The sequence below is a fragment of the Streptococcus sp. W151 genome (assembly GCF_053010205.1).
This window is the reverse complement of sequence record NZ_JBRKNT010000004.1, coordinates 1-115343: the sequence shown is the minus strand read 5'-3', so window position 1 is coordinate 115343 and position 115343 is coordinate 1. Positions and strand designations below refer to the sequence as shown.

At 40.1% G+C, this 115343-nt stretch carries 100 protein-coding genes and 3 tRNA genes; 81 read left to right on the top strand and 22 right to left on the bottom strand.

The genetic code is table 11. The features are described 5' to 3' along the window. Positions 1-8: 8 nt before the first annotated feature. Positions 9-1190: a S1C family serine protease gene (locus ACVC7Q_RS07570; protein ID WP_447265431.1), complete on the bottom strand. Its 1182-nt coding sequence runs from the start codon at positions 1188-1190 to the stop codon at positions 9-11. 204 nt (positions 1191-1394) lie between these two features. Between ACVC7Q_RS07570 and rlmH the strand changes: the two genes are divergently transcribed. The 6 genes from rlmH to ACVC7Q_RS07540 all read left to right on the top strand — a co-directional run bounded on the left by rlmH (position 1395) and on the right by ACVC7Q_RS07540 (position 4637). After that, complete coding sequence (gene rlmH, locus ACVC7Q_RS07565) at positions 1395-1874, top strand: 23S rRNA (pseudouridine(1915)-N(3))-methyltransferase RlmH (RefSeq protein WP_447265430.1); 480 nt, start codon at positions 1395-1397, stop codon at positions 1872-1874. A gap of 42 nt (positions 1875-1916) precedes the next feature. Next, a tRNA-Arg gene (locus tag ACVC7Q_RS07560) sits at positions 1917-1990 on the top strand. Positions 1991-2337: 347 nt separating this feature from the next. Next, on the top strand, positions 2338-3678 hold the full coding sequence (locus ACVC7Q_RS07555; RefSeq protein ID WP_447265429.1) for a sensor histidine kinase: 1341 nt from the start codon (positions 2338-2340) through the stop codon (positions 3676-3678). Then, a complete protein-coding gene (locus ACVC7Q_RS07550) occupies positions 3675-4433 on the top strand; it encodes a LytR/AlgR family response regulator transcription factor (protein ID WP_049514967.1) in 759 nt (252 codons plus the stop codon). The genes ACVC7Q_RS07555 and ACVC7Q_RS07550 overlap by 4 nt, the downstream gene beginning before the upstream one ends. Positions 4434-4483: 50 nt before the next feature. Further along, positions 4484-4555 (top strand) — tRNA-Glu (locus ACVC7Q_RS07545). Positions 4556-4563: 8 nt separating this feature from the next. Beyond that, positions 4564-4637 (top strand) — tRNA-Asn (locus ACVC7Q_RS07540). Between the two features lie 97 nt (positions 4638-4734). On the opposite strand, the gene ACVC7Q_RS07535 is transcribed toward ACVC7Q_RS07540, so the two are convergent. Both ACVC7Q_RS07535 and ACVC7Q_RS07530 read right to left on the bottom strand, forming a co-directional pair. After that, complete coding sequence (locus ACVC7Q_RS07535) at positions 4735-7302, bottom strand: YfhO family protein (RefSeq protein WP_447265428.1); 2568 nt, start codon at positions 7300-7302, stop codon at positions 4735-4737. A 52-nt stretch (positions 7303-7354) separates the two neighbouring features. Further along, positions 7355-8977 carry an ATP-binding cassette domain-containing protein gene (locus tag ACVC7Q_RS07530; protein ID WP_447265427.1) on the bottom strand — a complete coding sequence of 541 codons (1623 nt, stop codon included), beginning with the start codon at positions 8975-8977 and terminating at the stop codon, positions 7355-7357. A gap of 205 nt (positions 8978-9182) precedes the next feature. On the opposite strand from ACVC7Q_RS07530, the gene trpS reads away from it, so the two are divergent. Together trpS and guaB are read left to right on the top strand one after the other, a co-directional pair. After that, positions 9183-10211: a tryptophan--tRNA ligase gene (gene trpS, locus ACVC7Q_RS07525; protein ID WP_003002236.1), complete on the top strand. Its 1029-nt coding sequence runs from the start codon at positions 9183-9185 to the stop codon at positions 10209-10211. Between the two features lie 142 nt (positions 10212-10353). Continuing rightward, positions 10354-11835, top strand: a complete 1482-nt coding sequence (gene guaB / locus ACVC7Q_RS07520; RefSeq protein WP_315375755.1) for an IMP dehydrogenase — start codon at positions 10354-10356, stop codon at positions 11833-11835. 45 nt (positions 11836-11880) lie between these two features. Here guaB and recF read toward each other — a convergent pair whose 3' ends face one another. Together recF and yaaA are read right to left on the bottom strand one after the other, a co-directional pair. Next, positions 11881-12975 carry a DNA replication/repair protein RecF gene (recF, locus tag ACVC7Q_RS07515; protein ID WP_447265426.1) on the bottom strand — a complete coding sequence of 365 codons (1095 nt, stop codon included), beginning with the start codon at positions 12973-12975 and terminating at the stop codon, positions 11881-11883. Further along, on the bottom strand, positions 12975-13337 hold the full coding sequence (yaaA, locus tag ACVC7Q_RS07510) for a S4 domain-containing protein YaaA (protein WP_447265425.1): 363 nt from the start codon (positions 13335-13337) through the stop codon (positions 12975-12977). Before yaaA ends, recF begins: the two co-directional genes overlap by 1 nt. A gap of 155 nt (positions 13338-13492) precedes the next feature. On the opposite strand from yaaA, the gene yfmF reads away from it, so the two are divergent. The 8 genes from yfmF (at position 13493) to ACVC7Q_RS07470 (ending at position 20268) form a co-directional block, all read left to right on the top strand. Beyond that, positions 13493-14740 (top strand): EF-P 5-aminopentanol modification-associated protein YfmF, encoded by a 1248-nt coding sequence (gene yfmF, locus ACVC7Q_RS07505; RefSeq protein WP_447265441.1) that lies wholly within the window; start codon positions 13493-13495, stop codon positions 14738-14740. A gap of 8 nt (positions 14741-14748) precedes the next feature. Further along, positions 14749-16023, top strand: a complete 1275-nt coding sequence (gene yfmH / locus ACVC7Q_RS07500; RefSeq protein ID WP_447265424.1) for an EF-P 5-aminopentanol modification-associated protein YfmH — start codon at positions 14749-14751, stop codon at positions 16021-16023. Positions 16024-16049: 26 nt separating this feature from the next. Further along, the gene (locus tag ACVC7Q_RS07495; RefSeq protein ID WP_447265423.1) at positions 16050-16448 is read left to right on the top strand and encodes a helix-turn-helix domain-containing protein; all 399 of its coding nucleotides are present in this window, start codon (positions 16050-16052) and stop codon (positions 16446-16448) included. 39 nt (positions 16449-16487) lie between these two features. Further along, positions 16488-17027, top strand: coding sequence for a CDP-diacylglycerol--glycerol-3-phosphate 3-phosphatidyltransferase (gene pgsA, locus ACVC7Q_RS07490; RefSeq protein ID WP_049516063.1), 540 nt, complete (start codon positions 16488-16490; stop codon positions 17025-17027). After that, positions 17028-17852 (top strand): energy-coupling factor ABC transporter ATP-binding protein, encoded by an 825-nt coding sequence (locus tag ACVC7Q_RS07485; protein WP_447265422.1) that lies wholly within the window; start codon positions 17028-17030, stop codon positions 17850-17852. Continuing rightward, positions 17837-18679 carry an energy-coupling factor transporter ATPase gene (locus ACVC7Q_RS07480; protein ID WP_447265421.1) on the top strand — a complete coding sequence of 281 codons (843 nt, stop codon included), beginning with the start codon at positions 17837-17839 and terminating at the stop codon, positions 18677-18679. Before ACVC7Q_RS07485 ends, ACVC7Q_RS07480 begins: the two co-directional genes overlap by 16 nt. Continuing rightward, the gene (locus tag ACVC7Q_RS07475; RefSeq protein WP_447265420.1) at positions 18672-19469 is read left to right on the top strand and encodes an energy-coupling factor transporter transmembrane component T family protein; all 798 of its coding nucleotides are present in this window, start codon (positions 18672-18674) and stop codon (positions 19467-19469) included. The genes ACVC7Q_RS07480 and ACVC7Q_RS07475 overlap by 8 nt, the downstream gene beginning before the upstream one ends. A gap of 157 nt (positions 19470-19626) precedes the next feature. Further along, positions 19627-20268 carry a LysM peptidoglycan-binding domain-containing protein gene (locus ACVC7Q_RS07470; RefSeq protein WP_447265419.1) on the top strand — a complete coding sequence of 214 codons (642 nt, stop codon included), beginning with the start codon at positions 19627-19629 and terminating at the stop codon, positions 20266-20268. 24 nt (positions 20269-20292) lie between these two features. Here ACVC7Q_RS07470 and ACVC7Q_RS07465 read toward each other — a convergent pair whose 3' ends face one another. From ACVC7Q_RS07465 to sdaAB, 3 genes are read right to left on the bottom strand one after another with little or no spacing between them, the layout of a single operon-like run. Continuing rightward, positions 20293-20922, bottom strand: a complete 630-nt coding sequence (locus ACVC7Q_RS07465) for an HAD hydrolase-like protein (protein ID WP_447265418.1) — start codon at positions 20920-20922, stop codon at positions 20293-20295. Between the two features lies 1 nt (position 20923). Further along, positions 20924-21796, bottom strand: a complete 873-nt coding sequence (gene sdaAA / locus ACVC7Q_RS07460) for an L-serine ammonia-lyase, iron-sulfur-dependent, subunit alpha (protein ID WP_155200084.1) — start codon at positions 21794-21796, stop codon at positions 20924-20926. Positions 21797-21805: 9 nt separating this feature from the next. Further along, the gene (gene sdaAB, locus ACVC7Q_RS07455; RefSeq protein ID WP_003002135.1) at positions 21806-22477 is read right to left on the bottom strand and encodes an L-serine ammonia-lyase, iron-sulfur-dependent subunit beta; all 672 of its coding nucleotides are present in this window, start codon (positions 22475-22477) and stop codon (positions 21806-21808) included. 228 nt (positions 22478-22705) lie between these two features. On the opposite strand from sdaAB, the gene apf reads away from it, so the two are divergent. The 12 genes from apf to rpsD all read left to right on the top strand — a co-directional run bounded on the left by apf (position 22706) and on the right by rpsD (position 34936). Next, the gene (gene apf / locus ACVC7Q_RS07450) at positions 22706-23248 is read left to right on the top strand and encodes an aggregation-promoting factor (protein ID WP_447265417.1); all 543 of its coding nucleotides are present in this window, start codon (positions 22706-22708) and stop codon (positions 23246-23248) included. A gap of 204 nt (positions 23249-23452) precedes the next feature. Further along, entirely contained in the window at positions 23453-24574 is a 1122-nt protein-coding gene (gene mnmA, locus ACVC7Q_RS07445; RefSeq protein ID WP_447265416.1) for a tRNA 2-thiouridine(34) synthase MnmA, read from the top strand. 141 nt (positions 24575-24715) lie between these two features. Further along, on the top strand, positions 24716-25171 hold the full coding sequence (locus ACVC7Q_RS07440) for an NUDIX hydrolase (protein ID WP_447265415.1): 456 nt from the start codon (positions 24716-24718) through the stop codon (positions 25169-25171). 8 nt (positions 25172-25179) lie between these two features. Next, positions 25180-27090: a tRNA uridine-5-carboxymethylaminomethyl(34) synthesis enzyme MnmG gene (gene mnmG, locus ACVC7Q_RS07435; RefSeq protein WP_447265414.1), complete on the top strand. Its 1911-nt coding sequence runs from the start codon at positions 25180-25182 to the stop codon at positions 27088-27090. A gap of 198 nt (positions 27091-27288) precedes the next feature. Further along, positions 27289-29268: a DHH family phosphoesterase gene (locus tag ACVC7Q_RS07430; RefSeq protein ID WP_447265413.1), complete on the top strand. Its 1980-nt coding sequence runs from the start codon at positions 27289-27291 to the stop codon at positions 29266-29268. Further along, on the top strand, positions 29265-29717 hold the full coding sequence (gene rplI, locus ACVC7Q_RS07425) for a 50S ribosomal protein L9 (protein ID WP_003002156.1): 453 nt from the start codon (positions 29265-29267) through the stop codon (positions 29715-29717). Before ACVC7Q_RS07430 ends, rplI begins: the two co-directional genes overlap by 4 nt. A gap of 24 nt (positions 29718-29741) precedes the next feature. After that, on the top strand, positions 29742-31100 hold the full coding sequence (gene dnaB, locus ACVC7Q_RS07420) for a replicative DNA helicase (protein ID WP_014714093.1): 1359 nt from the start codon (positions 29742-29744) through the stop codon (positions 31098-31100). 1 nt (position 31101) lies between these two features. Beyond that, on the top strand, positions 31102-31374 hold the full coding sequence (locus ACVC7Q_RS07415) for a Veg family protein (protein WP_003009183.1): 273 nt from the start codon (positions 31102-31104) through the stop codon (positions 31372-31374). Between the two features lie 210 nt (positions 31375-31584). Further along, positions 31585-32343: an ABC transporter permease gene (locus tag ACVC7Q_RS07410; RefSeq protein WP_447265412.1), complete on the top strand. Its 759-nt coding sequence runs from the start codon at positions 31585-31587 to the stop codon at positions 32341-32343. Positions 32344-32399: 56 nt separating this feature from the next. Then, positions 32400-33395 (top strand): ABC transporter substrate-binding protein, encoded by a 996-nt coding sequence (locus ACVC7Q_RS07405; RefSeq protein ID WP_447265411.1) that lies wholly within the window; start codon positions 32400-32402, stop codon positions 33393-33395. Further along, positions 33388-34119 (top strand): ABC transporter ATP-binding protein, encoded by a 732-nt coding sequence (locus tag ACVC7Q_RS07400; RefSeq protein WP_447265410.1) that lies wholly within the window; start codon positions 33388-33390, stop codon positions 34117-34119. The genes ACVC7Q_RS07405 and ACVC7Q_RS07400 overlap by 8 nt, the downstream gene beginning before the upstream one ends. A gap of 205 nt (positions 34120-34324) precedes the next feature. Continuing rightward, positions 34325-34936 (top strand): 30S ribosomal protein S4, encoded by a 612-nt coding sequence (rpsD, locus tag ACVC7Q_RS07395; RefSeq protein WP_003002210.1) that lies wholly within the window; start codon positions 34325-34327, stop codon positions 34934-34936. A 201-nt stretch (positions 34937-35137) separates the two neighbouring features. Here rpsD and ACVC7Q_RS07390 read toward each other — a convergent pair whose 3' ends face one another. After that, complete coding sequence (locus tag ACVC7Q_RS07390) at positions 35138-35671, bottom strand: TetR/AcrR family transcriptional regulator (protein ID WP_315375805.1); 534 nt, start codon at positions 35669-35671, stop codon at positions 35138-35140. 134 nt (positions 35672-35805) lie between these two features. On the opposite strand from ACVC7Q_RS07390, the gene ACVC7Q_RS07385 reads away from it, so the two are divergent. Continuing rightward, positions 35806-38601 (top strand): YhgE/Pip family protein, encoded by a 2796-nt coding sequence (locus tag ACVC7Q_RS07385; RefSeq protein ID WP_447265409.1) that lies wholly within the window; start codon positions 35806-35808, stop codon positions 38599-38601. An 88-nt stretch (positions 38602-38689) separates the two neighbouring features. Here ACVC7Q_RS07385 and ACVC7Q_RS07380 read toward each other — a convergent pair whose 3' ends face one another. Both ACVC7Q_RS07380 and ACVC7Q_RS07375 read right to left on the bottom strand, forming a co-directional pair. Next, positions 38690-39361 carry a DUF4947 domain-containing protein gene (locus tag ACVC7Q_RS07380; protein WP_447265408.1) on the bottom strand — a complete coding sequence of 224 codons (672 nt, stop codon included), beginning with the start codon at positions 39359-39361 and terminating at the stop codon, positions 38690-38692. 92 nt (positions 39362-39453) lie between these two features. After that, a complete protein-coding gene (locus ACVC7Q_RS07375; protein ID WP_447265407.1) occupies positions 39454-40701 on the bottom strand; it encodes a carbohydrate-binding domain-containing protein in 1248 nt (415 codons plus the stop codon). A gap of 213 nt (positions 40702-40914) precedes the next feature. Here ACVC7Q_RS07375 and ACVC7Q_RS07370 point away from each other — a divergent pair, with 213 nt between their 5' ends. From ACVC7Q_RS07370 to ACVC7Q_RS07320, 11 genes are all read left to right on the top strand, one after another. Continuing rightward, positions 40915-41694, top strand: a complete 780-nt coding sequence (locus ACVC7Q_RS07370) for a polyphosphate polymerase domain-containing protein (protein ID WP_315375813.1) — start codon at positions 40915-40917, stop codon at positions 41692-41694. Continuing rightward, positions 41687-42370, top strand: a complete 684-nt coding sequence (locus ACVC7Q_RS07365) for a DUF4956 domain-containing protein (protein WP_447265406.1) — start codon at positions 41687-41689, stop codon at positions 42368-42370. Before ACVC7Q_RS07370 ends, ACVC7Q_RS07365 begins: the two co-directional genes overlap by 8 nt. A gap of 92 nt (positions 42371-42462) precedes the next feature. Continuing rightward, positions 42463-43722 (top strand): S41 family peptidase, encoded by a 1260-nt coding sequence (locus tag ACVC7Q_RS07360; protein ID WP_447265405.1) that lies wholly within the window; start codon positions 42463-42465, stop codon positions 43720-43722. 169 nt (positions 43723-43891) lie between these two features. Next, positions 43892-44020 carry a teichoic acid D-Ala incorporation-associated protein DltX gene (locus ACVC7Q_RS07355; protein WP_251457995.1) on the top strand — a complete coding sequence of 43 codons (129 nt, stop codon included), beginning with the start codon at positions 43892-43894 and terminating at the stop codon, positions 44018-44020. 18 nt (positions 44021-44038) lie between these two features. Then, positions 44039-45589 carry a D-alanine--poly(phosphoribitol) ligase subunit DltA gene (gene dltA / locus ACVC7Q_RS07350; RefSeq protein ID WP_447265404.1) on the top strand — a complete coding sequence of 517 codons (1551 nt, stop codon included), beginning with the start codon at positions 44039-44041 and terminating at the stop codon, positions 45587-45589. Beyond that, on the top strand, positions 45586-46839 hold the full coding sequence (gene dltB, locus ACVC7Q_RS07345) for a D-alanyl-lipoteichoic acid biosynthesis protein DltB (protein WP_447265403.1): 1254 nt from the start codon (positions 45586-45588) through the stop codon (positions 46837-46839). Before dltA ends, dltB begins: the two co-directional genes overlap by 4 nt. A 15-nt stretch (positions 46840-46854) precedes the next feature. After that, positions 46855-47094 carry a D-alanine--poly(phosphoribitol) ligase subunit DltC gene (gene dltC / locus ACVC7Q_RS07340; RefSeq protein ID WP_003002265.1) on the top strand — a complete coding sequence of 80 codons (240 nt, stop codon included), beginning with the start codon at positions 46855-46857 and terminating at the stop codon, positions 47092-47094. Then, positions 47087-48355, top strand: coding sequence for a D-alanyl-lipoteichoic acid biosynthesis protein DltD (gene dltD / locus ACVC7Q_RS07335; RefSeq protein WP_447265402.1), 1269 nt, complete (start codon positions 47087-47089; stop codon positions 48353-48355). Before dltC ends, dltD begins: the two co-directional genes overlap by 8 nt. Before the next feature lie 251 nt (positions 48356-48606). Further along, entirely contained in the window at positions 48607-48834 is a 228-nt protein-coding gene (locus ACVC7Q_RS07330; protein WP_045760041.1) for a hypothetical protein, read from the top strand. Between the two features lie 97 nt (positions 48835-48931). Next, positions 48932-50686, top strand: coding sequence for an aspartate--tRNA ligase (aspS, locus tag ACVC7Q_RS07325; protein WP_447265401.1), 1755 nt, complete (start codon positions 48932-48934; stop codon positions 50684-50686). Between the two features lie 75 nt (positions 50687-50761). Beyond that, entirely contained in the window at positions 50762-51703 is a 942-nt protein-coding gene (locus ACVC7Q_RS07320; protein WP_447265400.1) for a YitT family protein, read from the top strand. Between the two features lie 35 nt (positions 51704-51738). Here ACVC7Q_RS07320 and pulA read toward each other — a convergent pair whose 3' ends face one another. The 6 genes from pulA to ACVC7Q_RS07290 form a co-directional block, all read right to left on the bottom strand. Further along, the gene (pulA, locus tag ACVC7Q_RS07315; RefSeq protein WP_447265399.1) at positions 51739-53805 is read right to left on the bottom strand and encodes a type I pullulanase; all 2067 of its coding nucleotides are present in this window, start codon (positions 53803-53805) and stop codon (positions 51739-51741) included. A gap of 8 nt (positions 53806-53813) precedes the next feature. Continuing rightward, positions 53814-54797, bottom strand: coding sequence for a LacI family DNA-binding transcriptional regulator (locus ACVC7Q_RS07310; RefSeq protein ID WP_447265398.1), 984 nt, complete (start codon positions 54795-54797; stop codon positions 53814-53816). A gap of 11 nt (positions 54798-54808) precedes the next feature. After that, positions 54809-55621 carry a DUF1189 domain-containing protein gene (locus ACVC7Q_RS07305; RefSeq protein ID WP_447265397.1) on the bottom strand — a complete coding sequence of 271 codons (813 nt, stop codon included), beginning with the start codon at positions 55619-55621 and terminating at the stop codon, positions 54809-54811. A 143-nt stretch (positions 55622-55764) separates the two neighbouring features. Continuing rightward, entirely contained in the window at positions 55765-56607 is an 843-nt protein-coding gene (locus ACVC7Q_RS07300) for a sugar ABC transporter permease (RefSeq protein ID WP_447265396.1), read from the bottom strand. A 1-nt stretch (position 56608) separates the two neighbouring features. Continuing rightward, on the bottom strand, positions 56609-57904 hold the full coding sequence (locus ACVC7Q_RS07295) for an ABC transporter permease subunit (protein ID WP_447265395.1): 1296 nt from the start codon (positions 57902-57904) through the stop codon (positions 56609-56611). A 127-nt stretch (positions 57905-58031) separates the two neighbouring features. Next, positions 58032-59288 (bottom strand): extracellular solute-binding protein, encoded by a 1257-nt coding sequence (locus tag ACVC7Q_RS07290; protein ID WP_447265394.1) that lies wholly within the window; start codon positions 59286-59288, stop codon positions 58032-58034. 449 nt (positions 59289-59737) lie between these two features. Between ACVC7Q_RS07290 and malQ the strand changes: the two genes are divergently transcribed. The 5 genes from malQ (at position 59738) to nrdI (ending at position 68347) form a co-directional block, all read left to right on the top strand. Next, a complete protein-coding gene (gene malQ, locus ACVC7Q_RS07285; RefSeq protein WP_447265393.1) occupies positions 59738-61264 on the top strand; it encodes a 4-alpha-glucanotransferase in 1527 nt (508 codons plus the stop codon). A gap of 72 nt (positions 61265-61336) precedes the next feature. Then, positions 61337-63595 (top strand): glycogen/starch/alpha-glucan family phosphorylase, encoded by a 2259-nt coding sequence (gene glgP, locus ACVC7Q_RS07280; protein WP_447265392.1) that lies wholly within the window; start codon positions 61337-61339, stop codon positions 63593-63595. A gap of 484 nt (positions 63596-64079) precedes the next feature. After that, on the top strand, positions 64080-66890 hold the full coding sequence (locus ACVC7Q_RS07275) for a GbpC/Spa domain-containing protein (RefSeq protein ID WP_447265391.1): 2811 nt from the start codon (positions 64080-64082) through the stop codon (positions 66888-66890). A 425-nt stretch (positions 66891-67315) separates the two neighbouring features. Then, a complete protein-coding gene (locus ACVC7Q_RS07270) occupies positions 67316-67834 on the top strand; it encodes an ABC transporter permease (protein ID WP_447265390.1) in 519 nt (172 codons plus the stop codon). Between the two features lie 57 nt (positions 67835-67891). Next, entirely contained in the window at positions 67892-68347 is a 456-nt protein-coding gene (gene nrdI, locus ACVC7Q_RS07265) for a class Ib ribonucleoside-diphosphate reductase assembly flavoprotein NrdI (protein WP_447265389.1), read from the top strand. A 194-nt stretch (positions 68348-68541) separates the two neighbouring features. On the opposite strand, the gene ACVC7Q_RS07260 is transcribed toward nrdI, so the two are convergent. Next, positions 68542-68787, bottom strand: a complete 246-nt coding sequence (locus tag ACVC7Q_RS07260) for a MarR family transcriptional regulator (RefSeq protein WP_447265388.1) — start codon at positions 68785-68787, stop codon at positions 68542-68544. A gap of 159 nt (positions 68788-68946) precedes the next feature. Then, complete coding sequence (argS, locus tag ACVC7Q_RS07255) at positions 68947-70635, bottom strand: arginine--tRNA ligase (RefSeq protein ID WP_447265387.1); 1689 nt, start codon at positions 70633-70635, stop codon at positions 68947-68949. A 104-nt stretch (positions 70636-70739) separates the two neighbouring features. On the opposite strand from argS, the gene argR reads away from it, so the two are divergent. Both argR and mutS read left to right on the top strand, forming a co-directional pair. Beyond that, positions 70740-71180 carry an arginine repressor gene (gene argR / locus ACVC7Q_RS07250; RefSeq protein ID WP_003009125.1) on the top strand — a complete coding sequence of 147 codons (441 nt, stop codon included), beginning with the start codon at positions 70740-70742 and terminating at the stop codon, positions 71178-71180. 130 nt (positions 71181-71310) lie between these two features. Next, the gene (mutS, locus tag ACVC7Q_RS07245) at positions 71311-73860 is read left to right on the top strand and encodes a DNA mismatch repair protein MutS (RefSeq protein WP_447265386.1); all 2550 of its coding nucleotides are present in this window, start codon (positions 71311-71313) and stop codon (positions 73858-73860) included. Positions 73861-74165: 305 nt separating this feature from the next. Here mutS and ACVC7Q_RS07240 read toward each other — a convergent pair whose 3' ends face one another. Both ACVC7Q_RS07240 and ACVC7Q_RS07235 read right to left on the bottom strand, forming a co-directional pair. Beyond that, positions 74166-74621, bottom strand: coding sequence for a DUF3021 domain-containing protein (locus ACVC7Q_RS07240; RefSeq protein WP_447265385.1), 456 nt, complete (start codon positions 74619-74621; stop codon positions 74166-74168). Then, positions 74615-75055, bottom strand: coding sequence for a LytTR family DNA-binding domain-containing protein (locus tag ACVC7Q_RS07235; RefSeq protein ID WP_447265384.1), 441 nt, complete (start codon positions 75053-75055; stop codon positions 74615-74617). The genes ACVC7Q_RS07240 and ACVC7Q_RS07235 overlap by 7 nt, the downstream gene beginning before the upstream one ends. 245 nt (positions 75056-75300) lie before the next feature. On the opposite strand from ACVC7Q_RS07235, the gene mutL reads away from it, so the two are divergent. From mutL to ACVC7Q_RS07220, 3 genes are read left to right on the top strand one after another with little or no spacing between them, the layout of a single operon-like run. After that, a complete protein-coding gene (gene mutL / locus ACVC7Q_RS07230; protein WP_447265383.1) occupies positions 75301-77244 on the top strand; it encodes a DNA mismatch repair endonuclease MutL in 1944 nt (647 codons plus the stop codon). Between the two features lie 20 nt (positions 77245-77264). After that, entirely contained in the window at positions 77265-77858 is a 594-nt protein-coding gene (gene ruvA / locus ACVC7Q_RS07225; protein WP_447265382.1) for a Holliday junction branch migration protein RuvA, read from the top strand. Positions 77859-77867: 9 nt separating this feature from the next. After that, positions 77868-78440: a DNA-3-methyladenine glycosylase I gene (locus tag ACVC7Q_RS07220; protein WP_447265381.1), complete on the top strand. Its 573-nt coding sequence runs from the start codon at positions 77868-77870 to the stop codon at positions 78438-78440. 45 nt (positions 78441-78485) lie between these two features. Here ACVC7Q_RS07220 and ACVC7Q_RS07215 read toward each other — a convergent pair whose 3' ends face one another. Next, positions 78486-79523 (bottom strand): S66 family peptidase, encoded by a 1038-nt coding sequence (locus tag ACVC7Q_RS07215; protein WP_447265380.1) that lies wholly within the window; start codon positions 79521-79523, stop codon positions 78486-78488. Between the two features lie 375 nt (positions 79524-79898). Here ACVC7Q_RS07215 and ACVC7Q_RS07210 point away from each other — a divergent pair, with 375 nt between their 5' ends. From ACVC7Q_RS07210 to ACVC7Q_RS07060, 31 genes are all read left to right on the top strand, one after another. Further along, positions 79899-81167 carry a competence/damage-inducible protein A gene (locus ACVC7Q_RS07210; RefSeq protein ID WP_447265379.1) on the top strand — a complete coding sequence of 423 codons (1269 nt, stop codon included), beginning with the start codon at positions 79899-79901 and terminating at the stop codon, positions 81165-81167. A 119-nt stretch (positions 81168-81286) separates the two neighbouring features. Beyond that, complete coding sequence (recA, locus tag ACVC7Q_RS07205; protein WP_447265378.1) at positions 81287-82432, top strand: recombinase RecA; 1146 nt, start codon at positions 81287-81289, stop codon at positions 82430-82432. An 87-nt stretch (positions 82433-82519) separates the two neighbouring features. Beyond that, entirely contained in the window at positions 82520-82918 is a 399-nt protein-coding gene (spx, locus tag ACVC7Q_RS07200) for a transcriptional regulator Spx (protein ID WP_003009108.1), read from the top strand. A gap of 134 nt (positions 82919-83052) precedes the next feature. Then, positions 83053-83649: an SP0191 family lipoprotein gene (locus ACVC7Q_RS07195; RefSeq protein WP_447265377.1), complete on the top strand. Its 597-nt coding sequence runs from the start codon at positions 83053-83055 to the stop codon at positions 83647-83649. 124 nt (positions 83650-83773) lie between these two features. Then, on the top strand, positions 83774-84040 hold the full coding sequence (locus ACVC7Q_RS07190) for an IreB family regulatory phosphoprotein (protein WP_003002070.1): 267 nt from the start codon (positions 83774-83776) through the stop codon (positions 84038-84040). Then, positions 84040-84459: a Holliday junction resolvase RuvX gene (ruvX, locus tag ACVC7Q_RS07185; protein WP_200772399.1), complete on the top strand. Its 420-nt coding sequence runs from the start codon at positions 84040-84042 to the stop codon at positions 84457-84459. The genes ACVC7Q_RS07190 and ruvX overlap by 1 nt, the downstream gene beginning before the upstream one ends. 22 nt (positions 84460-84481) lie before the next feature. Beyond that, entirely contained in the window at positions 84482-84787 is a 306-nt protein-coding gene (locus ACVC7Q_RS07180; RefSeq protein WP_003001941.1) for a DUF1292 domain-containing protein, read from the top strand. A gap of 259 nt (positions 84788-85046) precedes the next feature. Then, the gene (locus ACVC7Q_RS07175) at positions 85047-86279 is read left to right on the top strand and encodes a bifunctional folylpolyglutamate synthase/dihydrofolate synthase (protein ID WP_447265376.1); all 1233 of its coding nucleotides are present in this window, start codon (positions 85047-85049) and stop codon (positions 86277-86279) included. A 75-nt stretch (positions 86280-86354) separates the two neighbouring features. Next, positions 86355-86765 carry an SP_0198 family lipoprotein gene (locus ACVC7Q_RS07170; RefSeq protein WP_447265375.1) on the top strand — a complete coding sequence of 137 codons (411 nt, stop codon included), beginning with the start codon at positions 86355-86357 and terminating at the stop codon, positions 86763-86765. Positions 86766-86889: 124 nt separating this feature from the next. Beyond that, positions 86890-88425: a cardiolipin synthase gene (cls, locus tag ACVC7Q_RS07165; protein ID WP_447265374.1), complete on the top strand. Its 1536-nt coding sequence runs from the start codon at positions 86890-86892 to the stop codon at positions 88423-88425. A 170-nt stretch (positions 88426-88595) separates the two neighbouring features. Next, positions 88596-90452 (top strand): MFS transporter, encoded by a 1857-nt coding sequence (locus ACVC7Q_RS07160; protein ID WP_447265373.1) that lies wholly within the window; start codon positions 88596-88598, stop codon positions 90450-90452. A 122-nt stretch (positions 90453-90574) separates the two neighbouring features. After that, positions 90575-92785: an anaerobic ribonucleoside-triphosphate reductase gene (gene nrdD / locus ACVC7Q_RS07155; RefSeq protein WP_447265440.1), complete on the top strand. Its 2211-nt coding sequence runs from the start codon at positions 90575-90577 to the stop codon at positions 92783-92785. 11 nt (positions 92786-92796) lie between these two features. Further along, positions 92797-92937, top strand: a complete 141-nt coding sequence (locus tag ACVC7Q_RS07150) for a hypothetical protein (protein ID WP_141754472.1) — start codon at positions 92797-92799, stop codon at positions 92935-92937. A 37-nt stretch (positions 92938-92974) separates the two neighbouring features. Then, positions 92975-93475, top strand: a complete 501-nt coding sequence (locus ACVC7Q_RS07145; protein ID WP_447265372.1) for a GNAT family N-acetyltransferase — start codon at positions 92975-92977, stop codon at positions 93473-93475. 4 nt (positions 93476-93479) lie between these two features. After that, positions 93480-94085 (top strand): anaerobic ribonucleoside-triphosphate reductase activating protein, encoded by a 606-nt coding sequence (gene nrdG / locus ACVC7Q_RS07140; RefSeq protein WP_134974283.1) that lies wholly within the window; start codon positions 93480-93482, stop codon positions 94083-94085. A gap of 186 nt (positions 94086-94271) precedes the next feature. After that, positions 94272-95741, top strand: a complete 1470-nt coding sequence (gene cpsA, locus ACVC7Q_RS07135) for an LCP family glycopolymer transferase CpsA (protein WP_447265371.1) — start codon at positions 94272-94274, stop codon at positions 95739-95741. Further along, on the top strand, positions 95738-96469 hold the full coding sequence (gene cps4B / locus ACVC7Q_RS07130) for a capsular polysaccharide biosynthesis protein Cps4B (RefSeq protein ID WP_447265370.1): 732 nt from the start codon (positions 95738-95740) through the stop codon (positions 96467-96469). The genes cpsA and cps4B overlap by 4 nt, the downstream gene beginning before the upstream one ends. 44 nt (positions 96470-96513) lie before the next feature. Then, positions 96514-97209 (top strand): Wzz/FepE/Etk N-terminal domain-containing protein, encoded by a 696-nt coding sequence (locus tag ACVC7Q_RS07125; protein WP_045760015.1) that lies wholly within the window; start codon positions 96514-96516, stop codon positions 97207-97209. Between the two features lie 12 nt (positions 97210-97221). After that, complete coding sequence (locus ACVC7Q_RS07120) at positions 97222-97914, top strand: tyrosine-protein kinase (RefSeq protein WP_049484065.1); 693 nt, start codon at positions 97222-97224, stop codon at positions 97912-97914. A gap of 19 nt (positions 97915-97933) precedes the next feature. Continuing rightward, positions 97934-99310, top strand: coding sequence for a sugar transferase (locus tag ACVC7Q_RS07115; protein WP_447265369.1), 1377 nt, complete (start codon positions 97934-97936; stop codon positions 99308-99310). Positions 99311-99348: 38 nt separating this feature from the next. Further along, the gene (gene cps2T, locus ACVC7Q_RS07110; protein WP_447265368.1) at positions 99349-100521 is read left to right on the top strand and encodes a beta 1-4 rhamnosyltransferase Cps2T; all 1173 of its coding nucleotides are present in this window, start codon (positions 99349-99351) and stop codon (positions 100519-100521) included. Positions 100522-100523: 2 nt separating this feature from the next. Next, the gene (locus ACVC7Q_RS07105; protein ID WP_447265367.1) at positions 100524-101672 is read left to right on the top strand and encodes a glycosyltransferase family 4 protein; all 1149 of its coding nucleotides are present in this window, start codon (positions 100524-100526) and stop codon (positions 101670-101672) included. 133 nt (positions 101673-101805) lie between these two features. Next, positions 101806-102804, top strand: a complete 999-nt coding sequence (locus ACVC7Q_RS07100) for a glycosyltransferase (protein WP_447265366.1) — start codon at positions 101806-101808, stop codon at positions 102802-102804. A gap of 171 nt (positions 102805-102975) precedes the next feature. Next, positions 102976-103965: a stealth family protein gene (locus tag ACVC7Q_RS07095; RefSeq protein ID WP_447265365.1), complete on the top strand. Its 990-nt coding sequence runs from the start codon at positions 102976-102978 to the stop codon at positions 103963-103965. A 29-nt stretch (positions 103966-103994) separates the two neighbouring features. Continuing rightward, positions 103995-105107 (top strand): glycosyltransferase, encoded by a 1113-nt coding sequence (locus ACVC7Q_RS07090; protein ID WP_447265364.1) that lies wholly within the window; start codon positions 103995-103997, stop codon positions 105105-105107. Between the two features lie 15 nt (positions 105108-105122). Continuing rightward, positions 105123-106052, top strand: coding sequence for a glycosyltransferase family 2 protein (locus ACVC7Q_RS07085; protein WP_447265363.1), 930 nt, complete (start codon positions 105123-105125; stop codon positions 106050-106052). Continuing rightward, a complete protein-coding gene (locus ACVC7Q_RS07080) occupies positions 106049-107290 on the top strand; it encodes a hypothetical protein (RefSeq protein ID WP_447265362.1) in 1242 nt (413 codons plus the stop codon). The genes ACVC7Q_RS07085 and ACVC7Q_RS07080 overlap by 4 nt, the downstream gene beginning before the upstream one ends. Then, positions 107283-108737: a flippase gene (locus tag ACVC7Q_RS07075; RefSeq protein ID WP_447265361.1), complete on the top strand. Its 1455-nt coding sequence runs from the start codon at positions 107283-107285 to the stop codon at positions 108735-108737. The genes ACVC7Q_RS07080 and ACVC7Q_RS07075 overlap by 8 nt, the downstream gene beginning before the upstream one ends. Position 108738: 1 nt before the next feature. Beyond that, on the top strand, positions 108739-109845 hold the full coding sequence (locus tag ACVC7Q_RS07070; RefSeq protein WP_447265360.1) for a glycosyltransferase family 4 protein: 1107 nt from the start codon (positions 108739-108741) through the stop codon (positions 109843-109845). A 219-nt stretch (positions 109846-110064) separates the two neighbouring features. Further along, positions 110065-113886, top strand: a complete 3822-nt coding sequence (locus ACVC7Q_RS07065) for a GBS Bsp-like repeat-containing protein (RefSeq protein WP_447265359.1) — start codon at positions 110065-110067, stop codon at positions 113884-113886. A 144-nt stretch (positions 113887-114030) separates the two neighbouring features. Continuing rightward, the coding region (locus ACVC7Q_RS07060) for a GBS Bsp-like repeat-containing protein (protein WP_447265358.1) at positions 114031-115343 on the top strand (1313 nt) is incomplete at its 3' end.

Sequence of the window (115343 nt, the reverse complement as noted above, 5' to 3'; positions counted from 1 at the left end):
AGTGAAAGTTAATTGCTTAGATCTTCAGTTGATTTTGTCAATTTGATGGAAGTTGTTTGTTGTTTTCCATCACGATAGAATGTGATCTTGATCGTATCATTGATTTGGTGAGAATAGAGGGCAGATTGTAAATCTGCAGTTGACTCGATAGTTGTATCGTCTATCTTTGTGATCACATCGTAGCGTTGCAATTTATCTGAAGCCGGCATATTTTCAAGTGTTGAACGAACCAGTACTCCTCCAGAGATTTTTTCAGGAAGTTTTAATTGGCTTAAATCAGAAGTTGAAAGATTAGATAAATCCATCATTTGGATTCCAAGAGCTGGTCGAACCACTTTTCCTTTTTCTTCTAGTTGTTTGATAATATTGACAACATCATTTGCAGGAATTGCAAAGCCCATTCCTTCTACTGAAGTTTGTCCGTTATTTGAAATTTTACTGGAGGTAATTCCGATGACTTGTCCCTGAATATTGATTAATGGACCTCCAGAATTCCCTGGGTTGATGGCAGCATCTGTTTGTAAGGCGCGTGTAGAGATATTTTGTCCATTATCGGCTTTCAATTTCACATTGCGACCTTGGCTAGAAATAATTCCTTGGGTAACAGAATTAGCATAATCAGTTCCAAGAGGGCTACCGATTGCAATCGCAGTCTCACCGACCGTTAATTGGTTTGAATCTCCGAATTCAGCTACTGCCTTTGCTTTATCCGCACTGATGCGAACTACTGCAATATCGGAATAGACATCTGATCCAACTACTTCTCCAGGGACTTTATTACCATCTGCTAAGAGAATATCTACTTTTTTTGCACCATTGATCACATGGGTATTGGTAACAAGGTAAGCATATTTTCCTTCTTTTTTATAAATGACCCCAGAACCTTCACTAGAAATTTGTGAGTCTGAATTGTCTTCTTTTTCAAACAATCCTTGATTCGAAGAATCAGAATAAGTGATCACAGAAACCACAGCATTTTTTACTTTATCGACGGCTTCACTGGTTGAAGTCGTATTTTTGTAAGCTGTTTTAACAGTGGTTGAGTGGACTTGTTTACTTTCAGTATTGGAAGTAGAAGAATGGGTTGTTTGCAATATTAAAAAGGTTCCAAGAATTCCACCTAGTAAACCCACAACAAAAATGAGGGCTATGTTCACAACTTTTTTCAGTAAATTAGATGAAGATTTCATATTTTCCTCCTAAGGCTATCAAATTGTCTAGAGTATAGAAAAACTTTCTTAATTATAACTTAAATAATTAAAGTTATCCACAATTTGTGGATAACTTGTAACATTTAGTTTAGAAATAGCTTTAAAAAGGACTTTATAGAACAGCTTTCCTTTCTGTACCTGTGGATTATTTGTGGAATTAAAGAATTATGCTACAATAGGAGAATGAAAATAAAATTGATAACCGTTGGAAAATTAAAAGAAAAATACTTAAAAGATGGGATTGCGGAGTATATTAAAAGGCTTGGTCGATTTGCGAAAGTAGAACAGGTTGAGTTAGTTGATGAAAAAACTCCAGATCGTGCTAGTCAACTCGAAAATCAACAAATCCTTGAAAAAGAGGGAGAACGAATTCTCTCTAAAATTTCAGATAAAGAATATGTGATTGTACTGGCTATTGAAGGAAAACAATTTCCTTCAGAGAAATTTAGTCAAACGATCGACCAGATTATGACATCTGGTTATTCAAACCTTACTTTTGTTATTGGAGGCAGTCTTGGTCTGTCTCATGAAGTGAAAAAAAGAGGAAATCTATTAATGAGCTTTGGTCAATTAACTCTTCCTCATCAGTTGATGAAATTAGTGTTGGTGGAACAAATCTATCGTGCTTTCATGATTCAACAGGGGAGTCCTTACCATAAATAACCTTGACGCTCCTTCCTTTTTCTGCTAAAATGAAGTAAGTTCGGTCTCATAGCTCAGCTGGATAGAGCATTCGCCTTCTAAGCGAACGGTCGCAGGTTCGAATCCTGCTGGGATCAAATGAAAGATGCAGTTTTTGCTGCATCTTTTCTTTTTGTAAAAATGTATAAATTTTCATTATCTGTTAATTTTTGTATACTTCACTATAAACAAATAGCAATGGGATGATTTATTAGGAATTTTTTGAAAAATAACTAATAATCCCTATATAGTGCAAAGTATAGATTATATAAATTGTGTAAAATAGTTTTCAATCCTGTAACAAAAACATTAAAAAGATTACAATTTTATCGTTTCCCTTTAATTTTAGGCTATTTTATATTATAATTTTTTGTATATAAAATTTTATTTTTTATAATAATACTAGAGTATAATAAAATAGAAAAAACAAAATGGGAGAGTTTGTGTGATTCAGTCATTAGTCTTGTCTTTTCTTTTAGGAGGGATCATTGTTCTGACGTTTGCATTAGTGGACGAAAAAATCTATCAGGAACATCAATTTTCATTTATCTTTCTGCTGAGCACCTTTGTTCTTCTTTTTGAAAGTCTCTTAGTATTTTTAGATGTGACTCTATTTTCAAATATTCGACTCTCTGATTTAAATATGCTCTTATGGCCGGTTTATTTATATCCTTATTATCATTTTGCCAATCGGACGAATCGCTTGTGCGCCATTTTTTATTCTTTTTTTACTTATTTAGCGGTTGAAGGAACAGCAACTTTTCTGACGATAATTGTCTCTTCAGTGTTGGGGGATGCTTTTGTAGCAGCTTACTCGACTGTTTACAATATGTGCATTCGTTTGGTTTCTTTAGTGATCATCTTGAAGTTAATTGACTTATTTGAATTTGATTTCACTCCTTTTTATGAGAAAGAATTTGAAAAATATTTAAGGAGACTTATCTGTGTCTATTTCGCCATATTTGTAGTGATTAATTTTGCTTTATGGATTAGTGAGCAAGCGCAATATAAAAATTTTGGGAGTATGTTGGCAACGATTTGTTTTTTCTCTTTTGTAGTCAGCTTATTTCATATGAAAATCGAGCGAGATCAGTATCGTAAAAATTTAGAACTGGAGTATAAAGAATTTTCTGAGCAACAAATGAGTCGGTATATGGCTGAAATTCAAAGCCTCTATTCTATTGTTAGGGGATTTCGTCACGATTTGGGAAATTTGGTGATTTCTATGTCATTAGCTATTAGGGAAGAAAATATTCCAGAAATACAGAGAATCCATAGAGAAGTATTGGAAAAAGGTTATAAAGAGATAAACACAGAAGAATTATCAGGCTTCAACTTGGTCAATATCAAAGATTCTGCTTTACGAAGTATTTTGATTCGAGGCTGGTTGGATGCAAGAGATGCTGGGGTAGAAATGACCTTTGAAACAAGTGAACCAATTGAGCAACTACCAGTTGATTTATTAGATATCGTAAGAATTGTTGGAATTCTGGTGACAAATGCTTTGGAAGCTTCAAAAGAAGCGGAAGAAAAGAAAGTTCATGTTGCTATTTTTTCTATTTCAAAAATTGTTTACTTAGTGATTCATAATACAACAAATGAAATCACTTTTGATATCAAGAAAATATATGAAGAAGGTTATTCGACAAAAGGAGAAAATAGAGGACTAGGATTAAATAATGTGAGAAAAATCTTAGCAAATTATGGAACGATGTTTTTAGAAACAGAATTGCAAGAAAATCGTTTTTTACAAGTTTTGAAGATTGGAGGATATGAACAAGAATGAAGATTTTTTTATTAGAAGACGAGCTCTCTCAACAGATACGGGTAGAAAAACACATTGCAGAAATTGCTAAGGAATTAGAAATTAAACTTGACGTGATTTCTACTGGTAAAATTACGGAATTTGAAAATTATATCCAGCATTCGGATATCCACCAATTATATTTTCTAGATATTCATATCCAAGATAATGAGTACTGTGGGCTAGAAATTGCTCAAAAAATACGAGAAGCAAATCCTTATGCCATTATTGTTTTTATTACTACAAAATCAGAATTCGCTTCGATTACCTATCGTTATAAAGTATCTGCCTTGGATTTTATTGATAAAAATTTGAATGAAGATTTATTTAGATTAAAAATCAAGGAGTGTATTGAGTACCTAACAACTATTCAAATTGGAAATGATGATTTGACAGATTATTTTGAGTATGACTTTAAGGATAAAAAGATAAAAATTCCATTTAAAGATATTCTTTATATTGAAACTGTTGGTTCTGCTTATAAATTAAACTTAGTTGGGAAAAATTTTCAAAAAGAAATTGCAGGAAGTTTATCAGATGTCTTGGAGAAAGATGTGGAGGAGAGATATTTCAGTCCCCATCAATCTTACATCGTGAATAGAAGTATGATCGTTGGAATGGATAAGAAAAGGAAACAGTTGTTGTTGAAAGAAGGGTATTCTTGTCCAATCTCAAGAAGCAATATCAAACGTGTCAAAAAATTAATCGAAGAGCAAAATTTAGAATTTAGTGCTTGACAATTAGTTAAATTCTGATATAATGGGATATGTTCTGTTAATGAATATATGGTCCGTTGGTCAAGGGGTTAAGACACCGCCTTTTCACGGCGGTAACACGGGTTCGAATCCCGTACGGACTATATCTCATTCCGCCATAGCTCAGTTGGTAGTAGCGCATGACTGTTAATCATGATGTCGTAGGTTCGAGTCCTACTGGCGGAGCTAGTATAGCACCCATTTGGGTGTTTTTTTGTTTTGAAAAAAGGCTAGGATAATTGCTATCCTAGCCTTCTATTTATAAAAACGATAGTCATATTTCTTAGCTTTTTCGTCTTTTTATCTGTCTCCATTCGTAGAGGAAAAAGAGAACGATTCCAAGGAAAAAGGCAATGAGTCCTTCAACGAAGCCTTGAGGAACAAATGTTAAAGTGACTGTTCCAGATCCTTTTGGAACACGAACTCCCATTAATCCTTTCTGGATACGATGAATGTGGATAGGTTTCCCATTTTGTTTAGCTGACCAGCCTTTATCATAAGGCAGTGTAAAAATCAGAGTAGTATCTCTATTTGCGTTATAGGCTGCCACCAATTTATTTTTCTTTTTGTGAATAGCAACTTCTTGCTGACGAATGGTGGTGATAGCTTGTATATATTGGTCGAGATTTAGAGCAAAAAATTCTGGTGTATCAAAGGAAACCGTCGAATTTTCTGGGAAACTCATACGAATAGTAACCGTTTCCTCTGTGTCAAAATAGCCAATCGAAAAGAATGGAAAGGCATTATCAATGGTATAGCGTTGGGTCTGTCCATTGTAGTCGATTTCAATATCTTTTCGATCATCATTTGAAAAATGTAAATTTGGAACATTGACATACAGTTGACTATGGGCAGGAACCGTTACTTCATATTGAATACTTGCGTAGGATAGATGACTATCTTCTTCAATTTTTGCAGTTTGCAACGAAGATGTACTATTTTGTGAAGTAGGCGAGAGAATATTTAATTTCTTATAAAATTTATATTTTTTATCTGTGATTTGATGGATGAATCGTGTTTGATTATCCAGTGTTAAATTTGTAAAGGAAGCATTTTTATAAGTTTTTGCTGACAAAAAGGCGATTGGTAAGGCATATTCATTTTCTGAAAGTGAGACTCCGTTTTTAGTTGCAATCTCTTTAAATCCAAATTTTTGAACAGGTTGTTTGCTCAAATTATAGCGAACACCAAATAGACTATCCATTAAAATAGAATTATTTTGGTACCGAAGATTGAGGTTGGTTCCTTCAGATTTAAATCCAAGTTTGTCCAATGTCGAGCTAGCATCCGTATTTCGTACAGATGAAAATTGAGAAATTCCATTATAACCATACTTCATGCTATCATTGCCTGTTTGTGGCTGTAGAATCTCAGTCCGATAATTTGAGTCAGTCTTTCCTCTTACTAAGGATTGGATAGCTTTTAAGTCGCGTTCGTAGGATGACCGAGAAGCAAAGACCCATTCATTCGCAATTCCTTCTATTTGATAATAACTATTCACCGATAATTCAAAGATGGAGAAAAAAAGGATTGAAAGATAGAAAAGTCTAGGCGGTATTTTTTTTAAGATAAAACCTAAACACACTAAATAGAAGGCGATTAAAAATTCAAAAGTAACAATGAAATTGACAGCATCTAAAAATTTATAGTGACTGCTGAAAAGGACAGTTGCTCCAAATCCTAGAATAAGGAGGAAACTAGCAAGACTAAAACGAATCCAAGTGATCTCCTCCATTCGATTTAGAACTTCTCCTGCCATTAGAATAATCGTCAAAGAAAAAATCCAAGAGTATCGATGAAGAAACATATTTGGCGCGTGCATACCTTGCCAAAGGAGATCTAATATTTGAAAACGAAAACTCAAAACAAGAAAGGTCAATAGTATAAAGTAAGAAAGTTTCACGTGAAACTTGATCGACTTTACAAAGAAAAAGGTGATTGCTAGTAGCAGTGGAAATAGCCCTACGTAGATCATTGGAATGGATCCATATTTAGTAGTGTCAAAACTTCCAATAAAATTTTTTGCAAATACGTCAAGATACCAACTTTTTTCTGTAAAGATACTGTCAACCTTTGAAAAATTTTCTCCATGAGTGCGTAAATCTAAGAAGGTTGGATATAACATCACAAGACTTGTTATAACTGATAAAAGAGATACAATCACAAAATGGAAGAAACGTTTTCCAATTTCCTTTATGTTCCATGACAGTTGTGTCAAGTACCATAAAATGAGAAAAATAGACATCATAAACCCAAAATAATAATTTTGGATAAACAAGCTGGTTAAGCTGATAAAATAGAGAATCTCTCCCTCATTGTGAATTAATTTTTTGAATCCATAAAGAATCAATGGTGCTAAGATAAAAACATCTAGCCAAGTTTTAATTTCAATTTGACTAATGGCAAAGCTCATCAGAGCAAAGGATGTTGAAAGGGTGAGAACCAGGCTTCTAGGGATTTTAGAAAACATCCCATGTAGACTAATATAAGTACTCAGACCAATTGCACCAAATTTTAGAAGAGTGATGAGATAAACAGCATTCGGCATGGATTGTGCATTAAAGAAGTAGACAAGAGGAGAAAAGAAACTTCCTAGATAATAGCTACTAAGTGCATAGAAATTAATACCTAATCCACTTTGAAAATTATAAAATAGGCTATCTGTCCCATGTAAAATATTTCGAAGTGTGGTATCAAAAATGACATACTGATGATAACCATCTCCTAATAATGGGGATGTATCACTGTTCCAGTAGATTCCTTGTGAGAGGTAAATACAGAACATCATGATAGCTGGAATCAGGAAAGAAGATACTATAAAAAGGGATGTTTTTAGCTTTGTTTTATTCATATATTTCTACTGAAAGAGCCTGAAATCATTATTTCAGGGCTCTTTATTTTTATTATTGACTCCAAAGTTCTTTCACTTTTGCTTGAACTTCTTCATTTTCAAGAAACTCATCATAGGTTTCATCAATGCGATCGATCACGCCGTTTTTTGAAAGAACGATAATATGGTTGGCGAGTGTTTGAATGAATTCGTGGTCATGGCTGGCAAAGATAATTGATTCTTTAAAATTCTTCAATCCATCATTCAAACTTGAAATAGACTCCAAATCCAAGTGATTGGTTGGATCATCTAGCACAAGAACGTTTGATTTAAGGAGCATCAATTTAGACAACATGACACGAACTTTTTCTCCTCCTGACAAGACGTTGACAGACTTGTTAACTTCGTCACCTGAAAAGAGCATCCGTCCTAAGAAACCACGAAGGAAAGTGTTGTCATCTTCTTCTTTACTTGCAAATTGACGAAGCCAATCAAGAATACTTTCACCACCAGCAAAATCTCGACTGTTGTCCTTGGGTAGATAAGAACGACTAGTTGTGACCCCCCACTTAACAGTTCCTTCATATTCAATATCATCCATCAATGCACGGATCAAAGCGGTTGTTTGAATATCGTTCTGTCCGATAAGAGCGGTTTTATCACCAGGACGCAAGATAAAGCTGATATTGTCAAGGATGGTTTCTCCGTCGATCTTGACAGAAAGATTTTCAACTGTCAAGAGATCGTTACCGATTTCTCGTTCCGCCTTAAAGTTGATAAATGGGTACTTCCGACTAGATGGAACAATTTCTTCTAACTCAATCTTGTCAAGCATTTTTTTACGAGATGTTGCTTGTTTTGATTTTGAAGCGTTGGCTGAGAATCGTGCGACAAACTCTTGCAATTGTTTAATTTTTTCTTCAGCTTTTGCGTTTCTATCTACTTGTAATTTTGCTGCAAGTTCAGAAGATTCTTTCCAGAAATCATAGTTTCCGACGTAAAGTTTAATTTTTCCAAAGTCAAGATCTGCCATATGGGTGCAGACTTTATTCAAAAAGTGGCGGTCATGGGATACAACGATAACCGTATTTTCAAAATCAATCAGAAAATCTTCTAACCAGGTAATGGATTGAATATCGAGACCATTGGTTGGTTCGTCTAAAAGAAGGACATCTGGTTTACCAAAAAGTGCTTTAGCTAGGAGAACTTTCACTTTATCTCCGTTAGCTAACTCGCTCATCGTTTGATAATGAAGGTCTTCTGAAATATTTAGATTTTGAAGCAATTGAGATGCTTCACTTTCTGCTTCCCATCCACCGAGTTCGGCAAATTCACCTTCAAGTTCAGCTGCACGAACGCCGTCTTCATCAGAAAAATCTTCTTTCATGTAGATAGCATCTTTCTCTTTCATAATGTTGTAGAGCTTTTCATTTCCCATAATGACAACATCGATGACCCGTTCGTCTTCATAGTCAAAGTGATTTTGACGCAAAACGGACAAACGTTCATCAGGACCGAGAGAAATATGACCAGTTGTTGGTTCAATATCTCCAGCTAAAATTTTTAAAAAGGTTGATTTTCCAGCACCGTTGGCACCGATAAGACCGTATGTATTTCCTTCTGTAAAGTTGATATTGACATCGTCAAACAATTTTCGATCACTAAAACGTAGTGAGACGTCTGATACTGTAAGCAATGATATTCTCCTCTTTCTATAATGTCTTCATTTTACTAGAAAATAGGGGAAAATTCAACTTTTTTAGTGTCAATTTATTTTTACAATTTTGTAAATTTAGTTGACAAGATAGTAAAGTGTTATTTCGTCACAAACATAGAGGGAAGACTAACATTTTCAACTAGAAAGTGCTATAATGATAGGGATAACGATTAAGGAGAAGAGTATGACAAAACCCATCATTTTGACAGGAGATAGACCAACAGGAAAACTTCATATTGGCCACTATGTAGGTTCTTTAAAAAATCGCGTCTTGCTACAAAATAAAGACGAATATAATATGTTTGTTTTTTTGGCAGATCAGCAAGCTTTGACGGATCATGCAAAAGATCCAAAAACGATTGTGGAGTCTATTGGAAATGTCGCTTTGGACTATCTTGCAGCTGGACTAGATCCTGAAAAAGTAACGATTTTCATTCAAAGTCAGATTCCTGAACTGGCAGAATTGACCATGTACTACATGAATCTGGTATCTTTGGCACGACTTGAAAGAAACCCAACTGTAAAAACCGAGATTTCTCAAAAAGGTTTTGGTGAGAGTATACCTACAGGATTTTTGGTATACCCTATTTCGCAAGCAGCCGATATTACGGCATTTAAAGCGAATTTTGTTCCGGTAGGAAATGACCAAAAACCAATGATTGAACAAACTCGTGAGATTGTTCGTTCCTTTAACCATGCTTACAATACAGATACTTTGGTGGAGCCAGAAGGGATTTATCCTGAAAATGAAGCAGCAGGGCGCTTACCTGGTTTAGATGGAAATGCTAAAATGTCTAAATCGTTGAATAATGGAATTTACCTAGCTGATGATGCAGATACTTTAAAGAAAAAAGTGATGAGTATGTATACTGATCCGGATCATATTAAAGTAGAGGATCCAGGAAAAATCGAAGGAAATATGGTATTTCATTACCTGGATGTATTTGGCCGTCCAGAAGATGCAGCTGAAATTGCAGAAATGAAAGAACATTATCAACGTGGTGGACTTGGTGATGTAAAGACCAAACGATATCTTTTAGAAATTTTAGATCGTGAATTAAGACCAATTCGTGAAAGACGCCTTGAGTTTGCAAAGGATATGGGGGAAGTATACTCTATTCTTGAAAAAGGAAGTGAGCGCGCTCGAAATGTAGCAGCTCAAACACTGGATGAAGTAAAATCTGCGATGGGAATTACCTATTTTAAAAAATAAAACGACTTCATTAATAGCGAACATTTCTTTACTGTTCATTGATAATTTACCAATAAATGATTGACAAATTGCGATAGAATGGTATGATATTAACAATAAAAATTCGAGCCTTGCTCAATAAAAAGAAAAGAGGATCCAGCTAATGTCTAATTGGGACACAAAGTTTTTAAAAAAAGGGTTTACATTCGATGACGTGCTTTTGATTCCAGCAGAAAGTCACGTATTGCCTAATGATGCAGATTTAAGTACACAATTAGCAAGTAATTTACGCTTGAATATCCCAATCATTACTGCCGCAATGGATACAGTGACAGAAAGTCAAATGGCAATTGCAATGGCACGTGCTGGTGGACTTGGTGTGATCCATAAAAATATGTCAATTGAGCAACAAGCAGATGAAGTACGCAAAGTAAAACGTTCTGAAAATGGTGTTATTATTGATCCTTTCTATTTGACCCCATCTCATACAATTTTAGAAGCAAATGAGCTCATGGGACGATACCGCATCAGTGGTGTTCCGGTTGTTGAAACACTTGAAAATCGTAAATTAGTTGGTATTCTTACCAATCGTGACTTGCGCTTTATTTCTGATTACAATCAACCCATTTCAAATCATATGACAAGTGAAAACTTGGTAACTGCACCGGTTGGAACTGATTTAGAAACAGCTGAACGTATTCTACAAGAGCATCGTATTGAAAAATTACCATTGGTAGATGAAAATGGTCGTCTTTCTGGCTTGATTACAATCAAAGATATTGAAAAAGTTATTGAGTTTCCAAATGCGGCTAAGGATGAATTTGGTCGTTTGCTTGTGGCTGGTGCCGTAGGAGTTACTTCAGATACTTTTGAACGTGCAGAAGCTCTTTTTGAAGCTGGTGCAGATGCTATTGTCATCGATACTGCTCATGGACATTCTGCAGGTGTTCTTCGCAAGATCGCAGAAATTCGTGCTCACTTCCCAGATCGTACCTTGATTGCAGGAAATATTGCAACAGCTGAAGGTGCGCGTGCATTATTTGATGCAGGGGTAGACGTAGTTAAGGTCGGAATTGGTCCAGGATCAATCTGTACAACTCGTGTTGTTGCAGGGGTTGGTGTCCCTCAAGTTACTGCTATTTATGATGCAGCCGCTGTAGCTCGTGAATATGGAAAAACGATCATTGCTGATGGTGGTATCAAGTATTCAGGAGATATTGTCAAAGCACTCGCAGCTGGTGGAAATGCGGTTATGCTTGGCTCAATGCTTGCAGGTACAGATGAAGCACCAGGTGAAACAGAAATCTTCCAAGGTCGTAAATTTAAAACATACCGTGGTATGGGATCTATTGCAGCAATGAAGAAAGGTTCTAGCGACCGTTACTTCCAAGGATCTGTCAATGAAGCCAATAAATTGGTTCCTGAAGGAATTGAAGGACGCGTTGCTTATAAAGGTTCTGTAGCAGATATGGTCTTCCAAATGATCGGTGGTATTCGTTCAGGTATGGGTTATGTTGGTGCAGCAACCATTCAAGATTTACATGATCATGCACAATTTGTTGAAATGAGTGGCGCAGGATTGAAAGAAAGTCATCCTCATGATGTGCAAATTACAAACGAAGCTCCTAACTACTCGGCACAATAAATTTACACGTTTGTAAATAAAAATAACAGCATCTTGACAATTTTGTCAAGATGCTGTTTTGATATGGCCCGCTTGAACAGTGAAAATTTTCAACTCTTCAGGCAGTTCTTTTAAATGATCGAGAGTTGTCGTTGTAATAAATGTCTGAATATTATTAGAGATGGTTTCAAGTAATTGAAGTTGACGATAATTGTCAAGTTCACTCATGACATCGTCAAGTAATAAAATAGGCTTTTCTCTTGTGATTTCTTCCATCAATTCGATTTCTGCTAATTTTAGAGAAAGAACAACACTTCGATGCTGACCTTGACTGCCAAAGGTAGCATTCATATTATTGATAAAAAATGCCAAGTCATCCCTGTGAGGTCCAATACTTGTTGTTTTCCTAAAAATATCCTTCTGACGATTTTTTTCCAACATATAGAGAAACTGCTCCTCTATATTATTTACTTCTTCAGAAAAAACAGTTGACTGATATTGAATTAATAGATCTTCTTTGTTGTTAGAAAGTCGAGTGTGTTTTTCTTTTGCTTTAGCTTCTAATTTTTTTATAAAATCAAGTCGATGATGGATGACGCGACTTCCAAAACTAGCTAGTTGTGAATCTAACACCTCCAAAAATGTAGCATCAATTTTTTCTGAATTTTTTAGGTAACTATTTCTTTGTTTGAGAACATGGTTGTATTGAGATAAGTCCGATAAGTAGATAGGTTTCATCTGACCTAATTCAATGTCAATAAACTTTCGACGTCCTGCAGGTGATCCTTTGATCAGTTGCAAATCTTCAGGTGCGAAAAGTACAACATTCATATGGCCAATATAGTTCGATAATTTGGCTTGTTTTAAATGATTTACCTTAGTTATCCGACCTTTTGGTGTCAAGGAAATTTCTAATGGAAGTGGGCCAGTTTCCCTTTGTAATTGACCAGAAACTTTAAAATCAGTGGATTCAAAATAGATAAGATCTCTATCATTTCTTGTTCGATGACTTCTAGTTAAAGCCAGAAAATAAATTGATTCGAGAATATTGGTCTTCCCTTGAGCATTTTGACCTAAGAAAATATTTAATCCAGGATGAAACTCGACTTCAAGCTCTTGATAATTACGAAAATGTTGAATGGATAACTGTTTTAACCACATTACGAGATACCAGGAAAGCGAATCGCTTTTTCCTTTTTGTTAATCTTTGTCGGTTCTTTCTTTTGTTGTTGATTGAGCTGCTTGACAAGCTTAGCAACACGTTCTTTTTCTTCCCTTTCTTTGAGATGCTCTTCTATTTCCTCTTGAGAAGGTCCGAGAATGGTGATAGTCATGTTCAGTTCAGGGATGTCAATTTGATCATTGACACGAAGTTTACGGCCTCTCCGTTGTTCTAATTCACCATTAACAAAGACTTCTTTTTCTTGAAGAAAGGCTTTGATTGCACCACCGCTCTGTATAATACCAAGTTCTTTTAAGATAGCTTGCAATGTAATAAAGTCATCAAATAATTTGTAATTCATAGTTCACCTCTTTGCGTGTTATTATACCATATTTTTAGTTTATCTAGGGTAGAGAATGTTGAGTGATTTGAGAAGCTTTTTCACAGTTTGAATTAGGATTTTAGTGTGATTTCGTGTTATAATGAAAGTTACTATTGAGTAGAACGAGGATGAAAATGGAATTAGTAAAGGGCGTGAATCTTCACTTTCTTCAATCAAAAAAATTTAAAACCAATAAAATTAAGGTCCGTTTTTCATCGCCATTAGATGAAAATACCGTGGCGGCGCGTGTTTTAGTAGCCTGTATGATGGAAACTGCAAATCAAAAATATCCAACTTCTCAATTATTCCGTGAAAAATTAGCGAGTCTATACGGGGTAGAATTGTCAACCTCAGTCTCTAAGAGGGGGCGTGTTCATTATGTTGATTTGAATATTTCCTTTGTGCGCGATGACTTTTTGAGCAAGAAAAATGTTCTTACTGATGAGGTTTTGGACATTATAGAAGCTATCTTCTTTTCACCTTTGGTAGTAGCAGATCACTTTGACAGTGATACATTTGAGGTTGAAAAGAAAAATACGATTTCCGATTTGGAGTCAGAAATTGAAGAGCCTTATTATTATGCCCATGGGCAATTGAATCAACTATTTTTTGAAGACGAAACAATCGGGATGTCAAGATTGGGAAAAGTAGATTTAGTGAGACAAGAGACAGCTCAAACTTCTCTTTCACAGTTTCATCAGATGCTTCATTTCGATAACATTGACTTCTTTTTCATAGGCGATTTTAATGAAGTCGCTATTGTAGATCGAGTGAATAGTTTTGAATTCAAGCCACGTGATAACCATTTATCTGTCAATTATCAACAACCTTTTACAAATGTCGTTAGAGAAAAGTTAGAGCAAAAACAAAATCAACAATCTATTTTAGAATTAGGTTACCATTTTTCTACCCAGTATGGAGACCCTCTCCATATTCCACTTGTTGTATTGAATGGGATGCTTGGAGCATTCTCACATTCAAGACTTTTTCAAACAATTCGTGAGAAAGAAGGTCTCGCTTACACCATCTCTAGCCATTTTGATATTTTCACAGGCTTTATGAGAGTTTTTGCAGGTATCGATAAGGAATCTCGTACGAAAGTAATGACCTTGATTATGCGACAGTTGAATGATTTAAAACGAGGTAAGTTTACAGATTCAGAGCTTCGATTGACAAAAGAAATGTTGGTGAATACGACCTTATTAGCACAGGATCGACAAAATACCTTGATTGAAAGGGAATATCTGAAAACGATCCTAGGAACGAAGGTACTTTCCTTAGAAGAATGGTTAGAATCCATAAATAAGGTTAGTAGAGAGGAAATTATTGAAACGGCAAAAACAATTAATTTACAGTCTGTTTATTTTATGGAAGGAAAGTAGTGTAAAGATTGAAAATTAAAGAAAAATATTATGAATCAGTTGGTGAGCAGGTTTACTTTACACGCTTGTCAAACGGGTTGACCATTCATTTAGTTCCAAAAGAAGATTATTATGAAACCTATGGAATGATCACAACTAAGTTTGGTTCAGTGGACACACGAATTCTAGTGAATGGGGATGAAAGAAAATATCCTGCAGGAATTGCTCATTTTCTAGAACATAAAGTGTTCGAAGATGAAAAAGGCCAAGATTATCTAAAAAAATTCGTTCATTTAGGATCGGAAAGCAATGCCTTTACAAGCTTTACAAAGACAAGTTATCTTTTCTCAACAACTTCAAAAGTCCCCGAAAATATTCAATTGTTATTGGAGATGGTTTCAAAAGCTTCCTTTACAGAAAAATCTGTATCTAAGGAAAGAGAGATCATTCAACAAGAGATTGGAATGTATCAAGATAGTCCAGACTATCGATTATTTTTTGGTGCTTTAGAAAATTTATATCCTGGGACACCGTTAGCAGACGATATTGCTGGGACGAGGGAATCTATTTCTAACATTACAATAGATAATCTCCGTGAAAACTTCGACCTATTCTATCATCCCTCTCAAATGCACTTATTAGTGATCGGAAATTTTGATGTTGATGAAGTATTGCAAGTAGTAAAGGAATATGATCTGACTCCTCCTCAACCTTCTATTGAGTTAGAACGTTTTCCTGTAGAAAAAAATGAAGTGAAATTGAATCAATCCTGTAGAATGGAAGTTGCTACTCCTAAGTTGGCAATTGGAATTCGAGGAAATGATATCATTAAGGAAGAGGAAAAATTTCGCTATAAATTGATGTTAAAATTACTATTTTCGATGATGTTTGGTTGGACCTCACAACGGTTTCAAAGTTTATATGAAGCTGGGAAAATTGACAACTCATTGACACTTGAAGTGGAGGTTGAAGAATTGTTTCATTTCGTCGTCTTGACAATGGATACTCGAGAACCGGTCTCCTTATCTCATCAATTTAGATCAGCTATTAAACAATTTGATAAGGATCCGGATGTGAATCAGGAACATTTAGATACGATTAAAAGCGAAATGTTTGGTGATTTCTTACAAGGTTTAAATTCGCTTGAGTATAGTGCAACTCAGTTTGAATATTTTTCAGACGGTAGCACTTCTTATGATCTTCCAAAGATTTTACAAGGTATTAGTTTACAAGATATCATCAAATTAGGTCGTCAGTTCATCGACCAGGCTGAAATGGTTGACTATATGATTTTTCAAAAGTAGTAAACAATGTATCAAGAAGGGAAAACATGAAGAAGAGAACGATTGGTCAAGTGTTAAGATTGTCAAGAGTAAATTTACACTTAAGTTTACAGGATGTTTCAAATAAGACAGCCATCGAAATTCCTTATATAGAAGCGTTGGAAAACGATGAGTTTGATCTACTACCGAGTCCCTTTTACGCCCAGATCTATCTTAAAAAGTTATCATGGGCTTTGGGATTAGATGAGTCCATCCTATTGACAGCTTTTCATGAAGGAAAAGAATTGTTATTTGATGAAGAAATACTTGTAAATGATGAAGAGCTTCATTCAAGAAAATTAAGACAGAAAACAAGCTGGTTACCAATTCTGTATTATCTGCTAGTTAGTTTTGCTATTCTTAGTTTTGTGATTTATATCGTATATTTTTATAAGTTTACAGCATGAGTAAAATAGCTGTAAAGATAGTTTATTTTTGGAGGAAATATGAAAAAAGAAAATATTCCTAATGCATTGACATTAATTCGAGTTGTAATGATTCCTATTTTTATTGCCATTTTAAGTTTAACTCACTCTTATCTAGGACATATTGTAGCAGCAGTTATTTTTGCTATTGCAAGTATTACAGATTATTTAGATGGCTTCCTTGCACGAAAATGGAATGTAGTTAGTAATTTTGGGAAATTTGCCGATCCAATGGCAGATAAATTATTGGTCATGTCGGCCTTTATCATGATGATTGAATTAAAGATGGTTCCTGCTTGGATTGCAGCCGTTATCATTTGTCGTGAGTTAGCTGTCACTGGTTTGCGTCTTCTACTTGTTGAGACAGGTGGTACAGTTCTTGCTGCAGCCATGCCTGGTAAAATTAAGACCTTTAGTCAAATGTTTGCTATTATCTTTTTGCTTTGTCATTGGACCCTTCCAGGGCAAGTATTACTTTATATCGCACTGATTTTTACAATTTATTCTGGTTACGACTACTTTAAGGGAAGTAGCTATCTCTTTAAAGACACATTTAAATAAATGAAACATATTATAGAGCTAAAAAATGTATCGTTTCGATACGATAAAACAATAGAAGAGTATCAAATTGACAATGTTTCGTTTCACGTGAAACAAGGAGAGTGGCTTTCAATTGTTGGACACAATGGTAGTGGGAAATCTACCGTTGTACGCTTGATGGATGGTCTTTTAGAACCTGAGTCTGGTGAAATTTATATTGATGGGCAACAGTTGACTCGTGAAACTATATGGGAAATCCGCAGTAAAATTGGGATTGTATTTCAGAATCCGGACAATCAATTTGTCGGTGCAACAGTGGAAGATGATGTCGCCTTTGGCTTGGAAAACCAAGGAATTCCACGGGAAGAAATGATTCAACGTGTAGAGAAGGCTATTGACCAAGTAGGCATGCTAGAGTTTAAAGATCGGGAACCTTCTCGATTGTCGGGTGGTCAAAAACAACGAGTAGCCATAGCGGGTATTATTGCCTTGCGACCAACTATTATTATCCTTGATGAAGCAACTAGTATGTTAGATCCAGAAGGCCGAGAGGATCTAATGGCAGTAATGCGGGAACTCCAGAAAAAGTTTCAATTAACGATTATCTCCATTACTCATGATTTAACGGAAATCGCCCTAAGTGATCGAACCCTAGTGTTTCAAAAAGGAACATTAGAGTCTTCCATGACGCCGAGGGAATTGTTTTCAAGAAGTGATCTGCACGAGATTGGTCTGGATAAGCCGTTTAGTAAACAAGTCCAAGAATCTCTGAGTTCGCATTTCCCGCTAAAACAGGATTATTTAACAGAAAGTGAGTTATTAGACCAACTATGGGAATTTCTTTAAAGAATGTCTATTATACTTATCAAGAGGGAAGTCCTTTTGAAGGACAAGCACTTTCTGACGTCACTTTGGAAATACAGGATGGCTCTTATACTGCTATCATTGGACATACTGGTAGTGGCAAGTCCACTTTGTTACAATTACTAAATGGTTTACTTCGTCCGACTGAGGGAATGATTCAATTCGATGATTTTGTTTTAGATAATCATTCTGAGCCAAAAGAAATGAAGTACTTGAGAAAAAAAGTTGGCTTAGTTTTTCAATTTCCAGAGAGTCAGTTATTTGCAGAAACCGTTCTAGCTGATGTAGCCTTTGGACCACAGAATTTTGGGGTACCTAAGGACAAAGCGGAGGAAATAGCCAAAGAAAAATTAGCGATCGTTGGTTTAGAAGAATCTATCTATGATAAAAGTCCATTTGAATTATCTGGTGGACAAATGAGGCGGGTTGCGATCGCGGGTATTTTAGCCATAGAGCCAGAGATTTTAGTATTGGACGAGCCAACAGCAGGCCTAGATCCTGCTGGGAGAAAGGAATTGATGGCGCTGTTTGAGAGGTTGCATAAAAATGGGATGACTCTTGTTTTGGTGACTCATACGATGGATGATGTAGCAAACTTTGCTGATACTGTATTTGCTTTGGAAGCGGGAAAACTTGTCCTAAACGGATCCCCAAGGGAAGTGTTTCAACAGGTTGATTATTTACAAAAACTTCAATTAGGAGTTCCACAAATTACGAATTTTGCCCTTCAATTGAAAAAAAGGGGGCTTCCTCTAGACAGACTACCAATCAAAATTGAGGAATTAAAGGAGCTGTTACTTCATGAATAATATGATTTTAGGAAGGTATATTCCTGGAAACTCCATTATCCACCAACTGGATCCTCGTGGGAAGTTGCTCTCAATGTTTCTATTCATTTTTCTTCTGTTTTGGGCCAATAACCTGCAGACCAATCTTCTGCTCTTTGGTTTCATCTTTGTTTTAATGTATTTAACGAGGATTTCGGTTAGTTTTTATGTCAAAGGCTTAAAATCAATGTTTTTTATCATTGCTTTTACAACTATTTTTCAATTATTTGCGACCTCTCAAGGAACAATTTTATATCACTGGTGGTTTTTTAAATTAACCGACCAAGGATTGATACAGGCCGCAATCATATTTTGTAGATTTATTTTAATCATTTTTTATTCGACAATTTTAACAGTGACGACGACACCATTAAGTTTAGCAGATGCTGTTGAAAAGATCCTTACACCATTAAAAATTATTAAAGTTCCAGCACATGAGATTGGGTTAATGTTATCTATGAGTTTGCGCTTTGTTCCAACTTTAGTGGATGATACGAATCGAATCATGAATGCGCAAAGGGCGCGTGGTGTTGATTTTGGAGAGGGAAATTTATTAAAAAGAATTCGTTCCTTTATTCCGATCCTTATTCCTTTATTTGCCTCTAGCTTTAAACGTGCAGATGCACTAGCGATTGCAATGGAAGCGAGAGGGTACAAAGGGGGCGAAGGACGAACACGTTATCGGAGTCTACAGTGGGGAGTGAAAGATACCCTAGCATTGTTTATTATTCTGTGCCTCATGGGGTTGATTTTTTATCTAAAAAATGGATAGAGCTAGTTGTATTGGTTCAAAAATAAGGAAAAAGCGCTATACAAAGCGCTTTTTACATTAAATTCACATATTCTTGTAACATTTGTAATACATTCTACAATAAACTGTAACATTTTGTGTGTATGATAGAATTATGTTCGAAAGGAGAATAGAATTCATGAACAGTAAAAAGTTCCAATGGACAGTCACTTCCCTACTTTCAGCAGCATCGCTTTTCATTTCTGGTATTGCTACAGTGAATGCTGAAACTTACGAAGTGAAGTCTGGAGATACTCTATCAAAAATTGCACTAGAAAATAACACTTCAGTAGAAAATATTATTGCATCTAACAATTTGACCAATGAAGATTTGATCTATGCAGGACAAATTATTGAGTTAGGTGAGCGTTCAAAATCTATGATTGATAAAGTTGCTCCACAAGAGCAAGCGAAACCTGCTGAAAGTGCACCTGCAGTAGCACAAACTGCTCAAAAACAAACAACTTATGCAGCAAATGCTGCAGTGACTTCTGCACAATCAACAAATGGTGGAATTGTTCTATCAAATGGAAATACTGCTGGGGAACAAGGTTCTTATGCAGCTGCTCGTATGGCTGAAATGACTGGTGTACCTGCTTCTACTTGGGAAGCAATTATTGCACGTGAATCAAATGGTCAAGTAAATGCAGCAAATGCTTCTGGTGCAAGTGGTTTATTCCAAACAATGCCAGGTTGGGGTTCAACTGCAACAGTTGATGATCAAATCCAGGCAGCATATAATGCATACAGCTCTCAAGGTTTGTCAGCTTGGGGTTATTAAAAAATAGGTTTACAATTTGTAAGCCTATTTTTTTAATGTCTCTAGGATTTCAAGTGGAGAATGACAAATAAAATCAGGTGAGTAAAGAAGTAGCTCTTCAAGATCTCCAAATCCCCAAGAGACTGCCATAGTTTTTATTCCAATTGTTTGACCTCCAATGAGGTCAAATTTTGTATCTCCAATAATGACTGTTTCCTCTTTTGGAAGATCATTGATTGACAAGGCGTATCGAATGACATCGGCTTTGTGGATACGATCTGAATTGGATCCATAAATTCCTTTAAAGTATTTAGCGATACCTAAATCTTGACACATCTGTAAAGCAATCGGTTCATGTTTTGAAGTGGTTACATAAAGAGGACTGTTTTCGTCTTGTAATGCTTTCAAAGCATCTACTATCTGAGGAAATAGAGTTGATTTGTATTGACCTTTTTCATGATAATACTGGCGATAGATAGTTACGGCTTGATCTACCAAAGCTTCAGGAAGAGTAGCTTCAAAACTAGAAATCAAAGGTGGTCCCATAAAACTACGGATGGTTTTGAGATCGGGTTGAGGAACCTTTAAAGAATCGAATGTATGTTGAAAGCTCTCTGTAATTCCCTTGGAACTGTCAACTAATGTTCCGTCTAAGTCAAAAAATAAGGCTTGCATGTTATTCTCCAAATATCTCTTTTTGTAATCTTCGACCAGTTGGTGTCGCTGCCAATCCTCCTTCAGCTGTTTCTCTAAAGGCAGTTGGAAGACTAGAACCAACTTGGTACATGGCGTCAATAACTTCATCAACAGGTATTTTTGATTCAATGCCTGCTAAGGCCATATCAGCAGCAATGAAGGCATAGCTGGCTCCCATTGCGTTTCGTTTGACACATGGGACTTCCACAAGTCCTGCTACTGGATCACAAATGAGCCCAAGCATGTTTTTGATGACAAAACAGACCGCTTGACTCGCTTGATAAGGAGTTCCCCCAGCAGCTAGTGTTAATGCAGCCGCGCTCATAGCTGAAGCAGAACCGACTTCTGCTTGACAACCACCCTCTGCACCTGAAATAGAAGCATTATTGGCGATCACTAACCCAAAAGCCCCAGCTGTTAGTAGAAAATCTAATTGTTGCTGACGGTTTAACCCTAATTTTTGAGTTGCCGCAGTGAGAACTGCAGGAAGACAGCCAGCAGATCCTGCAGTGGGTGTTGCACAGACCAGCCCCATTTTAGCATTGTGTTCGTTGACGGCAATAGCATTCTTCGCTGCGGTTAAGACGGTCAAGTCAGATAAAGTTTTTCCTGATTTGATATAACGATCTAATTTTGTCGCATCTCCGCCAGTTAATCCACTACGAGAGTGATTTTCATTTAACCCTAACCTTACAGAATCAATCATCACTTCTAAATTCCGGGTCATTAATCGGAGGACTTCTTCGCGTTCACGACCAGTTAGTTCAAATTCAGTTGCAATCATCAACTCTGCGACGTTTCCTTCGTATTGCGTGCTTGCTTGTTCTACGAGGTCTACAATTGAATAAAACATACGAACTCCTTATTTGAAAAAGTTGACATTATGAAGATGAGGAATTTTACGGATATCTTCGATAGCTGCTTCACAACTCCTTGAGTCAACTTCTATAATCATAATCGCTTTTTCTCCAGCTTTTTCCCGCGTCACATTCATTTGTGCAATGTTAATATCATAGCGAGAAAGGGCTTCTGTCACATGAGCGATCATCCCAGGGACGTCTTGATGCACAATGATAATGGTTGGAGTATTCATATTTAGCGAGATGGCAAAGCCATTTAACTCAGTAACCTGTATATTCCCACCACCAATGGAGATTCCAGTGACAGAAATCGTTTTATGGTCATTTTTTACAGTAATGGTTGTTGTGTTGGGGTGAGGAGCATTGCTCTCTTTTTGAATAGACCAAACAATCCGAATGCCTCGTTCATGTGCAATTTTTAGACTATCTGGGATTCTAGGATCATCTGTGTCCATTCCTAAGATGCCAGCTACTAAGGCTAAATCTGTTCCATGACCACGATAGGTTTTTGCGAAGGAATTAAATAATTGGAACTCAACCTCTTTTGGCTCTTCTCCAAATATAGAAGAAACAATTTTACCAATTCGAACAGCACCTGCAGTATGACTACTGGATGGGCCAATCATTACAGGTCCAATAATATCAAAAACTGATTGGAATTTTAAAGAGTTCATGCTCTGCTCCTTTGTGATCACTTTACTTCATTATATCAGATATGGCTGATGATTTCTTCTATTTTTCCCGAAATATCTGAGAAATCTTAAGCAAGACTTAAAACATTTATATTATATCTAAACTTTAGTATTTCTAACATCTATATGAAATATTTGACATATAATTTCAATAAATATGAAATATTTCTTGTGTAGTATAGAGGTATACCAATAAAGGAGTACATAATAATGAATAAAAAACAAATGATGAAACGTATTATTGGACTTAGTTTACTTGCAGGACTTTTCTTTCCAATTGCAGCGAATGCAGATACTTATACTGTAAAATCAGGTGATACTTTATCTGCTATTGCTAAAGAGAAGAACACAACGGTTGATGCAATTGCTAAGAAAAATAAGATTAGTAACGTGAACTTCATCTCAGTTGGTCAAGTTCTTGAGATTGAAGGTGCAAATACAACGAAAAAGACTGAGGAGCAAGCTACTACAAGTAAAACTGACGCTACACAAGCAACAACGACTGTCTCTGCTTCAGATGGCTTGAGTGCGGAAGATGCAGCTGCTAAGGAATGGATTGCCCAAAAAGAATCAAGTGGCAGTTATACAGCACAAAATGGCCAATATTATGGTCGTTACCAATTAACTCTCACATATTTGAATGGTGATTTATCACCTGCAAACCAAGAAAAAGTGGCCAATCAATACGTTGTCAACCGTTATGGATCATGGTCAGCAGCTAAAAATTTCTGGTTGGCAAATGGCTGGTATTAAATTCGTTTAAAAAGAGTTCTTGAATAGGACTCTTTTTAAATTTACAGTTCTGTAAACGTATCATTAATTAGCGAGGACTAGGGCGGTCAAATGCTTGTTTTCTTCTATAAAGCGTGTTAAAATGGTAACTGCTCAAAACGACCTTCAATCGTTGAAGCAAACCACGACCTTCAATCGTGAGAAACGAAAAGATGGGAGAAACCTATGAGTGATAACTCGAAAACACGTGTTGTTGTTGGTATGAGTGGCGGTGTCGATTCATCTGTAACGGCTTTGTTGTTAAAGCAACAGGGTTACGATGTCATTGGCATCTTCATGAAAAACTGGGATGACACAGACGAAAATGGCGTCTGTACAGCTACAGAAGATTACAAGGATGTAGCAGCAGTTGCAGACCAAATTGGCATCCCTTACTATTCTGTCAACTTTGAGAAAGAATACTGGGATCGTGTCTTTGAATATTTCCTTGCTGAATACCGAGCTGGTCGGACACCAAATCCGGATGTCATGTGTAATAAGGAAATTAAATTTAAGGCTTTTCTAGATTATGCTATGACACTCGGTGCAGATTATGTAGCGACAGGGCACTATGCGCGCGTGACGCGCGATGACGATGGCATTGTTCATATGCTACGCGGCGTTGACAACGGGAAGGATCAAACTTATTTCTTAAGCCAGCTGTCACAAGAGCAACTTCAAAAAACCATGTTCCCGTTGGGACATTTAGAAAAGCCTGAGGTTCGCCGGTTGGCAGAAGAGGCTGGACTAGCAACAGCTAAAAAGAAAGATTCCACTGGAATCTGCTTTATCGGAGAAAAAAATTTCAAAGAGTTTCTTAGCAACTATCTACCTGCTCAGCCAGGCCGAATGATGACCGTAGATGGACGAGATATGGGTGAACATGCCGGTTTGATGTATTACACGATCGGTCAACGTGGTGGTCTTGGAATTGGTGGACAACAGGGTGGAGATAATGCTCCATGGTTTGTAGTGGGGAAAGACCTTAGTCAAAACATTCTTTACGTTGGTCAAGGCTTCTATCATGAAGCACTGATGTCAACAAGTTTAAAAGCTAGTCAAGTTCACTTTACACGAGATATGCCTGAAGAACTTACGTTAGAATGTACAGCTAAGTTTCGCTATCGTCAACCCGATTCCAAAGTGACGGTTCATGTCAAGGGTGACAAGGCAGAGGTGATTTTTGCAGAACCTCAACGGGCGATTACACCGGGTCAGGCTGTTGTCTTTTACGATGGTGAAGAGTGTCTCGGTGGTGGTTTGATTGACAATGCTTATCGAGATGGTAAAGTTTGTCAATATATTTAAATTGACAAATTCAGTCAATCTGATACAATAAAATAAGCAATAGAAATGATGGTCAAAGCTCATGGATGTTGCAGGCTTTTTGTCCTGCACTTCTTGCGAGTTTTGACTGTTTTTGTGTCGTTTTTTGAGAGGAAGGAAAAGATGCAGCAGCAGGATTTTCGAACGAAAGTGGATCGCACGGTTTTTGGTGTGAGAGCGACTGCCTTGATAATAAAAGATAGTCGTATGTTAGTCATAGAAGACAAAGATGGTTTTTATACAATTGGTGGTGCTATTCGAGTGAATGAAGCTACAGAAGATGCTGTGGTCCGAGAAGTAAAAGAAGAACTTGGTGTCATATCTAAAGTAGGCCAGCTAGCTTTCGTGGTTGAAAATCGCTTTGAACAAGCTGGAATCCACTACCATAATATTGAATTTCATTATTTGGTGGACTTGCTGGAAGAAGCACCTTCGGTCATGCAGGAAGAAACAAAGTCCTTACCTTGCCGGTGGATACCTTTGAATCAGTTGCATACATTTCCTCTGAAACCAGCCTTCTTAAGAACAGCTTTGCCTGGTTGGAACGGACAATTGCAACACATCCATCTTGAAGAATAGGAGAAAAAATGACTTATAATTTTATAGAAGAATACGATATCATTGTCATTGGTGCTGGGCATGCGGGAGTTGAGGCTTCACTTGCCGCTAGCCGTATGGGCTGCAAGGTCTTACTTGCAACTATCAATATTGAAATGTTGGCCTTTATGCCTTGTAATCCGTCTATTGGTGGGTCTGCAAAAGGAATTGTTGTTCGTGAAGTAGATGCTTTAGGTGGAGAAATGGCGAAGAACATAGACAAGACCTATATCCAAATGAAAATGCTCAATACTGGTAAAGGTCCTGCGGTTCGTGCCCTTCGGGCTCAAGCAGACAAAGAACTTTACTCAAAAGAAATGCGGAAAACGGTAGAAAACCAAGAAAATTTGACTCTCCGCCAAACCATGATTGATGAGATTTTGGTGGAGGATGGTAAGGTTGTTGGTGTAAGGACTGCGACTCACCAAGAGTATGGGGCAAAGGCTGTGATTGTCACTACTGGGACAGCTTTACGCGGAGAAATTATCATTGGAGATCTCAAGTATTCGTCAGGGCCTAATCATAGTCTAGCTTCTATCAATTTAGCCGATAATCTCAAACAGCTAGGATTAGAAATTGGACGTTTCAAAACAGGGACGCCACCTCGTGTAAAGGCATCGTCAATTAATTATGACGAAACGGAAATTCAACCTGGAGATGAAGCTCCAAATCATTTTTCTTATACATCGCGTGATGAAGATTATGTAAAGGATCAAGTTCCTTGTTGGTTGACTTATACCAATGGGCATAGCCATGAAATTATCCAGAATAATTTGCACCGGGCACCTATGTTTACAGGGGTTGTAAAGGGAGTAGGTCCTCGCTATTGTCCGTCCATTGAGGATAAAATTGTCCGTTTTGCTGACAAAGAGCGTCATCAACTATTTTTAGAACCTGAGGGACGAAATACAGAAGAAGTCTATGTTCAAGGGCTGTCAACGAGTTTACCAGAGGATGTTCAACGGGATCTCGTTCATTCTATTAAGGGACTTGAGAATGCTGAAATGATGCGAACGGGTTATGCGATTGAGTATGATATGGTTTTGCCTCATCAATTGCGGGCAACTTTGGAAACCAAGAAAATTTCAGGTCTCTTTACAGCTGGCCAAACCAACGGAACATCTGGCTATGAGGAGGCCGCTGGTCAAGGGATTATTGCAGGAATCAATGCGGCTCTAAAAATCCAAGGAAAACCAGAACTCATTTTGAAACGAAGTGATGGTTATATTGGGGTCATGATCGATGACTTGGTAACAAAAGGAACGATCGAACCCTACCGTTTGTTAACAAGCCGTGCAGAATACCGCTTGATCTTACGTCATGATAATGCAGATATGCGCTTGACAGAAATGGGGCGAGCAATTGGCTTGGTAGATGATGAACGTTGGCAACGTTTCGAAACCAAGAAGTATCAGTTTGAAAACGAGATGAAGCGCCTTGACAGTATTAAGTTAAAACCTGTAAAGGAAACGAACGAGAAGGTTGCAGCGCTAGGCTTTAAACCATTGACAGATGCTGTCACTGCTAAAGAATTCTTGAGACGACCAGAAGTGTCTTACCAAGATGTGGTGGAATTTATCGGTCCTGCAGCTGAAGAACTGGATGATAAAATCATTGAATTGATTGAAACTGAAATTAAATACGAAGGTTATATCTCAAAAGCTTTAGATCAGGTTGAAAAAATGAAGCGAATGGAAGAAAAACGAATTCCTGCCAATATTGACTGGGATGATATTGACTCCATCGCAACAGAAGCTCGTCAAAAGTTCAAACTGATTAATCCAGAGACCATTGGTCAAGCTAGTCGGATTTCAGGTGTCAACCCAGCTGACATTTCTATCTTGATGGTTTATCTTGAAGGCAAGAGTCGGAGCATTTCAAAGAATAAAGAAAATCAATAATATCAAGGGGCTGAAATAGTTTTTCAGCCTCAATTTTATAGATTGAAATTCTTTCCTTCTTTCTATTGACAATTCTGTCAATAAAGTTTACAGAAATGTGGGCTGCAAAAGGCTTTGTTCCTGTCTATCTTCTCTTTAATAATAAAGAGAAGCCTCGCTTTTTACCTCTATTTATGGTATAATTCCCAGAAGAGGTTTATGATGAAAAAATTTCGTTTATCGTTCATCCATTATGTGTTAATTGGTTTTATTTCATTTGCAGTTTTAGCAATTTTTTTAAGAATCTTTGGCAAAGGCTATGTAACTCTCATTGCAATTTTTTTAGTCTTAGCTGGTTTGATTGCTTTATTTGAATACCAGTTACAAATTTCAGAGTTAGATGAATTAGAACAGATACAATATGTTAACCATCAGGCAGAAAGCGGCTTAGCATCTCTCCTTGATAAAATGCCTGTCGGAGTTATTAAGATTAATGAAGAATCGAATGAAGTAGAGTGGTTCAACCCTTATGCTGAATTGATTTTTTCAACAGATGATGGAGACTTTGATGTTGAATCGTTGAAAAAGTTGCTCAATACACTGTTTGAGGATAAAGGGCATTATGTCACAGTAGCTGATAAGAAATATTCCGTTTACTTTGATCAGACGTCTAGTGTTGTTTACTTTTTTGATGTTTCAAGTGAGTATGAAGCAACTGTGGGGTTGGTGACAACTCGTCCCGTTATCGGTATTATCTCTGTTGATAATTATGATGATTTAGAAGATGTCATTTCAGATTCTGATATTAGCAATATCAATAGTTTTATTGCCAACTTTGTAGAAGAGTTTACAGCTCATTACCATATGTTTTACAGACGTGTGGGGATGGATCGTTTCTATTTGTTTACAGATTACACAGTTTTGGAACAATTGATGGAAGCAAAATTTTCAGTCATCGATCAATTCCGTGAAGACGCTAAAAATCGTGAGCTACCTATCACCCTAAGTATGGGATTCTCGTACGGTGATGGGGAGCATGATGAAATTGGTAAAGTGGCTCTCTTGAACCTAAACCTTGCGGAAGTTCGTGGCGGGGATCAAGCGGTTGTCAAGGAAATTGATGAACAGAAAAATCCTATTTTCTTTGGTGGGGGAACGGCTTCGGCTGTTAAGCGGACTCGGACTCGTACACGCGCTATGATGACAGCTATTTCGGATAAGATTAAATCCGTTGATCAAGTCTTCATTGTTGGGCATCGAAATTTGGATATGGATGCCTTGGGTGCATCTGTGGGGATGCAGTTTTTCTCGAGTAATATTTTGGCCTCATCTTACGTGGTTTATGACCCACATGCGATGGCCAACGATATTTCAAGAGCGATTGAGAAATTAAAAGATGAACAAGTTACGAAAATCCTTACCTTAGAGGAAGCTATGCAAATGGTAACGGATCGCTCCTTGTTGATTATGGTTGACCATTCTAAGACAGCATTGACTCTCTCTAAAGATTTTTATCAACAATTTCAACAGATTGTTGTCATTGACCATCATCGTCGAGATGATGATTTCCCGGAAAATGTTCTGATCACTTATATTGAGAGTGGGGCAAGCAGTGCGAGTGAATTAGTCAGTGAGCTCATTCAGTTCCAGAAGTCTAAGAAAAATCGTTTAACGAAGATTCAAGCTAGTGTCTTGATGGCAGGAATCATGCTGGATACTAAGAACTTTTCTGCTCGTGTCACGAGTCGGACCTTTGATGTGGCAAGTTACCTTCGTTCCAGAGGTAGTGATAGTGTAGCTATTCAAGAGATTTCGGCTATCCAGTTTGATGAGTACCGTGAAGTAAACGAATTGATCTTAACAGGTGAAAAGATTTTGCCACATATCATAGTGGCTTGTGCGAATACGACTAAAGCCTATGATTCAGTAACGATTAGTAAAGCAGCGGATAGTATACTGGCCATGTCTGAAGTGGAAGCCAGCTTTGTTATTGCCTGCAACCAAAGTGGGACCATCTCGATTTCTGCACGAAGTCGAAGTAAAGTCAATGTGCAACGTATCATGGAAGAGCTTGGTGGCGGAGGTCATTTTAATTCGGCGGCTTCTCAAATGGAGGGTCAAGATTTGATGAGTATCCGTCAACAACTGATTGAGACGATTGAAAACGAAGTAACTATTGAAAAGGAGAATGTAGAATGAAAGTTATTTTCTTAGCGGATGTAAAAGGTAAAGGAAAAAAAGGCGAAATTAAAGAAGTGCCTACTGGCTATGCACAAAACTTTTTGATCAAGAAAAATCTTGCGAAAGAAGCCAATGCCCAAGCAATCGGTGAGCTTCGTGGAAAGCAAAAATCAGAAGAAAAAGCGCATGCTGAATTGTTAGCGGAAGCGCAAAAGATTAAAGCGAAATTAGAAGAAGAAGCAACAGTCGTTCAATTCACTGAAAAAATTGGACCAGATGGCCGTACTTTCGGCTCTATTACCAATAAAAAGATTGCAGAAGAGCTTGAGAAACAATTTGGCATTAAAATTGATAAACGTCATATCCAAGTTTCCTCTCCAATTCGTTCAACAGGATTGATTGACGTCCCTGTAAAAATTTATCAAGATGTTACAGGTGTGATTAATATTCGTGTAAACGAAGGGTAAACACGATCGATAGAAAGGTTTTTTATGGCTGAGATAGAGGAATTACGAACACAACCTCAGGATATCCAGGCTGAACAATCAGTCTTGGGAGCCATCTTTATTGATGAGGGGAAATTGGTCTTTGTTCGTGAATATATCGAGCCTGGCGATTTCTTTAAGTATTCGCACCGTTTGATTTTTAAAGCCATGATTGATCTAGCTGATCGTGGGGATGCGATTGATGCGACGACTGTTCGAAATATTTTAGATAGTCAAGGAGATCTCCAAAATATTGGCGGTCTCTCCTATTTAGTAGAAGTAATTAATTCGGTACCAACTTCAGCCAACGCAGAGTATTACGCGAAGATTGTAGCCGAAAAAGCTGTCCTACGTCGGTTGATCTCTCGATTAACGGAAAGTATTAATCAAGCTTATGATGGTGCGAGTCCGTCAGATGAAATCATCGCTGGTGCTGAAAAAGCTCTAATTGATGTTAGTGAAAATGCAAATCGTAGTGGGTTTAAAAATATTCGAGACATCTTGAATATTAACTTTGGTAGCTTGGAAGCTCGTTCGCTTCAAACATCCGATATCACAGGTATTGCGACGGGCTACCGCGATTTGGATCATATGACAACAGGGCTACATGAGGAAGAGTTGATCATTTTAGCGGCTCGTCCTGCAGTAGGGAAAACAGCTTTTGCTCTAAATATTGCACAAAATATCGGAACAAAGCTAGACAAGACAGTTGCTATTTTTTCATTAGAAATGGGTGCTGAAAGTTTGGTCGACCGGATGTTAGCAGCTGAAGGCTTGATTGAATCTCATTCGATTCGGACAGGTCAATTGACGGATGAAGAATGGCGGAAATATGCAATTGCCCAAGGGAATTTGGCCAATGCGAGTATTTACATTGATGATACTCCAGGAATTCGGATTACTGAGATTCGTTCGAGAGCAAGAAAATTAGCACAGGAAACAGGGAATCTTGGTCTGATTCTGATTGACTACCTGCAGCTGATTACTGGTACTGGAAGAGAAAACCGTCAACAGGAAGTTTCAGAAATTTCCCGTCAGTTAAAGATTTTGGCCAAGGAACTAAAAGTACCTGTTATTGCTTTGAGTCAGCTGTCACGTGGGGTGGAGCAGCGCCAAGATAAACGTCCTGTTCTTTCTGATATTCGTGAATCTGGATCCATTGAGCAGGATGCGGATATTGTTGCCTTCTTGTACCGGGATGATTATTATGATCGAGCTGGTGAAGAGGAAGAAGATGGCATGCCCAATAATACGGTTGAAGTGATTATCGAGAAAAACCGTTCAGGTGCGCGTGGAACAGTAGAATTAATTTTCCAAAAGGAATACAATAAATTCTCAAGCATTTCAAAGAGAGAGGATCAATAAAATGAGTGATGCATTTACAGATGTTGCGAAAATGAAAAAAATTAAAGAAGAGATCAAGGCTCATGAAGGACAAGTGGTCGAAATGACGCTTGAAAATGGACGGAAACGTCAAAAGAATAAATTCGGACGCTTGATTGAGGTCTATCCTTCTTTATTTATCATTGAGTATACGAATGACAATAGCCTACCAGGTGAACCAGCTAATACCTACGTGGAGTCTTACACCTATTCAGATATTTTAACAGAGAAAAATTTAATTCGTTATTTGGATTAATTTCTTGCTTTTATCGTTTAAATCAGTTATTATAATAAATACATATGGGAGTCTGTGTACAGTCTGAGAGGAAGTGTAAGCTTCGACCGCACCTGATCTGGGTAATGCCAGCGTAGGAAACAAATGAAATGTATTTTTCGTTATGAGTGACCTTGTGCTATCCGTCTCCTTTTAGGAGGCGTTTTTTTATTTTTGAGAAAGGAGGTTACGATGTCTCTTGTAAATAGATATTCAAAGCAGTTGATAGGGATTGCAGGGGTTGCCAGTCTTCTTGTCTTCTGGCAGTTGGCAGGGTTTTTAAACATCTTGCCAAAATTTGTACTGCCGACACCGCTTGAAATTGGGACTGCCTTTGTTCGGGATCGAGCGCTTCTGCTTCATCACAGCTTGTCTACTCTTCAAGTAGCCTTGCTCGGACTCCTTATAGGGGTTCTTCTGGCTACAGGTTTAGCGATTGTCATGGATAGTTTTCAATGGGTCAATGATCTAGTCTATCCTTTTATGGTTATCATACAGACGATTCCAACGATCGCTTTAGCACCCATCTTGGTTCTTTGGTTTGGTTATGGTATTCTTCCAAAGCTTGTCTTGATCATTATTACGGTGGTGTTTCCCATTGTAGTTAGTTTCTTAGATGGTTTTCGTCATTGCGATCATGATATCTTGAGATTGTTTCAGATTATGAAAGCCAACCGTTTTCAAACCTTAGTTCACTATAAGATTCCCGCAACACTCCCATATTTTTTTGCAGGTTTGCGTGTCAGTGTTTCCTATGCTTTTATCAGTACGGTTGTGTCAGAATGGCTAGGGGGCTTTGATGGATTAGGAGTTTATATGATCCAATCGAAGAAGTTGTTTCAGTATGATACAATGTTTGCTATCATTGTATTAATTTCTGCTATTAGTTTACTCGGTATGTTTCTCGTTGACCAATTAGAAAAAACTATTCTGAAATGGAAAAAGGATTGACAAACTTGTAAATTTTGTAAAATTAAATTGACAATAATGTAAAAGAGGTATTTCTTATGAAGAAGCAGTTAGCTTTGTTTTTATCGATTATTTGTGGGGTTATTTTTTTGGTAGCTTGTCAAAGTTCTGTCAAACAGTCGTCAAGTAATGGGACGAAGATTGATTTTATACTAGATTGGACCCCGAATACCAACCATACAGGCCTGTATGTAGCAAAGGCAAAAGGGTATTTTAAAGACGCAGGGTTGGATGTTGATATAAAACTTCCTCCTGAAGACAGTAGTTCTGATTTAATTATTAATGGGAAGGCTCCATTTGGTATTTACTTCCAAGATTCTATGGCTAAGAAATTAGATAAAGGTGCTGGGATTACAGCTGTTGCGGCTATCGTCGAACACAATACGTCAGGGATTATTTCAAATAGAGATGCAGAAATTAAAAGTCCCAAGGATTTGGCTGGGAAGCAGTATGGTACCTGGAATGATCCGATTGAATTGGAAATGATTAAATCAATGATGAAAAAAGAAGGGGCTGATTTTAATCAAGTAAAATTGGTTCCAAATAGTGACTCGAATTCCATTACGCCAATTGAAAATAAGGTCTTTGATGCTGCTTGGATTTATCATGGTTGGGATGGAATTTTAGCTGAGCAAAAGGGAATGAAGACGAATTTCTTTTACATGAAAGATTTTGTCCCTGCATTTGATTATTATTCTCCTGTTATTATTGCTAACAATGACTATTTGAAGTCTCATAAAGAGGAAGCAAAAAAATTCATTCAAGCGGTGAAAAAAGGCTACCAATACGCTATAGAGCATCCAGAAGAAGCAGCGGATATCTTGATTAAACAAGTCCCTGCCTTGGCCAATCAGCGTGATTTTGTCCTGGCTTCTCAAAAATATCTTTCCAGTCAGTATGCTTCAGATAAGGACAAATGGGGGCAGTTTGACCCCAAACGGTGGAATGCTTTTTATGCTTGGGCAAAAGAGCAAGGTTTGGTCTCAAATGACTTAAGAGACAAAGGTTTCACAAATGAATTGGTAGGTGACTGATATTTTAACAGTAAAAGATGTAAGTTTCTCATTTGGAGATAAAGCAGTTTTAAATAATGTATCACTAGAAGTGCAAAAAGGAGAAATCGTATCTATTTTAGGTCCTAGTGGGGTTGGCAAATCAACCTTGTTTAATTTAATTGCTGGGATCCTTCCCTTGCAAGAGGGGTCTATAGAAGTAGATGATGCCCCGATCTCTTTTGGGAAAGTCAGCTATATGTTACAAAAGGATCTTTTGTTAGAACATAAGACAGTATTGGGAAATATTATTCTTCCCCTTCAATTAAAAAAAATTCCTAAGGAAGAGGCGACATCTACAGCTATAAAATTGTTAGAGGAATTCAAGTTGGGAAGTATCGCCAACCATTATCCCAATGCGCTGAGTGGGGGGATGCGGCAACGGGTGGCGCTATTGAGAACCTATCTTCTAGGTCATTCTGTCTTCTTATTAGATGAAGCTTTTAGTGCTTTAGATGAATTGACAAGGCAGGATCTTTATCAATGGTATCTGGAAAGCAAGGAACGTCTTGGTCTCACCACTCTTTTGATCACTCATAGTATCGAAGAAGCTTTGACGTTGAGTGACCGGGTCTATATCTTGAATCATAATCCTGGAGAAATTGTTGCAGATCTTCCTTTAAAATGGGATCCAGCAATGGATAGAGACTGGCAACAATTGCAATATAAAAAACGAATCATAGAATTATTGTCTGAATTTCATTGAAATTGTTTTGAAGGACTTTACAAAGTCTCTATTCCGTGATAAAATAGAATTTGTGCGAAATGACAGCAGGACAAAATGAAGCTCGTCAACAGGAAGTCAGCTAGAAAAGTAACCTTTGCTGTTTGGGCGAAGGCTTTCTGAACGAATCAGGTTTGTCTAAAACGTTATTTCCTACAAAAATTATTTTTATAGGAGGACATTTTACATGTCACGTTATACAGGACCATCTTGGAAACAATCTCGCCGTCTTGGCTTGTCACTTACAGGTACAGGTAAAGAATTGGCACGTCGTAACTACGTACCAGGACAACACGGACCAAATAACCGTTCAAAATTGTCAGAATACGGTTTGCAATTAGCTGAAAAACAAAAACTTCGTTTCTCTTACGGACTTGGTGAAAAACAATTCCGTAACTTGTTCGTACAAGCTACTAAAGTTAAAGAAGGAACTGTCGGTTTCAACTTCATGCTTCTTTTGGAACGTCGTTTGGATAACGTTGTTTACCGTCTTGGACTTGCGACTACTCGTCGTCAAGCTCGTCAATTCGTTAACCACGGTCACATCCTTGTTGACGGAAAACGCGTTGATATCCCTTCATACCGCGTAACTCCAGGTCAAGTGATCTCAGTTCGCGAAAAATCAGCTAAAGTTCCAGCTATCCTTGAAGCTGTTGAAGCTACAGTTGGACGCCCAGCATTCGTATCATTCGATGCTGACAAATTGGAAGGTTCATTGACTCGCCTTCCAGAACGCGATGAAATCAATCCAGAAATCAACGAAGCACTTGTCGTTGAATTCTACAACAAAATGCTTTAATTTTAAGAAAAAACTTGCAGAAAGCCTACAACAGTGGGCTTTTTGTTTTGTCTTAAAGGGTTGATTTCTGGCTTCGCTCCCCTTTTTGTTCAGTTATAAATTCTCTAAGGCTGTTTCATAAAATGAAGCGGTTTTTTTGTTTTCTTAAAACTGAAACCTTCTAATAAAAAACTCCTAATCTATCTAGATCAGGAGGCACTGTTACCGTAACATTTTCATTAAAAACTCAGCCATTTGTTGAGTGCTTTCTTTTTTTCCGCGAGAAACCCACATCTGACAGACTCCGAAGAAGGCATTGGCCAGATAGACAGAACTGTAGACTCTTTCAATATCTGTTAATGATTTATGACTATAGCGCTCTTGCAAGCTATCAACCAGAAGAATCTGCAATTTATGTCGTAAGAAGGTTTGAATCTCCTTGGTTCCATTCTCTGTCAGAAGGACCGCAAAGAGGGGCTCCTTGGTTAGAAATTCAAACACCTCTGTAATCGCTTGGCGCTTGTCGTCTTGGTGTTTGTCAAAGATGTATTCAAGTTTGTGAAAGAGTGCTTGTTGGTAGCGCTCGATCATGTCGTACTTGTCTCGATAATGGGTATAAAAACTAGAGCGACTAATACCGGATTCTTGCGCCAACTCAACCGTTGTGATTTGGTCGAATGATTCCTTTTCGAGTAGTCGAACCATCGCTTCCTCAATATTTCGTTTTGTTTTTAATCGTTTATTGCTCTCAGTCATCTGTTAATCCTTTTTGCACAAAATTATACACAGTGTCCAGAAAAATAAAATTCCTACTTGTGAAATTTTCTAGAAACTGTATAATCTATTATATCAGAAATTTAGACATTGTGTATAAAAAGGAGACAAAAAATATGATGAAAGAATGGAAGGCTATTCTTAAAAAGCCGACATTTATCATTGTCATGATTGGAGTTGCGTTGATTCCAGCTCTTTATAATATTATTTTTCTATCTTCCATGTGGGATCCATATGGTCAGGTTTCGGATCTTCCTGTAGCGGTTGTCAATAAGGATCAATCTGCTACATATAATGGACAAAAAATGGAAATCGGGAAAGACATGGTGTCCAATTTAAAGGATAACGATTCGCTTGATTTTCATTTTGTAGATGAGAAAGCTGCGAAAGATGGTCTAAAAAATGGCGATTATTATATGATTGTAACGCTACCTGAGGATCTTTCAAAAAAAGCTAGCTCCATTCTAACCAATCATCCAGAACAGATGACCATTGATTACCAAACGTCCAGTGGTCATAGTTTTATCGCAGGAAAAATGAGCGACTCTGCGATGACAAAAATGCAGCAGACAGTGGCTGAAAAAGTGACCAATACTTATACAACAGCTTTATTTTCCAAAATGGGATCGCTTAAATCTGGTATGGGGACAGCGGCAGATGGAAGTGCTAAATTAGCAGATGGTGCAACAAAGTTGGAAAACGGTGGGCAAACACTGACCACTAATTTGAATACCTTAGCTAGTTCCAGTTTAACATTTTCAGATGGTGCAACCACCCTTCGTACGGGTCTAGCAGCCTATACAAATGGTGTTGGTCAATTGGGAAATGGTCTTAATCAAATGGCTGGTCAACTTCCAAACTTGGTATCTGGAGTCAATCAATTAAATAATGGGTTTGGCACTTTTAATACAGGCTTGATGGCTTACGCTACCGGAGTGGATCGATTAGGAAATGGTCTCAATCAAATGGCAAGTCAAACCCCTCAGTTGGCTTCAGGAGTTGGTCGATTAACCAGCGGTATGGGGACACTCAATGACGGTCTTGGGAATTATACCAATGGCGTGCGTCAATTGAATTCGGGCCTATCTAACTTTTCAAATGGTTTAGTGACCTATACAAATGGAGTCGCCACATTATCAGAGGGAGCAGGTCAATTAAGTAGTCAATCCACTACTCTTCGAAATGGAGTTTCTCAATTAGAATCAGGTATTCAAACATTATCAAGCCAGCTACAAGCTTCTACAAGCCAATCAGCTCAGATTGATCAATTGGCAGCTGGTTTGAACCAATTAAATGTGGCAATTCAAAGTGCTTCGGTAGATACCAGTCAACTTTCATCTGGCTTGACGAGTATTGCGAATTCAGCTCAAGCGATCCTTGCTTCAGCCCAAGCGGATCGTGCAAATGCCCTTGCAAGTGTGCAAGGGACAGCAGCTTATCAAGCAATGACAGCTGATCAACAAGCGGAAATCAGTGCGGCGATCTCATCGAGTCCAAGCTCGAGTGAAACAGCAGCTCAAGGGATCTTGACAACGATCCAAACGATCCAAAGTAGTTTGAATACAGGAAATAGCTTGACACAGCTGCAAACTTCAGCCAATCAAGTTTTACCAACAGCTTCTTCTACCTTGACAGACTTGTCAAGTGGCTTGTCTAAGATCCAATCCGCAGTTAGTGGACAATTGTTACCAGCTAGCCAAACTATCACTCAAGGGATCGGCGCTTATACAGCTGGTGTTGATAAAATCGCTAGTGGGGCAAACCAACTTCAGACCAATAGTAACACTTTAACAGATGGTGCTAGTCAGTTAGCAGCAGGTGTTGGCCAACTAGATAGTAAATCATCGGAATTGCTTGCAGGAAGCAATCAATTAACTTCTGGACTAGGTGAGTTAAATGGGAAGATGCCTGCTTTGACATCAGGTATGAATCAACTGGCTTCAGGAGCAACACAATTAACAGGTAAGTCTGGTGAATTGGTTGCTGGAGCTGAAAAGTTAGCTGATGGTGTAGGGCAATTGAACAGCAAAACTCCAGAGTTGGCAGGTGGTGTCAACAAACTTGTCACAGGTGTCAACCAGTTGACAGAGAAATCAGGTCAATTGGTTACGGGGGCTGATAAACTAGCTGACGGAGCAAATCAAATCTCAGAAGGATCCAGCAAATTAGCAACGGGTGGCCAAACATTGACAAACGGTTTGGGTGAATTAGCAACAGGAAGCCAAACCTTGAGTCAAGGATTAAACGATGCTAAGGGACAATTGAATGCTGCTACAACTGAAAAAGAAAACGCAAAAACCTTAGCCAATCCTGTTACGACTTCTAAAACAGATCAAGATAATGTCCCTGTAAATGGGGTCGGAATGGCTCCTTATATGATCTCTGTAGCACTCTTTGTTTGTGCCTTGTCAACCAATATGATCTTTGCAAAATTGCCATCCGGTCGTCATCCTGAAAGTCGTTGGGCATGGTTTAAATCGCGCTTTGAGGTCAATGGAACCATTGCGGTGGCAGCAGGAATCTTGGTCTATGGTGCTGTTCACTTGATTGGTTTATCTGCCAATCATGAGATGGCTACCCTCTTCCTTTGTGTGATCGGTAGTGTGGCCTTCATGTCTATCGTGACCGCTTTAACAACATGGCAAAGAAAGGTCGGTGCTTTCCTCTCGTTGATCCTCTTGCTCTTGCAATTGGCTTCTAGTGCAGGAACTTATCCTCTTGCTTTGACAAATGGATTTTTCCAAGCCATTCATCCATTCTTGCCAATGAGCTATACCGTCTCTGGTCTTCGTCAAACGATTTCGATGACAGGAGAAATTGGAAATCAAGTGGTCTTTCTTTTGATGACCATTGCTCTATTTGCGGGACTAGGGATGTGGTTTTACAATCCAAAAAAATATGAAGAGGACTAATCGTCAAGAACTCTCAACTCATTTGGAGTTGAGAGTTTTTTGTTTCATGTGAAACAAAAATTCTCGCTTGTTTAAGCGAGAATATTCATTATTTAAAGAAGACAACATCAGGATTTGGCGTAATATAGAGGAGTTGGTCGTTTTCAAAGACCAATTGGATGGTGTTGTTTTTATAGGTGTAAATGGTGTAGGCTACTCCAAATTTAGAAGCTTGTTTCAGATCAACTGCCCCCAATAAAAAGGCATGAGCTTGTTCTTCTGTAATTTTCCCCTTACGGTAGAGATTTTTAATATTTTCTAGTTCAATATTTTGAAAAGATTCGCTCATATAAGCAGGGTCTGTTATTTGTTTCTCCGGATTTCCAAGGATTTTTTGGACGAGAGTAGTGGTATACCCTTCATAATCCGGCGTTTGTACAAAAATATGGTCGTCATTTTTAGAGTAGGCTACTTTTAAGTTCCCAGTTGCATAAATTTTATCCTTGGGCGCTTCTTGGGCATTTCTAGGAAGCCCTTCGGTTGTGATGACTTCAGTAGTGGTATTTGTATTTGTTGAAGGAGAGCTAGATGAATGATTTGAACTACTTGAATGACCCGAATTGCTAGGTCGACTTGAGCTACTTTTTTTAGTGGTTTTCTTTTTTGAGCTGGTAGTAGTAGGCTCTTGTTTAAAATTGATCTTAAGGTCCGGCACACAGGCTGATAGAAAAAGAAGAGACAGCAAGAGTGTGAAGAAAAGAGGTAGTATCTGTTTTTTCATCATGTTCCTTTCAACAAGTTGATTGATTTTCTATTCTATCATAAAAAGAGGAACAAAAAAAGGTCAGGAAGAAATCCTGCCTTTATTTGTTATTATGGATGTCCTCCTCCAGGTCCACCACCTTGAGGCCCTCCACCGCCGGGAGCACCACCGCCTCCAGGCATGGAATTGACAATTTCTGTTTGTTTTTCACCATTGATATAGATATCTCCACCGGTGTAGGTAGCCGTTCCATCAAAGTCAAAGCCGGATTGCCCTGTTAAATTGATGGTTCCTCCAGTCACAGTGACATTACCGTTTGAGTCGATTGGATCGGTATCCCCTTGGCCAACTTCAACGTTGAGAGTTCCACCATTCATGGTGAAGAAAATTTCATCTTGGTTGGCATTGGCATTAGCCGCATTGACACCGTCATCAGTTGCATAGATGGTGATATCTCCACCGTTAATGGTGATCGATTTTCCTTCGAGACCTTCGACAGACTCGGTTACCTTATAGGTTCCGCTATCGATGATCAGATCACCAGAAGCATGGATGCCATCGTCTCCTGCTGTGATGGTCATTTTGTTATCTGAAAGGTACATGGTTCCGACCGAAGTATCCTCATCATTATCCACCTTGACTGCATCTTCATCTGCGTCAATGGTCATGGTCGTGCCAGTGATATTGAGTTCGTCATTGACATTGAAGGCATCTCCTACAGCCGTGATTTTATAGGTTCCACCCGTGATGTGAAGAGTGTCATTAGCTTTGATACCGTTGTTCTTCTTGGCATCGATGTTGAGCGTACCTGAACCATTGATGGTGAGGTCGCCTTTAGAGAAGATGACCGCATCGGCATCTTCATCACTGTTTGAACTTGAATCAGACAAGGTATTGGTCGTGCCATTTGCTAGAGTCAGGTAGACATGCCCCGCTTTCGTAGCAGAAATTGGTGCGTTGGTGTTGGACATAGTAACACCTTTTAAGACGATATGAACAGCATCTGAGTCACCTGCTTCGACTTTGATTTGAACCCCATCGGATTCACCAGAGATGACATAAGTTCCGGCCTTCGAGATGGTCACAGTTGATCCAGAAACGGCCACGCCATCCCCTGAAACAGTTGCAGACGAACCAGATAGTTTGACAGTAGATGCTTTACTTTCATCATATGAGGCATCTGAATCTTTTTCGGTAAAATAGTCAGATTGCTTGGTTTTAGTCGTTTTCTTTGAGACACTAGAAGCAGTTGTTGTTGCGCTTGTTGTAGTTGATTGAGATGATGCTTGGCTACACGCTGTTAGTAGGGTGAGGGTTGCGGCCCCCGTTAATAAAAATTTCCATTTGTTTGATTTCATGAGCTTTTCCTCTCGTTCAATTGATATGCTCCTAGTCTAAAGTTGCTAGCTGAAAGTTTCCTAAAGTTTTTCTGAAAGGAATCTTAACTTTAGTTTTCTTTAAGTTTGGCTTAATGACCAGTTAAGAAAGTCCCATTAAACTAGAAAACACGTAAGTCGTATCCATACTTACTGAAGATTAGAAGCAATATCCCCCCTTAAAGGAGTAGAAACATGAAAAAAACAATTGAGACAAGTTTTAAACGAATCGAAACAAAATATATCGTCGCAAAAGATGACGTAAAAGACTTGATCAAAGACTTAAAAGAATACGTCGTAGAAGATGATTACCCAACTTCAACTATTTCAAACATTTATTTTGATACGGAAAACTTTGAGGTCATTCAAGATGCTCTTGCGAAACAACACCGCCGTGAAAAAATTCGGATGCGGACTTATATAGAAACACCTCAAGCAGACAGTCCAGTATTTCTAGAGGTGAAGTCAAAAGATGAAGAAGGAATTGGCCATAAATTCCGTCTAGTCGCTACTTCACAAGCCATTATAAACTTGATGACAGATGGGACAGTAGATCATCAGATACAAGATCCAGACTTAGTGCAAGAGATTCAGAGATTGCGTAAACGCTATGGTCATCGATTGGAACCACGGATGTTCATTTACTATGATCGCTTGTCTCTCAAAGAAAAGAAATCCATTCAGGGTTATCCTTATCAGAAAATTCGCGTGACAATCGATCAAAACTTAGTCTTTCGTGATCAAGCTGTTAGTCTTTTTCATGGGAAGAAAGGAGAACCTTTGTTAGAGGATGACTTCGTGATCATGGAAATTAAGGCTCCCGGACAAGAACCTCAATGGTTAAAGGATATTTTAGAGAAGTATGGTTTGGTCAAGCAGAAATTTTCAAAATATAGCTGTGCTTATCATAAATCACAAGGATTGGATTATGCCCCAAGACCAGTGGAAGAAACGGTAGGTGCTGCCTATGTCTAATCTATTTGATTCTATTTTTAATAATGCCACAGCAACGGTGGATCCCTTGCGCTTGCTGCTGGCCATTTTGGTCAGCCTCTTTCTAGGAACAGCCCTATCTTGGACCTATAAATACCGGACACTGTACACTCGAGAGTTTGTCATTAGTTTGACCTTGCTTCCTTGTATGATGACCTTAGTGATCTTTTTGGTCAATGGAAGTTTGGGAACCTCGATTGCAGTGGCAGGGACCTTTAGTTTGATTCGTTTCCGTTCGGCTACGAGTGGTTCGAGAGAGTTGATTGCGATTTTTCTAGCCATGATTATAGGACTAGCAGCAGGCTCGGGCTATCTTTTATTGGCCATTTTATCAACCCTCTCTTTACTAGGGGTTTGGCTTGTATTGGAGAACAAACAGAGTAAGGCAGATCATCAACGGCGCCGTCATTTGACCATTACAGTCTCAAAACAAGATGCTGTTGCAGAACAAATCAGTCAGTTGTTAGACCAAAGCTGTTCAGAAATTGACTTTATTTCTGTAACAACGGCCCAAGCTGGAGAACAACTGACCTTGAACTATGAGGTGAATATGAAATCGAACATCGATGATTTTGTCCTTGCTAATCTATTGATTAACAAGATTGAAAATTGTGATGTCGCCCTGACAAAGAAAGCAAAGAAAAGAAAGAATTTATAACTGCTATCCTACTTTAGGATAGTTTTTTAGTTTTTTAAGAACTTTTTAAGAAAAAGTGGTATACTGTTTCTAAAAAATTGAAGGAATCCTTTATGAAAAAGACTGCTATTTTTGAAGATGTCATCTCGATTATGAGCCATGATTCATCTACCATCAAGGATCGAAAAGGATGCGACCCCGATCGCTTTCGAGAAAAAATAACAGATGATATGACGGATGATGCCTTTCTTTATCAAGTCAGGACCTACCTAGCCAGTTTTGGGATTATTGGGCACATCTCCTTTCGGAATAAAAATGCTGGTCAGAAAGGCTTTCTCTTACGCGTGATGGACCATCAACTGTATGTTGAAAAGGCGAATGCAGACACTGGTCTCCAAGCAGGGGATCAGATCCTAGGTCTGGATGGATGTGATTTGGAGCAGGTAGCGTCTCTTCATAAGGACTATTTTATCAGTAAGACCCCCGCAAGACATTACCGAGAATGGGCGGATTTGGTCTCTCAGTCAAGAAGGGTTACCCTTCTCCGGAAAGGGGTAGAAAAGACCATTGAAGTAGCGCCCAGTCGAGAGCCGATCAAAGATCAGATTTTTTGGAAACGATTAGACGATGAGATTCTTTATCTTCGTCTGGATAACTTTATGGATGAGGGAGCTATTAGCCGGGTATATCAAGAGTGCTTACCGATGATGACGGAGGTCAAGTTCCTTCTCGTTGATGTCCGACAGAACGGCGGAGGGACAGATTCTTTATATATCCCTCTATTACATCTAGGTTTAGAGAAGGATCAGGGTTATGATTCGCTTGACTGGGACGATGATGGCATGGAAATTCTCTATACGGAGCGCAATGTTGACCTGCGCTTGAAAGACTTTGAGAACTGGATGCAACAGGAAGAAACTAGTCCAGAAACTGTTAAATTGCTTGAAGAGATGAAAGAGGAATTGCTCCGCCATCGGGGGAAAGGGTATGTGCCGTATCAGCAAGAAAGCGAGGAATTCTTCCCAAAGATTAGAGGAGGCCAATATCCCGAACGGATCTTTGTCTTATCAGATATCTATTGCGGTTCATCTGGGGATAACTTTGTTCAGATGATGAAGCAGTTTAAGAAGGTAACGGTAGTGGGTCGACCAACTCTTGGTATTCTAGACTACTCTAATTGTTGTACAGTTGATTATGGCGATTTTCGTTTAATGTTCCCTACTTCTCGCTGTCTAAGCCTGGATCAAGGCAAAGGAATGACGGATCAAGGTGTTGAACCGGATATAGAGGTTCCCTGGAGTCCTGACCATTTTGAAAGAGATGTGGATCTGGACAAGTGTCTGGAGTTAATTCATCGGGGGGATGTAAAATAAAACAGGATTTCAATCAGAAAAACTGATTAAAGAAAAATTCTTTGGTTAGAAGGGATAAATGTCTGAAATGATAACGTTTTCCAGGGGATTCTCACTATGTTTAAAATTGCTTACTTGGTATAAAAAATGGTAAAATAGAAAGTAATAATCAAAATGAAGAGTGAAACTTATGAAACATCAAACACTTTATAAATTTATCGGGCAGACGGTCTTGTATTTTGCCATTTTCCTAGCCCTACTTTATTTCTTTAGTTACCTTGGTCAAGGTCAGGGTGGCTTTATCTACAACGAATTTTAGAAAAGGAGACTCCTACCCGTGTCAAACCAACCTATTCACGATATGATCGAGACAATTGAACGTTATGCGCAACTACAACCAGACTATCCGGTCTACAATGTCCTTGGTGAGGAGCATACCTATGGGCAATTGAAGGCTGATTCAGATAGCTTGGCTGCCCATATTGACCAAATGGGACTTCCTGAAAAGTCACCTGTTGTTGTCTTTGGTGGACAAGAATATGAAATGTTAGCAACCTTTGTGGCTTTGACGAAATCTGGCCATGCTTATATCCCAATTGATAGCCACTCTGCCTTGGAGCGCGTGTCTGCCATTCTTGAAGTGGCAGAGCCAAGCCTGATTATTGCCATCAATGAGTTTCCAATCGAAAACCCAGCTGCTCCAATCATGTCCTTGGAGCAAGTGCGTGAAGCTTATGCAGCTCAGAATGCGTACGACTTGCAACATCCAGTCAAAGGGAATGATAACTACTACATCATCTTTACCTCAGGGACAACCGGGAAACCAAAAGGGGTGCAAATTTCGCACGATAACTTGCTCAGCTTTACCAACTGGATGATTACGGGCAAGGAATTTGCAACGCCAGAGCGTCCGCAAATGTTGGCGCAACCGCCGTATTCTTTTGACTTGTCTGTCATGTATTGGGCACCGACCTTAGCTCTTGGAGGAACGCTTTTTGCCCTTCCATCAGCCATTACTCAAGACTTCAAACAACTCTTTGCGACGATCTTTTCTCTTCCAATTGCTATCTGGACTTCGACACCATCTTTTGCAGATATGGCCATGTTATCTGAAGATTTCAATGCTGAAAAGATGCCAGGCATTACCCATTTCTACTTTGATGGGGAAGAGTTGACCGTGAAAACCGCTCAGAAATTGCGCGAGCGTTTCCCAAATGCGCGCATCATCAATGCTTATGGCCCAACTGAAGCAACTGTGGCTCTTTCGGCTGTAGCCGTAACAGATGAGATGTTAGCCACCTTGAAACGTCTGCCAATCGGTTATACCAAAGAAGATTCTCCAACCTTCATCATTGATGAGGCAGGAAACAAATTGCCAAATGGTGAGCAAGGGGAGATCATCGTATCTGGCCCAGCCGTTTCAAAAGGGTATATGAATAATCCAGAGAAAACAGCAGAAGCCTTCTTCGAATTTGAAGGTCTTCCAGCCTACCATACAGGAGATGTTGGAACTATGACGGATGAAGGCCTTCTTCTCTATGGTGGACGGATGGACTTCCAAATCAAGTTTAACGGTTACCGTATCGAGCTAGAGGATGTCTCTCAAAACTTGAACAAATCGAAGTACATTGACTCAGCAGTCGCAGTTCCGCGCTATAATAAAGATCACAAGGTTCAAAATCTCTTAGCCTATGTCATCTTAAAAGAGGGTGTCAAAGAACAATTTGAGCGCGAGATTGATATCACGAAAGCCATTAAGGAAGATTTAGAAAACATTATGATGTCTTATATGATGCCTTCAAAATTCCTCTATCGTGACAGCTTGCCATTAACACCAAACGGGAAAATCGACATCAAAGGGTTGATTAGCGAGGTTAACAACCGATGATCGAGTTTTTGAAACAGCTCCCTCATTTAGAACACTATGGAACACCGATCTATTTTATCTACCTCATTCTAGCTTTTTTGCCGATCTTTGTGGGTCTCTTTTTCAAAAAGCGGTTTCCGGTATATGAAGGACTTGTGAGTCTGATCTTTATCATTTTGATGCTGACAGGTTCGAATCTCAAGCAAATTTATGCCTTACTCTTTTACGTAGTCTGGCAAATCTTGATTGTGTATTCCTACAAGTTTTATCGTCAGAAGGCGGACAATAAGTGGATTTTCTATCTTCATTCCTTCTTGTCTGTCTTGCCCCTGATCTTTGTTAAGGTAGAGCCAGCGATCAAGAATGGACACCAATCCTTGTTTGGATTTTTAGGGATTTCTTATTTGACCTTCCGAGCTGTCGGAATGATCATCGAAATGCGAGATGGTGTCTTGAAAGAATTCACGCTCTGGGAATTCTTACGTTTTATGCTCTTTATGCCGACCTTCTCAAGTGGGCCGATTGATCGTTTCAAGCGTTTTAATGAGGATTATAAAGCCATTCCTGAGCGCGAAGAATTATTGGATATGTTGGAGCAAGCTGTTAAGTACATCATGTATGGCTTCCTTTATAAATTTATCCTAGCTCATATTTTTGGCCACTTATTGTTAGGTCATGTGCAGACCTATGCCTTGTCTCAAGGTGGATTCTTCAACATCGGAACGCTGGGAGTCATGTATGTTTATGGCTTTGACCTTTTCTTTGACTTTGCAGGGTATTCCATGTTTGCTTTAGCGGCTTCCAATTTGATGGGGATTAAAAGTCCCATCAACTTTGACCGTCCTTTTAAATCACGTGATTTAAAGGAATTCTGGAATCGCTGGCATATGAGTTTATCTTTCTGGTTCCGTGATTTTGTCTTTATGCGTCTCGTAATGGTACTGATGCGCAATAAAGTGTTCAAGAGCCGGATTACCACCTCAAATGTTGCCTACATTATCAATATGTTGGTCATGGGATTCTGGCACGGGGTGACCTGGTACTACATCGCTTATGGGCTCTTCCATGGGCTTGGACTGGTCATCAATGATGCTTGGATTCGCAAGAAGAAGACCATCAATAAAGAAAGAAAAACAAAAGGTTTGGATCCTATACCAGACAATCGTTGGACCAAAGCTTTAGGAATCTTTATCACCTTTAACACAGTGATGCTGTCCTTCCTGATTTTCTCAGGATTCTTGGATCAACAATGGTTTCCAAAATTGAAATAAAAGGAGAATAGAAAAATGGATGTAAAATCACAAGTAATTGAAATTATTGACGAATTGTTTATGGAAGATGTCTCAGACATGATGGATGAGGATCTCTTTGATGCGGGTGTTCTTGATAGTATGGGAACAGTTGAATTGATCGTGGAATTGGAAAACCGCTTTGGCATCCGTGTTCCTGTATCTGAATTTGGACGTGATGATTGGAACACTGCTAACAAGATCGTAGAAGGTGTAACGGAGCTTCAGAATGCTTAAGCGTTTGTGGCTGATTTTAGGGCCCGTATTTTGCGCGCTCCTCATGGTAACAGCTTTATTATTCTTTTATCCAATCAATCATAAGCACAACTATACCGAAGAGAAAAAAGCTGCGGTTAGTCTAAATGCAGAAGGCTTCAAGAGTCGTACAAAGAAGCAAGAAGCACTTTCGGATCCTCGGCATCGCTTTGTTCCTTATTTCGGATCAAGTGAATGGTTGCGTTTTGATGTGGTGCATCCAGCAGTTTTGGCTGAAAAATATGACCGTAATTACAGACCCTACTTTTTAGGAGAACGTGGTGCGGCTTCTTTGAACCAGTATTTTGGAATGCAACAGATTTTGCCAGAACTCAAGGACAATACAGCTGTTTATGTGGTTTCTCCACAATGGTTTACCAAGAAGGGCTATGATTCCTCTGCCTTTCAACAATTCTTTAATAGCGATCAGTTGAACAGCTTTATTGCCAATTACCAACAGGATGCGGCATCCCAGTATGCCGCGAAGCGTCTGTTGCAACAGTATCCAAATGTCGCCTTTCAAAGTGTTGTGACGAACATTTCTCAAGGAAAGAAAATTTCAGGATTTGATCAGTCTTTAAACCAGCTTGTTTCCCATCTTGTCCAGCGCGAAGATGCCTTATTTAGTAATCTTGCAACTCGTACAAACGGGAATTACGATAAGAAGGTCAAAAAACGTTTACAAGATTTGCCAGACCAATTTTCATATGAGAAATTGGAGGAAATTGCAACGGCTGAAGCAAAAGTCAAAACCAATAATAACGACCTTGGAATCAGCAATCATTTTTACAATACTCGTTTAAAAATGAAATTGAAGAAACTAAAAGGTTTCCAAAAGAACGAATCCTATGTTCAATCTCCAGAGTACAATGACTTGCAGTTGGTTCTAGACCAGTTTGCTAAATCTCGGACCAATGTCATCTTTGTGATTCCTCCAGTCAATGCCAAATGGATGAAATACACAGGCTTGAGCCAAGAAAAGTATGAACAGGCTGTTCAAAAGATTCGTTACCAATTGGAAAGTCAAGGATTCACAAATATTGCAGACTTTTCTAAAGATGGAGATCAGCCCTACTTTATGGAAGATACGATTCATATGGGATGGAATGGTTGGCTAGCCTTTGATAAAGCGGTCAATCCCTTTGTCACAAAGGCTGAAAAAGCACCAACTTACCATCTAAATGATCGCTTCTTCAGTAAAGATTGGGCCCAATATAAAGGAACACCAGACGAATTTAAATAATGCTTGATCAAAGGGGGCAGGATCGAATCCTGGCTCCTTGATTTGTGAGGAAAGGGACGGAAAGTCACAAGTAAGCAAGATAGTTATCCACAGGTTGTGGGAAACTTGCTTGTAAATGGATGAAAACAAGTCCTGATGCTGATGATCCTTCCTCTTTTAAGGGGGAAATAGGTAAAAGTTATCCACATTTTTGTGGATAAGTGATGAAAAACAGTGGATAAGTCAGCTAGCATGTGAAAAGGAGAAATAGTGTGAAAAAAATTTGGTTTTACGCAATTGTTCAGGGGATTGTTATCTTTTTTATTGTGGGTGGCATGACCTACGCACTTAGGGGAGATTTCTTTTTCCGTTACTTATCCCCTATTTTTGGACTAGCAGCAGCTGTCTTGAGATTTGGGACAGCGACTTTAATGAAGGTGATAGCCCCCACTCTCTATGATGATCCCAAAAAGAAGGAAGAAGTTGGCCACGATAACTAAAGAAGTTGCTAACTGAAAAAGTTGAGCTAAAGGCCACTTTCTGCTGGTCTTTATGGTAAAATAGAAGGAAGAAAATTAGTTTGGAGATTAATTAGAAATGAAACGTTCAATGTATGCTGGACGTGTTCGTGAAGAACACATTGGAACTCATATTACCTTGAAAGGATGGGTTAGCCGTCGTCGTGACTTGGGTGGTTTGATCTTTATTGATTTACGCGACCGCGAAGGAATCATGCAATTGGTGATCAATCCAGAAACAGTTAGTGCAGAAGTGATGGCCACAGCTGAAAGCATCCGCAGTGAATATGTTGTAGAAGTGACAGGTCTTGTGGAAGCTCGTGAACAAGCAAATCCGAACTTGCCAACTGGAGCAGTAGAACTCAAGGTAGAGGCTATTACGGTTCTTAATACTGCCAAAACAACGCCATTTGAAATCAAGGACGGAATTGAAGCTAATGATGATACTCGTCTTCGTTACCGCTACTTAGACCTTCGTCGTCCTGAGATGTTGGAAAACCTCAAACTCCGTGCAAAAGTAACTCATTCAATCCGCAATTACTTAGATGAATTAGAGTTTATTGATGTGGAAACACCGTTCCTTTCTAAGTCAACTCCAGAAGGAGCACGTGACTACTTGGTTCCTTCTCGTGTCAACAAAGGCCATTTCTATGCCCTTCCACAAAGTCCTCAGATTACAAAACAATTGTTGATGAATGCTGGATTTGACCGCTATTATCAAATCGTGAAGTGTTTCCGGGATGAGGATTTACGGGGAGACCGTCAACCTGAGTTTACACAGGTCGACTTGGAAACCTCTTTCTTGAGTGATCAAGAAATCCAAGATATCACAGAAGGCTTGATTGCACGTGTCATGAAAGAAACCAAGGGAATTGAGGTAACACTTCCATTCCCACGGATGAATTATGATGATGCCATGGCCTTGTATGGTTCAGATAAACCAGACACACGTTTTGAAATGTTGCTTCAAGACTTGACAGAGCTTGTCAAGGGTGTAGACTTCAAAGTCTTTTCAGAAGCTCCAGCAGTTAAGGCGATCGTTGTCAAAGGTGCAGCGGATCATTACTCTCGTAAAGACATCGATAAATTGACAGAAGTTGCGAAGCAATACGGTGCGAAAGGTCTTGCTTGGGTGAAATATGCTGAAGGTGCCTTGAACGGTCCTGTTGCGAAGTTCTTGACAGACTTGACAAGTGACTTGACAGTTGCTTTACAATTAGAAGACAAAGATCTAGTTCTCTTTGTAGCAGATACTCTTGAAGTAGCCAATGCAACACTTGGTGCTTTGCGTGTTCGTCTTGCGAAAGAGCTTGAATTGATTGACAACAATCAATTCAACTTCCTTTGGGTAGTGGATTGGCCAATGTTTGAATGGTCTGAAGAAGAAGGCCGTTATATGTCTGCTCACCATCCATTTACACTTCCACAAGCTGAAACAGAGCATGAATTGGAAGGCGATCTTTCAAAAGTTCGGGCGATTGCCTATGATATCGTCTTAAATGGCTATGAATTAGGTGGAGGAAGCCTACGGATTAATCATAAAGATTTACAAGAACGGATGTTCAAGGCGCTTGGATTTACAAAAGAAGCTGCTAATGAACAATTTGGGTTCTTGTTGGAAGCAATGGATTACGGTTTCCCACCACATGGAGGATTGGCGATTGGCCTGGACCGCTTCGTGATGCTTCTTGCAGGTGAAGACAATATTCGGGAAGTCATTGCCTTTCCTAAGAATAACAAGGCGACAGATCCAATGACACAAGCTCCTTCTGTTGTTTCTGAGAAACAATTGGATGAGTTAAACCTTCAAGTAGAAGTGGCAGAGCAAGAATAGGACAAGATAGAAAAAGGAAAGTCTAGGAATCAGTTGCTCTAAGGTTTTCCTTTTCTTCTAATCGATGGATTGAAAATGAAAAAAACTCGCTTTCATAAGCTATTTCGCTATCATGTGTGGCGACTAGCTTATAACATTAAATTATTGCGCGTGCTGAAGAGCATCTCCCGTGAGAAATACGATGAAAAAGTGTCAGCTTCCTTGCTGTATGGATTTCTATCAGCAATTGCTGTCAACTTCTTCTTTCAACCAGGCCATGTATACTCCAGCGGTGCAACAGGGCTAGCTCAGATTTTATCTGTCTTGAGCCAACGCTTTATCGGCTTTACGATTCCGGTTTCGTTGACCTTTTATGCCATCAACATCCCTTTGATGATTGTGGCTTGGTATCAAATTGGCCATAAATTTACCATCTTTACCTTTATTACAGTTTCGATGAGTTCCCTCTTTATTCAGTTCGTACCAGTGGTTACTTTAACCAACGATCCGATCATGAATGCCTTGTTTGGTGGGGTTGTCATGGGGACAGGGATTGGTTTTGCCCTTCGGAATAATATTTCTAGTGGAGGGACAGATATTGTCAGTTTGACGATTCGAAAACAGACAGGAAAGAATGTCGGCAGCATCTCCTTTTTGGTCAATGGGACCATTATGTTGATTGCAGGTTTGACCTTTGGTTGGAAGTATGCTCTTTACTCTATGATTACCATCTTCGTATCGAGTCGAGTAACGGATGCTGTCTTTACCAAGCAAAAACGGATGCAGGCCATGATTGTAACGAGCCAGCCGGATGCTATTATTGAAAAGATTCATAAAAAATTGCATCGTGGAGCGACCATTATCCACAATGCAGAAGGCACCTATAACCATCAAGAAAAAGCGGTTTTGCTGACAGTTATTACGCGTGCAGAGTTTAATGAATTCAAATATATTATGAAAAAAGCTGATCCTCAGGCTTTTATCACCATTTCAGAAAACGTTCATATCATTGGACGCTTTGTGGAAACAGAAGAATAAAAATAAGGTCCCACATTGTGGTGACCTTATTTTGTTTATTCAGCTTCTCGGAGAAGGAGCCAACTATGGGCGGAAATAGAAAGTTCCTTCCCTTTAGGAATAGGCGTTTGGAGATTTGCATGAGGATAGGCAAATAGCAGTTGACTATCGCTCGGATGTTGATAGGTCATGTCCTGATCACCGATATTAACGAGAATCGTTATTTTTTCACGATTTTTTTCAATCGTGTAGATAAAATGATAATCAGACAACCATTTGACATCACAGTAATCTCGAATCTCTTGTCCTTTTTTCAAACGAAGGAGAGGTTGCGATTTACGGTAAGCAATCAATTCTTTAAGAAAAGCAAGTTCTTCTTGGCATTTTGAAAGGGATGTCCAGTCCAATTGGTTGAGACTATCTGGCAAGTTATAGGTGTTGTCTTCGAGCCCTTTTATGCGGTAACATTCTTGACCAGCATGGATAAAAGGTACACCTTGGGATAATAATACCAAATGAAGAGCGAGGCGTGAGAGAGCTTTTCGCTCCTCTAGACGAATCTCTTCTTTTTCAAGTTGGAAATAATCAAAAACAGTTGCATTGTCATGGCATTCGACGTACTGAATGGCTTGTTGAGGTTGGATGAAATGAGCAGGTCCTACTTTCCCGACATTTGCTGTTAGGATATTAGAAAAATCATTGGTTGGATGTTGACTATCACGACGGTGACCGGCTAAGAGTGTTTTCTTGACCGTATCCCGGAAATTATCACTGAAAAAGCCAAAATCTGGTAGTCGTTTTGAGTTGTACTGGTGAGCGAGCTGGTCTTCAGAGAGGCCTGTATCCATCTTCCACCCTTCGCCATAGAGATAGACGTTAGGATAGATTTCACGGAGCTCCTCTGCAATCTCTGTCATGGTTTGAATGTCTAAGATTCCCATCAAGTCAAAGCGAAAACCATCAAAGCCGTAGAGGGAAACCCATTGCTTGAGGGATTGCTTGATATAGTGTCTTACCATGGAACGTTCACTTGCGACATCATTCCCACAGAAGGTTCCATTGGTTCGCTCTCCTTCTGCATTATAGCGGTAGAAATAACCGGGTACGATTTGTTCAAATGCATACTCATCGGCCTGGTAGACGTGATTGTAGACCACATCCATGATAACACTAAGATTAGATTGGTGATAGGTTGCAATAGCATCTTGGAGCTCCCAAATCCGTGCGTAAGGATCGTTGGGATCACTAGCATAACTACCTTCTGGAACATTGTATTGGACAGGATCATAACCCCAGTTGTAGGCTTTCCATTGATTCTCTTCATCAACACTACCGAAATCATAGACAGGAAGTAACTGTACATGGGTAATGCCAAGTTTTTGAAGGTAATCAAATCCCAGGATTTGACCATTGAGTTGAGGCGATTCTGTCAACCCTTTAAACTTACCAGGGTGTTTAAAGCCGGCCTCTTTTTGGACAGAGAAGTCCCGAACGCTCATCTCGTAGATGATTGCTTCTGTCGGGTCTAGTTGACGAGCAGCACGTGTGATAGGACGTGTGATCTTCTTGCGGTCGACGACTAAGCTATCTCCAGAGTTTGCTAAAGAGGATAGAGCATAGGGATCGTGGATCCGACGTTCTAGGCCATTGACACGGAACTCATAGTGGTAGGCAGCTCCTTCCCATTCCCCTTTAAGCAAAAGTTCCCAGACTCCATTTTCTGTACGATGCATCGGATAGACTTGTTCTTCGATATGAAGGGTCACATCTTGCGAAATGGGTGCCCAAAATTTAAATTGCGTCTGATTTGGTGTGTAAAAACTTCCTAAATCCTCTCCAGTATAGGTAAAGGTTTGATCGAAAATGGGTTTGCGAACGATGTTTCGATAGTGGAGTATAGAAGAATTTCCTGTAGCATCGTAGATGGTGTACTCTTCTCCGAGTTCAAGTGGAATAGGGCTTAAGAAATAGTCTCCTGTGTCAGTCGCTGCACTTGACGTTTTGACAGGGATTAAGGCAAGATGACCTTGGTTCGTTTTCAAATAAAAAGGAAGGATATGCTCCTCTCCCTTTTGGATACGAATGAGGTCTTGGTCATCTAAATAAGCAGTAAATGTAGACATAAAGACTCCTAAAGTTTCGTAATGGTGTGGTCGATCAATTGACGGTAGCAGACAGTTTTTCCTTCCTTGTTATCCTTGATAATTTGAAGTATCGTTCGAACAGATTCGCGTCCAAGTTCCACCGCATTGATATCAATATAGGCTTCAATATCTAGGCGTGGTTTGATCGAATCAAAGGAAATAATCGGGATCGTCAGCTGGTGCTCTTGCAAATACTGGCGAACACCTTCGGCAACAAGAATATCGGTTGTCATAATGGCATCTAGTTCTGCTAAGGGAAGACTCTCCATCAATTGATAAGAATTATCTTCTAACATAAAACCAAATGAAAAATGAACCAGTTTTTTGTCCAGAGGGATACCTGCTTTGTCAAGGGCTTCTTTATAACCTTGGTAACGGTCTTGAGATACAAATAGTTCTTTGTTTCCCCCGATAAAAGCAATTTTCCGGTAGTTTTGTCGAATGAAATAATCCGTTGCATCAAATGCGGCCTTAATATTGTCATTATCGACAAGCGATACAAAAGGAGAAGTTGCTTTTCCAAGGATGAGGAAAGGGAACTTATCTTTGATCGCAAAGTCAACAAGAGGATCATCCGGGTTAGAATAAAGGAAAATCAAACCATCTACACGATTTCCATAGATGAGTTGTTTGAGGTTGTCGAGTCGTCGCTCTTCATTTTGACCTGTACAGATTTGGATGGCATAATCATTGTCTAAAGCAATCTGGGTAATCCCTCTTAAAACAGTTGGAAAGAAAGGATTCTGGTAGAAAACATCACTATCGATTGGAAGTACCAAAGCAATGACTTGACTAGATTGGCTGACGAGACTGCGAGCGTTAAGATTTGGATGATAGTCCAGCTCGACCATGGCCTTACGGACTCGTTTTTTTGTTTCATCACTAATCGTGGATTTATTTTGGATGACGCGCGTGACAGTAGAAGGCGCAACGCCAGCAAGTTTCGCCACATCTTTAATGGTAACACGCATGAAAAAACCTCCTAGCGGTGATAGTCAGGATCACGGAAGTGGGTCTTATAAAATACAATGGCAAGATAGAGTACAAATAAGACATTTTGGATCATGATCGTCGTAGTAAATACTTGATGGAATAGTAAACTGACGAGGACACTTAGTAAAATAGGGAGCCCCAAGCAATTCAGAATACAATTGAAACATTCCTTGAAAGTTTGTAGCGAAAAGAGTTTCGATTTTCGTGTCAAGTAGAGGAAGAAAGAGGCCCCTAGTATGAGAATCAGATAGTTAACTGTCGATAAGAAGCCAGAGAAAATAATGAGAAAGAGACTAACCGGAAGTCGATTGTCGCGGAACCAATCGCTAGAGATAGCTTGAGTGAAGCTTTTTTTATCCCGAAGGCTCTCTTGATTAATCGCCTGGTAGGAGACTGTAGCGAGTTCTTTATTCTCTTTTGAGATGATCAATTGTTTGCGATCAAAATGGAGTGTTAACTCCTTGCTTTTGCTAGCCTTTGCTTCTTGGCCCAAGATAACCTGTCCTTTTGAATTCTTGTGTACAGGGTTAGTTCCTGTATAGGTGAGCTCTTGGTCTTTGATCACGACGTGTTCTTGGATATCTTTCATGACGTCTGCTGATAAAGGATCAAACACATCGCTGACAAAGGTTGTCAAAGGATAGGTTTTGAGTTGAGCATTTTGCAGAGCCACAGGTACTAGTGTGATAGAGATTAGAAAGAAAGAAGTAAAAATCATTTGGAACCAGCTCAGTTTTTTGCGGTTTGCAAAAGAAGAGCGGAAATTGAAGATACTTGCGAAATAATTAAAAGGATAGGGCATAAGATGACCTTTCTAAACATAAGGGAATCAGAAATGTAAAGAGAAATTTCTTTGATTGATTTTATTCTTAACGAAGGGTAGTAAAGCATCCACCATACTACCCTCAACTTAAAAATAAAATGTGTTTGAAATAAGGTTCTATTTTATCCTTTATCCCCACCGGCTGTCAAGCCTGAAACAAAGTTCTTTTGTAGGAAGAAGAATAAGATACAGATTGGAACCGCGATCAAAATAGCACCGGCTGCAAAGAAGGCGATTTTTTGATCTTTTTGGTCACTGATAAAGGTTTGAAGACCAACGGCTACCGTATAGTTCACTTCGTCACGAAGCAAGAATTTAGACAAGATATAGTCTCCGAAAGGCCCCATGAAAGCCCAAAGTGCTTGAACGGCAATCATTGGACGAACAAGTGGGAGGACGATTTGCCAGAAGCGACGGAAGTGTCCTGCACCATCCAATTTCGCAGATTCATCGAGGGAAATTGGAACCGTATCGAAGTAACCCTTCATCAACCAAGCATTCATTGGAATACCACCACCTACATAAAGGAAGATCAAGAACCAAGGTTGGTTCAAGGCATTCAACATCAAAGCCATAACGAAGAAGGCTGTGAGGGCTGCCATGGTTGGAACCATTTGGATAATCAAGAAGAAGACCAAACTTTGTTTACGCGCCAGGAAATTGTAACGGCTGTAAGCGTAACCTGCGAAGGTAACGATACTTGTTTGTACAACCATGGTGATAATGGCGATAACCAAGGTGTTCATATACCAAGTGCCATAATGAGTTTCAGAGAAAAGTTTTGAGAAGTTATCAAAACTAAGATTGCCACTAAAATCAAGTGTAAAGGCACTGACATTCCCTGATTTGAAGGCGGATAGAATTGTAATCAACAATGGATAGATGATAACGATTGAAAGAACCACCATGTACAGGTAAGTCAAGAAATGATTGAGGCGGCGTTTAAATTGAACTGAATTTTTCATTTTATACATCCTCCATATCAAATGCATGTAGTTTCTTGAAGGCAATCATAGAGATTGAGATCACAATCACAGAGATAATCAAGGTTACCGCTGCAGCCATTGAATATTGAGGAGAAGTATTGGTTGTCAACTTGTAGATCCATGAGATCAAGATATCTGTAGAGCCGGCATTTCCTCCGACAGAACCAGGTCCCCCATCGTTAAACAAGTAAATGATGGAGAAGTTATTGAAGTTGAAGGTATATTGACTGATCAAAGTTGGAGCTGCAACAGCCATAATCATTGGGAAAGTAATGCTACGGAATTTTTGCCAACCGTTGGCACCATCAATATAAGCAGCTTCGTAAAGATCGTTTGGAATCGATTGAAGAATCCCTAAAGTCAAGACATAGATGTAAGGGAAACCGAGCCAACCTTGCATCATAATCAAAGCGATTTTTGTCCAAGTAGGATCAGTCTTCCAAGGAATCAAGAGGCCATCTAAGAATGGGAAAATTTTCGCAAACAATGGGATAACTTGCGCATTGATGGCACCGACACTATCATTAAACATATTTGAGAAAGTTAGGATAGTGATGAAGGCTGGCACAGCCCAAGGAAGCAAGAAGATAACTCCAAAGATCCGTTTGCCTTTTACGAAAGGTTGGTTGGCCACAATGGCTGTCAAAATACCCAATACAATTTGAAGAGTTGATGCTGCGAGGGCCCAAATCAAGGTCCAGCCAAGAACCGATGTGAAGGCTGAACGGAAGGTACTCAAGGTCCACATATTAGTGAAGTTTTGGAAACCGATCCAATCCAGCAAGGTTGTTGGTGCAGTATGTTTGAAGTCGTAGTTTGTAAAGGCGATCATCAAAGTTACTAAAACTGGGAAGATGATCGCAAAGGTCATGGCAATGTATGAAGGAATGATCAATAAATATGGGAAGCCATTTTCATAGATTGCTTGAACCATTTCTTTTCCAGTTTTTGGAACGGCAATACCATTGTTGATGCGTTTTGCAACGGTTCCTGCATCCTTAATGTTTAAGGCATAAAATAGGAAGTAAACAATGGTAATGATCAAGTGGAAGGCCCCACGAATCAAGATAAAGAGGGAATTATCTTGTCCGCGGACGGTTCCAAGTGTAACCAATTTCGCTAATTCACCAGCTCCGATTCCTAGGAAATAGGCGAGAAAGAGAACAGTTACGGCAAGAAAAATATATCCTTTGGTTTTTTGTTTGTTATAAATTTGCCCAAGACCCGGGATCAAAGAGAGCCACATAGCCTTTTTAGGATTTTGTTCTATAGTCATTCAAATCTCCTTATAATGTCCTTGCCAGAGAGCAAGAAGACAATTTCGACAGTGAGTTGTGCTTGAAAATTGAACATAAGAGGTTGGGACCTTGTCTCCAACCTCTTACTCAAACCTAAAAACTGTCTTATTTGCTACCAAATTTTTGTTCGATGGTTTCTTTAATCAATTTCACTGCGTCGTCTGCAGCAGCCTTAGCTGATTTTTTACCACTTACAGCATCGAAAAGCATAGTAGCAGCTGGATCCCAAACAGCGCTCATTTCTGAGATATTTGGCATTGGTTGAGCGTTCTTGAATTGATCAACAACGGCAGTTGTCAATTCATCGTTTTTGCTAACCGCATATTTACGAGCTTCTGTGTTGGCAGGAACTTCATTTGTCTTGTCAAACAAAGCTTTTTGTTGGTCAGTACTTGTCAAGAAGTCAATGAATTTTTGAGCGCCATCAAGATTTTTCGCACCTGCAGGGATAACCCAAGCTTTACCACCACCAAAGGCAGAATATTGTTTTCCATTTGGAAGAGTAGGAATTGTTGCGACACCGTAGTTCACTTTAGCTTCTTTCAATGAAGCAGCTTTCCAAGGACCATCGATGATAGCAGCTGTTTTACCTTCTTGGAATTGTGTTTGGATGAAGTTAGCAGCACCTTTTGTATCTTGCAAACCTTTTGGCCATTTAGCATACCAAGTTTTCGCGTATTCGATACCATCGACAGAACCTTGATTGTTCAAACCAAGATCTTTAGGATCTGTACCGTCTTTACCAAATACATAACCGCCGTTACCTGAAAGCAAACCGTAAGCGTAGTAGAAGTTTGTCCAGTCAGCTAAGAAAGCAGTGTTTTTACCAGGTTCGCTAGCGAAGTCGTACTTGCTATCTTTTGCAAGATTTTCAAGGTCACCAAATGTTTTTGGAGCTTCACTTACAAGGTCTTTATTGTAGTAAAGAACCAAAGTTTCGATAACAGCAGGTGCACCGTAAACTTTACCACCGTTTGTTACAAGAGCTTCAGTTGTTTTATCTGTATGGCTATCTTTGTTTAATGTAACTTCAGCCAATTGACCATCGTTACCAAGACCACCTACACGGTCGTATGGAGCCATCATTACGTCTGGAGCTTTTTTAGATTGGTTATCAAGAGAAAGGTTATCCAATCCACCAAGAGCATCACCAGTTTTGATTTTAACTTTTACGCCATTTTCTTTTTCAAAAGCTTTTGCAGCTTCTTCAACATAAGATTTGTAGCCTTTGTCTACATAGACGTTGATTTCTTTACTTGCATCAGAAGAACCTGATGAGCTATTGCTACAAGCAGCAAGTAAGAAGCCGGCAAAACCAACTGTACCAAGTACAGCAGCACTACGTAAAATTGTACGTTTCATGATTTATTCCTCCTAAAGAATAAAAAAAGATAATAATTAGAAACCGTTTTAGACAAACGTTTTCCTAAAACGTCTTAAGTATATCACAAGGCGAAAACGTTTGCAAGTAGTTTTAAACAATTTTTTTAAAAATATTTTAATTCCGAACTTTCTTCTATAAAATGCATCAAATTTGTTGACATTAGCCAAAGGAAAGAATACACTAAGGGGGTGAGGACATTCTGAAAAAAGTTAAAAAAGTTTTTAAGAAATCCCTTGCAGAAAATAGGGAAAAAGTTTATAATAGCATGGTACGCAAACGTTTTCGCAAAAATTGCGTAAACTGAGTTGCGCCTGTTCGATTTTTAACAAAGAGTAGAGCCGCTTGAGAGCTGGATACGACTCTGCAACGATACCCATACCGTGCACCGAATCGCAGGCTTCAAAGAAATAAAAAGAGGTGGTAACCCATGAAAAAACGTCAAAGTGGTGTTTTGATGCACATTTCTTCCCTTCCTGGACAATACGGGATCGGATCATTCGGTCAATCAGCATATGATTTTGTTGATTTCCTCGTTCGGACCAAGCAACGTTACTGGCAAATCTTGCCGCTTGGTACAACTAGTTATGGAGATTCTCCATACCAATCTTTCTCAGCTTTTGCGGGGAACACTCATTTTATTGATTTCGATCTTTTGATTGAACGAGGTTTGTTGACAGAAGCAGATCTTAAAGGAGTGGACTTTGGTCAAGATCCTACTCAAGTGGATTATGCAAAGGTTTTCGAACAACGTCGTCCGCTACTTGAAAAAGCCGTTGCGAACTTCTTGAAATCAGGTGATCAAAAAGAATTCCAAGCCTTTTGCGAAGCCAATGCTTCTTGGTTGGAACTATTTGCAGAATACATGGCTATCAAAGAACACTTTGAGTTAAAAGCCTGGACAGAATGGCCAGATGCAGCTATTCGTGCACGTGAACCAAAAGCTTTGGCTCAATACCGTGAAGAATTGGCGGATCAATTGACTTACCATCGTGTGACTCAATTCTTCTTCTTCCAACAATGGTTGGCCTTGAAAGCTTATGCCAATGACCATCACATTGAAATCGTCGGAGATATGCCAATCTATGTAGCGGAAGATTCAAGTGACATGTGGGCGAACCCTCATCTCTTCAAAACAGATAAAAACGGGAAAGCGACTTGCATCGCAGGATGCCCGCCAGATGAATTCTCAGCAACTGGTCAACTTTGGGGGAACCCAATCTATGACTGGGAAGCAATGGACAAAGATGGCTACCAATGGTGGATTGAACGCTTGCGTGAAAGCTTCAAGATCTACGACATCGTGCGGATCGACCACTTCCGTGGTTTTGAGTCTTACTGGGAAATCCCTGCTGGATCAGATACAGCAGCACCAGGTAAATGGGTTAAAGGTCCTGGCTACAAACTCTTTGCAGCTGTGAAGGAAGAGCTCGGTGATTTGAACATCATCGCTGAGGACCTTGGCTTTATGACAGATGAAGTCATCGAACTTCGTGAAAGCACTGGCTTCCCAGGAATGAAGATTCTTCAATTTGCCTTCAATCCGGACGATGAAAGTATCGATAGCCCTCACTTGGCACCAAACAATTCTGTGATGTATACAGGAACACATGATAACAACACAGTTCTTGGATGGTACCGCAATGAAATCGACGATCCAACTCGTGAGTACCTTGCTCGTTATACTAATCGGAAAGAGTACGAATCTGTACCGCATGCGATGCTTCGTACAGTCTTTGCTTCTGTCAGCTTCATGGCGATTGCTACTATGCAAGACTTGCTCGAATTGGATGGTTCAGCTCGGATGAACTTCCCGTCAACTCTTGGTGGTAACTGGTCATGGCGGATGACAGAGGATCAATTGACTCCAGCTGTCGAGCAAGAATTGCTTGATTTCACTACGATCTATCGTCGTGAAAACAAAGACTTGAAAGAAGTTAAGAAAGCAGAAAAATAATCGTTTTAGAAAGTTTGCTGATTTCAGCAAACTTCCCCCTATTAAAATGTTGAAACAAAGGAGATACCCAACATGGAATCGTTACAAAAATATGTGATTGATCATCAGCAAAAAACAATTGCAGAATGTTCAAATGAAGAATTGTACATTGCTTTGCTTAATTACACTAAGCAAGCAAGTGCCCAAAAGAAATTGAATACTGGTAAGAAAAAAGTTTACTACATCTCAGCTGAGTTCTTGATCGGTAAACTCTTGTCTAATAACTTGATCAACTTGGGTCTTTACGACGATGTTAAAAAAGAATTGGCTGACGCTGGTAAAGACTTGATCGAAGTAGAAGAAGTGGAATTGGAACCATCACTTGGTAACGGTGGTTTGGGACGTTTGGCAGCCTGCTTTATCGACTCTATTTCAAGTCTTGGTTTGACAGGGGATGGGGTTGGTTTGAACTACCACTTTGGTTTGTTCCAACAAGTATTTAAAAACAACCAACAAGAAACTATTCCAAATGCATGGTTGACTGACCAAAGCTGGCTTGTTCGTTCAAGCCGTAGTTACAAGGTGCCATTTGCACACTTCACATTGACTTCTACCCTTTATGACATTGATGTTCCTGGTTACAAGGTTGATACGAAGAACCGTTTGCGCTTGTTCGACTTGGATTCAGTTGACTCATCTATTATTGAAGATGGCATTAGTTTTGACAAGACAGATATCGCTCGCAACTTGACCCTCTTCTTGTATCCAGATGATAGTAACCGTCAAGGGGAATTGCTCCGTATCTTCCAACAATACTTCATGGTATCAAACGGTGCTCAATTGATCATCGACGAAGCCATCGAAAAAGGAAGCAACTTGCATGACCTTGCTGACTATGCTGTTGTACAAATCAATGATACTCACCCATCAATGGTCATCCCTGAGTTGATCCGTCTTTTGACAGAACGTGGTATTGGAATGGATGAAGCGATCTCTATCGTACGTAGCATGACAGCATACACCAACCACACAATCCTTGCGGAAGCCCTTGAAAAATGGCCACTTGAGTTCTTACAAGAAGTGGTTCCTCACTTGGTTCCGATCATTGAAGAATTGGACCGCCGTGTTCGTGCTGAATACAAAGATCCAGCTGTTCAAATCATCGATGAGAATGATCGCGTACACATGGCACACATGGATATCCACTATGGATACAGCGTAAATGGGGTTGCCGCTCTTCACACTGAGATTTTGAAGAATTCTGAGTTGAAAGCCTTCTATGACATTTACCCTGAAAAATTCAATAACAAAACAAACGGTATCACCTTCCGTCGTTGGCTCATGCATGCCAACCCAACCTTGTCACATTACTTGGATGAGATCCTCGGACGTGACTGGCACCATGATGCATCTAAATTGGAAGACCTTCTTTCTTATGAAGATAAAGATGCAGTCAAAGCAAAATTGGAAAACATCAAGTCTCACAACAAACGGAAATTGGCTCGTTTCTTGAAAGACCATCAAGGTGTGGAAATCAATCCTAACTCTATCTTTGATACCCAAATCAAACGTCTTCACGAATACAAACGTCAACAAATGAATGCTTTGTATGTGATCCACAAATACTTGGACATCAAAGCTGGAAATATCCCTGCTCGTCCAATCACTGTTCTCTTTGGTGGTAAAGCAGCTCCTGCCTACACTATTGCACAAGATATCATCCACTTGATCCTTTGCTTGTCTGAAGTGATTGCAAACGATCCAGCAGTAGCTCCACACTTGCAAGTCGTTATGGTAGAAAACTACAACGTGACTGCTGCAAGCTACTTGATTCCAGCTAGCGATATTTCTGAGCAAATCTCCCTTGCTTCTAAGGAAGCTTCAGGTACTGGTAACATGAAATTCATGTTGAATGGTGCGTTAACACTTGGTACTATGGATGGAGCAAACGTGGAAATCGCTGAATTGGTTGGACGTGACAACATCTACATCTTCGGTGAAGATTCAGAAACTGTAATCGATCTATATGAGAAATCAGCATACAAATCAGCGGACCTCTATGAACGTGAAGCTATCAAACCATTGGTAGACTTCATTATCAGCGATGCCGTTCTTGCAGTTGGTAACAAGGAACGCTTGACTCGTCTTCACAAGGAATTGATCAACAAAGACTGGTTCATGACTCTTCTTGACTTGGAAGACTACATTGTAACCAAAGAACGCATGTTGGCTGATTACGAAGACCGTGATGCATGGTTGGATCAAGTTATCGTAAACATTGCTAAAGCAGGATTCTTCTCATCTGACCGTACGATCGCTCAGTACAATGAAGATATCTGGCACTTAAACTAATCATTAGTTGTTAGACCAAGGTCCATAAGACCTTGGTCTTTTTCATTACTTCTTATTTGGGAGAAGAAATGGAGCTAGTTTAGGGAATGGACACTCTGCAAAAAGTGTTGTTTTTTTGAATTTTGCAACCCCTAAAGGGAAAAATTACATAATTTTTATTTCAGTCTTCAAATCTAATTTATTGGTATAAAAAAATAATTCCCCTTAAAAAGCCTTCCGGTGAAATTTATAAAAAGAGAAAGTGCCTTGAAAACCCTTGAAAATAAAGGACTTTTTCAAAGGCGTTTGCATATATTTTCAACTAAAGATGGGGAAGGAAAGGAAAGTTTGGAGATTCAAGTTGTTATATATTTAAAGTAAAATAAAAAATTAAATTGACAAATATATAAAAATGGTTGATTGTGATACAATGAAGTTAACTGGAAGTAGCATATTTTTGCCTCTACAGTGAGATTTTTTTAAACAAAAAAGGAGAGTTTTGAAAATGAAAAGCTATCGTGAACATGTTTCGAAGCAGGAAAAATTTTCAATTCGTAAGTTATCAGTCGGTGTCGTTTCACTAGCCATCGCTGGATTGGCTACTGTTAATACCTACGGAGCAGAAGTGAAAGCAGATGAAGCAACAGCACCTGCAACTGAAGCGACTACTACGGATACAGCAACAAGCGATGCAGCTGTTGCAACAAGTTCTAAGTTGACATCTACAACTGTGATAGAAGGAAATAAAACAGTTACGACGACTTATGTAGAATCACCAGAACTTGAAAAAGCAAAAGCTGCTGCAGCTACAGAAGGTGTGACCGTTACAGAAGAAGCTGAAAAAGTCCAACCATCTATCGTAGCAGCAGAAGCAGATAATAAAGCTCAAACGGCTGAAATCAACACAGTAGTTGAAAACTACAAAAGGGCAAAAGCTGAGTATGAAGCAAAATCTCAAGAAATCACATTGATTGAAAAGAGAAATGCAGACGCGGAAGCAGATTACCAAAAGAAAGCAGCAAAGTACAATCAGGAAAAGGCAGCTTATGATAAAGCTTTAGAAGAGTACAATGCTAAAAAAGCAGCTTATGATGCCAAAGTAGCAGAGAAAGCAGCAGCGGATCAAGCTAATGCAGAAGCAAAAGCTAAGTACGATGCGGAAATGGCTGTTTACAATACAGCTAAAGCGCAATATGACAAAGATTTACAAGAATACATAGCTAAGAAAACGCAATACGATAAAGATAAAGAAGCTTATAGTAAGTTAGTTGCTAAGAAAGCAGAAGAAGATGCTGCCAAGAAAAAATACGACGCTGATCTTAACACATACAATGTTAAAAAAGCACAGTATGAAAATGACTATATTGCTTATCAAAAGAAATTAGCTGAATACGAAATTGCTAAAAAACAATATACGGACGCGAAACAAGCATACGACAAATATATGACAGACAATGCGTATGCTGACCTTAAAAATGTGTCAACTGTCCAAGATTTGACCTTCCAACGTGAAGGTGGAGCAACGCACACTATTGACGGCATCAGCACTTATCTCACTCGTGATGCTCAAGCTCGTTTGAATACAAGTAATGTACATCAGTATGATTCCAATAAATTGGAAGCTGCAGATATTGTAGCAACCAGTCCTTGGGCGAATAATGAGACTGAGTACATTCAAGTGAAGGAAGGCGACAAATTTGTTGTGACCTATGATAACTTGAATCAGTCTAGCATGCGTGAAGATACGGATATGCATCCAATCAAACGTGTGATTTACCGATATGAGATTTTGAGTCTCCCATCAAATGATGGCAAAGGGATTGCTGCAGTTAGTGCGGACCCAACGGTAACCCTTACAGTCGGTGCTTCAACAGACCAAGACAAACCTGTTAAAGTGGCTGTCGATGTTGAATTTTATGATGGGGATGGCAAAAAATTTGATTTGACTCAACATAATGCGATTGTAGCGTTGAACTCCCTCAACCACTGGACAGGTGCTTCCTATGTAGATAGTGGAGATAAACCTCGTGCCCTTACAGTAGAAGCCAAAGATAAAGATGGCAACACTGTACGGGGTACATGGGATCCGTATGCAGATGGTTCGTCAATGAGCATTGAAAACAATGAAGTGAAGGTTAAAACAGGAAGAGCAAATTTTGGTGATGCCACTGTTTCCATTTCAGCGGACAATCCTCTTAAAATTGTGAAACAGACCTATGGTTATGTAGAAGTTGAAGCCGGTAAATGGGCACCAGGTACAACTCCTGAGAAGGAAGAAGTAACAGATGCCTTAACTGTGAATGCTTCAGGTTCAGGAAGTGTTCATTCCATTGGAACGGAAGAATTTACCTTTGAAGGTAAGGATGACGTTCTCGGATCATACAAAGTAGATGCAACGACTGGTCAAATTACGTTCACACCTAAGAAGAAATTCGAAACAGTAGACCACCAAGAGTCTGTAAATGTTGGAAACAATAAATTTATTCCAATTCCAAACTCAAGTGTTTCTTATGATGCGGCTACTAAAGAAGTAACTTCTTTCAAGGATAACCAATATATTGAACATGGTTCCGTCTTTAACGGGGAAACATCTTCAACTCTTGAAGGTTGGGATAATCCATCTTCTAAATATCTTTATTACGGTGGAGCAGGCTTGAAGATGTCTGATGGTCACTTGGTATTTACGGCCAATGGGGCCAATGCGGCTGGTCAGCCAACGGTTTACTGGTTTGCCATCAACTCAAATGTAGGTCTTCCGAAAGAGCCAGGTGAAGAACCGAAAGAGCCAACAAAACCAACCGAACCAACCCCACCAACTCCACCAACGATTACCGTTGAAAACCTTCCTGCAGAGCCAACAAAACCAGAAGAACCTAAATCACCAACTCCGCCAACAGCACCTAAGTATACTGTCATTACGGTCGATGTGAAGGAACCAAAGGCTCCAACTCCACCAACCAAACCAACCCCACCGACTCCTGAAGTCGTTCCAAATACGAAACCGGTGAAACCAGAAGCTGAAGTGAAATGGCATAAGAATAAAGTGGTAACGGAAACAGACATTCCAACCCCACCGACACCAGTTCCTCCAACTCCACCAACTCCATACAACCCACCAACACCAATTGTTCCACCAACTCCAGAGGTTCCAACCAAACCAACTCCTGAAGTTCCGGAACAGCCTGTAGAACCTGCGCAACGACAAACACCTGCGCTTCCAAATACAGGTACAGAAAGCTCAGCTGCAGCTGTTCTTGCAGGTGCGATGGCTGGATTGCTTGGATTGGGTCTTGCTAGCAAGAAAAAAGAGGATTAATTCTTATTTCTTTCGTTCATTCATCTAAATAAAGAAAGTCAGAAGGCAAGTCCTTCTGACTTTTTTGATGGAGTGATGACCAAATAGTTGTGAAAAATGACAGAATAGTTCTTGGACAAGGAAAGAATATAGCTTTTAAAGACCAAATCGTGTCGAAATGAAGCAGAATAGAAACAAATGACTGAAATAGAGGAAAATCAGCTATACTAGTCCTGTTCGAATGAAAGTTTATAGGACTCCGTTAGATCTCTAATCATTCCAATTATACAGTTGCGATGTCTTTTTCATCTTTTGCACACATTATTTTCCAAATGAATTTCATTTGAACGTATCAGTGATCAGGCGGGTGCTTCCATGGTTTGAGGCGCTTGCCTTTCTATCTGTATCGCGATATAATAGTGTGTAAGAAATGAAAAGGAGTGTGTATGAAAAAGAAACCCATCTATCTGTATATCCTGTTATTTTTCTCAACGGTTGGAACCCTAACTTCAGCTGTCTCTACCTTCGGAGCTTCAAAGAGCTTTGAATTGACAGATGATTTTGCAAAACAACTTGGCTTAACGACAGCTCAAGACAAGGCGGACTACTTAGCCTATTATGGCAAATCAGCGCAAGCCAATCAGTCTCCGCTTGCATTTTTATTTGTTTCGCTGATTCTTATTGCTTTGCTTGCAACTTTCTATTTCCTCTTTATGAAGGAGGATCTGCTAACAGCCCATTATACTTATTTGGGGCAGATTTTGCTAAACCAAGTATTCTCTTGCTATAATTATTTTGCAGGACGTCCACTATTAGCTAGTTTTTCAAACTCAGCGCTTCGTCAACGATATCTAGCATCTTCATTCCTTGCTTTGTTACTCTTGACTGCTTTGAACCTTCTCTTTTTTGGGATTATCTTGTATAAAACCTTGCGCTTGAGAAAAGATCAAGCTAAGGCATCATAAAGAGTGTGAATGGAGCTCTCTTAGAGGTTAAGAGAGCTTCTTGATTGGAGAAAAAAGATGAAAGTATCCTTTGTTTATATTAGCTTGAGCGGGAATACAGAGAGTTTTGTCCGCCGTTTAAGTGACTATTTGCTGGAAGCCCATCCTGAACTTGAAATCGAGAAAGTTCATGTGAAAGACCTGGTCAAAGAGGGCCAGCCCTTTTTTGAAATGACCAATCCTTTTATCACCTTTTTGCCTACCTATCTAGAAGGAGGAAATGGTGTTGATAATGGGGATGTGGAGATTTTAACGACCGATGTAGCAGACTTTATTGCCTACGGAGACAATGCCACTAAATGCTTGGGTGTTGTAGGATCTGGAAACCGCAACTTCAATAATCAATATTGCCTAACGGCCAAGCAGTACAGTCAACGCTTTGGTTTCCCTATGCTAGCAGACTTTGAGATGCGAGGGATGCTAGGGGATATTAAAAAAGTAGCTGCGATTGTAGAAGATCTGTATCATCTGTAAAATAAAGAGAGGCTGGGACAAAAGTCCTAGCCTCTTAATTGTTTTTGGATTGTCGAGCAAGACGCAGTGGTTGAGTGGGCTCTACTACGCTGATTTCATCAGCTTTTACAGCCCTACTCAACTGTGCGGAGGTGGGACGACGAAATCGAATTCTAACGAATTACCGATTTCTGTCCCACTCTCTTTTTTACGGTTTATTTTAATTTCTCTATAATTTCTTTGGCAAGTAAAAGACCTAATCGATAGTCCTTGTTGATGGCATGAATGACATCGTTGATGTTATCGGTCTGTTGGATTTTTTCCTTGATACTCTTTTTGAAGGTTTGGTCTTTCAAAAGTTGTTCTTGTAGGAGCCGTTGGAGTTTTTCTCTTTCGTACTTGTTAAATAAAAAGAGGATCACTAAACTGATGAGGATTAAGATGTAAACGGTTTGATTCATAGGGTTCTCCCAGATAAAAATGGATGTGTGAAATGTTGTCTCTTCGAAAATCCGAGTATGGACATGAGAAAAGGAGTGAGAAAGAACTAATTTTAAATGCATTTAGTTCTTTCTCACTCCCATAAGAGATGTTCTACTTATCAATCATTAGATAAGAAATTACATTTTCTCAGGTGCATCGACACCAAGTAAGCGAAGGGCTTCTTTCAAAACAACTGCTGTTGAGTAGCTAAGAGCAAGACGGCTATCGCGTTCTGGGCTTTCATCCAAGATACGAGTGTGAGCATAGTACTTGTTGAAGGCTTGAGCCAAGTTAATCGCATATTTAGCGATCAAGGATGGGTCATAGTTTTCAGCGGCACGTTTGACAACACGAGAGAAGTCTTGGAGAAGCTTGATAATTTCCCAGCTTTCTGGGTCGCTCAAGCTGTAAGTTGCATCTGTTGATGGAGTGAAGTTGGCTTTGCGAAGGATGGATTGGATACGAGCATAAGCGTATTGAACGTAAGGTCCAGTTTCTCCTTCGAAGGATACCATGGCTTCAAGGTCAAAGTCATACCCGTTGCGACGGTCTGTCTTCAAATCGTAGAATTTAACCGCACCAACACCGACTGCATGTGCCACTTCTTCTTTGTTTTCAAGTTCAGGATTCTTCTCTTCGATCTGAGCTTTGGCACGAGAGATAGCTTCTTGAAGAGTTGGTTCGAGCAGGATGATATTTCCTTTACGAGTTGACAATTTTTGGCGGTTTTTTGTCACCAAACCAAAGTCAACGTGAACCATATCATCGCTCCAGTCAAATCCCATTTTCTTCAAAACAGCTTTCAACTGACGGAAGTGGTTGGATTGTTCTTGACCTACGGCGTAGATGTTTTTCACAAAGTTGTAAGTCCGTGCACGGTAGATAGCGGTTGCGATATCACGAGTGATATAAAGAGTGGCACCGTCTGATTTCTTAATCATAGCTGGTGGAAGGTTCACATCATCCAACTCAACGATGCTAGCTCCTTTAGATTCTTTCAACAAGCCTTTTTCTTCAAGGATTTGGACAGCTTCATCCATCTTGTCATTGTAGAAAGCTTCCCCGTTTAAGCTATCAAACTCAACACCAAGGAGTTTGTAGATACGGTTGAATTCCACCAAGCTTTCGTCACGGAACCATTGCCACAATTCAGTCGCTTCTGGATCTCCATCTTCCAATTTTTTGAACCAGAGACGTCCTTCTTCATCAAGCTCAGGATCGTTTTCAATTTCAGCATTGATACGAACGTAAAGTTTTAGCAATTCATCGATTGGGTTGGCTTCGACAGCTTCCTTGCTACCCCATTTTTTATAAGCGACCATCAAGAGACCAAACTGTTTGCCCCAGTCTCCCAAGTGGTTGATTTTAATCGTGTTGTAGCCCATTTTGCGGAAGATGTTTGAAAGAGCATCCCCGATAACAGTTGAACGCAAGTGACCAACTGAGAATGGTTTTGCGATGTTTGGGCTTGAAAGGTCGATGGTAATGTTTTGACCATGTCCTTCGTCTTGTTGGCCGTAGTCTGCACCTGCTTCGATGACAGATTTGATCACCTGATCAGAGATCTTAGATTTATCTAAGAAGAAGTTCACGTAAGGTCCAGTTGCAACGACTTTTTCAAAGGCGCTTTGGTTGATCTTTTCAGCAATGTCTGCAGCGATTGCTTGAGGAGCCTTGCGTTCCACTTTTGCAAGTGAGAAGGCTGGAAAAGCAATGTCACCAAGATCAGATGATTTTGGTTGTTCAAGCAAGTTTAAAATAGCATCTTGGTCAAGAGAGTCAATCACTTTGGCCAATTCACTAGCAATGAGTTCTTTATTGTTCATATTAGCTCCTTAGTCCTTTTAACTATTATTTTAACACAATTCTGAGCGAATTTTCAATTTTTTTGGTATAATTTAAAGTATATTTATTCAAAAGTGGAGGTCCAATGAAAAAGACAGAACGACACCTTTTGATTCAACAGATGATTCGAAATGAAAAACTGTCCACGCAAAAAGAGATTCAGGATCGTTTAGAAGCAAAAGGAATTGCAGTAACGCAAACGACCCTCTCACGTGATTTGCGGGATCTAGGTCTGGTCAAGGTGAAGCGAAAAGATCAATTGTATTATATTTTGCCAAATGAGCCTGAGGTGGCAGAGATTTATATTATGTTGTCCAGCCATGCCAAGTCTGTCTCACGGGCAGAATTCACCTTGGTCTTGCGGACAGAGCTAGGAGAAGCAGCTCTCTTGGCCAATGGTGTAGATGAGATGTCAGATGAGCGTATTTTGGGAACAGTAGCAGGGGCCAATACCCTCTTGATTGTCTGTCGAGACCAAGATGCAGCCATTGAAATTCAAAATGAAATTTTAGGGATGATGCAGTAATCAAGCCCTTAAAGAAAAAGAGAATACCCCATCAAGATGTCAAAAGGAGGAAGATAGTGAGCTATCTACTCCTGTTTTCATCTATGGAGCTTGTGTCAGAAAATGATGCAACAGTAAGGAATAAAGAAGTATGACAGTAGAAAAAATATCCCCTGGAATGCAGCAGTATCTAGATATCAAAAAAAACTATCCGGATGCCTTTTTGCTGTTTCGAATGGGAGATTTTTACGAATTATTTTATGAAGATGCAGTGAATGCAGCTCAAATTTTAGAGATTTCCTTAACCTCACGGAATAAAAATGCAGAGAATCCGATTCCCATGGCGGGTGTTCCCTACCACTCGGCCCAGCAGTATATTGATGTTCTCATCGAACAGGGGTATAAGGTAGCGATTGCGGAACAAATGGAAGATCCCAAAGAAGCCAAGGGGGTCGTTAAGCGTGAAGTCGTACAGGTGATCACGCCGGGTACAGTGGTGGATTCGACCAAGCCAGATAGTGAGAATAACTTTCTGGTTGCTTTGGACCGTTCAGGGAATGACTATGGGCTAGCCTATATGGATTTGGTGACAGGGGAGTTTCAGGTGACGACCCTCAATGACTTCAGCATGGTTTGCGGAGAAATCCGCAATTTACGTGCGCGTGAGGTGGTCCTGGGTTATGAGTTGCCAGAACAGGAAGAACGTGTTTTTGTGAGCCAGATGAATCTCTTGCTGTCACATGTAGAGACAGCGCTGGACGATGTCCAACTTTTAGGGGATCATCTGAGTGAGCTCGAAAAGAAAACGGCTGGAAAACTTCTCCAGTATGTCCACCAGACCCAAATGCGGGAATTGAGTCACCTCAAAAAAGCCCATCATTATGAGATTTGTGATTTCTTACAAATGGACTTTGCGACTAAGGCTAGTCTGGATTTGACAGAGAATGCTCGGACTGGGAAGAAACATGGTAGCTTGTATTGGTATTTGGATGAAACCAAGACGGCCATGGGAGGTCGTTTGTTGCGGTCCTGGATTCAGAAACCCTTGGTCGATTTGAAACGGATTCGAGAGCGTCAGGACATCATTCAGGTCTTTATGGATCATTTCTTTGAACGGAGTGACCTGACCGACAGCCTCAAAGGGGTTTATGATATTGAACGCTTAGCGAGCCGGGTTTCCTTTGGTAAAATCAATCCTAAGGATCTCTTGCAACTAGGAGATACTCTGGGGCATGTGCCGACGATCAAATCGATTTTACTAGGGATTGGTGATCCGGTCTTGGATGTCTTGATTGCACGCTTGGATGAACTTCCCGAATTGCACCGCTTGATTACATCTGCTATTGCTCCGGAAGCGTCTGCTGTTATTACAGAGGGAAATATCATCCGTACCGGTTTTGACGAGCAATTGGACCAGTACCGTGTTGTTCTTCGGGATGGTACTGGTTGGATTGCAGAGATTGAAGCCAAGGAGCGCGAAGCTAGTGGCATTACCGGTTTGAAAATTGATTATAACAAGAAGGATGGCTACTATTTCCATGTCACCAATTCTCAATTGAGCCACGTTCCTGCTCATTTTTTCCGCAAGGCGACCTTGAAAAATTCAGAACGCTTTGGTACGGAGGAATTGGCACGTATCGAAGGAGATATGCTTGAGGCGCGTGAGAAGTCTGCTAATCTTGAATATACGATTTTTATGCGGATTCGTGAAGAAGTTGGCAAATATATCCAGCGTTTGCAACAGTTGGCTCAGGCGATTGCAACGGTTGATGTTTTACAAAGTTTGGCCAGTGTTGCTGAGTCGCAACAGTTGAATCGCCCCCTTTTTCATGAAGAGCGACGAATTGAAATCGACAAAGGTCGCCATCCAGTTGTCGAGAAAGTCATGGGAGCCCAGTCCTATATTCCTAATAGCATCTTTATGGATGAAGAACGGGATATTCAGTTGATTACAGGGCCAAACATGAGCGGGAAGTCTACCTATATGCGCCAATTGGCGATCATTGTGATTCTTGCGCAAATCGGCTCCTATGTTCCAGCGCAAAAGGCTGAGTTGCCAATCTTTGATGCGATCTATACCCGGATCGGAGCTGCTGATGACCTGGTATCGGGTCAGTCTACCTTTATGGTAGAAATGATGGAGGCCAATCACGCTATTCGCAAGGCAACGCCCCAGTCCTTGATTTTATTTGATGAGTTGGGACGCGGAACGGCGACCTATGATGGAATGGCTCTTGCCCAGTCCATCATCGAATACATCCACGATCGTACCGGTGCTAAGACCTTGTTTGCGACCCATTACCATGAGTTGACAGCTCTCTCAGAGACCCTGTCCCGGTTGGAAAATGTCCATGTCGCGACCTTGGAGCGAGAGGGACAGGTCACCTTTTTGCACAAGATTGAACCCGGTCCAGCGGATAAGTCCTATGGGATTCACGTAGCAAAGATCGCTGGTTTGCCAGAAGAGTTGTTGAAGCGGGCGGATGCGATTTTGACCAAGCTCGAAGGACAAGCCCAGCAAGTACCGCTTGTGGATGCAACTCCTAAAAAAGAAGCACCTTCACAGGTTGCTGAACAAATGTCCCTCTTTGAGGAGGAGGCAGAAAATACAGTGATCACGGAATTGAAGAATCTGGATCTCTACAATATGACTCCGATGGAAGTCATGATGGCAGTCGCCGAATTAAAAAAGAAATTGTAAAAAAAGATCCTCGTGACGGCGAGGATCTCAGATTGAAGACAAAGTCATCTTAGAAACTTTCCTTAGGTGAGTCTGGACGTCAGCGAACTTCTAAGAAGTTCCATGACTTAGTTTTGAGCCTAAGGTCTCAAAACTCCCGAGTGCCTGAAACATTTGTGTTTCAGGCACTTTTCTCACAGCGGAAAGTTTCAGTAGATGATTGAATAACTATAACGAGTATAATTTTTATAGAATTTATTAGATTTGTATAAAGGAACAGCTTATCTCCACTTTTCAGATCCTCGTAGTATTGAGGATCTTTTTGCTTAGTGGTTAGTAATGCTTTGATTGATTTCTTGTACTTGTTTTTTGTAAAAATGATAAGAGACCAACCAGATGATCACATAAACGAGGGTGAATTCGACAATGAGCGAGAGGTAAAATCCTAGTCGTGCTGGGAACCAGCCGGCTAAGGTAGCTAGGGGAATAAAGCCAAGTAACATGAGTAGGTAATGGCTCAGAGTAGCCCGCAAGAGGCTCCAGTCTTTTTGAAAGAGGAGACTTCCCAAGCTAAAGAGGACCCCAATCGCCCCCCAAACGAGGACGCAATAGAGCATGACCAGTGAGCCGTGAACATGATGCAAGAACATCCAGCGGCCGACTGCAGAGTTGGGACTTAAGGGAAGGTACAACTCAGGTGAGAATTGGTAGGAAAAGAAGATGGATAGAATGAGCCCGATGAGAATCCCTTTTAGGGCGTCAGAAAATGATTGTTTTAGCATGATAATTTCTCCTTAATGGCTTTTAAATAACGACGGGAGGAGTAAGTCAGGCTCCCATTTTTGAGATGGATTTGAACCGATCCTCCACTAGTGAAGTGCAGGTGATCGATTTCTTTTGTGTTGATAATTTCAGATTGGGAAATTTTGAGAAAGAAGGTCGGTAAGTTTTCAGATAGTTGATAGAGTGGTCCAGTCAGGATAAATTGATCTGTCATGGTCTCACCAATCACTTGCCGATTTTCAATGTAAAAACGTTGGAATAGCTGGCTTTCGATCAGGTAAGCCTCCCCATCCTTTTTGGCACGTAAGCGCCCTCTTTGATCCAATTCTTCCACAAAGTCACGGATTCTCTCTACACGCGTAGATAGTGTAGGTGCTGTAATCGTCACCGCTTCTTCTTGGAAGTGGGAATCAATGTGTACTTCTACTTTCATAAGATATTTTCTCCCTCCTTAGGTAAAGTCGGTTAGCCTGCTAGCCCGGCTCCTTCTTTACACTACTATTAAACACTTTTTCCAAAGGGAAGACAAGGGGATTTGTTTATGTGGTCGTTTTCTTTGCCTATGCGGTTTTTAGGTAAGAAGATGGGGTCAGCCTCCATTTTTTAAGAAAGGGAGTCCTGTGGATCTGTGGTATAATAGAGCTACATGTATCGGTGAAAAAAGGTAAAGGAGCAGCTATGTCACAGATTATTGAATTGCCAGAAGTCCTAGCCAACCAGATTGCGGCAGGTGAAGTAATTGAACGACCTGCTAGTGTGGTCAAGGAATTGGTTGAAAACTCGATCGATGCTGGAGCTAGCCAGATCGTCGTTGAAATCGAAGAAGCAGGATTGAAGTCGATTCGGATCACAGACAATGGGGAAGGAATTGCGCATGATGAGGTCGCTTTGGCCCTTCGTCGACATGCGACCAGTAAGATCAAGAATCAAGCGGATCTTTTTCGCATTCGAACGCTTGGTTTTCGTGGCGAGGCCATGCCTTCCATTGCTTCTGTTAGTATTCTAACCCTTCTAACGGCTCAAGAAGGAGCTGCCCACGGGACCAAATTGGTCGCAAAGGGTGGTGAAATTGAGGAATTGGGGCCAGCGACAAGCCCTGTCGGGACCAAGATTACAGTAGAAGATCTCTTTTTTAATACTCCTGCTCGTCTCAAGTATTTAAAGAGCCAGCAGGCAGAGCTGTCCCATATCGTGGATATTCTCAACCGATTGAGTTTGGCCCATCCAGAGATTGCTTTCACCTTAATCAATGATGGTAAAGAAATGACCAAAACGGCAGGTACTGGCAATCTCCGGCAAGCGATTGCGGGCGTCTATGGCTTGGCGTCTGCCAAGAAGATGGTAGCCATTGAAAATCGCGACCTGGATTTTGAAGTGACGGGCTTTGTGTCTTTGCCTGAATTGACTCGTGCCAATCGCAACTATATCAGTCTCTTTATCAACGGCCGCTACATCAAGAATTTCTTGCTCAATCGGGCTATTTTAGACGGCTACGGTAGTAAACTCATGGTGGGTCGCTTCCCACTTGCGATCATTCATATCCAGATCGATCCTTACTTAGCGGATGTCAATGTTCACCCGACCAAGCAAGAAGTGCGCATATCTAAAGAACGAGAATTGATGGCCTTGATTTCCCAAGCCATTGCGAATGCTCTGAAAGAGCAGGACCTAATTCCGGATGCTCTAGAAAATCTAGCCAAGTCGACCATTCGTCGAGCAGAAAAGCCGGTCCAGACGACTTTGCCTTTAAAAGAAAACCGCCTTTATTATGACCGAGAAAGTCAAGATTTCAAACTTCGACCAGAGGTGGCAGATCCTCAACTTCCTCTAACAGATGAAGCTACTGCTGATTCGATAAGCCAAGAAAATCCAGTAGAAAAACCGATAAGCGCGATCAAGTTTGCGGAAAGAAAGGCTGCGGTATACGATGAACTGGATCACCCAGAGTTAGATCTGGCTAGTCTAGATAAGGCCTATGATAAGTTGGACGGGGAGGAAGCATCGACCTTCCCAGAGTTAGAATATTTTGGACAGATGCATGGGACCTATCTCTTTGCTCAAGGCAATGGGGGGCTATATATCATTGACCAGCATGCAGCCCAAGAGCGAGTCAAATACGAAGAATATCGGGAGAGCATCGGGGATGTGGACGGTAGTCAGCAACAACTGCTGGTGCCTTATATCTTTGAGTTCCCTGCAGATGATCTGATCCACCTGCAACAGCGCAAGCACCTCCTAGAAGAAGTAGGCGTCTACCTGGAAGAATACGGAGCCAATCAGTTGATCCTGCGGGAGCATCCGATCTGGATGAAGGAAGAAGAGATCGAGTCGGGTATCTACGAAATGTGTGACATGCTCCTCTTGACCAAGGAAGTGTCCATCAAGAAATACCGGGCTGAGTTGGCCATCATGATGTCCTGCAAACGGTCCATCAAGGCCAATCACACCCTGGATGATTACTCCGCGCGCGACCTCATCTACCAACTGTCCCAATGTGACAACCCATATAACTGCCCTCATGGCCGTCCGGTCTTGGTCAATTTCACCAAGTCAGACATGGAAAAGATGTTCCGACGCATTCAGGAAAATCACACCAGCCTGCGGGAACTGGGTAAATATTAATTAAATAATAAAGGAATCTTATGTACGAATACATTAAAGGAATCTTAACGAAAATCACCGCCAAATACATCGTGGTGGAGACAGCTGGGATCGGCTATCTCTTGCATGTAGCCAATCCCTACGCCTACTCTGGCAAAATAAACCAAGATGTGCAAGTTTATCTCCATCAAGTGGTCCGTGAAGACGCTCACCTTCTCTATGGATTTGCCACCGAAGAAGAGAAAAAGCTCTTTTTGAACTTGATCTCAGTCTCTGGAATTGGGCCTGTTTCAGCTCTAGCCATTATTGCTGCGGATGACAATGCGGGCCTTGTCCAAGCTATCGAAAGCAAGAACATCACCTACTTGACCAAGTTTCCGAAGATTGGTAAGAAAACAGCCCAACAGATGGTCTTGGATCTAGAAGGTAAGATCAACCTTGATCTAGAAGATGCACCGGCTCAATCTAAAGCTAAAGTGACGGAAGAAAACCAAGCCCTTGAGGAAGCTATGGAAGCCATGTTGGCATTGGGCTACAAGGCAGCGGAGCTTAAGAAAATCAAGAAATTCTTTGAAGGTACGACCGATACAGCAGAGAACTATATCAAGTCTGCTCTTAAGATGTTGGTGAAATAGGAGATTTATATGCCAAAACGCTGTGGCTGGGTTAAAATGAATAACCCGCTCTATGTAGCCTACCACGATGAGGAGTGGGGCCAACCCCTTCATGATGAACAAGCGCTTTTTGAGTTGCTCTGTATGGAGACCTATCAGGCCGGTCTGTCTTGGGAGACGATACTCAATAAACGGCAGGCTTTCCGTGAGGTTTTTCATGGCTACCACCTTCAACATGTGGCAGACATGACGGATGAGGAGCTGGAAGCTTTGTTAGACAATCCAGCCATCATTCGAAATCGAGCTAAGATCTTTGCAACACGGGCCAACGCCCAGGCCTTTTTACAAGTACAAGCAGAATTCGGATCTTTTGATGCCTATCTCTGGTCTTTTGTTGAGGGGAAAACCATCAACAATGATGTCCCGGATTACCGGCAGGCCCCTGCGAAGACAGCTCTTTCCGAGCAGTTGGCTAAAGATCTCAAAAAGCGTGGTTTCAAGTTTACGGGTCCCGTTGCGGTCCTATCCTACCTACAAGCAGCAGGCCTGGTTGATGACCATGAGAATGATTGTGAATGGAAAAGTAGAAATGAGTGCCTATAGATGCCTAGAACATCGGAGAATACAGAAAAAGCTGAGAAATTCATCTCAGCTTTCTTTGTTATAGTCAAAGCGAATGACTTGCTCCGTTGCATCTACATACGCGTGGACTCCAAAGGGAACAATCGCTCTTGGAGTGGCATGGCCAACATTCAGATTATAGACAATTGGGATATTGCTATCAATGGTGTCCATTAAAGCCTCCTTATAGTCGTCATAGAAGGTTTCATCCATAGGTTTCCCGACCAAGAGTCCACTGGCAACCTCAAATATCCTAGTTTCTTTTAAAGTTTGCAACATTTTTTTAAAATCATCAGGTTCAGGCTTTTCTTGACTTGTTTCTAGCAAGAGGATTTTTCCTTCCCAGTCGGATAAGTCAGGGAAAAGTTTGTATTTTTGGCAGAGATCTGTGCTATCTGCGTGTAGAGAGTTGTCAAAAATATCATAGAGAGACTCAAGACAACCACCGAGGATTTCTCCCTCAAACTGAGCATTGCCTTGTAACAAGTCAAAACCTGTATTTGCATGGCTGACACGAGGTGTTCCCAAAGCTTTGGGACTGAAGTCAGTCCGTTCCTCATACCAAACGTCACTAGGTCGAATTTCTGATATTCTTCCCGTCTCAATCAATTCTTTGAAGTAGAGGAGGCTATATGGCAACATTTCTTTGTCTAACTCACAAATGTCTGCTAGAAAGGATTGGCCGTAAAAAGTCTTGATTCCTAGTTTATGCAACATGAGATGGTTCATGGTCGTATCCGAGAAACCGAGAAAAATCTTTGGTTTGATAACCTTTTGTAGTTGGTCATTTTCAAAAAGATAAGGTAGCAAGCGATAGGTATCGTTTCCACCAATGGCGCATAGGATCATGTCGATGCTATCATCAGAAAAGGCCTGAATCAAATCCTCTGCACGAGCTTCAGGATGTTCTTTGATAAAATCTAAGCCTTTTAGCGAATGAGGTAAAAAGATAGGATTGAGTCCGAGGTCCTTGAGACGTTGAATACCCAAGTCCACTTCGTGCTTGACAAAGTCTTCACCCATAGTCCCACTAGATAAACTTATAATACCAAAAGTAGAAACCATATATTATCCTCCTAGAAAAAATTGATGCTATTGTATCACAAAAGATGAGGGGAAACAACAAGAATTTGAGTCAGAAGAAGACATTTAGATCAAGAAAGTAGTAAAAAAGCAACCACTCGATATGGGTGCTTCAGAATATAGATAAGCTCTATCAACAATAGAAAATAGCCCTTTAGAAGTTGATTGCCACATAGTTAAAACTCTTGGGAATGCTGATGTAATGTTATTTCTAAGAGTTTTTGCTTTATACTCTAAAGTAAAAAGATTGAAGAAAGTTGTCCAAAATGGACTTTATCTTCAATCTGTTTTTTTAATAATTTAAGAAATTGTGTTAAAATGAAATGAAAATTACGAATAGTATAAGTGGGAGGCACCATGAAGGCGGAAATTATTGCAGTGGGAACCGAAATTCTAACAGGACAAATTGTGAACACCAATGCGCAATTCTTGTCTGAAAAATTGGCTAGTTTGGGAATTGATGTCTATTATCATGTGGCGGTAGGAGACAATGAAGGTCGTCTCTTCTCGACCATTGAGACAGCTTCAAAGCGCAGCGGTTTGGTGATTTTGTGCGGTGGACTTGGTCCAACAGAGGATGATTTGACCAAGCAAACCCTTGCTAAGTTTTTAGGGGAAGAACTGGTTTTTGATCCGACAGCGCTTGCCAAACTTGACACCTTCTTTGCTAGTCGCCCTGATTATGTCCGGACGCCCAATAATGAGCGACAAGCACAAATGATCGCTGGTTCAATCCCCCTTCAAAACCGTACAGGTCTCGCGGTTGGAGGTTTGATTGAAGTCGACGGTGTGACCTATGTCGTTCTACCTGGTCCTCCAAGTGAGTTAAAACCCATGGTTAATGAACAATTGGTGCCTCATTTGACAACAGGGGAGCAGCTCTTTTCGAGAGTTTTGCGCTTCTTTGGGATTGGGGAAAGCCAGCTGGTTACGATCTTAGCCGACATCATTGAAGAGCAGAGTGATCCGACAGTGGCTCCTTATGCCAAGACAGGAGAAGTGACCTTGCGTCTGTCTACAAAGGCGAAAGATCAGGCAGAAGCGGATGCTAAGCTCGATGTCTTAGAAAAGGAAATCTTATCACGCCACACCCTGGATCATCAGCCCTTGCAAGAGTTGTTTTACGGTTATGGAGATGACAATTCGATGGCCAAGGTTGCCTTTGATCTTTTGAAACAGACTGGTAAGACCATTACAGCTGCAGAAAGCCTGACAGCTGGACTCTTCCAAGCGACTCTGGCAGATTTTTCGGGTGCTTCCAGCATCTTCGCAGGCGGTTTTGTCACCTATAGCCTAGAAGAAAAAAGCAAGATGCTCTCCATCCCATCTCAAGAGTTAGAGCAACATGGAGTGGTGTCTCATTTTACAGCCCAAGCCATGGCTTCGCAGGCCCGTAAGTTAACAGGATCCGATTATGGTGTTAGCCTGACCGGAGTGGCGGGACCAGATAGCCTAGAAGGACACCCGGCAGGAACCGTCTTTATCGGACTTGCGACTCCAAATAAAGTGGATAGTGTCCAAGTTAATATCGCTGGACGTAGCCGGGCTGATGTCCGTGAGATTGCAGTCCTTCATGCCTTTAATTTGGTGCGCCTGGCTGTATTAAATGATGAAAATTTGGTATAATGAAGCTTGTGCCAAATGAAGAATGATTCTAAAAATGGATAGGAAATGAGCCTTTCAAATGACGGTAATCGTTTGTGAGTTGCATACATTTCCTGTATAGTAAAAAATAGGAGAAAAGAATGGCGAAAAAACAGAAAAAATTAGATGATATCTCTAAGAAATTTGGAGATGAGCGTGAAAAAGCGCTCAATGATGCCTTGAAGTTGATCGAAAAAGACTTTGGTAAAGGATCGATCATGCGTTTGGGTGAACGCGCAGAACAAAAAGTTCAGGTTATGAGCTCTGGTTCCTTGGCTCTTGATATTGCCTTGGGTGCTGGTGGGTATCCAAAAGGTCGGATCATCGAAATCTATGGTCCAGAATCATCTGGTAAAACAACCGTTGCTCTTCATGCAGTAGCGCAAGCACAGAAAGAAGGGGGCATTGCAGCCTTTATCGACGCCGAGCATGCCTTGGATCCATCTTATGCAGCAGCTCTTGGGGTCAATATTGATGAACTTCTCTTGTCTCAACCAGACTCAGGGGAACAAGGGCTTGAAATTGCTGGTAAATTGATCGACTCTGGTGCGGTTGATTTGGTGGTTGTCGACTCTGTAGCGGCCTTGGTGCCTCGTGCGGAAATCGATGGAGATATCGGGGATAGCCACGTTGGTTTGCAAGCTCGGATGATGAGCCAAGCGATGCGCAAACTCGGAGCTTCGATCAATAAGACGAAGACCATTGCCATCTTTATCAACCAATTGCGTGAAAAAGTTGGGGTCATGTTTGGGAACCCTGAAACCACACCTGGTGGTCGTGCCCTTAAATTCTATGCTTCGGTTCGTTTAGATGTCCGTGGAAATACCCAAATCAAGGGTACTGGGGACCAAAAAGATACCAACGTTGGTAAGGAAACCAAGATCAAGGTTGTGAAGAACAAGGTAGCTCCTCCGTTTAAAGAAGCCATGGTTGAAATCATGTACGGGGAAGGAATTTCACGTACGGGTGAATTGGTTAAAATTGCAACAGACTTGGATATCATCCAAAAAGCGGGTGCGTGGTACTCATACAATGGCGAAAAAATTGGTCAAGGATCTGAAAACGCTAAGAAGTTCTTAGCGGATCACCCAGAAATTTTCGACGAAATCGACCACAAGGTTCGGGTACATTTTGGTTTGATCGAAGAAGACGAATCAGTAAAATCCCTTGATAAAACTGAAGAAACAGCTCCTGTCGTAGAAGAGGTAACTCTAGATTTAGATGACGCGATTGAAATTGAAGATTAATTTTTTTTAAAATAGGTCGCTAGACTGATGGTTTTTGTGTTATAATTTAATACGATAGTATTATCGTGTAGCGAAAGGAGTGCATGCATGATTAAAATTTATACAGTGTCAAGTTGCACCAGCTGTAAAAAAGCAAAGACTTGGCTCAACGCTCACCAGCTAACTTATAAAGAACAAAACCTCGGTAAGGAAGGGATCACCAAAGAAGAATTGTTGGATATTCTTACAAAGACTGAAAATGGAGTGGCAAGTATTGTCTCTTCAAAAAATCGATACGCTAAAAATCTAGGAGTGGACATCGAAGACTTGAGTGTTAACGAAGTCATTGATATCATCATGGAAACACCTCGTATTCTTAAAAGTCCGATCTTGGTAGATGATAAACGTCTCCAAGTGGGCTACAAAGAAGACGATATTCGTGCCTTCTTGCCACGATCAGTTCGAAATGTAGAAAATGCAGAAGCGCGGATGCGTGCAGCACTTTAAAGCAATTGAAAATCAGAAACAGTTTGTTTCTGATTTTTTTCTTTAAATTTAGAAATGCAGAGTAGTTTCCTGCGCCATTTTCCCAAATCTGTGATACAATATTTTAGAAACCAATAACTAGTAAGGAATGAAAAATGAAAAGAAAGATCTTCTTATTGGGTGCTCTTGTTTTGTGTTTGACAGGTTGCGGTCAAAAAAAGCAAGCGAAAACGCCAACCTCAAGTGAGCAAAAAGCAATCAAAGCGAAAGCAGAACAGCTGCAAAAAGATAATAAGAGTATCTTGCAAAAGGCTGAGGAGAATCAAGTGATCACACGAACCTTTGCCTTTCCAAAAGATGACAAGGGAACGCAACAGACCCAAATCGTAACCTATGTGGGCAACACCTTCAAGAAATTGGAGACCATCAATGTGACGGCAACCAATGAGGAATTGAAAAAAGGGATCCAACAGGTCGGTGTCGAAGAAGCACAAAAGCAATTGAGAGAATCCTTTAATAAGGATGATGCCTTTAAGGAAGCTTTGACAGTACCTGGTTTCACAGCTGATTTGACCTTGGAAAATGAGAATGAATACAAGGTGACCATCACCTATGACTTTGAAGCGATGGATGTGAAGAAGGCTGAAGGGATGACCTACTTCAAAAACAATCACTTGCCGGAGTTGTTGAAGCTGACACCGAGCCAATTTGCGGATAATCTTATCAATGCTGGAGCAAGTGAGCAAAAATAAAAAAACAGTTTAGCTAAAATAGCTCAAAAATGCTTGAAAAAGCTGTAAAATCAAGGGCTTGACCATTGTGGAAAACCCTTAATTATGATATAATAGTAGTATTCTAAGGAAAGAGGGTGTTCTTGTGGGATTTACAGATGAGACAGTACGTTTTAATCTTGATGATTCAAATCGTAAGGAAATTAGCGAGACCTTGAAAGATGTTTACTTGTCACTGGATGAAAAAGGCTATAATCCAATTAATCAAATCGTAGGATACGTACTCAGTGGTGATCCTGCCTATGTACCTCGTTATAATAATGCACGGAACCAAATTCGTAAATATGAACGTGACGAGATCGTGGAAGAATTGGTACGTTATTATTTGAAAGGGCAAGGAATAGACCTCTAATGAGAATTATGGGATTGGATGTCGGTTCAAAGACCGTCGGGGTTGCTGTGAGTGATCCTCTCGGTTTTACAGCTCAGGGTCTTGAAATCATTCAAATTGATGAGGACAAAAAAGAATTTGGCTTAGAACGATTAGCCGAATTAGTAGCTCAATACAAGGTAGACCGTTTTGTTGTAGGCTTGCCGAAGAACATGAACAACACAAGCGGACCGCGTGTGGAAGCCAGTCAGGCGTATGGCACGATGATTGCTGAAAAGTTTGGCTTGCCAGTCGAATACCAAGACGAACGGTTGACAACAGTTGCCGCAGAGCGGATGTTGATTGAGCAAGCAGACGTTAGCCGTAGCAAACGCAAAAAAGTTATTGATAAGTTAGCGGCACAGCTCATTTTACAAAATTATTTAGACCGTAATTTTTAGAAAGAAAACGAGGAAGAATAGTATGGCACATGATCATAACCACGACCATGAAGAACGTGAATTAATCACATTGGTGGATGAACAAGGAAATGAAACCTTGTTTGAAATTCTTTTGACCATCGATGGTAAAGAAGAGTTTGGAAAGAACTATGTCCTTTTGATCCCTGCAAATGCAGAAGAAGATGAAAATGGCGAAGTTGAAATTCAAGCTTATTCATTTACAGAAAACGAAGACGGAACAGAAGGCGACCTTCAACCAATCCCAGAAGACTCAGATGCAGAATGGGATATGATCGAAGAAGTCTTCAACAGCTTTATGGAGGAGTAAAAACATCCAGTGGATGTTTTTAGCCCAGCCCCTAGAAATACGAGAGAGCTGGTAAGTCTGGGAGACTGTATCACCTCAACTCTTAGAAACTAGAAAGAGTTGAAACGTCCGGGGGACGTTTTTAGCCTTGCGCTAGAAAGCAAGATCGCAAGTAAGTCCGATGTACTTGTTGTAAAGATGAACGGAAAGAACAACTACAAAAGAAAGGAGCGCAAATGTCAGAAGAGGCTTTGTCGCTTTTTTCTTTTAGGAGGAAGATGTGAATAAGATTGAGCAATGGATGAATAGTCGGATTGGTCTGAATTTTCGATCAGGACTGGATCGTATGGAGCAGGCAGTAACTCTGCTAGGGAGGCCTGACAAGGCTTACCCGATCCTTCATGTAACAGGGACCAATGGAAAGGGCTCAACGATTGCCTTTATGCGCCAACTGTTGATGTCTCATGGGAAGAAGGTTGGAACCTTTACTTCTCCCCATATGATCAGTATTCATGACCGGATTTGTATCGGGGATCAGCCAATTTCAGATGAAGATTTTACTCGGATCGGCCAACAGGTACAACAAATGGAGCAAATCTTGCTCCAAACCCAGGATCAACTCTCCTATTTTGAGATTATCTGTCTCATGGCCCTCTTGTATTTTAAGGAACAAGCTGTGGACGTGGTCTTATTGGAAGTAGGTATTGGTGGGCTTCTCGATACCACCAATGTAGTGACAGGAGAGATTGCAGTGATCACTTCGGTTGGCCTGGATCACCAAGAAACGCTGGGAGGGACGCTTGCGGCAATCGCCCAGCAGAAGGCGGGGATTTTTAAACAAGGTAAGAAAGCAGTGGTGGGCCCCTTATCTGATGAAGCTGCAGCCGTTTGTCATGAAAAAGCGGAGCTGTTGGATGTGGATCTTAATGCCTTTCATAAAGATTTTGGCTTAGACCAGAATCGTTTTTGGAATGAAAGTGTGGAGCTTGACTTGCCCTCTCTTGGCTTGAAGGGTGATTACCAACGGGAAAATGCTGCAGTAGCTCTAGAGGCCTTTCTCCTCTATATGAAAGGCGCGCATCAAGAAGTAGATAAAGAGCACATCAAGCAAGCTTTACAGGAGACACGTTGGCCAGGACGTCTAGAGTTGTTTGGTGACCAGGTGTATCTGGATGGCGCCCATAACCCTCACGCCATGCTACGTTTGATTGAGTTTGCAAAAAGCTTAGCTGGGAAACGCGTGAAGATTTTATTTGGAGCTCTTAAGCGAAAAGATTATAGTGGGATGCTCGAAACGCTTCAAACTGGTTTGCCAGAATCTGAATTGATTTTGACGACCTTCCATTACGGAGAAGTAGTGGCACAGGGTGACCGCCAAGACCTGCCCTATGTGGCGGACTACAAGGCCTATATCAAAGAATTTATAGATCAGAGTCGTCCAGATGAAGTCTTATTTGTGACAGGATCTTTGTATTTTATTGCAGAAGTAAGGGCATTTTTATTAGAGGGTTAAACAATTGACCTAAAGACTTTCTTGGCGTATACTGGTGGTAGATAGATACGACGAAGGCGAAAGGAGTCGATTTTAATGAAAAAAATCATGTCTATACTGACCTTGGCGGCGGCCCTTTTCCTGACTGCTTGTAGCCAGCACGAACAACAGCAAAAAGTCTCGAGTAGCGCTAGCTCAAATTCATCTGAGACAGTGGCTTCGACCAATGAAAAGCCAGAGCAAGGGGTGTCCATAGATGGAAGCTATCGGGGACAGGATGAGGAGAATACAATTCTACTGGTTGTGACGGGTCAAAAAGGCACTTTTACAGTGCAAGACGCTGATGGAGAAGAAGAGAGAAAAGAGGTCAGTATTGATCCTGTCAATCAATCCATGCGTATAGGGGATGAGCCTTATCGCTATCGGATCGAAGGAGATCAGTTATCGCTAGAAGACTTGGAACAGGCAGAGGATGATCAAGGAATTATCGTTCTGACTAAGCAATAAGAGATAAAATATGAGAGGCTAAAGACGGATCTTTAGTCTCTTTGTTTGTCTAGAAGGAATTTGGTTGGTCGTTGCATCGAGTAAAAAGAATTGTTATACTAGTAGAAAGAAAAAGGAGGATGCTGTGACCTTTCGAAAATTACGTCTTTTAATGTCCAAGTATGGATTTAGCATTTTGTTTATGGGCTTCGAACTATGGCTATCCTTTGCGGCCTTCTTTTGGCTCAATAAATGGTTCCCGCATTGGCTATCAGTTGCGGTCATTGGGATCTTATATGTGTCGACGATCCTAGCTATTGTTAACCGCAATACCCCTCCCGAAAATAAGGTGACTTGGCTCTTGATTGCGGTCATTCCTGTTTTTGGATCGCTCTTATACCTCATGTTTGGCGAGCGGCGTTTGTCCAAGAAGGAAATGATCCAGCTGAAAAATATGGAGTCCATGAAGTTTAGAGAGGATAACAGCCAGCAATTGCGTAAGGAGCTCAAGCAAGAAAGCAAGGCAGTCTATGGCTTGGTTAAGTCTATTTTATCCATGGACCACAATGCGGATCTCTACAATGGGACGGCGTCAACCTTTTATCCTCTAGGAGAGGACATGTATGCGCAACTACTAGAGGATCTGCGAGCAGCGAAAAAATTTATCTTTATCGAGTTTTATATCATTGACGAGGGCTTGATGTGGAACAGTATCTTAGAGATTTTAGAGCAGAAAGTGAAAGAGGGGGTTGAAGTTAAACTCCTTTATGATGATATCGGCTGTATGGCGACTTTGGCTGGAAACTATACCAAACGATTGAGAAAAATGGGGATTGATGCCCATAAATTTAACAAGGTGATTCCCCGCTTAACGGTAGCTTATAATAACCGAGACCACCGAAAGATTCTGGTCATTGATGGGCAAATCGGCTATACAGGTGGGGTCAATCTGGCAGACGAGTATATCAACCATATTGAGCGATTTGGTCACTGGAAGGACAGTGCTATCCGCTTGGATGGACGGGCTGTTAAGGCCTTGACCCGACTTTTTCTCATGAACTGGTACATCAACCGTGGGGAAATCGAGGATTTTGACCGTTACCATATTGAAAACAAGGCGGTCGAAGGTGAAGGACTATACATTCCCTATGGAAGCGGTCCAAAACCGATTTACAAGTCGCAGGTTGGAAAGACGGTCTATCAAAATATGATCAACCAGGCGACAGATTACGTCTATATCACGACTCCTTACTTGATCATCGATTATGATTTGACAGAGGATATCCGCAATGCAGCCCTTCGTGGGGTGGATGTTCGCATCGTGACTCCGCATATTCCAGATAAAAAATTGATCCAAATCGTTACGCGTGGGGCTTATTTAGATTTGATGGATGCAGGAGTGAAGATCTATGAGTACACACCTGGTTTTGTCCACAGCAAGCAAGTCCTAGCAGATGATGAAATGGCGGTTGTGGGATCGATTAACTTTGACTACCGTAGTCTGGTCCATCACTATGAAAATGCGGTCTGGATGTATCGAACGCCTGCTCTGAAAGAGATTCGAGAGGACTTTGACCACATCTTTGAAGTGTCTCAAGAGATCACCGAAGATACCTTCCGCTTTACATGGCACCAAAGTTTGATCAAGGAAATTATGCAATTATTCGCACCGATGTTGTAACAAGTGTGTGAAAACAGAGAAAAGAGTCAGAAGCTGAGAGGCCTGACTCTTTTTACCTATCACTATGTGACAAGAGGCTGACAGGGTCGGCAGAATTTGGTATACTAGAGAAGATAATGAGCTTTTTTCTAAAAGGAAAAGCAGAGGAATAGTGAAGAAAAGGAAAAAGAATGAGCGAAAAAGAGCAAGAAATGACTTCGAAAAAATTAGGGCTTCACGTAGGGGATAGTTTCCAGGATACACGTGAAATTCGCGAAGTGCTAGACAAGTCGGTCTTTCGCGAAGAAGAGCCTATGCATAGTCAGCAGACAGAAGTCTTAGAGGAGCCAGTCGCGTTGGATACATCTGAGTCAATTAGTGATGTGGAGCCAGCAGTGGAAGCAGAGCTAGAACCAGTAACAGAGCCTAAGCAAGAACCGGAACAGGAACCGGAGCAACCGCTCAGTCGGATGAGTCGCCGTTCTCGTAAATCGGGAGTTGAAGCGGCGAAAGCGGAGGTGCCTAGCGTAGAAGAGAACATGAAAGAGCTAGAAGCGGATGTAGCAGTTGAGCCGATCCGCCGTCAACCCAAGCGTCCAGTGCCTCTAACGATTCCTTTTGTGTTGAGTCTTTTGATTAGTTTACTGCATGTCGGCGTGCCATTTTTAACCCGTTTTGCAACCGATCAGCAATCTCAAAACTTGTATGCTGGTTGGGCTATGACCAAAGGTCAAGTTCCGTTTGGTGATTTTTACGGAACCAATGGTCTCCTCTATTATGCGATCAACTGGTTGGGAAGTTTAGCGGGTGGACATTGGATCTTGATGATCCTCCAAGCGATTGCCCTCTTCTTTGCGGGTACTTATCTCTATCGTGTTGTGCGCCTGTTGGTGTTTGATAAAGATACAGCGAAGAATGTCCAGTTACTCTTTTATTTCTTGGTGCTAGGCCTTGGTTTTGGAGGGACTTATGTGACCTTCTTTAGCCTTCCAATCCTATTTGCCAGCATGAATTTCATTTTGGCTTATCTGATTGGGCATCGTAAGGACGAAGGCTTTATCCTTTACGGTGCGATTGCGGCCGTGGCTTTCTTGATTGATCCGATGACCAGTGCCCTGTTTTATTTATTGGCCTTCCTTGGTTTAACAGCCTTTAATATCAAGCAGAAGAGATGGGCGCGTGGTTTTTATCAACTGTTGGCAGCTCTCCTTGGTTTTTCACTCGTCTTTTATCCAATTGGCTATATCACCGTTTTGAATCAGACTTTTGGTTATGCCATTAACCAAGTGACCTATGTCTTTAATGCCTTGAATTTCACCAATGGACAGACCTTCAGTAACGTCATTTATTACGGACTGTTGGCGCTCGCCTTTGGTCTGGTCTCTGCCTTCTTGATGTCCTTTACCAAGCAAAGTAGCAGTGCTCGCCGAATCTTCCGCTTTATAGGATGGGCAGGTAGCTTGGTAGTCCTTATCGTGTCGATTGGTCTTCCGGAACAAGGGGCTTACCAATTGTTACCGATGTTGCCATTTGTTCTTCCCTTGTTTGCGATCTGGTTCTCACGAGGGGGCGAAGCGAACGATGAGATCGAGCGTCGTGGCCGTAAGAAGAAAAACAAGGAAGTTTGGGCTGCTTACTTTACGAGCCAAGTTTTCTTACCACTAGTAGCCCTTATCTATCTGTTGGCGAATCCAGTGGTTCAAGATCTGGTGCTTCAGTCTGGTCAATCCAGTGAACGGAGCGCTATTGCTAGCTACATTCATAACCATAGCAAGGCCAAAGATACCATCTATGCTTGGGATACGACAGCTATTCTCTATCAAGAAAGCGATCGTTTGGCAGCTTCTGCCTTATTGACCCCGACTTCTTATCTGGGGATTAATGAAAACCGGACAAATGTAACCCAACAAATCGATCGGTCTGAACCCAAGTATATTGTGGTCAATAATCAGGTAGAATTGACCTCCAAAATGAAGGACTTGCTCAAAGAAAATTATCGTCTCGTTGAGAAGAAATACCGTCATTTCAAACTCTATCAACGCTCTTAAGAAAATCAATATCTTGTGTTTTAAAAAGTTTTTTATAAAATTTTCCACAAGATATTGATTTTTATTTTTGGAGTGGTATAATACAACTTGTATGTAAATAAATGAAGAGAGGCATGTTTGGTATGATCACCTTGAGAGAAGAAAAACTGAGAATAGCCCCGGATATTTTTGTTGAAAAACGAGATGGCCGTCGTGTTCCATTCGATGTTGAAAAAATTTATAAAGCCTTGTTGAAGGCGACAGAAGAAGTGACTTCTCTCACTCCCGTGATGGAAGCCAAACTAGAAGCCATTGTCGATCGTGTGATCGCAGAGATTTTGGAACGTTTTCCAAATGGCGTGAAGATCTATGAGATTCAAAATGTCGTCGAGCATGAATTGCTTCAAGCTAATGAATATGCGATTGCAGAGAGCTACATTACTTATCGCACCCAGCGGGATTTTGAGCGCTCAAAAGCGACGGATATCAACTTTACGATTGGCAAACTCCTCAATAAGGACCAAGCCGTCGTCAATGAAAACGCCAATAAGGACAGTGATGTCTTTAACACGCAACGGGACTTGACGGCAGGGATCGTTGGTAAGTCTATTGGTCTTAAAATGTTGCCCAAACACGTAGCCAATGCCCACCAAAAAGGGGACATCCACTACCATGATTTGGACTATAGCCCTTATACACCGATGACCAACTGCTGTTTGATCGATTTTGAAGGCATGCTCAGAAATGGCTTTAAGATCGGGAATGCAGAAGTAGAAAGTCCTAAGTCTATCCAAACTGCAACGGCACAAATCTCGCAGATTATTGCCAATGTGGCCTCTAGTCAGTATGGGGGTTGCTCAGCTGACCGGATCGACGAGGTCTTAGCTCCTTATGCAGAAAAGAATTATGAGAAGCACTTGAAAGATGCTGAGGAGTGGGTTCTTCCTGAAAAACGTGAGGACTATGCTTGGCAAAAAACGAAAAAAGATATCTATGATGCCATGCAGTCTTTGGAGTACGAGATCAATACCCTCTTTACCTCAAATGGGCAAACGCCCTTTACTTCGCTGGGCTTTGGTCTTGGAACCAATCGCTTCGAACGGGAAATCCAAAAGGCGATTCTGGGAATTCGGATTAAGGGTCTTGGATCGGAACATCGGACAGCCATCTTTCCAAAATTAATCTTTACCCTCAAGCGGGGACTCAACCTAGAGCCTGGAACGCCTAACTATGATATCAAGCAATTGGCCTTGGAATGTGCTACGAAACGCATGTATCCAGATGTCCTCTCTTATGACAAGATTGTCGAATTGACAGGCTCCTTCAAGGTGCCCATGGGATGTCGCTCTTTCCTTCAAGGTTGGAAGGACGAGAATGGTGTGGAAGTCAATTCTGGCCGGATGAATCTTGGAGTCGTGACGGTCAATTTACCTCGAATTGCCTTGGAATCTGGCGGAGATAAGGAGAAATTCTGGCAAATCTTTAATGAACGGATGAACATCGCTGAGGATGCCTTGGTTTACCGGGTGGAACGCACCAAAGAAGCAACGCCAGCTAATGCACCGATTCTTTACCAATATGGCGCTTTCGGGAAACGCTTGGGCAAATATGACCAGGTAGATCAGCTCTTCCGTCATCGCAGAGCAACCGTTTCTCTTGGCTATATCGGACTCTATGAAGTTGCTACCGTCTTTTATGGTCCAAATTGGGAACACAATCCAGAAGCCAAACAATTCACGATCGATATCATCAAGGATATGAAAGCGCGAGTGGAAGAATGGTCTGACCAGTATGATTATCACTTCTCTATTTATTCGACACCGTCAGAAAGCTTGACAGACCGCTTCTGTCGCCTGGATACGGAGAAATTTGGTAAGGTTCCGGATATCACAGACAAGGAATACTACACCAATAGTTTCCACTACGATGTTCGAAAGAACCCAACGCCATTTGAGAAGTTGGATTTTGAAAAAGTTTATCCTGAAGCTGGGGCTTCTGGTGGCTTTATCCACTATTGTGAATACCCTGTGCTCCAACAAAATCCAAAAGCCCTGGAAGCGGTTTGGGATTATGCCTATGACCGGGTCGGTTATCTCGGGACTAATACGCCGATTGACCGTTGTTACAAGTGTGATTTTGAAGGAGATTTCACGCCGACTGAGCGCGGATTTGCTTGTCCAAACTGTGGCAATAGCGATCCGAAAACGGTCGATGTGGTCAAACGGACCTGTGGTTATCTAGGAAACCCTCAAGCTCGTCCCATGGTCAATGGCCGTCACAAGGAAATCGCTGCGCGTGTCAAACACATGAATGGATCCACCATCAAATCATCTGGACACCAAGTGACAGATTAGAAAAGGACATTATGGGAAAATACCAATTAGATGATAAGGGCAAGGCTCAGGTGCAACGATTCCACGAGAAGCATTCAACAGGTGGAGTCAATAAAAAAGACCGAGTAGCAAGCTTGAGAGAACAATTTTTAAATAAAAATAAGAAAAAGTGAGAGTCCGCTCTCGCTTTTCTCTTAGTTGGAGGTAAAGATGATACTACGCAGGCCAACATTGGCAGATAAAGAAACAGTTTTAGAGATGATGGCAGAGTTTGAAGAGACCCAATCGGCTCATGACGGTGGCTTTTGGGATGCTGAGAACTTTGATTATGAGGAGTGGTTGGAAACTAACCATAATAAAGAAATGGGAATAGGATTGCCAGAAAATCGTGTTCCTTCTATTCAATTTGTATCATTTGATGATGTAGGTCGTGCTCTAGGATTTTTGAATCTGCGATTGAGACTGAATGAGGGATTGCTGAATCATGCTGGCCACATTGGCTACTCCATCCGTCCTTCCGAAAGAGGAAAGGGCTACGCCAAGGAAGCCCTCCGTCAAGGTCTGCAAGTTGCTATGGAAAAGAATATCAAACGAGCGCTTGTGACTTGTAGCACGGAAAATCCCGCCAGCCGAGCTGTTATCTTAGCTAATGGCGGTCAATTTGAGGATGTTCGAAATGGAACGGAGCGGTATTGGATAGAGGTGGACTAGAAGGATGACATGGAATACACCAAAACCAGGAGAGTGGAAGAGTGAGGAACTGAGTCAAGGACGCATCATCGACTACAAGGCCTTTAACTTTGTCGATGGCGAAGGAGTGCGCAACTCCCTTTATGTGGCTGGCTGTATGTTTCACTGTGAGGGTTGTTACAATGTAGCGACCTGGTCCTTTAATGCAGGAATTCCCTATACCAAAGAGTTAGAAGAGCAGATCATGGAAGATCTTGCCCAACCCTATGTCCAAGGTTTAACCTTGCTAGGAGGAGAGCCATTTCTTAATACAGGTATTCTTTTACCCCTTGTAAAACGTATTCGGAAAGAATTGCCGGGAAAAGACATCTGGTCTTGGACGGGCTACACTTGGGAAGAAATGATGTTAGAAACGCCTGATAAACTGGAGCTCTTGTCGCTGATTGATATCCTGGTCGATGGACGGTATGATAAAAGCAAGCGCAACCTCATGTTGCAGTTCCGTGGGTCTTCCAACCAGCGGATTATTGATGTTCAAAAATCATTGAAAGAAGGAAAGGTTGTCATCTGGGACAAGCTCAATGATGGCAAGGAAAGTTTTGAGCAAGTCAAGCGGGATGATCTTTTGTAGGATCTTCAAAAACCGGGTGTTTCACCCGGTTTTTTGGATTCTCTGCATAAGTATACAAGGGATTTTGCTTATTTTAGAAAGCGCTTACTTTCCGAATGTCCATAATGGACAAAAAAGTGATAATTAATGCATTTTTTGCTAAAAATATGTTACAATAAATATAATTAGGACTAATTGGAGGTATTTATGTCACAAAGGAGACGGAGTCGTCGTTCAGAGCATAAGTGGGGGCAATTGCGAATCGTTAATTCCGTATTGCTTATTTTTTTGCTTATGACCGCGAGTTGGGCGACCTATACCATGTTGGCCAATAACATCTTGGCTTTTCGCTATGTTAATGTTCTCGTGATGGTACTACTAGCTGTTCTCTTGCTCTTATCAGCTTGGTTTGTGATCAAAAATCAGGCCAAAAAGACAACTTTGGTCCTGCTTCTTGTCGGCTTATTGGCTAGTTCAGGAGTTTTGTTTGCTAGTCAACAGCTGCTAAATCTGACGAGCAATGTCAATGGCCATTCTAACTATACAGAGTTTGAGATGGCTGTCTATGTCAAGAAAGACAGTGACATCAAAGACATCAAAAAAATCAAGGAAGTGGTGGCACCAAAGGGCAACAATAATGAAGCCAATCTCACGGCCCTCTTGGACAATATCAAAAAGACCAAGGGTCAGGAAATTTCTGTAGTGGATGCACCGACTTATCTAGATGCCTATAAGAGCCTGCAAGAAGGGAATGCTTCTGCTATGGTGCTCAACAGTACCTTTGAAGATACGATTGCTGCAGAAGATGCTGACTACGCGAAGAAGTTGAAGAAAATCTATTCCTACAAGATTCGAAAAGAAGTGGCAGCGACGAGCAAGGTGTCTGCCAATGCGGATGTCTTTAACATCTATGTCAGCGGGATCGATACCTATGGCCCAGTAACCTCGGTTTCTCGTTCAGATGTCAATATCATCATGACCGTCAATCGGAAGACTAAGCAAGTCCTATTGACAACGACACCACGGGATGCCTATGTACCAATCGCAGATGGTGGCAATAACCAAAATGATAAGTTGACCCATGCGGGGATCTACGGTGTGGATGCTTCCATTCATACCCTTGAGAATCTCTATGATATCAAGCTCAACTACTATGTTCGTCTGAATTTCACGTCCTTCCTCAAGTTGATTGACCTTCTAGGGGGAATCGATGTGGAAAATGACCAAGAATTCACGAGCCTGCACGGGAAGTTCCATTTCCCAGTTGGTAAGGTCCATTTGAATTCAGAGCAAGCACTCGGTTTTGTTCGAGAACGCTACTCTCTTCAAGGCGGCGACAATGACCGTGGGAAAAACCAAGAAAAAGTCATTGCGGCCATTATCAAAAAGTTGACCTCAACTAAGGTCTTAAGCAACTACAACGAGATTATCGGAAACCTCCAAGATTCTGTCCAAACCAATATGCAGTTGCCAACTATGATGAACTTGATCAATACCCAGTTAGAATCGGGTGGTTCTTATGAGGTGACTTCCCAAGCGATCACCGGTCAAGGACGAAATGACTTGCCGTCTTATGCCATGCCTGGATCCAACCTCTATGTCATGGAGTTGGATCAAGCGAGCTTGACCAAGGCTAAGGAAACCATTCAAAAAGTAATGGAAGGAAAAGAAAAATGATTGATATCCATTCGCACATCGTCTTTGATGTGGATGATGGACCAAAGACAAGAGAAGATACGCGTGCCTTATTGGAAGAAAGCTATCGCCAAGGGGTGCGGACCATTATCTCCACTTCTCATCGTCGCAAGGGGATGTTTGAAACTTCCGAAGAAAAGATTTCTGAAAATTTTCAAGAGGTGAAGAAAATTGCGGCAGAGGTCGCGCCAGATTTAACGATTCATTACGGGGCAGAGATCTACTTTACGAATGATGTCTTGAAAAAACTGGATGAAAAGATCATTCCACGTTTAGCTGAGACACGCTTTGCGCTGATTGAATTCAGCATGGGAACACCTTACAAGGAGATTCATACCGCCTTGGACCGTTTGCTCCATCTAGGCGTCACACCGGTGGTGGCCCATATCGAGCGCTACAAGTGCTTGGAGAAAAATGAGGAGCGTGTGCAAGAGATGATTGACATGGGCTGCTACATGCAGATCAATAGTTCCAGCGTTCTCAAGCCTCGCCTCTTTGGGGATGAGCAAAAACAACTGAAAAAACGAGCTCGGTACTTTTTAGAAAAAGACTTGGTCCACTTTGTTGCCAGCGATATGCACAATGTGGATAAACGACCGCCTTATATGGCGGAAGCCTATCGCTTGATCAAGGAAGAATACGGAGAACGACGAGCACAAGCTCTCTTTGTCAGCAATCAAGAACTCTTGTTAGCGGATGAATTAATCTAACCAGGAAACAGGTGGAGAGATCCACATGAAGGAGTAATTAGGAAATGAACAATCAAGAAAATCAAGCAGTGGAAATTGATGTTTTCGCTATGCTGAAGACCCTATGGAAACGCAAGTTTTCGATCGTTTTGGTCGCTCTTGTCTTTGCCATCGCAGCATTTGGCTACAGTGCCTTTTTAGCCAAGAAAGAATACCAAAGTACTAGCCGGATCTACGTGGTCAGTCGTCAAAACCAAGACAACAATGCCTTGACAAACTCTGATTTGCAGGCGGGTTCTTACTTGGTTAAGGACTACCGTGAGATCATTCTTTCTCAAAATGTCTTGAGCCAAGCCATCGAAGAATTGAAACTCGATATGACACCTGGTGAGTTGTCGAAAAAGATCAGTGTATCCGTTCCGACAGATACTCGTATCCTTTCGATCACGGCTAAGGACGGAGATCCAAAAGAAGCGGCCCGCATTGCCAATGGCCTTCGAAATGTAGCAGCTGAAAAGATCATTTCTGTGACCAAGGTGTCAGATGTTACGACCTTGGATGAAGCAGAAGTGCCTCAATCACCTTCTTCACCAAATATCCGACGCAATGTCCTTCTTGGCTTTATTGCAGGAGCTGGTTTGATGGTGGTTCTCATGGTCGTAGTAGAAGTCTTGGACGATCGTGTCAAGAGACCAGAAGATATCGAAGAGTTGATGGGCTTAACCTTGCTTGGTATTGTGCCAGATATTAAGAAACTGTAGACTGGGGATCGCATGAATACGTTAGAAATTTCAAAAAATAAATTACAAGAAATTCGGAAGGCAGAAGAGTACTTCAATGCCCTAGCGACGAATATCCAATTGAGTGGGGTGGACTTGAAAGTCATCGCCATCTCATCTGTTCAAGAAAATGAAGGGAAATCAACCACTTCAACCAACTTGGCCGTTGCCTTTGCGCGTGCGGGTTACAAGACCCTCTTGGTCGACTGTGACATCCGGAACTCTGTCATGACAGGGGTTTTCCGTAGCAGGGATAAGATTCAAGGGTTGACCGACTTCTTATCTGGTCGTAGCCAATTGGACCAAATCTTGTATGCGACTGATTTTCCAAACTTGGATATCATCGAGTCTGGTCAGGTAGCTCCTAACCCAACAGGTCTCTTGCAAAGCAAGAACTTCACCGTGATGATGGATGCCCTGCGTGAGCATTTTGACTATATCATTGTCGACACTCCTCCAATTGGGGTCGTGATTGATGCGGCCATTATTGCTCAACGCTGTGATGGAACTGTCTTGATCACAGAATCTGGGGCCAATGGACGCAAGGCTGTCCAAAAAGCTAAGGACCAATTAGAACAAACAGGCACCCCTTTCTTGGGAGTAGTGCTCAATAAATTTAACATTAAAGCTGCTGAGTATGGTTCGTATGGAGGATACGGAGCCTACGGAGAGTATGGGAAAAAGTAAAGAATAGGATTGAGGGAAAATGGGAGAAGAAAGAATCGAACTGGAAAAACTAAATATTGTTCTCTTTCAAAGTTTAGCTGTCCTATTTTCGGCTTACATTGTGAGTCTTTTTAAGGATGCAGAATACACGTCACAGACGATCGCCATTCTCTATCTCTTACATTTTGTATCCTTTTACATTAGCAATATTGCCTATCGTTTTTATAGCAGGGGTTACCTGGATGAGCTCTTTCAGGTCTTGAAATACAGTGTGTTTTTCGCTGTTGGGATCACCTTTACCTCTTTTATGCTCGATGGGGTCTTTTCCATCTCTCGTCGGGGGATGATCTACTTCTTTCTTTTGAATACGTTTTCTGTCTATGTCATGGATATCTTGCTCAAGAGATACCGAAAGTCTGTTTCACCACGGCGGAAAAGCTCGAGAAAGATTTTCCTGATCACAGCGACCAGTCGGATGGAAAAAGTGTTTGATATTCTGCATTCGCCCAGCCTTTATCATGGAGAACTAATCGGTGTCACTGTCATGGACGATACTGATTTTGCTCATTCAGGTGTACGGGTGGTGCAGCCAGATCAAATGATAAACTTTGTGACCAAGGAAGTGGTGGATGAAGTGTTTATCAATCTGCCAAGTGAGGACTACAATATTAGTGACTTCGTCTCGGAGTTTGAGAGTATGGGGATCGATGTATCGGTTAATCTCAATGCCTTTAACTTCGCGTCCTTAGGTAATAAACGGGTTCGAGAAGTCGGGGGACTAAGTGTCGTCACTTTCTCAACCAATTTCTACAAACCGAGCCACGTATTTGCCAAACGTCTCTTGGACATTGCAGGAGCCCTCTTTGGTCTCTTGATTTGTGGCCTAGTGAGTATCGTCTTAGTCCCTCTGATTCGTAAGGATGGCGGACCTGCCTTCTTTGTACAAAAACGGGTCGGAAAGAACGGACGGTATTTCAACTTCTATAAATTCCGCTCCATGCGGGTGGATGCCGAAGAGATTAAAAAAGATCTCATGGCACAAAATACCATGACAGGTGGCATGTTCAAGATGGAAAATGATCCGCGGGTAACGCCAATCGGACGCTTTATCCGTAAGACCAGTCTCGATGAATTGCCACAATTTTACAATGTTTTGATCGGAGACATGAGTCTGGTCGGGACTCGTCCTCCAACGGTTGATGAATACCAAGAGTATACGCCAGCCCAAAAACGCCGACTCAGCTTCAAACCAGGCATTACAGGCCTTTGGCAAGTGAGCGGACGCAGTGAGATTACAGACTTTGACGAAGTGGTCAAACTGGACGTTGCGTACATGGATGATTGGACGATCTGGAGAGACATTCAGATCCTGCTCAAGACCGTGAAGGTTGTACTTAGAAAAGAAGGAGCGAAGTAGGAGACTGCCTACTTCGTCCTTTCCATGTTAGGAGAAAAATGACACAATCAATTTATATCGTTGGTTCCAAAGGTATTCCAGCAAAATATGGTGGTTTTGAGACCTTTGTTGAGAAGTTGACAGAATTCCAACAAGATAAAAATATCCAGTATTATGTAGCTTGTATGCGGGAGAATTCAGCAAAATCAGGAATTACTGCAGATACTTTCGAGCATAATGGAGCAATCTGTTACAATATTGACGTCCCTAATATCGGTCCTGCGCGTGCCATTGCTTATGATATTGCGGCTCTCAATAAGGCTATTGAAATCGCAAAAGAAAATAAGGATCAAGCTCCGATCTTCTATGTCTTGGCTTGCCGGATTGGTCCTTTTATCTCAAAAATTAAAAAGAAAATCAAGGCGATCGGTGGGACCCTTATGGTCAATCCAGATGGTCATGAATGGCTTCGCGCGAAATGGAGTCTCCCAGTCCGTAAGTACTGGAAGTTTTCGGAACAACTCATGGTTAAACATGCCGACCTGTTAATCTGTGATAGCAAGAATATCGAGGCTTATATTCAGAAGGATTACGCTAAGTATCAGCCACAGACGACCTATATTGCCTATGGAACGGATACAAGCAAGTCTATCCTGAGTAAAGAAGACGATAAAGTAGGGACTTGGTTTGCAGACAAGCAAGTCTCCGAAGGAGATTACTATCTTGTTGTGGGACGTTTTGTACCTGAAAATAACTATGAGGCCATGATTCGTGGCTTTATGCAGTCCAATTCCAAAAAAGATTTTGTCCTGATTACTAATGTAGAGCAAAACAAGTTCTATGAACAGTTACGCAAGGATACAGGATTTGATCAAGATCCTCGAGTGAAGTTTGTGGGGACTGTCTATGATCAAGAATTACTTAAATACATTCGTGAGAATGCTTTTGCTTATTTCCATGGTCATGAGGTAGGCGGGACCAATCCATCTCTTCTTGAGGCGCTCGAGTCTACTAAACTCAACCTCTTGTTAGATGTTGGTTTCAACCGAGAAGTCGGTGAAGAGGGGGCTCTTTATTGGAAGAAAGATCAATTGGCACATGTCATTGATCAGGCTGAACAATTGGACGCTCAAGCCATCGCAGACCTCAATGAGAAATCAAGCCGACGGATCGCAGAAGCCTTCACTTGGGAAAAGATTGTCACAGACTACGAGAAAGTATTTAAAGGTTAGAAATGCAGAAAATATTATATCTCCATGCTGGTGCCGAAATGTATGGTGCTGACAAGGTGTTGTTGGAGCTTATTAAGGGTTTGGATAAAGATGCTTTTGAGGCACACGTTATCTTACCCAATGATGGTGTCTTAGTTGGTGCATTGGAAGAGGTCGGTGCTAAGGTTAAAGTCATCGACTATCCAATCTTGCGTCGCAAATATTTTAATCCAAAAGGAATCCTTGAGTACTTTGGTTCTTATAACCGTTACTCCAAACAAATTGCTCAATACGCTAAAGAGAATGGCATTACCCTTATTCACAACAATACGACTGCAGTACTGGAAGGGATTTACCTCAAGCGGAAGTTAAAACTTCCTTTGATTTGGCATGTCCATGAAATTATCGTCAAACCAAAAGCGATTTCTGATTTCATCAACTTTTTGATGGGGCGCTATGCGGATACCATTGTGACCGTTTCAAATGCTGTAGCCAACCACGTCAAGCAGTCTCGTTTTGTAAAAGATGACCAGGTTCAAGTTATCTATAATGGGGTCGACAATGCTGTCTATCATGAAATCGATGCTAGCGCTGTCCGTGATCAATTTGGGATCGCACAGGATGCCTTGGTTATCGGTATGGTTGGTCGAGTGAATGCCTGGAAAGGGCAAGGCGACTTCCTAGAAGCTGTGACGCCAATCTTACAGGCCAATTCAAAAGCAGTAGCCTTTTTAGCAGGGAGTGCATTTGAGGGGGAAGAGTGGCGCGTGGATGAGTTGGAAAAAGCTATTTCAGACTCACCAGCAGCTAGCCAAATCAAGCGAATTGACTATTATAGCAAGACGACAGAACTCTATAATATGTTTGATATCTTTGTCTTGCCAAGTACAAATCCAGATCCACTGCCAACAGTTGTCCTAGAAGCCATGGCTTGTGGCAAACCTGTAGCCGGCTACCGTCATGGTGGTGTCTGTGAGATGGTCAAGGAGGGCGAAAACGGCCTTCTCGCTACACCAAATCAGCCTGTAGAATTGTCTAAGGCCATCCAAGAATTAGCTGATAACACTGAGAAGAGAGAGCAATTTGGCAAGGCCTCTGTTAAACGCCAAAAAGAACTCTTCTCATTACAAAGTTATATTCGTAATTTTTCGGAGTTGTATAAGAAATACTAAATAATCAAATTTGCTGAAAAAAGGATTGTATCAAAACTGTTTAAAGATTTACCATATACTATTGAATGTTGTAAGTCATTTAGATCAGAGAAGAGAAGATTAAGAGTAGAATAAAAATTTAGGTAAAGAATTGATGAAACCACTTTTAACCGTCGTTATTCCAGTTTATAATGTCGAAAAATATTTAAACCGTTGTATTGAGAGTATCCTTCTTCAAGAATGGAAGAATTATGACATTTTACTTGTTGATGACGGAAGTACTGATCGTTCGCCTCAAATTTGTGATGACTATGTGAAAGCGTATGACTTTATATCAGTTATTCATAAGGAGAATGGCGGGCTTTCGGAAGCTCGGAATACGGGTATTTCTCAGGCCAAAGGAGAATATGTTTATTTTCCTGACTCAGATGATTGGCTTGAACCAGATGCCTTTATGGCATTAGCGGAAGTCCTTGAATCCCAGAAGTTTGATATTATTTCTTTTAATCGTGAATTTGTGAAGGGTGAAGAAGATGCTATAGTTTCAGAACCAGAAGTGACTCAAGTGTTTGAAGGTAAAGATGCTTTTGTGCAAATGCTGAAGCATAGTTATATTACTGGTTTTGCTAATGACAAAATCTATCGAAAATCTTTATTTATAGATAATAACATCTTATTTCCTAAAGGAAAATACTATGAGGATCTTGGTACAAATTACAAGCTCTTTCTTTCAGCTAAGAAGGTCTACGCGACAAATCAAAAGTACTATCATTATCTAATTGATAATCCTGATTCTATTACGCAGTCATGGAATGAGAAGAAATTTAGTGATATGTTTGGGTTTTATAAAGAAATGTTTTATTCAGGTTTTATACGTTCGCAATTAAATCAAGCAGAGTTGTATATCTCTCAACTATATTATGTGAATGGATTGATTCATTTGTTAGCTAGTTTGTATAAATCTAAATTAGATAAAAAATATATAGACATTACTGATGAAGTGAAACAAGAATTACTAAAAAACAGTGTTTCTCTTTCTCAAATGAAAGACCAACCAAATAAGTTAAAATATGTGCTGTTCAGACTTAAAGTGTTAAAGTTAGCCTTCAGTATACAAAACGTTTTTCGATGTTATTTTAGGAAATCATTCTGAGATCCATAGATAAAGGTTGGCAAATGAAGTTTGGACTATTTTATTTAATAAAGAAAAGTAACATAATATTATTGGTCATTCTTCTTTTTTGTTGTATCGGAATGATGTACTTTTAACTAAAAATTTTATATAGCTAGACCAGATAAACAATTATTTTATAGGTAATTTAACATGGAAGAAAAAATTGATTTTGTTGTACTTTGGGTTGATGGCAATGATCCTGATTTCATTAGAGAAAAAAATAAATATACGTCTAATAGTTTCCAGATTGATAATGATGGAGATAATCTGCACCGTTATAGAGATTATGGGACATTCAATTATTGGTTTCGGATGGTAGAGAAGCATGCGCCGTGGGTAAATAATATTTATCTTATTACTAACGGTCAAAGACCGAAATGGTTAAATGTAAATCATCCTAAACTAAAATGGGTTAGGCATAGCGATTTTATGCCTGAGGAATATTTACCAACATTTAATTCTGCTGCAATTGAGTTGAATTTACACCGCATTGAAGGTTTATCAGAGAACTTTGTTTTTTTTAATGATGACATGTATTTGATTCAAGATGTTAAGCCTAATGACTTTTTTGTCAACGGGCAACCAAGGCTATTAGCTGTTTATGAAGCCTTGGTTCCGTGGTCATCTTTTTCAAAAGTTTATTTTAATAATGTAGAAGTTCTATATAGACATTTTCCAAATAAAAAAGCCTTGAAACAATCGCCGTTCAAGTTTTTCAATTTTAAATATGGTCAATTGGTTTTGAAAAATATCTTGTTATTTCCTTGGGGGATAACTGGGTACTATAATCAGCACACACCAGTTCCAATAAAAAAGAGTACACTAATTCATTTATGGAATGTAGAAGAAGACATTTTTGTTCAAACATCTAAACATAAATTTAGAGACTATAATACGGATATAAATCATTATCTATTATGTTACTGGCAAATTGAAAGTAATGATTTTCAACCATCTAGTAAGAATTTTGGAAAATCAATTTCAATTACCGCTGTTAATGAGCTTCCTAAATTATTATCGAAAAAAAAGACAAAATTACTTTGTGTTAATGATGATATGGCAATGACAGAAAATGACTTGGAGAAATTTTCTAAGATATTGTCTAATCGTTATCCTGACAAGTCTCAATTTGAATTGTGATTCAACGTATTAGTTACTGGAGTAAATAGATGAAAACTAAAATTTTACAAATGGGCGCAGACAATTTCGGAGCAGGAGGTAGGTCTGTAATAGCCTATAACTTGACTCGTCCCTTAACAGACGACTTTCAAGTTGACTTTTTGGCTATTGGAAAATTGAAGAATCCTAGTTTTCATCGAGTGATTGAAGAAAACGGGGGACAGGTTCAACATATCAAGGAAGCTTCAAGTAAAATAAAAAGACTAAGAAATATCTACTCTATTTTAAAAAAAGAAAAGTACGATATTGTTCATATTAACGCAGATGATGCTATCGAGGGACTGTTTAATATCATTCTGTCAAAGCTTTCAGGTGCTAAAATAGTGCTTCATGCTCACACTACTTCCTCTACTCGTGGTAATGGTTTTGTTGGCAGATTAAAAATGTTAACGGCAAAAAAGATAGTTAATTTTCTTGTTGATTATAAGTTGGCCTGCTCACTTGAAGCAGCGGATTATTTGTATGGCGATACTGATTTGTCTGATGTGGCGATTATAAAAAATGGTATTATAATCAATGATTTTTTATATAATGAAGAGTTAAGGCAAAACGTGCGAGAAAACCTAAATATTCCAATGGAGGCTATCGTTTTAGGTACTATCGGAAGGTTGTCATATGAAAAAAATCCTGAGTTTATGGTTAGCCTAATACAAACTCTTTTTTCAAAGGCACCTAATTTTTATTTTATATGGATTGGTGACGGTGAGGAACGAGCTAGTATAGAAAAGAAGCTAGATGAAGAAATAAAATCAGGAAGGGTTCTATTACTTGGAAAACAGGAGCAACCGGCACAATATTTACAAGCAATGGATGTTTTTTTGTTACCTTCTCTTTATGAAGGATTTGGAATTGTGAATATTGAAGCACAAACATCTGGATTGCCTTGTGTGGTGAGCTCTGTTGTTCCAGAGTCAGCTTCGGTTAATTCTAACTTTTATAGATTATCATTATCTGATGGTGTTGAAAAGTGGTCGGATTTTATCATCTCTATGAGTTATAAACGTCTTCCATATGGTTCCGCAGAAAAAACAAAAGAAGCTGGATTTGATATAGAGGATAGCGCTAGAAAGTTACGAACAATCTATCAGAAACTGGCGAAGTAATACAAAGGAGATTCTATGTACTCATTAATTATTACTGATTACAAATCAATGAGTGACACAGTAGATTATATAAAAAAGTTTATTGATATATATGTAGGGAATGATGTCCATTATATTATCGTAGATAACAGTGCGGAAGAATTAGGAAAACAATTCTTACAAGATTCTAAAGTTGAATTCCTTTCCTCTACTTTTAATGGGAAAAAAGTCTATTCTTTTGAAATGTCACAAAGGACTATTTATATAATTGATTCCAATGAAAATGGTGGATATTCTAAAGGCAATAATTTAGGTGCCAAATTTGCAATTCAGAACTTTGATACACCATATCTAGTTTTTTCAAACAATGATTTAGAGTTTCCTAATGGCTTACAGTTGGAAGAATGTAAAACTATCATTGAAACGAGTGATAATCCAGTAGGTATAGTTGGTCCTAAAATTCTCACTCCTCAAGGAGATATTCAAAGCCCTCGTAAGCGGATGAATTTTGTAGAAGAGATGATCCTTCAGGATTATAATAGGCAGTGGTTTGATAGTAAGATACATAAATGGATTGATATTGATTACACTGCTCCTGAGGGTGAGACTGGATGGGTTAGTGGTAGCTTTATGTTTGTTTCTAGAAATGCTTTTGAAGCTGTATCAGGATTTGATGAAAATATTTTTCTTTATTGTGAAGAAATGATTTTAAGTGAAAGAATGAGGAATAAGGGATATATGACTTATTTCTATCCTGAATGGACAATTTATCATTATCATAGAGGGGCGCATAATCCTGAATCAGAGAAAATTGGCCGTGTATCAAAAAAATACTATTACAGAGAATATAGAGGAGCATCTAAACTTTCTTTGAAAATATCTGATATGTCCTACTTCTTATGTAAAAAGATATATCGATTGAAAAAAATATTGGATGGAACGTATTTCAAGGAGAAAAAACATTGAAATTTAATAAATATCTTTTTCTATTTTTGCTATTTTTCTTGATTGAATTCAGAGGTTTTTATTTAGTAAGTTGGCCAAATTTACTGGGAGGGGCGGCCAGTAATAAATTAGGAGTTGCATTCTATTCTTTAATATTATTTCTGGCATACTTTATCTATAATAAAGGGAACCTTAAACTAGGTATTTTTGGAAATTATATCCTAATCTTTTTTCTAATTCTGTTTTTTAATTCACTTGTGTCAATGTATTTATTTGACTACTCGATTACGCAAGTATTGTGGGATGTTCTTCCTTATTCAATTTTACTCCTTTATTTTCCTCTCTGCGAGATATTTAAGACAGAAAGTAACTATAAGCTTTTTGTTAAAATCGGTCAAATAACCATTTCAATAGTATCGATATTATTTGTTATGCAAGTATACAGATATCATGGCTTGCAAACATTGTTTTTGAAAATTGAAGAGATTATTCCTATAAGTTATCTTTATAATTTAACAGTACCTTTACGTATTTACAGTGTTTTTGAGGGACTTATTCGGGTATTTGTCATATTGGTGGCATGGAAAATTATTGCAAATCATTTTAAAAAATCATTTTTTGATATAGTTAGTTTATTATTGATGTTGGTTGCTATTTTTTATGTCGATCAATCGAGATACTATTTGGTGACTGTACTAATAGTCATTCTTTCAATGTATTTCATTTACAATAGGAGTAGACTAACTCTTTCTTCATTATTATGGACTCTTATTTTAGGGACGGTGGGTTTATTCATTATTTCAAATAGATTTAGTTCAATATCTGATAGTATTTCGGATAATACTGGATCCTCTTTCGCTCGAACAGGTGCAATAGAATATTATTTTAATAAAATTTTTACTTATCCGTTTGGTTTAGGATTGCACACTCCGGAAAAGGGCACTTCTTTATATTATTTTATAAAAGGGCCTGATGGTTACTTTAATTATGATGATATCGGGATATTTGGAACATTAGGTTCTTTGGGAGTGCCAGGTTTTGTATGGTATATCCTTTTGACTATAAAATTAATTATGACGTGGGTAAAGAAACGTAGTTCCAACGTATTAATAACAGGCCTACTGATTAGTTTTCTGATGAGCCTTCCAATCATGTCATATATTGATAAACCCCGGATTATTGCGTTAACGTTGACACTAGTTATTATCAATAATGAATCTGCAAAATTAAACAGAGATGGAGAGTTAATAGATGACTAAAAAAATGGGAGTGAATGCTGCTTTAAATTTATTTAAAACAGCACTTTCAATTATATTCCCTTTAATCACATATCCCTATATCAGTAGAATATTAGGTGTGGAGAACCTAGGAAAAATTAATTATACAGCTTCTATTGTAGGTTACTTTTCTTTAGTTGCTGCTCTTGGGATTTCTACTTATGCTATTAGGGAAGGAGGTCGTATTAGATCTGATTCTAAGAAATTAAGTCATTTAGGTAATCAAATTTTTACTATAAATATTTTATCGACGATAGTATCCTATCTGTTGTTAGTACTAGTTGTATGCTTATTTATTCCGAATAGAGAATACCAAATTCTGATTTGTATTCAAAGTCTAACAATTGTTTTTACAACACTCGGAGTGGACTGGATAAACGTTCTTTTTGAGGATTTCCTTTATATTACGATTAGAAGTATCATTATACAAATCTTATCTTTGATATTGATGTTTGTTCTTGTTAAAACAGCTAGCGATTTATATTTATATACCTTTATCTCAGTAATTGGTTCAGGGATATCTTGTATTTTAAATTTAATCTATTGTAGAAAGTATTTAAAACTCTCACTTGTTTGGAGACTTGATTTAGTAAAGCATTTTAAGCCAATTATCGTCTTGTTTTCTGGTGGTCTAGTAATTAGTATCTATGCTAATTCTGATATGCTAATATTAGAGTGGTTCAAAGGAGCATATTACGTTGGATTGTATGCTGTTGCAGCCAGAGTGTACACAATATTAAAAAATTTATTAGCTTCAATCTATTCTGTTACAATACCTAGGTTGTCACATTTGTTTGGAGAACAGAAACTTGACGAATTTAAAAAAAGTTATACTCAAATACTTTCAGTGGTAACTCTAATCTTAATTCCAATGAGTGCGGGTCTTATTGTCCTATCTAGGGAGATTATTTTATTTTTAGGTGGAATAAAATTTATTGATGCCACTTTAACATTGCAATTATTAGCAATTAGTTTAATTGGAGCCATATTTGGTGGTATATTAACGTATGGGCTTAATATACCTATCGGACGTGAAGCTGTAAACTTAACAGGAGCTCTATATGGAATTGTTGTAAATATCGGAATTAGTCTTCTTTTAATTCCAGTATTTTATCAGAATGGTGCTGCAGTAGCAACGATTGCATCAGAATTTTTTATTGTTTTATATAACTTTCTGGTTGTAAGAGAAAGCGGGAAGTACATTAATTTTGTACTCTGGAGACAGAACTTAGTTCAAGCTTTACTAGGTTTCTTTTCAATAATAGTCATTGGTTTTGGGTTTAAGTTATTCGTAACTAATTCACTTCTTTTAATTTTTAGCATTACTTTAGTAAGCTTAATCATCTATTTATTAGAGCTCAAACTTTTAAAAAATCCATTGTTAGATCATATTTTAAATATAGCTAAACATAAATTTAGGAGGGGTTAGTTTGAAGATTGTAATTCCAAGAATTATTCATAACAAAGAACAATTGACCTGGGATTGGTCTGGTACAATAACTAATATTAAAAAGTATTTAGGAAAATACGAGATTGTTGAGGAACAGAATATTTTCTATACTTTTAGAATGAATGTGCACAAATTGCTTGTTCGTTTAGGTATTAGAAAATCTGATATGAACATGACGTATATTAAATATGCTGAAAATCAAGTTCATCTCTCTCCAAAGGATATTTGTCTTACATTTGATGAGTTTCCTTTATCTTTTCCTGATAATCCAGTTTATATCTATCAAGACTTGAATCTTCATTATTTGATAGAGAGTTCTCAAAACAATAGTCAATCGTTCAAATATAGTGGTTTTCAAAACGTCTCGGCAGATATTCTAGATAGTCGAATGAGAAAACAGGAAGGATTTTATAATCAAGCCACTGGAATATTTACTATGAGTAAATGGTTTTCAGATTATCTAATAGCTCAACAAGGGCTTCCAGCTGAGAAAGTTCATTATGTGGGAGCGGGAACAAATATGGATAACCTATTATTTGAGAACTCACATAAGGAACGTAATAAATTTTTATTTATTGGCAAAGATTTTTTGCGTAAAGGTGGAGATCTTGTTTATAATGCTTTTGTTTATTTGCAAAATAATCTCATGCCAGAGGCAGAGTTGTACATTATAGGCCCCTCAGATGCTCCTATGGAATTTAACAATCCGAATGTTTATTTTTTAGGGAATCTACCAGCTGGTAATGTGCAATATTATTATAATCTTTGTGATGTATTTGTTTTACCTTCTCGATTTGAAGCATTTGGAATTGTATTTGTTGAAGCTCTTTGCTATGGTTTACCATGTATTGGACGTAATTTAATGGAAATGCCAAATCTAATTCAAAATAATGAAACAGGATTATTAATACCCGCTGAAGAGGAAAATCCACAGGTTCTAGCTGATAAAATGTATAATCTAATAAAAGATGAAAGTTTCTTTAGAAATGTTCAGATGAAACAAGATTATTATAAAGCAGAATATTCGTGGGACACAGTTGCAAAAAGAATGATTTTGATAATGAAACAGGATTTATATCAGATGTAATTCTTTTTCTAATTAAATTTTTAATAACTGCCGATCGTAGTAAATAATTTATTTGTGATATGAATAATAGTTTAATAGCAAAAGAAGTCAGACGGACTTCTTTTTTTAGTTTTTCAAAAAATATCACTAATTTTAAAAATTCGCCGTATAAAACTTTTCATCGCTGAAACCGTGTGGTAAAATGATTAACGTATAAAATTTGTATAAAGGGAAGTTTATATGAAAAAGAAAGATCTTATTTTTTATGCCGGAGCGGCAGTCTTGATGGCTGTATCTGCTCAGGGAGTCAGTGCAGATGAGCTGGTTTCAAATGAGGCCACTACTACTGAAGGCAACCAAGTCCAAGCTGAAAAAGCGCCAGAAGTAACGGTTGCTGATCAGACTGCAGCGCCTGTCGCAAGTAACTATGCTGCACCAGCAAATGTAACCGAACCAGCTGTGGGACCTGTAAGCAAGACCACTGCTTCAGAAAGTGTGACCTCATCTGTAGAGAAGACTACGGAAGCATCGACTACTGAGAAAGATGAAACTCCTCTTCCGTCTGATACAGGAAGGACGACCTTCTTTAACACAGGTGCTCACGCCCCTGCTGGTCGCTCGACGGATGTAGCGGTTCAGCCAAAATCATTCGTTGATGTGAGTAGCCACAACGGAGATATTAGTATTGGCGACTACCGTACCCTAGCTAATAAAGGCGTGGGTGGTGTCGTTGTCAAATTGACAGAAGATACTTGGTACAAGAACCCGAATGCGGAAAACCAAATTCGCAATGCGCAAGCAGCTGGTCTACAAGTATCGACCTACCACTTCTCTCGCTATACTTCTGAAGAAGCAGCGCGTGCAGAAGCACGGTTCTATATCGCAGCGGCGCAACGATTGAATCTTCCAAAGAACACCCTCATGGTCAATGACTTTGAGGATGCCAAGATGCAGCCAAACATTAACCGCACCACCCAAGCTTGGGCTGACGAAATGCGTAAAAATGGCTACACCAACTTGATGTTCTACACCAGTGCCAGCTGGTTGGATGAAAACAACCTCCGCAAGAAAGGTCCTGTCAACACCGCTCAATTTGGCCTTCAGAATTTCTGGGTTGCCCAATACCCTTCTCCAAAACTGTCTGTAAACGATGCGAAAAGCTTGCGTTACAATGGGAAAGCTGGCGCGTGGCAGTTCACTTCTCAAGCGGAATTGCTTCCAGGAAAACACCTCTTTGACCACAGTGTGGACTATACAGGTCGCTTCACAGCGAACGCAAAACCTGCAGCAGACCCGACAGAAGGCAGCTTAAGTGGGAAGATTGACATTGTTAATAACGATACCATGGCGGGACGCTTTGACGTTGTCATCTCAAATGTTAAGGCGCCAAATGGAGTTCGAACCGTTTCTGTACCAATCTGGTCAGAAACAGGTGGTCAAGATGACCTTGTTTGGTATACCGCCAATCGTCAAGCAAATGGGACCTATACCGTCAATGTAAAAGCAGCGGACCATAAAAACTCAACCGGTCTTTACAATGTTCACCTTTACTATGTTCAGAATAATGGACAAATGACGGGTGTGGGTAGAACAACGACAAATGTTTATATTGGGAAACGTCCAGAGGATTTAAAGCCAAGTGGCACTTTAACAATTGAAAATAATAATGTTGAAACAGGCACGTTTGATGCAGTAATTCGCAATGTAGTAGCTCCAAATGGCTTGAAGGAAGTCTTGGTTCCAACTTGGTCCGACAAGAACTGGCAAGATGATCTAGTATGGCACAAAGCAGTCCGTCAAAGTGACGGAAGCTACCGTGCAACCATCAAAGCTTCAGATCATAAAAATGAGAATGGTAAGTACCATGTCCATGTTTATTATGTAGATCAAGCTGACAAACGAAACTACATCACAGAAACCACTACATATATCACGAAGACTACTACAGAAGTGCACGACGTGAAACCAAGTGGTACGTTAACTATTGAGAACAATAATACCGAGACAGGTACCTTTGATGCGGTTGTTCGTAATGTAGTAGCTCCAAACGGATTGAAAGAAGTCTTGATTCCAACTTGGTCAGATAAGAACTGGCAAGATGACCTGGTATGGCATAAAGCAGTTCGTCAAAGCGACGGTAGCTACCGTGCGACCATCAAAGCCTCAGATCATAAAAATGATGATGGTAAGTACCATGTCCATGTCTACTATGTGGATCAAACTAACCAACGAAACTACATTACAGAAGCCACTACATATATCACGAAGACTACTACAGAAGTGCACGACGTGAAACCAAGTGGTACGTTAACTATTGAGAACAATAATACCGAGACAGGTACCTTTGATGCGGTTGTTCGTAATGTAGTATCTCCAAATGGGCTGAAAGAAGTCTTGATTCCAACTTGGTCGGATAAGAACTGGCAAGATGATTTAGTCTGGCATAAAGCAGTTCGTCAAAGTGACGGCAGCTACCGAGCTACCATCAAAGCCTCAGATCATAAAAATGATGATGGTAAGTACAATGTCCATGTTTACTATGTGGACCAAACTGACAAACGACACTACATCACAGAAACTAATACAGAAGTGCACCACGTAAAACCAAGTGGTACGTTGACTATTGAGAACAATAATACCGAGACAGGTACCTTTGATGCGGTTGTTCGTAATGTAGTAGCTCCAAACGGATTGAAAGAAGTCTTGATTCCAACTTGGTCAGATAAGAACTGGCAAGATGATTTAGTCTGGCATAAAGCAGTTCGTCAAAGTGACGGCAGCTACCGAGCTACCATCAAAGCCTCAGATCATAAAAATGATGATGGCAAATACAATGTCCATGTTTACTATGTAGATCAAAATAACAAACGGAGTTATATCACAGAATCTACTACAGAAGTGCGTCAAGCCCGTCGTTCTGGTACTCTCTTAATCCAAAATAACAACAAGGATACAGGGACCTTTGACGTCATTATCAAGGATGTCTACAGCCCTAAAGGCGTACGAACTGTTCAAGTCCCAACTTGGTCTGATAAGGACGGTCAAGATGATATCCGTTGGTATGAAGCGACTCGTCAAGCGAACGGAGATTACAAGGTATCTGTCAAAGCGAGTGACCACAAGAACTCAACTGGAAAATACCATGTTCACCTTTATTACATCCAAAATGATGGTTCTCGGATTGGTGTTGGTACAACAACCACAGATGTGGAAGTTAGAAATGCCATGACCAAAACCCAAGCGTCTATCAAGAATGTCAATGCAACGAACGGGACTTATACAGTAGCTGTAGATCAAGCGCCTCAAGGTCGTCAGATTAAGAACATTCGTGTCGCTGCTTGGTCTAAAGCTCATCAAGAAAATCTTTACTGGTATTCCGCAACCCCAACAGGTATGCACACAGAGATCACAGTCTCTGCCAATAATCACGGTAATGAAGCAGGCAACTACACGACTCACGTCTATGTGGACTACAAAGATGGAGGAGTTGAAGGTTTTAACCTGGGTCAAACGGCCTTGTCTCCACGGAATCAAAAGGTGAATCCACAAACAACCTATTATTCTCAACGAGACCCTCGTTGGGCTGGGAAGTGGTATGGTGTGAGCAATGTCGATCAGTCAGGTTGTGTGCCAACCTCTCTTGCTATGACCTTCACAGATATCCTTGGCAGAACGATTTTGCCAACAACAGTGGCTGATTATCTTTACAACAATACTGATTCATTTAACAAAGGTGAAGCAGGAACGGATGCAGATGGGATTGTATCTGCTACTCGTAACTGGGGCTTGAAGAGTCAATTGGTTAACGGAGCTGGAGGTATTGCAGAAGCCCTCATGGCTGGCAAGCATGTACTTGCTGCGGTAGGCAATAGCCAATTTACTAGCGATCCTTATACCCATGAGTTGGTCTTGCATGGCTATGATAATGGTAGAACCTATGTACGCGATCCATATAATAGCGGCAACAACGGCTGGTACTCCATCAATTATCTTCACTCTATTAAGAGTAAGGATCCGATGGATAACAAGCTCGGAGCACCTTTCTTCTCAATTTTTGCGTAAGCTGATCAGAAGGCCAAATTGGCCTTCTTTTTTCTTTAGATTAAGTATGAAATCTTCTAATGAAGTTGTTTCGTGATCTGACGGTTTGTGCTATAATACTACTATGTGGGTAGAATCCGTATAAAAAAATGCAAGGGAAGATACATGAAAAAGAAAGATCTTATTTTTTATGCTGGGACAGCTGTTTTGTTAGCTTTTTCGACACAACAAGTCAAAGCCGATGAGCAACAGGCGTCCGATCAAACACCAGAAAATACATCAGCTGTCGTTGCAAAAACAATAACTTCATCAGAAGCGCAGAATACTGTGAACGAAGGAGTGGGAGTTGAGAAAGGTGTTCAGACAGAAAATACCGTTCTAACAGAGACAGCACCTATCACACCAACTATTAGTGATACCCCGTCTTCTGAGCAGGTCACTAGCGAGAAGGGTGCAACAGAGCATCCAGCACCAGCTGTGGTAGCTAGTCGCGCTCCATATGGCGCACGCGCACGAGTGGTAGAATCAGAAGATAATAGTTTGCCGGTTGAGAAAGTAGAGAAGCCAAGTGGCACGCTAACAATTGAAAATAATAATGTTGAAACAGGCACGTTTGATGCAGTAATTCGCAATGTAGTAGCTCCAAATGGCTTGAAGGAAGTCTTGGTTCCAACTTGGTCCGACAAGAACTGGCAAGATGATCTAGTATGGCACAAAGCAGTCCGTCAAAGTGACGGCAGCTACCGAGCAACCATCAAAGCCTCAGACCATAAAAATGAGGATGGTAAATACAATGTCCATGTTTATTATGTAGATCAAGCTGACAAACGGAACTACATCACAGAGACTACGACAGAAGTACACCACGTAAAACCAAGTGGTACTTTAACAATTGAAAATAATAATGTTGAAACAGGCACGTTTGATGCAGTAATTCGCAATATAGTAGCTCCAAATGGCTTGAAGGAAGTCTTGATCCCAACCTGGTCAGACAAGAACTGGCAAGATGATCTAGTATGGCACAAAGCAGTCCGTCAAAGTGATGGCAGCTACCGAGCAACCATCAAAGCCTCAGACCATAAAAATGAGGATGGTAAATACAATGTCCATGTTTATTATGTAGATCAAGCTGACAAACGGAACTACATCACAGAGACTACGACAGAAGTACACCACGTAAAACCAAGTGGTACTTTAACAATTGAAAATAATAATGTTGAAACAGGCACGTTTGATGCAGTAATTCGCAATATAGTAGCTCCAAATGGCTTGAAGGAAGTCTTGATCCCAACCTGGTCAGACAAGAACTGGCAAGATGATCTAGTATGGCACAAAGCAGTCCGTCAAAGTGATGGCAGCTACCGAGCAACCATCAAAGCCTCAGACCATAAAAATGAGGATGGTAAATACAATGTCCATGTTTATTATGTAGATCAAGCTGACAAACGGAACTACATCACAGAGACTACGACAGAAGT

Excerpts from the sequence above, each read along its gene's own strand:
- ACVC7Q_RS07570 (WP_447265431.1), bottom strand. The coding sequence starts at position 1,190 with ATGAAATCTTCATCTAATTTACTGAAAAAAGTTGTGAACATAGCCCTC.
- rlmH (WP_447265430.1), top strand. The coding sequence starts at position 1,395 with ATGAAAATAAAATTGATAACCGTTGGAAAATTAAAAGAAAAATACTTA.
- ACVC7Q_RS07550 (WP_049514967.1), top strand. The coding sequence starts at position 3,675 with ATGAAGATTTTTTTATTAGAAGACGAGCTCTCTCAACAGATACGGGTA.
- ACVC7Q_RS07535 (WP_447265428.1), bottom strand. The coding sequence starts at position 7,302 with ATGAATAAAACAAAGCTAAAAACATCCCTTTTTATAGTATCTTCTTTC.
- trpS (WP_003002236.1), top strand. The coding sequence starts at position 9,183 with ATGACAAAACCCATCATTTTGACAGGAGATAGACCAACAGGAAAACTT.
- guaB (WP_315375755.1), top strand. The coding sequence starts at position 10,354 with ATGTCTAATTGGGACACAAAGTTTTTAAAAAAAGGGTTTACATTCGAT.
- recF (WP_447265426.1), bottom strand. The coding sequence starts at position 12,975 with ATGTGGTTAAAACAGTTATCCATTCAACATTTTCGTAATTATCAAGAG.
- yaaA (WP_447265425.1), bottom strand. The coding sequence starts at position 13,337 with ATGAATTACAAATTATTTGATGACTTTATTACATTGCAAGCTATCTTA.
- yfmF (WP_447265441.1), top strand. The coding sequence starts at position 13,493 with ATGGAATTAGTAAAGGGCGTGAATCTTCACTTTCTTCAATCAAAAAAA.
- ACVC7Q_RS07495 (WP_447265423.1), top strand. The coding sequence starts at position 16,050 with ATGAAGAAGAGAACGATTGGTCAAGTGTTAAGATTGTCAAGAGTAAAT.
- pgsA (WP_049516063.1), top strand. The coding sequence starts at position 16,488 with ATGAAAAAAGAAAATATTCCTAATGCATTGACATTAATTCGAGTTGTA.
- ACVC7Q_RS07485 (WP_447265422.1), top strand. The coding sequence starts at position 17,028 with ATGAAACATATTATAGAGCTAAAAAATGTATCGTTTCGATACGATAAA.
- ACVC7Q_RS07480 (WP_447265421.1), top strand. The coding sequence starts at position 17,837 with ATGGGAATTTCTTTAAAGAATGTCTATTATACTTATCAAGAGGGAAGT.
- ACVC7Q_RS07475 (WP_447265420.1), top strand. The coding sequence starts at position 18,672 with ATGAATAATATGATTTTAGGAAGGTATATTCCTGGAAACTCCATTATC.
- ACVC7Q_RS07470 (WP_447265419.1), top strand. The coding sequence starts at position 19,627 with ATGAACAGTAAAAAGTTCCAATGGACAGTCACTTCCCTACTTTCAGCA.
- ACVC7Q_RS07465 (WP_447265418.1), bottom strand. The coding sequence starts at position 20,922 with ATGCAAGCCTTATTTTTTGACTTAGACGGAACATTAGTTGACAGTTCC.
- sdaAA (WP_155200084.1), bottom strand. The coding sequence starts at position 21,796 with ATGTTTTATTCAATTGTAGACCTCGTAGAACAAGCAAGCACGCAATAC.
- sdaAB (WP_003002135.1), bottom strand. The coding sequence starts at position 22,477 with ATGAACTCTTTAAAATTCCAATCAGTTTTTGATATTATTGGACCTGTA.
- apf (WP_447265417.1), top strand. The coding sequence starts at position 22,706 with ATGAATAAAAAACAAATGATGAAACGTATTATTGGACTTAGTTTACTT.
- mnmA (WP_447265416.1), top strand. The coding sequence starts at position 23,453 with ATGAGTGATAACTCGAAAACACGTGTTGTTGTTGGTATGAGTGGCGGT.
- ACVC7Q_RS07440 (WP_447265415.1), top strand. The coding sequence starts at position 24,716 with ATGCAGCAGCAGGATTTTCGAACGAAAGTGGATCGCACGGTTTTTGGT.
- mnmG (WP_447265414.1), top strand. The coding sequence starts at position 25,180 with ATGACTTATAATTTTATAGAAGAATACGATATCATTGTCATTGGTGCT.
- ACVC7Q_RS07430 (WP_447265413.1), top strand. The coding sequence starts at position 27,289 with ATGATGAAAAAATTTCGTTTATCGTTCATCCATTATGTGTTAATTGGT.
- rplI (WP_003002156.1), top strand. The coding sequence starts at position 29,265 with ATGAAAGTTATTTTCTTAGCGGATGTAAAAGGTAAAGGAAAAAAAGGC.
- dnaB (WP_014714093.1), top strand. The coding sequence starts at position 29,742 with ATGGCTGAGATAGAGGAATTACGAACACAACCTCAGGATATCCAGGCT.
- ACVC7Q_RS07415 (WP_003009183.1), top strand. The coding sequence starts at position 31,102 with ATGAGTGATGCATTTACAGATGTTGCGAAAATGAAAAAAATTAAAGAA.
- ACVC7Q_RS07410 (WP_447265412.1), top strand. The coding sequence starts at position 31,585 with ATGTCTCTTGTAAATAGATATTCAAAGCAGTTGATAGGGATTGCAGGG.
- ACVC7Q_RS07405 (WP_447265411.1), top strand. The coding sequence starts at position 32,400 with ATGAAGAAGCAGTTAGCTTTGTTTTTATCGATTATTTGTGGGGTTATT.
- rpsD (WP_003002210.1), top strand. The coding sequence starts at position 34,325 with ATGTCACGTTATACAGGACCATCTTGGAAACAATCTCGCCGTCTTGGC.
- ACVC7Q_RS07390 (WP_315375805.1), bottom strand. The coding sequence starts at position 35,671 with ATGACTGAGAGCAATAAACGATTAAAAACAAAACGAAATATTGAGGAA.
- ACVC7Q_RS07385 (WP_447265409.1), top strand. The coding sequence starts at position 35,806 with ATGATGAAAGAATGGAAGGCTATTCTTAAAAAGCCGACATTTATCATT.
- ACVC7Q_RS07380 (WP_447265408.1), bottom strand. The coding sequence starts at position 39,361 with ATGAAAAAACAGATACTACCTCTTTTCTTCACACTCTTGCTGTCTCTT.
- ACVC7Q_RS07375 (WP_447265407.1), bottom strand. The coding sequence starts at position 40,701 with ATGAAATCAAACAAATGGAAATTTTTATTAACGGGGGCCGCAACCCTC.
- ACVC7Q_RS07370 (WP_315375813.1), top strand. The coding sequence starts at position 40,915 with ATGAAAAAAACAATTGAGACAAGTTTTAAACGAATCGAAACAAAATAT.
- ACVC7Q_RS07365 (WP_447265406.1), top strand. The coding sequence starts at position 41,687 with ATGTCTAATCTATTTGATTCTATTTTTAATAATGCCACAGCAACGGTG.
- ACVC7Q_RS07360 (WP_447265405.1), top strand. The coding sequence starts at position 42,463 with ATGAAAAAGACTGCTATTTTTGAAGATGTCATCTCGATTATGAGCCAT.
- ACVC7Q_RS07355 (WP_251457995.1), top strand. The coding sequence starts at position 43,892 with ATGAAACATCAAACACTTTATAAATTTATCGGGCAGACGGTCTTGTAT.
- dltB (WP_447265403.1), top strand. The coding sequence starts at position 45,586 with ATGATCGAGTTTTTGAAACAGCTCCCTCATTTAGAACACTATGGAACA.
- dltC (WP_003002265.1), top strand. The coding sequence starts at position 46,855 with ATGGATGTAAAATCACAAGTAATTGAAATTATTGACGAATTGTTTATG.
- dltD (WP_447265402.1), top strand. The coding sequence starts at position 47,087 with ATGCTTAAGCGTTTGTGGCTGATTTTAGGGCCCGTATTTTGCGCGCTC.
- aspS (WP_447265401.1), top strand. The coding sequence starts at position 48,932 with ATGAAACGTTCAATGTATGCTGGACGTGTTCGTGAAGAACACATTGGA.
- ACVC7Q_RS07320 (WP_447265400.1), top strand. The coding sequence starts at position 50,762 with ATGAAAAAAACTCGCTTTCATAAGCTATTTCGCTATCATGTGTGGCGA.
- pulA (WP_447265399.1), bottom strand. The coding sequence starts at position 53,805 with ATGTCTACATTTACTGCTTATTTAGATGACCAAGACCTCATTCGTATC.
- ACVC7Q_RS07310 (WP_447265398.1), bottom strand. The coding sequence starts at position 54,797 with ATGCGTGTTACCATTAAAGATGTGGCGAAACTTGCTGGCGTTGCGCCT.
- ACVC7Q_RS07305 (WP_447265397.1), bottom strand. The coding sequence starts at position 55,621 with ATGCCCTATCCTTTTAATTATTTCGCAAGTATCTTCAATTTCCGCTCT.
- ACVC7Q_RS07300 (WP_447265396.1), bottom strand. The coding sequence starts at position 56,607 with ATGAAAAATTCAGTTCAATTTAAACGCCGCCTCAATCATTTCTTGACT.
- ACVC7Q_RS07295 (WP_447265395.1), bottom strand. The coding sequence starts at position 57,904 with ATGACTATAGAACAAAATCCTAAAAAGGCTATGTGGCTCTCTTTGATC.
- ACVC7Q_RS07290 (WP_447265394.1), bottom strand. The coding sequence starts at position 59,288 with ATGAAACGTACAATTTTACGTAGTGCTGCTGTACTTGGTACAGTTGGT.
- malQ (WP_447265393.1), top strand. The coding sequence starts at position 59,738 with ATGAAAAAACGTCAAAGTGGTGTTTTGATGCACATTTCTTCCCTTCCT.
- glgP (WP_447265392.1), top strand. The coding sequence starts at position 61,337 with ATGGAATCGTTACAAAAATATGTGATTGATCATCAGCAAAAAACAATT.
- ACVC7Q_RS07275 (WP_447265391.1), top strand. The coding sequence starts at position 64,080 with ATGAAAAGCTATCGTGAACATGTTTCGAAGCAGGAAAAATTTTCAATT.
- ACVC7Q_RS07270 (WP_447265390.1), top strand. The coding sequence starts at position 67,316 with ATGAAAAAGAAACCCATCTATCTGTATATCCTGTTATTTTTCTCAACG.
- nrdI (WP_447265389.1), top strand. The coding sequence starts at position 67,892 with ATGAAAGTATCCTTTGTTTATATTAGCTTGAGCGGGAATACAGAGAGT.
- ACVC7Q_RS07260 (WP_447265388.1), bottom strand. The coding sequence starts at position 68,787 with ATGAATCAAACCGTTTACATCTTAATCCTCATCAGTTTAGTGATCCTC.
- argS (WP_447265387.1), bottom strand. The coding sequence starts at position 70,635 with ATGAACAATAAAGAACTCATTGCTAGTGAATTGGCCAAAGTGATTGAC.
- argR (WP_003009125.1), top strand. The coding sequence starts at position 70,740 with ATGAAAAAGACAGAACGACACCTTTTGATTCAACAGATGATTCGAAAT.
- mutS (WP_447265386.1), top strand. The coding sequence starts at position 71,311 with ATGACAGTAGAAAAAATATCCCCTGGAATGCAGCAGTATCTAGATATC.
- ACVC7Q_RS07240 (WP_447265385.1), bottom strand. The coding sequence starts at position 74,621 with ATGCTAAAACAATCATTTTCTGACGCCCTAAAAGGGATTCTCATCGGG.
- ACVC7Q_RS07235 (WP_447265384.1), bottom strand. The coding sequence starts at position 75,055 with ATGAAAGTAGAAGTACACATTGATTCCCACTTCCAAGAAGAAGCGGTG.
- mutL (WP_447265383.1), top strand. The coding sequence starts at position 75,301 with ATGTCACAGATTATTGAATTGCCAGAAGTCCTAGCCAACCAGATTGCG.
- ruvA (WP_447265382.1), top strand. The coding sequence starts at position 77,265 with ATGTACGAATACATTAAAGGAATCTTAACGAAAATCACCGCCAAATAC.
- ACVC7Q_RS07220 (WP_447265381.1), top strand. The coding sequence starts at position 77,868 with ATGCCAAAACGCTGTGGCTGGGTTAAAATGAATAACCCGCTCTATGTA.
- ACVC7Q_RS07215 (WP_447265380.1), bottom strand. The coding sequence starts at position 79,523 with ATGGTTTCTACTTTTGGTATTATAAGTTTATCTAGTGGGACTATGGGT.
- ACVC7Q_RS07210 (WP_447265379.1), top strand. The coding sequence starts at position 79,899 with ATGAAGGCGGAAATTATTGCAGTGGGAACCGAAATTCTAACAGGACAA.
- recA (WP_447265378.1), top strand. The coding sequence starts at position 81,287 with ATGGCGAAAAAACAGAAAAAATTAGATGATATCTCTAAGAAATTTGGA.
- spx (WP_003009108.1), top strand. The coding sequence starts at position 82,520 with ATGATTAAAATTTATACAGTGTCAAGTTGCACCAGCTGTAAAAAAGCA.
- ACVC7Q_RS07195 (WP_447265377.1), top strand. The coding sequence starts at position 83,053 with ATGAAAAGAAAGATCTTCTTATTGGGTGCTCTTGTTTTGTGTTTGACA.
- ruvX (WP_200772399.1), top strand. The coding sequence starts at position 84,040 with ATGAGAATTATGGGATTGGATGTCGGTTCAAAGACCGTCGGGGTTGCT.
- ACVC7Q_RS07180 (WP_003001941.1), top strand. The coding sequence starts at position 84,482 with ATGGCACATGATCATAACCACGACCATGAAGAACGTGAATTAATCACA.
- ACVC7Q_RS07170 (WP_447265375.1), top strand. The coding sequence starts at position 86,355 with ATGAAAAAAATCATGTCTATACTGACCTTGGCGGCGGCCCTTTTCCTG.
- ACVC7Q_RS07160 (WP_447265373.1), top strand. The coding sequence starts at position 88,596 with ATGAGCGAAAAAGAGCAAGAAATGACTTCGAAAAAATTAGGGCTTCAC.
- nrdD (WP_447265440.1), top strand. The coding sequence starts at position 90,575 with ATGATCACCTTGAGAGAAGAAAAACTGAGAATAGCCCCGGATATTTTT.
- ACVC7Q_RS07150 (WP_141754472.1), top strand. The coding sequence starts at position 92,797 with ATGGGAAAATACCAATTAGATGATAAGGGCAAGGCTCAGGTGCAACGA.
- ACVC7Q_RS07145 (WP_447265372.1), top strand. The coding sequence starts at position 92,975 with ATGATACTACGCAGGCCAACATTGGCAGATAAAGAAACAGTTTTAGAG.
- nrdG (WP_134974283.1), top strand. The coding sequence starts at position 93,480 with ATGACATGGAATACACCAAAACCAGGAGAGTGGAAGAGTGAGGAACTG.
- cpsA (WP_447265371.1), top strand. The coding sequence starts at position 94,272 with ATGTCACAAAGGAGACGGAGTCGTCGTTCAGAGCATAAGTGGGGGCAA.
- cps4B (WP_447265370.1), top strand. The coding sequence starts at position 95,738 with ATGATTGATATCCATTCGCACATCGTCTTTGATGTGGATGATGGACCA.
- ACVC7Q_RS07125 (WP_045760015.1), top strand. The coding sequence starts at position 96,514 with ATGAACAATCAAGAAAATCAAGCAGTGGAAATTGATGTTTTCGCTATG.
- ACVC7Q_RS07120 (WP_049484065.1), top strand. The coding sequence starts at position 97,222 with ATGAATACGTTAGAAATTTCAAAAAATAAATTACAAGAAATTCGGAAG.
- ACVC7Q_RS07115 (WP_447265369.1), top strand. The coding sequence starts at position 97,934 with ATGGGAGAAGAAAGAATCGAACTGGAAAAACTAAATATTGTTCTCTTT.
- cps2T (WP_447265368.1), top strand. The coding sequence starts at position 99,349 with ATGACACAATCAATTTATATCGTTGGTTCCAAAGGTATTCCAGCAAAA.
- ACVC7Q_RS07105 (WP_447265367.1), top strand. The coding sequence starts at position 100,524 with ATGCAGAAAATATTATATCTCCATGCTGGTGCCGAAATGTATGGTGCT.
- ACVC7Q_RS07100 (WP_447265366.1), top strand. The coding sequence starts at position 101,806 with ATGAAACCACTTTTAACCGTCGTTATTCCAGTTTATAATGTCGAAAAA.
- ACVC7Q_RS07095 (WP_447265365.1), top strand. The coding sequence starts at position 102,976 with ATGGAAGAAAAAATTGATTTTGTTGTACTTTGGGTTGATGGCAATGAT.
- ACVC7Q_RS07090 (WP_447265364.1), top strand. The coding sequence starts at position 103,995 with ATGAAAACTAAAATTTTACAAATGGGCGCAGACAATTTCGGAGCAGGA.
- ACVC7Q_RS07085 (WP_447265363.1), top strand. The coding sequence starts at position 105,123 with ATGTACTCATTAATTATTACTGATTACAAATCAATGAGTGACACAGTA.
- ACVC7Q_RS07075 (WP_447265361.1), top strand. The coding sequence starts at position 107,283 with ATGACTAAAAAAATGGGAGTGAATGCTGCTTTAAATTTATTTAAAACA.
- ACVC7Q_RS07065 (WP_447265359.1), top strand. The coding sequence starts at position 110,065 with ATGAAAAAGAAAGATCTTATTTTTTATGCCGGAGCGGCAGTCTTGATG.